Genomic DNA, 115,054 nt, shown 5'->3' on the forward strand with positions numbered 1-115,054 from the left:
ACCGGCTCCGCCCATGCCGCCCGCCCCTGAATTAGGGTCGACGCCTGCATGGCCGAACCTGTCATAGGCACCGCGTTTTTGTTCGTCAGATAACATCTCGTAGGCCTCTTTGGCTTCCTTGAATTTCTCTTCGGACTCTTTGCTATCCGGATTGCGATCCGGGTGGTGTTTCATCGCCAGCTTGCGATAAGCTTTTTTCAGTTCTTCGTCGGAGGCATTCTTTGCCACCCCAAGTACTTCGTAATAGTCGCGTTTTGCCATTTGAATTGCTTGCGTCTTAGACGTCTATTCGTTGTGCATGAACAAGAACGCCCGATTTCCGGCATGACACCAGAAACCGGGCCTGAAACCGCTACAACCAGACTTTACTGATCGCGTTTGACTTCTTTGAAGTCAGCATCGACCACGTTGTCGTCAGCAGGTTGCGCAGCTTCTTCCGAGCCTTGCGACGCGGCAGCTTGTGCCTGCATGTTTGCGTACATCTTCTCGCCCAGCTTTTGCGAAACGGTCGAAAGCGCCTCTACCTTCGCATCGATGGCTGCCTTGTCGCCATCTTTCATGGTGTCCTCGAGGTCTTTGATAGCGGCCTCGATGGATTCCTTTTCCGAAGCATCCAACTTGTCGCCGTATTCTTCCAGCGACTTGCGGGTGGAGTGCACCAAGGAATCGGCCTGGTTACGGGCCAGTGCAAGCTCGGCGATACGGTGATCTTCCTCGGCGTTGGCTTCGGCATCTTTCACCATGCGCTCGATTTCCTGGTCGGTCAGGCCCGAGTTGGCCTTGATGGTGATCTTGTTTTCCTTGCCCGTGCCTTTGTCCTTGGCCGACACGTGCAGAATACCGTTGGCATCGATATCGAACGTGACCTCGATTTGAGGCGCGCCGCGCGTTGCGGGCGGTATGCCTTCAAGGTTGAACTCGCCCAGGCCCTTGTTGCCGGCTGCGATTTCGCGTTCGCCCTGGAATACCTTTATGGTCACCGCAGGCTGGTTATCGTCTGCCGTGGAAAACACCTGCGAGAACCGGGTAGGTATCGTGGTGTTTTTATGGATCATCTTGGTCATGACGCCGCCCAGCGTTTCGATGCCCAGGGACAATGGCGTCACGTCGAGCAACAAAACGTCTTTGCGGTCACCCGACAACACGGAACCCTGGATGGCAGCGCCAGCCGCGACGGCTTCGTCGGGGTTGACATCTTTGCGCGGTTCTTTGCCAAAGAATTCCTTGACCTTCTCCTGGACCTTGGGCATGCGCGTCATACCGCCCACCAGGATCACGTCATCGATGTCCGATGCTTTTATACCGGCATCCTTGATGGCAGTACGGCACGGCGCGATGGTGCGTTCGATGAGTTCCTCGACAAGAGCTTCGAGCTTGGAACGCGTGATTTTCAGGCTGAGGTGCTTGGGACCGGACGCATCCGCCGTAATGTATGGCAGGTTGATTTCGGTCTGCTGCGCCGATGAAAGTTCAATCTTCGCTTTTTCAGCCGCTTCTTTCAGGCGCTGCAAAGCCAGCATGTCTTTCGCGAGGTCGACACCGCTTTCCTTCTTGAATTCGCCGATGATGTATTCGATGATGCGCTGGTCGAAGTCTTCGCCGCCCAGGAAGGTATCGCCATTGGTCGACAGCACTTCAAATTGCTTCTCGCCATCCACATCGTTGATGTCGATGATGGAGATATCGAACGTACCGCCGCCCAGATCATAAACGGCAATCTTGCGGTCGCCCTTCTCCGTCTTGTCCATGCCGAAGGCAAGGGCCGCGGCCGTGGGCTCGTTAATGATGCGCTTGACGTCCAGACCCGCAATGCGTCCGGCGTCTTTCGTGGCCTGGCGCTGGCTGTCGTTGAAGTATGCGGGGACCGTGATGACAGCCTCGGTGACTTCTTCACCCAGGTAATCTTCAGCGGTCTTCTTCATTTTGCGCAGTACGTCGGCCGACACTTGTGGCGGCGCGAGCTTCTTGCCCTGGGCTTCGACCCATGCGTCGCCATTGTCGGCCTTGACGATGTGATACGGCATAAGGTCAATGTCTTTCTGGACCGCTTTTTCTTCGAATTTGCGGCCGATGAGGCGTTTGACCGCATAGAGCGTGTTTTTGGAGTTGGTGACCGCCTGGCGCTTGGCCGGAGCACCCACCAGGATTTCTCCGTCTTGCAAGTAAGCGACAACTGAAGGCGTAGTGCGTGTGCCTTCCGCGTTTTCAATGATTTTGACCGTGCTGCCGTCCATCACAGCCACGCAGCTGTTGGTCGTGCCCAGGTCAATGCCGATAATCTTGCCCATAATTTATCATCCTGCTAAAGAAATTTTTAATTCGGAAAACTGCTTGAATAGGTCACAAATGGGGATACGGCGCGTTATTTCAAGCCATATCGTCCATTTTTTACGATTCTTGCGCGGATTTGCCCGCGGACACCATCACCAGAGCGGGACGCAAGACCCGGTCAGCGATCGTGTAGCCTTTTTGCAGCAACTGTGCGACCGTATCTTCCGGCAAGTCGGACGGTACCGTAGAGATGGCCTGATGCCGATGAGGATCGAAGATATCGCCCGGTACCGGTGCGACTTCCCTGAGCAGGTTACGTTCGAAGGCGGCGTTCAGCTGGCGCAAGGTGACTTCGACGCCGTCTTTCCATGACTCGGCGGTCTGCCCGGTTTGAGCCAACGCGGCTTCGAGGCTATCCCGAACCGGTATCAGGCTTTCGGCAAACGATTCGGTACCGAATTTTCGCGCCTTGGCAACGTCGTCGGCGGCGCGTCGGCGGATGTTTTCGACATCGGCCTTGGCCCGCAACAATTCGTCGTGATAAAGAGCCACTTTCTCCTGCGCCTCGGACAATAGGGTGGCCCAATCTTCCTGGGCCTGCAATTCAGTTTCCTGGGCCTGATCCTGCCCGGTGCCGCCCTCGAGTTGCTCCGGGGTATCAACAGGCGGATTGCTCTTCGGATCGAGGGACTCGTTGGGTGCCGACATAAAAAATCTCCACATGCTAAGTATTCAATTCAATAAAAATGGGGACAATCGCCCCCGTTTCAAGACCTCGTGTACGGCTCTGTCAGAACTCGTTCCGCCGAATGGCATGGGTCAGGGAATCCAGCCTCCCAGGTGCTTTCGGACCAGCCCCGCGAGGCTGGAAATCCATATTGGGTCGTCGTTCAAACACGATATATAGCGGAACTGTTGACCGCCCTCGCCAAGAAATGCGTCGCGGCATTGCATCTGGATTTCCTCCCGCGTTTCAAGGCAATCGGCCAGAAAACCCGGACACATGACATCCACCCGGGTAATGCCCTGCCTGGCCCATTCGCGCAACAATGGTTCAGTATACGGCTCGAGCCACTTTTCGGCGCCAAACCGGCTCTGGAATGAAACGTGTACGAGGCTGGCGTCGACACCCAGGCGACGCTTGAGCAACAGCACGGTCTCCATGCAGTCGCGATGATAGGGATCGCCCTGTTGTATCGTACGACGCGGCAAGCCATGGAAGCTGAGGAGCAGGCGCTGCGGCTTGCCGTGCAGAGCCCAGTAATCGGTGACCTGACGCGCCAGCGCATCGATATAACCAGGCTCGTCATAATAGCGTTTCACAAAACGCATTTCGGGCTGGTTGCGCAGCTTCGCAGCATGCGCGGCCACCGCATCGACCGCGGTCGCTGTCGTGCTGGCGGCATACTGCGGGTACATGGGCACCACCAGAATGCGTTCGCACCCCTTCTTCCGCAGTGCATCCATGGCGTCCGGGATGGAGGGATTGCCATAGCGCATGCCCAGTTCCACGTGCGCTGGGACACCGGCATCGGAAAGATGCTGCTGCACGCCCAGCGCCTGCGCCTGGCTGTAGACCAGCAGCGGCGAACCCTGCTCCAGCCAGATTTCCTCGTAGCGGGGTGCCAGCGCCTGAGGCCGCCGGGTAAGGATAAAAATGCGAAGGATGATCTGCCATATCCATGAAGGAATCTCGATAACGCGAGGATCAGAGAGAAACTCACGCAGGTAGCGACGTATGGATTTGGCTGTGGGTTCGTCAGGGGTGCCGAGATTGACGAGAAGCACGCCCAACGGGCCGGCCTCGCGTGGTGGCGGCTCACCGTCAAGGCCGTGGGGGTCGGCGGGTTCCGGCAAATAACGCGGGGCAAACAGCTGGATCATTTTCTATAACTCATTGAGACACGACAGGAAGATATAACAGGGCTCGACGATTTACCGGGCAATCGTCAAGACTGATTATGGCTTAGCGCATTCGATAACATGCGCGCGGTGATGTCCACGATGGGGATGACGCGTTCATATGCCATGCGCGAGGGACCTATGACACCCAGGGTGCCGACGATCTTGCCGTCGACCCCATAAGGCGCGGTAATGACCGAGACATCGTCCACCGGCATCAACTGCGAATCGCCGCCGATATAGATCTGCACGCCCTGCGCCCGACTGGAAACGTCCAGCAACTGCAAGAGATCGGTTTTCTTTTCGAACAATGAAAACATGCGTCGCAAGCGGTCCATGTCGGAGGCGATCTCGGAAATATCGAGAAGTTTGCTTTCGCCCGATATGACCAGGCTGTCGTCGGCATCAGAGCTTGCGGTGCCTGCTTCGACCGCAGCCTGCATCAAGCGCGAGATATCGGCTTGCAAGGATGAAAGTTCATCGGTAATGGAAAGGCGGACCTGATCGAAGGACATGCCGGCAAAATGCTGGTTGAAAAAATTGCTGGCCTCGAGCAGTTCTTGCTCGAGGTAGTCACGCGCAACGAAAAGAATGCGATTCTGCACATCGCCGTCAGGGGTGACAATGATAAGCAAGACTCGTTTGTCGGATAACCGTATGAACTCGATTTGGCGGAAAATTTGCGCGCGCTTGGGCGCGAGCACCACACCTGCGAATTGCGACAGATTCGACAGCAAGGCCGCAGCGGCCGTGACGGCACGGCCGGGCTCGGCCGCCGGAAGAATTTGGCGGATATGGCTAGCAGGCAACACTTCGAAGCGCTGCACAGCCAGCAGTCGATCGACGAACAACCTATACCCCTTGGGCGTCGGTATGCGGCCAGCAGAAGTATGAGGGCTATGGATCAGACCCAGATCTTCGAGGTCGGCCATGACGTTGCGGATGGTCGCTGGCGACAAATCGAACATCTTCGACAGGGTACGGGAGCCCACCGGTTGTCCGTCCGCAATATAACGTTCTATCAGCGCTTTCAAAAGCGCGTTGGCTCGATCATCCATGACTATATTTCAGGTACCGTTATAAAAAGTGGTTTTTCTACCTACAGCCATGTGGCTGCAGGGACCATATAATCAACTAAACCCTATTATTCCACCAATCATCAAGGTGTCTAACCTTATGCACTTTAAAACCGTTGCGCTCATCGGCAGGCATCAAGACAGCGGGCTGGATGCTCCTTTGCGCAAACTTGCCGGCACGCTGCATGCCGCCGGATGCAAAGTGCTCATCGAAGCCGATACCGCCACTAATACCGGTATAACAGAACATGTCATAGCCGATTACGCGGCCATCGGTCAGCAAGCCGACCTGGCCGTCGTCATGGGCGGAGACGGAACCATGCTGGGCGCCGCGCGCCAACTGGCCGTTACCCGCGTGCCGCTTATCGGCATCAACCACGGTCGCCTTGGATTCATCACCGACATCCCACTGCACACTGCCAACGATGCGCTAGCCAGCGTCCTGAAGGGCAATTTCGAAATCGAAGAACGCATGTTGCTCGAAAGCCGTGTCGTGCGGGACGGCAAAATCATGTTTTCGGGCCTGGCCGTGAACGACGTCGTACTGAACCGTGCGGGCCGCGGCGGCATGATAGAAGTTCGTGTGGAACTCGATGGCGTATTCATGTACAGCCAGCGTGCCGACGGCCTGATTGTGGCCACGCCCACGGGTTCGACGGCGTATTCACTGTCTGCCAATGGCCCTATCGTGCACCCTCAGCTGAATGCCATCCTTCTCGTTCCGGTTGCACCGCAAACGCTATCAAACCGCCCTATCGTCCTGCCCGACACTGGTACGCTCAGCCTTACCATCACGGCGCTGGGCAGGGTCGAGTCCGGCGCCAGCGTCCACTTCGACATGCAGACCTGGTCCGACTGCCAGCCAGGCGACCGCATCGACGTACGCAGGGCTCAGCACACGATTCGTTTCGTCCATCCCACTGGTTACAGCATTTTCTCGACGCTACGTCGGAAACTGTACTGGAACCACATGCCCCAACTTTCCGACGAGGTCGAATAATACATGCTGCGTACCCTGCACATACGCGATTTTGTTATTGTCGATCAGTCCGAGATTCAGTTCGAATCGGGATTTACCGTTTTTTCCGGCGAAACCGGCGCCGGAAAATCCATACTCATCGACGCGCTTTCGCTCGCCCTGGGAGCCCGAAGCGACATCAACGTGCTCCGCGAAGGTGCCACCCGCACCGACATTTCGGCAGTGTTCGACCCACCCGATTCACTGCATGCATGGCTGCGGGAACACGAATTCGATACCGACGATGCGCTGGTGCTTCGGCGGGTTCTGGACAATCAGGGACGCAGCCGGGCGTTCATCAACGGCTTGCCGGTCACGTTGGGGCAGCTGCGCCAGCTTGGCGAACAACTGGTGGATATCCATGGCCAGCATGCGCATCAAAGCCTGCTCAAAACATCCAGCCAACGCGACCTGCTCGATGCGCAGGGCGGCCACCTGCCTTTGCTGCGATTGGTGCAACAGGCCTGGCAGCAATGGCAGCAGGCCCAGAAGACACTGACCGCCGCACAGCAGAACGCCGCAGCCCTTCAGGAAGAACGCGAACGACTCGAATGGCAACTATCCGAGCTCGAGCGCCTCGCTCTCAAGGAAGGCGAATGGGAGAGCATTACCAACGACCACAATAGGCTGGCTCACGCCCAGGCCTTGCTCGATGGTGCCACGCAGGCACTTGCAGCCCTTGGCGAAGACGACGGCTCGGCGCAGCACGCACTGAATGCCGCATCCACCCCAATACGCCAGTTGCTGCGGCACGATAAGCACCTGCAAGGGGTATACGACTCAATAGAATCGGCGCGCATCGCCAGCGCCGAGGCGATTTCAGACCTGAACAGCTACTTGGACAAGCTGGAACTCGACCCGGCCAGCCTTGCGCATGCCGAACAGCGCCTTTCCGCGATTTTCGAGATGGCCAGAAAGCTCAAGGTAGAACCTGAAGAGCTACCGGCGCTGCAGCTTTCCTGGCAGGCCCAACTCGCAGATAGCCGCAACGCAGGCGACATCGAAGCTCTGGAAAAGCAAGCAGCAGAGGCCCGCGATAACTATGCATCTCTGGCAGCCCGGCTAAGCACAGCACGCCAGGCCGTCAGCAAAACACTTACCAAGCATGTCACTGACGCGATGCAGACGCTGGCCATGAAAGGCGGCGTTTTCGAGGTCAGGCTCGCATCTTCTGGACCATCCCCGCATGGTAATGAGTCTGTCGAATTCCTGGTGGCAGGGCATGCCGGCACACGCCCGAAACCCTTGGCCAAAGTGGCTTCGGGCGGCGAACTGGCGCGCATATCGCTCGCATTGTCTGTCATCGCCAGCCAGGCAGCGCGCGTTCCCACGCTTATCTTCGACGAAGTCGACACCGGGGTCGGAGGAGCGGTTGCAGATGTGGTCGGAAGGTTGCTACGAGAATTGGGCGAGCGGCATCAGGTGCTCTGCGTGACGCACCTGCCGCAAGTGGCTGCCAGGGGCATGCATCACTACGAAGTCAAGAAGTCGACGGCGGGTTCCAGCACGGTATCCCTGATCCAGGCGCTGGACGAGCCTGGAAGGGTCAACGAAGTTGCACGGATGCTGGGGGGCCTGAAAATCACCGAAACCACGCGCAAGCACGCCAAGGAAATGCTTTTGGCCGAATAGCCCGGGCAGTCTGGTTCCTACACAGGGATGGTCGGTACCGCAGCGCGGCGGCCTGAGCCGTTATGCTCTATTTTGGCTGGCGTGGCGAGCACTCAGGACAAATACCGTAAAGCAGCATCGTATGGCTTTCAAGATGGAAGCCTTGGTCCCTGGCCACTTTATGCTGGCGCTTTTCGATTTCGTGGTCGGTGAACTCGACCACCTTCCCACAGTTGGTACAAATCAGGTGATCGTGATGATCTCCATCATTCAGCTCGAATACCGCCTTGCCGCCATCGAATTGGCTACGCACTAAAATGCCGGCCTGTTCGAATTGCGTAAGCACGCGATAGACTGTAGCAAGCCCGATATCGACATCTTCGGCGATCAAAGCTCGATAGACGTCCTCGGCGCTTTGATGGCGCAGGTCAGCCCGCCTGAAAATATCGAGAATCTTGAGGCGCGGGAACGTTGCCTTCAAGCCCATATTCTTCAATTCACTTTGGTCATTCATAGCTAAAATGTCTCTGGCGGTAATGGTATTGTCCAGGCATCGGCGGGTTGCCGTACGCCCAACGCAGACTAACGCTAATATGCGTTTATTCTTAAACCTTTATGATAACGGTTTTATTCGATCTGAATATAACAGGGGCGCTTCGTGGTAACGACTGCAAAACCAATATTTTCAACATTACGCACCGGTATGGCGGTAAGTGTACTTGCCATGGCTCTTTCCGCCTGCGGGACGACCAACTGGGGCTTTCCGTATCGGCCCGACGTCCAACAAGGTAACTGGATCACTTCTGAGCAAGTCGCGCAACTCCAGCAAGGCATGACTCGTGAACAGGTGCGATTCATTCTCGGCACGCCCACGCTGCAGGATATTTTCCGCAGCGACCGCTGGGATTATCCATACTTTCATAAACCCGGCTACGGCAAGGAAGAAGAGCGCAAATTCACCGTCTGGTTCGAAGGCGATAGTCTGGTACGCTGGGAAGGCGATGAGCAGCCCGGCCGGCAGCCTTTCCAAAGGACCGACACGGGCAGAGACATTCCAGGCACCGAATCGCAGAGGGGCGATGCCAACGCAGCCGGCGACATCGTGCCAGAGGCGCAACCCGCGCCCATACCAGGCGCTAACAGCGTCGAACCGCTGCGCTAGGGAGAAACAATGCGTATTGCCATTGCAGGGGCTGACGGACGTATGGGCCGCATGCTCATTGAAGCTATTGTCGGATGCCCCGATCTGGAACTGACTGTGGCCCTCGACCGGATCGGATCATCGGCCATCGGTCAGGACGCTGGCGCTTTCCTGGGCCACGACACCGGTGTGTCCATTACTGCCGACCTCGATGCCTTGGCGCAGGCCGATTGCCTCGTCGACTTTACCCGTCCCGAAGGGACGCTACTGCATCTGCAGGCCTGCGTAAAGCACGGCGTGAAATGCGTCATTGGAACGACGGGCTTTTCCGACGAAGGCAAGCAGGCTATACAGGCGGCGAGCCGGAAGGTAGCGATTGTTTTCGCGCCGAACATGAGCGTCGGCGTCAATGCCACGCTGAAATTGCTCGACATGGCTGCCCGCTTGCTCAATACCGGCTATGACGTGGAAGTGTTCGAAGCGCACCATCGCAACAAAGTCGACGCTCCGTCCGGAACGGCGCTGGCCATGGGCGCAACGGTTGCTTCGGCATGGGGAAAGAACCTCGATGACGTCGCCGACTGGGCTCGTCATGGCGAAACCGGTGCACGCGAAACCGGGCATATCGGTTTTTCAGTGCTGCGTGGTGGAGATATCGTGGGTGACCATACCGTGTATTTCTGCGGCACCGGTGAACGCATCGAAATCTCGCATAAATCCAGCAGCCGCGCCACCTACGCCCAAGGCAGCCTGCGTGCGGTACGCTATCTGGCGCGCAAGCAATTCGGCTTGTTCGACATGCAGGACGTCCTGGCTAGCTGACCGGTACTGGCTCCTGCTCAAGCAGCACGCCGAAGCGGCTCATGACATCGTCTTGTATCAACTTGGCAAGTCGTTTGATGTCCTGAGCCGTCGCCCCGCCATAATTGACCAGCACCAGGGCCTGACGTTCGTGCACGCCAACGGAGCCGACACGGCGCCCTTTCCATCCGGCACGATCAATCAGCCATCCCGCAGCCAGCTTGTACAGCCCACCATCCTGGGGATAGGCGACTACTCCGGCCACCATGCTCTTGAGGGACTCATACTGCGCCAGCGTAACAATGGGATTCTTGAAGAAGCTGCCAGCATTACCCAGCAACGTGGGATCGGGCAGCTTTTCTCGCCGAATTTCGCACACCGCATCGAAAATCTGTTTCGGCGTGACCGAGGCCGCAGCCTTTTCCAGAACAGGATGCCGCCGTAAATCGGGATAGTCGAGTACCGCATGCCAGCGCCTCGGCAATTTGAAACGGACCTTCAGAATTAACCACCGACCGGGTTTGGCCTGTTTGAAGAAGCTATTCCGGTATGAAAACTGGCAATCGGCGGCGTCCATGTCGACCAACCGGGCATCGAGCATGTCCCACGCAACCAGGCTATGAAAGCGCTGGTCCAGTTCGACGCCATAGGCACCGATATTCTGGACGGGCGCCGCACCAACCGTGCCGGGTATAAGCGCCAGGTTTTCAAGTCCATTCCAACCCCGCCCCACACAGCCCGATACGAACTTATGCCAATTCTCCCCAGCATGCGCCTCGATGATCAATTCGTCATTGGTTTCACTATGGACGCTTACACCTGCGGATTCCACCTTTATCACCAGGCTTTCCAGATCGCGCTCCATGACCACATTGCTGCCGCCGCCCAATACAAACGCTCTCGGATACGCGCGGCATATCTCGGAAAGCGCACGCAATTGGCTGGTCGAACGATAGCGGGTCATTGCTGCTGCGTGAGCGGGCAATCCCAGTGTGTTGGATGAAAGGAGGTCGAAACCAGAGATTTCCAGCAAATTAAGCCCCGGAGTAAAGTGCTATTTGACAGTGCCCCATGCACCTGTGCTATTATTTTGTTCTTCGCTAAATATTACTAGATTTTTAACGAGCTTTTTGGTCTTACGCAAGCGGCATGGCAGCATTACTGAACGCCAGGCATCTGCCGAAACCAGCAAATCAAGCTGATTTGCGCAACGTAGAAAAAACAGTTAATATGCGTGACTTCTTACAAAGCGGTTCTAAACAAACCTCTTTGTAAGCGTTAAATGCAGTACCCAAGCGGGAATAGCTCAGTTGGTAGAGCGCAACCTTGCCAAGGTTGAGGTCGCGAGTTCGAGCCTCGTTTCCCGCTCCAAAATTTTTGTTCATGGACTTGCAGTGATGTCCATGGATGATTCCGAAAAAGGTCGAAAACTTCGCGTTTCGGCCTTTTTTTCGTCCAGCGAGGTCTACTGATGCCTAGCGCTACCGAACAATTCCGATCGCCCAATCACCTCTCGCCCGCTTTCCACAACTGATACAATCCTCAACAACCGGAGCCGGCCATCTGGATCAAGGCCAAAATTGAGGCTAAACTGCCCACGTGAGGCATCGCAACCTGTTCAACATCAACATGATGCAGACTCGATGTACGTCTCATTTCCCGCTACAAATTCCAAAAAGGCCCAAACTGAAGTTTGGGCCTTTTGTTTGGTGTGCCGGCGTTTCGGTGGGACGATGTAGGAATATGAGCAATGGAAACTGTATTAACCCTGTTGATGGTCGTCGCGGTATGGCAGCTGTTGCGCGTGCGTTACCAGCGTACGCATATTGCCTTGCTGGGGCATCATTTGGCCAGTTTGCAGCTTGAGCGCCACATAGAAACGCTAACGCAGGGCCACACCCGCGCCATTCAAGAGAAGGATGAAACACGCCAAATCCAGGTACTGGAAACCTTCGGCCTGACCGAACGCGCAGTGGCAGCACAGGTACAGTCGCTAGCCGACGCCATGCAGAAGGAAAGCGCGCAGGACACCAGCATGAGTGCCCTCCCCTTTTGCGTGCCTTACGCCGAGCGTTTTCTTCCCTCAGCGCTGCGGGATTTTCGCAAGCTTCTGCACATCCATGCAGCCGGCTTGCGCCATGCGTTGGACAACGAAGGCCGCTGGGATGCGAAAACCCGCGCCTACCACCTCTCGGCGGAGTTGTATCTACTGCAGCATAGCTGCCACTGGTTCTGCAAATCGCGCGCTGTAGCCAATGCGCGCTTGCTGTTGCGGCATCAAGTCAATCACCAGAAAGTACTGGAGTCGGTGACCGCCATGACCCGCGCGTCTTATCTGCAATGGGTGCAGGATGCTCCTTCCGGACCTGCCGTGCATTAATCCGGGCGCAGACACTACCAAGGACCTGCTCTTGCCACTGTTCGCAGCCCCGCGTCATCAGGCCTGAAAGTCGAGGCTAGTTTCGGGCACTACAAGCAGATTGAGACCCTGGCACGGTAGAATCCCGACATTGCCTTACCGATCGGGTACCGATTCGACTTAGCGCCGACCGCTATGTTGAGACCATGCCAAGCGCGCGTCCTCGCCGATCAGGGAGGGAGCAATGTGTATAATCGGCAATGCTCCGGGGTGTGTTGCAGCCTGAAAGGGCGGACACTGAGATGAATAGAACGAACCCGTGAACTTGAATCGGATCATACCGACGTAAGGAGAGTGAGTTGTGCAGCGGCGCGCGCAGTACAACTGCAAGCTTTGACACTATCTACGACCCTTTCGGAGCACTACGCCGGCCCTGCCGGTAACACCAACGAAAGGGCGAACGTGATAAAAGCCGATACCACCGCGCCAGGCATAGCGCCGGAAATTCTGACAGACCTGCTGAAATTCATGAGCCGGCCCCAAGGCGGCGACGACGAATTCAATGCCATTGCCCTGCGACTATTCACCCACCAGTTTCGACACAACCTGGTATTCCAGCACTATTGCCAGCAACAGGGAAAAACGGCACGAACAGTAAAGCACTGGCGCGACATTCCTGCCGTCCCCATCAATGCCTTCAAGGACCTGACGCTTAGTTGCGTGCCGCCAGAACGTTGCGAACGGGTTTTCATGACCAGCGGCACCACGCGAATAGATAGCAAGGGCCGTCATTACCATCCTCACTTGCGCGTATACGATCACTCCATGAAGCTGCACTTTGCAGAGCGCTTCATGCGTGGAGAGAAACGACTGCGCATGGGCATCCTGTTTCCAACAGGAAACATGATGCCCAATTCGTCCCTGGCACACTATCTCGGTTTGGCGCTACACGAGTTTGGGGCTGACGGCAGCAGCTACTTCATCGGCCCCAAGGGCATGGACACCGAACGCCTATGCGAAACGTTGGCTCAGGTGCAGCGCGATGGCGAACCTTACGCCCTGCTCGGCGCCAGCTACAGCTTCGTTCATCTTATGGACGAGTTGCAACAGCAGGGCCTGGGATTTTCCTTAGCGCCAGGCAGCCGCTTGTTCGATACCGGCGGGTTCAAAGGTCAATCCCGCGAATTAGCGGCGGACGAATTTTATCGCCAACTCAGTGCAAGCTTTGGGGTGCCTGCCAGCGCGTGCTTCAACATGTACGGCATGACCGAACTCAGCACCCAATTCTATGACAATGGCAACGCCACGCAGCCGACGGTGAAGTCGGGGCCGCACTGGATACGGTCGCGTACCGTAGATCCCATCACCGGACAAGACGTGCCGGCAGGCGAACGCGGCGTGCTGGTGCATTGCGACTTGGCGAACTTCAACTCGGTAACCACCATTCTTACCGAGGATGTGGGCGAAACAGTCGACGGCGGCTTCATGCTGTTGGGGCGAGCTCAAGGTGTCCAGGCCAAGGGGTGCTCCATGGCAATGGATGCATTTTTGCAGGCGGCAAGGGCATGAAACCCGCGCTCAAGACCGTAGCTGGCTATATTCCCGGCATCTCGGCCAGCGCTTTAGCCTGGGAAACGCTGACTTTCGAGGCCCATGGACAGCGGCTGGAGGTGGCTTTGCCCAGGCTTACGCCATCGCAATTGAAAGCGGCGGCCACCACGGTAAGCGCGGCCGCACGGGACCACTTGGCCTCATTGCCTGTTCTGGAAGTTGTAGACATTATCGATCGCGCCATAGCACGCATGCTGGACGCCAGCGATCCCGGCCGTCAGGAAATCGAACGCATGCTGTCGGTCGTTAGCGGCTTCGATCCCGAGATGGTGAGACTGGGCATCAATGCCAGCCTGAAGGCCTTTCGCCGACCACAATTGCTGCGCTTTCTTGTCGAAGATTTTGGCGACCCAGGCCTACTTGACGACTTCCGCCCTCGGGCAAAAGGTGGCTGGACACGCGCCTACGGCCCTGCGTTGCTGGGGCATGTATGGGCCGGAAACGTCCCCGGCCTGCCGCTATGGAGCATGGTGTCCGGACTGTTGGTGAAAGCCGGCAATGTAGGGAAAGTATCCAGCGACGAACCCCTGTTCGCGAGTTGGTTCGCACGCACGCTTGCCGAGGTTGAGCCGCGGCTCGCCAGTGTTTTCGCCATCGTCTGGTGGCCAGGGGGTGAAACAGCGCTGGAACAGACGCTATGCCGGCACGCGGACGTGCTGACGGTATATGGCGGCGATGCGGCGCTTGCCGCCTGGCAGCGCCAGTTGCCTGTAGGCAAGCGCTTGCTGTCCCACGGCCACAAGTTCAGCGCCGGCCTGATATCGGCCACCGCCCTGGATACCAGGCAATCCCAGCTTATGGCCAGGCAAGCCGCATTGGACATCGTACGGTGGGATCAACAAGGCTGCTATTCACCACAAATTTTTTACGTCGAGCGAGGCGCCCAGGTTTCTCCACACGAGTTCGCCTGGCAACTTGCCGGCGAGATGGCCGCACTGCAACATGCATTTCCACGCCGCGCCTTGTCGCTGGAAGAGTCCGCCGCCGCAGCCAATTGGCGACAGACTCTCGGACTACACCAACTGCGAGGCGAGAATATCGAATTGCTGGGGCCAGTGGACGCGCCTTGGTGCGTGGCTTATATCGACGAGCCCCAGACGCCTCCGCCGGGCGCATCAAATCGCACGGCATGCGTCGTGGCGGTCGACACCCTTGACGACGCCGCGCTTCGGCTAGGCAGCCAGAGCGCCTTTCTGCAAACAGTGGGGCTGGCTGCCAGTCCTGAGGAGTTGTTCCGCCTGGCACCTTTGATCGCGCAGGCGGGCGCCACCCGTATCTGCGCATTGGGCGCTATGACAATGCCTGCGGCCGCCTGGCATCATGACGGGCGCTTCAGCATGCTGGACCTTGTCCGCATGGTCGATATCGAAGCCTCGGCGGAACAGGCCGCCGAGGCTTTGGCCTTATACAGGGATTGAATACCAGATCGCTATGGACGACGTTTTCTTAAGTATGCGCCAGGTCAGCTATCGCTACCCTGATGCGCCGGTCGCAGTCAGCGATGTAGATTGGCTCATGCCGGCGGGTGCCTTTCATTGCTTGCTGGGGCGCAGCGGCTGTGGCAAATCGACGCTGCTGAAACTGGCCTCGGGGCTGCTGCTGCCGGAGGCCGGCAGTGTGTCGCTCGAAGGCCAGCCAGTGTGCGGCCCCAGCCCGGCTACGGGTTTCGTGTTCCAGGCCCCCACATTGCTGGAATGGCTGAGCGTACTCGAGAATGTGTTGCTGCCAGTGTCCCTGCAACGCTCGCCCGATGCCGCCGATACCGCGCATGCGCAAGCACTGCTCGATGAACTGAGCCTGGAAACAATGCATGATCGGTATCCGCGTCAGCTTTCGGGCGGCCAGCAAAGCCGGGTAGCGATCGCACGGGCCCTACTCACGCAACCGCGACTGTTGCTGATGGACGAACCCTTTGCAGCACTCGATGCACTGACACGCGAAGAACTTCAGGATATTTTGCTTGCGGTCTGCCGCCAGCATGGCACCTCGGTCCTGTTCGTCACGCACGACATCGCCGAAGCTGTCTACCTTGCCGATCGCGTGGCCGTGATGAACAGGGGTCGCATCGCCTGCGAGAAATCGATAGCACTGGCTCGCCCCCGATCACCCGGGCTGCGACACAGTACGCAATTCAATGCGATCTGCGCCAGCCTGCGGCAGGTCATGGATACGACACAATGAAAGTGAAAGCAGGCCTCTGGAAATCGTCACGGATCTGGTCGCTGACGCTGCTGCTGGCTGTCCTGGTGGTGTGGGAATGGACTGCTGCCGCATTTGCGTGGTCGGATCTCGTGCTGCCGGCACCATCCACGGTAGTGCGGTCTCTATGGCGGGGACTGTCTTCGGGCTACTTCTGGCCGCACATTGCACAAACCACACTGGAAGTCATCGCGGGACTGGCGCTTGGAGGATTATTCGGATTCGTCTGCGGGCTGTTGCTGGGTGAATCCGCCTTCGGTCGTCGCGTGTTCATGCCTTATGTCGTGGCCAGCCAAGTCATGCCCAAGCTCGCGCTTGCACCACTGCTGACCGTTTGGCTGGGCTTTGGCACGCTGCCTATGGTGGTCATTACCGCACTGGTCTGTTTCTTCCCCTTGCTGGAAAGCACAATGACCGGCATCGGCCAAACGGACTTATCCCGCCGGGAACTGTTTCGCATGCTGGGCGCCACACGCTGGCAAACCTTGTGGCGTCTCCATGTACCGACAGGGCTGCCGGTCATACTTGCGGGACTGCGCATGGCAGTCGTCCTGGCGCTGGTCGGGGCTGTAGTGGGCGAATTCATAGGCGGCAGCCAAGGGTTGGGCGCGCTCATCATCGCTGCGCAAGGTTCCATGGACACGCCACTGATGTTTGCCGTGCTCACGCTCATTACCCTTGAAGGTTTGTTGCTTTATCTTGCCGCCGTGTGGGTGCAAAAGCGACTGCTGCGCCCCTACGCCATCACCTATCCAGGACATCAACGATCATGACACTCATACGAACGCTATTTCCGCGGTGCCTGGCGACGCTAGGCGCGGGCATTGCCCTGGCGCTTGTTATGCAAGCCAGCTGGGCCCAGGCTCCAGAGCTTGAAAAATTCACGCTGGCGGGCTGGAGCAAACCTATCACCGAGATCACCAATTTGCTGGCTGAGCCGGACATGGGTTTTTTTCGGGATCAAGGCCTAGCGCTGAGTTATCTTCCCGGCGCGGGGGGTGGCGATGCCCTGCGCAACCTATTAAGCGGTCAGGCCGATGTCGCGTTCACCGATCCCGGTTCCTTCTTTGCGGCGCTGGATAAAGGCGCCAAGCTACGCGCCATTTATGACATCTACCCACAAAATGTATTCAATGTCGTGTCGCTGGCGTCCAGCGGCATCACCAAGCCATCCGACCTCAAGGGCAAGCGAATTGGCGTGTATAGTCTCTCGAGCGGCACTCGGCAAAATTTGCAGATTCTTTTGCAACAGGTCGGGCTAGGCGAGGCCGACGTGACAGTTGTGGTGACTGGCCTGCTCAATTTCATCCCGCTTATACAGCGTCAGGTCGATGCCACGGCCGCCACCGACACCGGCCTGGCCCTTGCCCGGCAGCGTGGTTTGGGGGCCGTCAATGTGATCGAGGTCGCGAAATATTTGAACTATTCCAGCGATTTGTTCGTGGTGCGCGAATCCACCTACCAGCACGACAAGGACAAGCTGCGCCGCTTCATTGCCGCCTACCGCCGCAGCGCCGAATGGATGATCAGCGAACCTGAACGCGCAGCGCAGTTGGCGGTACGGCGCGCCATCGATGGGCAAGACCCGGCGCTGAACGCGGAAATCATCGCAATACGCAATCGCGCCAGCGTCTCTGACTTGACACGCCGGCTGGGCCTGGGCGTACTTGACCTGGATACGCTGCAAGCAGCGGCCGACGCTTACCTCAAACTGAATTTGATCAGCCGGGCCATCACAATACGCGACGTCGTAGGTTTGGATTTGACTCCCCGCATTGAATAAAGACCGGAAACAGGAAACAGACATGGATTTCAAAAACAAAGTTGTGCTCGTGACCGGCGCCGGCCGGGGCATAGGCGCCGCCATCGCCATGGCCTTTGCCCGCGAAGGCGCTTTGGTTGTGGTCAATTACCTGCGCAACGAAGATGCCGCAGACCAAGTCGTCGATCGCTGCAAAGAATCGGGCGGCGACGCCTGGGCCATAAGGGCCGACGTGATGGACCCGGCGGCAGTGGAAGGCATGATCGCGCAAGTGCTTGTGGAAACCGGCCGCATCGATGCTGTCGTCAATAATGCCTTTCGCGCGTATCGGTTCAACCCCGATCATCGGCGCCGTTTCCAGGAACTGGACTGGGGCGCATATCAAGAACAATTCAACGGTGCCGTGCAAAGCGCCTGCAATGTATGCAAGGCAGTCCTGCCCCATATGCGCCAACGCGCCAGCGGAAGTATTGTGAATATATCCAGTGATCTGGTGGAACACCCCGTGGTGCCCTACCATGACTATGCGACGGCGAAGGCGGCACTGGTCGGTTTCAGCCGCCACCTGGCCGCTGACTTGGGTCCTTATGGCATACGGGTCAATTGCGTCGCACCGGGATTGGTGTGGCCCACGGATGCCAGCCGGGAAACCCGCGAGTCGATACGTGAACAACTGGCCGGGCAAACGCCGCTGCGTCGCATTGCCACCCCGGAAGATGTGACAGGGCCGGTGATGTTTCTGGCCTCTGACTGGAGCCGCTTCATGACGGGCCAGGTACTTTATGTGGATGGCGGCCTGGTGATGCGTTAAGGTTGGCCTGCGGTAACGGATCCCGCCAGAATCATGTACAATCCTGGGCTTGGCTCCAATTCTTCGTAGCCAAACGGCGCAATGGCAGAGTGGTCATGCAGCGGATTGCAAATCCGTCCACCCCGGTTCGATTCCGAGTTGCGCCTCCAAAACACCAGTCGGCATCAAAAAAAACCTGCTCGGCCTTTGCCTGCAGGTTTTTTTAATTATGTGCCAATACGTGCTGTCGGATCACCGCTAAATGAGCTGCGAAATTCCTATTGATATCAGCCCGCCCAGCGCCATCGCCGCGACACAGCCCAGCTTGACGGCGCCTGTGTCGACATAGTCATACAACGCTTTCATGGCAACAACCAACGCAAGACTGCCCAGTACGATCGCGGTGCCCTCGGGAAGCAGGAAAGCGGCCAAGGCAACCCCGGCAAAAAAATGGCACAACATATGCAGCGTCCGGGCCACCATGCGATCTCTCGTTTGGAAAGAAACGGCTCCCCATCGAGCCTTGTATGCGAAATCGAGCTTGGAATTGATCATAGAATATTCAGCCGTTGGCGCTGTTAGGAAAAGGGGGCAAATGGACACCTGGTGCCGTGGGAGACAGTCGGGTTTACACCAATATAGAACAACAAGAAGCTACAGTATCGGTAATTTGGCCGGCTGCATACCAAGCCGTTCAGCCTAGTGATGATACGTCGAAAATGTCACATATAGTAGCTTTAGCAAATAATAATACATGATTGTGGTTACTTTTATACAGTTTAGACGACTCGAAGCGCCAGTTCTTTAGTCCATTTATCCTATAAATAACCGATGCCTATAGCATAAACAATGCCTGTCCAGGGCGTGTCGGTCAATTGTAAATTCGGGGCCACGATAACCCTTGCTTTTCATCCAACCGTAATAAGTCGGTTCTATTACGTCGAATCGGTCCGCATTACGCCGCCAATACCGCAATAGTGTTCCGTTGTAATCGCTCGCGGTTTGTTACAGGCGCTCCAATCCCCTCTGATAAAGTGCAACGTCACGGAATAATTGCTGCCGCCTGCCACGCATATGCAGCTCTTTGAATAGGAAGGATGCGAATTGCTTTGTAAACAGGACAGACATCCTACAGACGACTTTCCCAAAGCGGCCACTGCCCATGCAGCGACGCTTCAGGACCGGAGTGACAGTTGGTATGTCGTGTATACCAAGCCCCGGCAAGAGTCAGTAGCGGAGTTCAACCTTCAGTGCCAAGAGTTTGAAACCTACCTGCCACTATTCAAAGTAATCAAGAAGGCAGCGCTGGCGGATCGGCAGACTCAAGATGCTCTCGAACCATCCACCGTCTATGAGCCAATGTTTCCCCGGTATTTGTTCTTCAAGCCGGCCAACCAGAGGCAGTCCATTGCCGCCGCGCGATCGAGCCGCGGGGTTCAAGGCCTGGTGACATTCGGCGCCGAACTGGCGATGGTTCAACCGAATGTGGTGCGAGCTATCCGGGAGCTTGAGGCAGAGCGCAACAGCGCAGACATCACCGGTATCACTCCCTTCCAGCCCGGACGTCGCGTGCGCTTGCGCGACACTGCCCTGGAGGGCATGGAAGGCGTCGTTCATGCAGTAGGAGCCAAACGCGTTGTGCTACTGATGACTATTCTGGGCCGGAAAAAGACACTCAAAGTGACGCACGGCCAGTTGGAACTTGTGTAGATCTACCGAGCTGTTTGATCGTATCGACGCTAGCCTTGCAGCAGCATTTATCAGTACTGCCTTGTATTGGGAGAGTCTTGTGCATCGCCTCGCGAACGAGGGCGAGGCACAGGCGCTCCCACCACCGGATATTGGAATAAGGGGTGGCACCACAATGTGTTTCTTGCCTGATATGGCGAAAAACACTGCGGTAGCCTGCCCGGCCGTTTTAAATCATGTTTTTAAAGCTCATTTGATGAAAGTATCGTTTGCAAGCCAGGTGCCTGGTTTTCGTGCCCGTTGTGCCAAGTTAAGTTCAGTGGTGGGACTGTCCGTCCTGCTCTCGGCATGCGCGTTCGCTCCCGGCATGCACATGGGCGACCCCGTGGATGACAAAGCGGCGATAGAAGCGGACGCCGCTCCCGCCGGCGCGCTCACCTCCATAACGGGCGAGCTCATCGTGAAACAACGCCAAACTCAGGCGAAAGAAGTCAAGAAGGAAGTAAAGCGCCTATTCGGTGTTGGCAAATCCTACACAATAGGGCCGGGCGACATTGTCAATATTGTAGTGTGGGGCCACCCTGAACTGGCGCTCGCCCCCGCCACATCGAACCGCAGCATGGGTTCCTCCAGCCAAGCCGACGTCGGTAATGGCTACAACGTGAATCCGGACGGCACGATCCAGTTCCCCTTCGTGGGTCCGGTCAAGATTTCTGGTCTGACCGAAAACCAGGCACGCGATCTCCTTACCCGGCGCATTTCGAAATACATCAAGGATCCGCAGATTACTGTCCGGGTCCAGGCCTATCGTAATGACCGCGTATATATAGACGGTGAAGTACGTGTGCCCGGATTGCAAACGTTGGATGACATACCCATGACGTTGCCGGAGGCCATCAATCGCGCTGGGGGATTCACGCCCGAGGCGGATCGCTCGACGCTGATTCTTACCCGCAAAAACACATCGATAGAAATCAATCTACCCCAGCTGACACGGCTGGGCGTGAACCCCAACCGCATCATGTTGGCGGATGGAGACCTGCTCCGTGTCGTGAGTCGGAATGAATCGAAGATTTTCGTCCTGGGCGAGGTTTCCACGCCACGCGCGCTGCAAATGCAGGACGGCCGCTTGTCACTGACTGAAGCGCTTGGAGAAGCTGGCGGCGCAAGTCCACTGACGGCCGATGCCGGCCAGATATATGTCATACGCAAGGTCCCTCATGAAAAAGATGCCGAGGAAAAGGCGGAGATCTATCACCTGGATGCGGCATCGCCTTCCGCATTCATGTTGGCCAACGATTTCCAGCTCAAGGCCCGCGACGTTGTCTACATAGACGCAGCACCCGTCGTTCGCTGGCACCGTGTGATCGGAAATCTGCTGCCCAGCTATGACAGCCTGCTCATTAACACCCGAAACACCACCAAGTAGGTCGCGATCTCATGGAAAACATCCTTCTCGTCTGCGTCGGCAATATCTGTCGCAGCCCGGTTGCCGAAGCCATGCTCAAGGTGCAATTGCCAGACAGGAATATCTGGTCAGCGGGGCTTTCGGCGCTGGTAGGCAAGCCGGCCGATCCGCTGGCGCAGTCCATCGCTGCGGAACACGGACTGGACATATCGGCTCATCGCGCCCAGCAGCTGACGAAATGGATGTGCGAGACAGCGGATCTTCTGCTGGTCATGGAAGACGGCCACAGGCAGGAACTGGAAGCACAGCATCCGCTGGCCCGCGGAAAAATCCACTGTCTCGGCGATCTGGGACTGGGCACTGTACGGCAAATTGCCGATCCATACCGGAAACCGAGAGCGGCATTCGAGATTGCCCATGCGGAAATCGAGCGCGGCGTCAATTTTTGGGCCGAACGCATCAGGCTATTGAGTTAAGAGATAATGAATGACCACACCTAACGACAACGGGACTGCCGCGCTATCCGAGCTGCGCGAGAATGACGACTTTGACTTTCTTGGATTGCTCGACGTCATCATTGAAGCTCGATGGCTGATCATTTTCGTGGCCCTAATCACTGCGGCGCTCGGGGGCATCTATGCTTTCCTAAGCCAACCGGTGTATCAGGCCGACAGTCTCATTCAGGTTGAACAAAGTCAGGGAACCAGCACCAATCTGTTAAGCGAGATGTCTTCGCTTTTTGATGTGCAATCACCCGCTTCCGCGGAAATAGAGATACTCAGATCCCGTCTCGTGGTGGGCCAGGCTGTGGACAATCTCCAACTGTATATCAGCGCCGGTCCGCATTACCTCCCTTTTGTCGGCCCTTGGCTGGCGGCGCGCGCCAACTCTCTTTCAAATCCCGGTTTCATGGGGTTTGGCGGCTATGTATCCGGAACCGAGGCAATACGCCTGGGACATCTGGATGTGCCCTCGCAGCTGGAAGGACAAAGTTTGACAGTACGGGTGACAGCCAACGGCTATGAATTGCGGGATAGCAATGGACAAAAGCTGGTCGACGGCAAAGTCGGTGTTTCGGCCGGGTTTGAATTCGCCGGCGAAGCCGGACAGATACTGATCAATTCGCTGGAAGGCAAACCGGGCGCCGAGTTTATGGTGCAGCGTCGCTCAAGGCTGGCCATGATTAACGGTTTGCAAGGCGGTCTGGTCATTACGGAGAAAGGCAAACAGTCGGGCGTATTGTCGCTGACCCTGGCTGGCACGGACCCAGCCAGGATCACGCGAATCCTGAATGCAGTGGGCTCGGCGTACGTCCGCCAGAATGTTGAACGAAAGGCGGCCGAAGCGGAAAAGTCGCTGGCCTTCCTCGATGATTTTCTGCCGGAACTGAAAAGAAAGATGGATGAGGCGGCAGCCAAATATACCCAGTTCCGTGACAAGCATGAAACATTCGACCTGGGCACGGAAGGCACATTGTCCTTGCATACTTCGGTCGGATTACAAACAAAACTATTCGAACTCGAGCAAGAACGGCGCGAGCTGTCCGCACAATACACCGATGTGCATCCCAGCTTGCGGGTCATCGACCAGAAGATCAGTGCCGTGAAGAAAGAGATCGCGCAGATTACCGGACAGATCAAGCAGTTGCCCGATATGGAGCAGCAGTTGCTCAACCTGACCCGTGATGTGAAAGTCAACGGCGAACTCTATGTGAATCTCCTGAATAGTGCGCAGCAGCTTAGGCTCGTCAAGGAAGGGAAAGTGGGCAATGTGCGCGTCGTGGATACCGCCGTGGTTCCAGAATTTCCCATCAAGCCGAACAGGACCATGATCCTGACCATTGCGGCACTGTTCGGCCTGGCGTTAGGCATAGGCATCGCGCTGTTGCGCAACATGATGCGCCCCGGGATCAAGGACCCAAGCGATATAGAGTCGACGTTGGGCATGCATGTATTCGCCACCGTGCCGCATTCGATTCCCCAATCCAATTTGCACAAGCTTGCGTCGGACCGTGTCCCGGGCAGCCACGTTCTTGCCCAGATATCTCCCAAGGACCCCGCAATTGAAAGCCTGCGCAGCCTGAGAACCGCCCTGCAATTCGCCATGCTGGACGCCGCCAACAACATCGTGATGTTTACGGGCCCGACGCCCAGCATCGGCAAGTCGTTCACCAGCGTCAACTTTGCCGCCGTACTGGGCGCCGCAAATAAACGCGTGCTATTGATCGATGCCGACCTGCGCAAGGGGTATATCAATCAATATTTCGGACTGGAGCGTCGCAATGGCCTAAGTGAGCTGATTGCAGGCAGTCTGCCGCTGGAGAAAGTGCTGCACAAGAACGTTGTACCCAACGTCGACCTGCTGACCACCGGGGTATTGCCCCCAAACCCTGCAGAGCTCTTGATGTCGCCCATGACCCTGTCCATATTGCGTGACCTCTCGGCCAGCTACGATGTGGTGCTGCTCGACACCAGTCCCGTGCTGGCTGTTTCAGATGCCATGGCACTTGCTCCACACGCGGGAACGGTGTTCCTCCTGGCACGCGCCGGTGTCAGCACATTGGGCGAGCTGGAAGAATCATCCAAGCGCCTGTTGCAAGCCGGCACGAGGGTCAAGGGTGTCGTCTTCAACGACCAGACGGTCAGCACCCGTCGCTACGGCTCGAAATACGGCAACTACAGGTACACCAATTATGAGTACGAGGCCGAAGGGCCAACGACGTGACAAGCCTGAATAGCAAAATCGGGGCAGGCATAGTCTGGAATCTGGCGAATATGTTCGTGAGCCGGGGAGCTTCAGTCGTTTTCACCCTATTCCTGGCAAAGTTCCTCGTTCCCGAAGCTTTCGGGCTGATGGCCATGATCGCCATTTGCTATGCGCTGGCCGATACCCTGATGACATCGGGCTTCGGCCAGGCCATCATCCGCCAGAAAACCATTACACCGCTTGACCTTTCGACCGCATTCTTCACCAATCTTGCGTTCAGTCTTCTTACCTACCTGATGATCTACCTGGCGGCGCCTTGGGCCGCCGGCTTTTACGAACAGCCGGAACTGACCATCCTGATCCGCGTGACAGGACTGGTGCTTTTCATTAACTCGCTCAAAGTGGTCCAGCTCGCGCTCTTGAACCGGAACATGGACTTCAAGTCCCTGATGCGCATCAACTCAACCGCGACCGTCTGCGCCGGACTGATCGCGGTCGCACTGGCCTACGCAGGCTTTGGGGTCTGGAGCTTGGTTGCCCAGTTCACGGTGTCGGCCCTGGTGTCCACGGCCATGCTCTGGCTCTCCAGTTCCTGGCGGCCAAGCCTGTCCTTCAGCACTGCCTCGTTCAAGTACATGTTTGGATTCGGGTCGAAGCTGACGCTGGAAAACACCTTGAATGTGCTCTACGAAAACTCGTACATCCTGGTAATCGGAAAACTGTTCAGTCCGGAGATCACAGGTCTTTACTACTTTGCCAAGCGCATCCGCGACCTGATCGTGGACCAGGCCAACAGTGCCGTCCAGCAAGCCACGTATCCGGCCATGGCCCGTATCCAGGACGACGACATCGACTTGAAAAGAATGTATCGCATGGTCATCCAACTGCTGTTCGTTGTCGTAACGCCCGGACTATTGGCCGTATCCGTGCTGGCCCGGCCACTATTCGAACTGGCCTTCAATGAGCGCTGGCTGCCTGCCGTTCCCTATCTACAGTTGCTGTGCCTGGCTGGAATCCTATTACCCATCCACACCGTCAATTTCAACATGCTCAAAGTCAAGGGACGCACGGACTTGATCCTGTATCTGGGCCTGGTGAAGAAAGGACTGCACCTTGGACTTCTGGCCGCTTCCGTGCCGTATGGCATCGAAGGAATACTGATCGGACAGATCTTTGCAGTGCTGTTGTCGTCGGCGCCATATATGTACTACTCCAGCGCCATGATCGGCTATCGAGTGGCCGAACAGGTGAAGGATATGCTCAAGCCGCTGGTCTCGGCCAGCATTGCTGCAATTGCCAGCTGGTCATTGCTGAATGCGCTGAACCTCTCGGCCGCATGGGCGTCCGTGGCCGGCGGGCTTGCCTTTTCAGCGCTCTACATCGGTATCTGCCATCTTGCCAGGATCGAAGGTTATGTACTGATCAGCAAGCGACTTAAAACCGTCCTACCCGGAATCCTGTGCAAGCGGGCTTCCAGGACGCAAGCCTGAGACGACGGGATACCGGATCACAGGGCCATCAAGAATGAGCAGGAAAAGGAACACAGAAATGGGTAAGACATTGTTTGCGGGGGAATATTCGTCCCGAAACGTGGGTGACGGAATCATAAGGTTGGCCGTCGAGCGACTCTGTCGCGACCATGCTATTGATGCGGACTTCCGGGATTTCTACGGCAGTCCGGTACAGGCAAGCAGCTTTACGCTACCCCATGGCAAGCCAAAGAAAAACACATTGAAGAAAATGTTGCTGCAGTCGGCGGCCGTCAACTACGCCATCTCGATATTGTTCTACTTCACCCGATACAAGAAGATTGCAGCCAGCTATGACACGGCGAAGTATCAGCAGGTGGTTATCGGCGGCGGAAATCTGATGATGGACAACTTCTTGAATTTCCCGCTGCTGATCCTGCGCATCGTGCAGCAATGCGAACGCAACGATATCCCCGTCAAGCTGTTCTCGGTGGGCGCGGGAAAAAAATACAGCTGGCTGGCAAAGGCGATCGTGTCCAGGATAGTGAAATCCGAGGCTGTCCGCAGCGTCATGTGCCGCGACGCTCATTCCTACGCACTCATCAGCGCAGCGGCCGGCAAGCACCATGCACACAAGGTCAAGGCCGGCTACGACAGCGCACTTTACCTGGAGAGAGAGACCGAGCACGCTCCAGGCAAGGTCGTGGGCCTCGGTGTGATTGCCCCAGACATTCTGAAATCGCTTACGCCAGAACATCCAATGTCGGACAAGCAGTACGCGCTCGGCTGGTGGGAAGCCGTGGTTCGGGCCCTTGAGCCACACGTTGGCGCCGCCAGGATCGAGGTGATCTCAAACGGCTCGAATGCGGATAATGAATTCGCGCAGGAATTGTGGACCACTCTGGAGCCCAAATTTCCAGGAATCACTGTATGCACGACCATACAGGACCCCTCGGACCTGATTCAGAAAATAGGCAGCTATCGAGCCCTGGCCGCCTACCGCATGCATGCGGCAGTCACCGCCATGGCAATGGATGTTCCAGTCGTCGGTTTTGAATGGGATCCCAAAGTCCTGCACATGTTCACTTACTGCGGCCGACCAGATGCTTGCGTATCCATGGCTCAGTTCAGCGATCGATCGGCACAAGACATCACCGCCACACTGCTCAAGGAAACGCCGGTACGGCTCGACGCTATCAGGGAAAGCCTAAGGCATGATTTTCAGACCGCGGTGGGCGCCTGAGATGATTCCTGGCACGATTGCATTATTCATTCCTTCGCTGCACGGTGGAGGGGCTGAACGCGTCATGGTGTCGCTGGCCAATGGGCTAGTGCGCCGCGGCATCCCTGTCGACCTGGTGTTGATCAAGGACGCGGGAGTCTATCGCTCGCATGTCGACTCCAGGGTCAGGGTAATCGACCTCAAGGGCAAACGCGTATTGACTAGCTTCCTCGCCGTGGCGCGATACCTCAGACGCGAACGGCCCGACGCAATGCTGTCCGCAATGAATTACGTCAATGTTGTCGCCGTGTGGGCCCGCATGTTGTCCCTCGGTAGCACGCGACTGGTCCTCTCCGAACATGCCAACTTGTCGCAAGCCCTGGCCGATACGTCCGGACTCGTTTCGAAGGTCCTTCCCTGGCTGATGGCGGTCTCGTATCGCAGGGCCGATGCGATCGTGGCTGTGTCCGATGGCGTGGCCGACGATCTTGCGGTAACCCTGGGATACCCTCGTACCGCGATCAGCACGCGCCACAATCCGATCGAGACCGACGAACTGGCGATAAAAAGCCGTGCGGTGCTGGATCACCCATGGTTCCTCGACGGCGAGCCACCGGTCATCATCGGCGTAGGGCGCCTCAGCAAGGAAAAAGACTTTCCCACGCTGATCAAGGCATTCAACTTACTACGGCCGGCAACACCGGCCCGCCTGGTCATACTGGGCGAAGGTGCGGAGCGCGCCTCGCTTGAAACGTTGATAGAGGCCTCGCCCTACCGCGCCGACATACTGCTGGGCGGGTTTCAAGATAATCCGTACAACTGGATGCATTGCGCTTCGGTGTTCGTGCTCTCTTCCCGCTGGGAAGGCTTCGGCAATGTGCTGGTCGAGGCCATGGCCTGCGGTACGCCGGTCATCAGCACAGCCTGTCCCAGTGGCCCGGAAGAAATACTGGAACACGGACGATGGGGCCGGCTGGTCCCAGTCGGCGACGCCGACGCGCTTGCCAGCGCCATCACCGACACGTTTACCGACACGTCGCCGCCCGAGGTGGAGGAACGCGCGAAAGCCTTCGGCGTCGTCCATGCGGTCGATGCCTACCTGAATGTATTGGCCCCTGAACGTTTGCGTACAGTTTGATAATCAACATGCAAGGATTTTTATGTGCGGCCTGACAGGCTTCTATTGCCCCCACAGCGCTAGCGAAAGAGACGCCATTGGCCTGGACATGGCCAAGGCAATTTCGCATCGTGGGCCCGACGACGCCGGCGTATGGACAGACGAGGCAACCGGCCTCACGCTGGCACACCGCCGCCTGTCTATCCTGGACCTATCTCCGGCCGGCCATCAACCCATGCACTCCGCATGCAGCCGCTATGTAATTGTCTTCAACGGCGAGATTTACAACCACCGCGAATTGCGCGAGCGGCTCCATGCCGAGGGTCTCCAGCCGGCCTGGCGTGGCCATGCGGATACGGAGACCCTGCTTGCCTGCATTGCGGCCTGGGGTATGGAGAAGGCATTGCAAGCCACTGTCGGCATGTTCGCCATTGCACTTTGGGATCGCCAGTCAAGACAACTGACGCTTGCGCGCGATCGCGTAGGTGAGAAGCCGCTATATTGGGGCTGGCAAAATGGCACCCTGCTATTCGGCTCTGAATTAAAAGCGCTGAAAGCGCACCCTGCTTTCCACGCCACGGTTAATCGCGACGCCATCGCCCTCTTGCTGCGCCACGGGTACATCAGCGCTCCACACAGCATTTATCAAGGCATCCACAAGCTGTGCGCGGGACACTACATCACTATTCCGCTGGAAGATCAGCGCCTCGCCAGAACGGCCAAAGCGGTTCCGTACTGGAGAATGAACGACACGATCCATGCCGGTCTGAACGATCCCTTCCTGGGTACGGCAAGCGCCGCGACCGACGCACTGGAAAAACAGCTGAGCACCAGCATACACGCCCAAATGCTGTCCGACGTTCCGCTGGGCGCTTTCCTGAGCGGTGGCATAGACAGCAGCACGATCGTCGCCCTGATGCAAGCACAAAGTGCGCGCCCAGTGCGCACCTTTACGATAGGATTCGACGACCCGCGCTATAACGAGGCACAGCATGCCAGCGTCATCGCACAACACCTGGGCACCGACCATACCGAACTGTACGTCCAGCCCGGGGACGCTTTAGCCGTGATCCCCAGGCTCCCGGAGATCTATGACGAGCCGTTCGCCGATAGCTCCCAGATACCCACCTACCTTGTTTGCCAACTGGCCAGACAACATGTCACGGTGTCCCTGAGCGGAGATGCCGGCGACGAACTATTCGGCGGCTACAACACGTATGAATTCGCACCGGCGCTATGGAAAAAAATAAGCCGGCTTCCGGCTCCCTTGCGCAGCACGGCCTCCGCCATCATGTCGAAGCTGCCTGCTTCGTCATGGGACTCGGTGCTCAAAGTGCTGGGCCCTCTTATCCCCGGCCGGGCCGGGCATACGTTGAGCGGCGAGAAAATTCACAAGGCTGCCGGCTTGCTGTCAGCCGATAGCCGGGAATCTTTTTATCATCGGCTCAGCAGTCACTGGGAACGGCCCGAGCACATTGCAATTGGGGCCCGCGAACCAGCCAGCCTGCTCAATAGTCCACATGACTGGCCTCATACCGACAGCTTTGAACACTGGATGATGGCCGTGGGAACACAGTCGTACATGGCCGACGACATCCTGCCCAAGGTGGACCGCGCCGCCATGGCAAACAGCCTGGAGGTCAGGATTCCCATGCTGGACCACCGCGTCATCGAACTGGCTTGGCGCATGCCTCTAGAGTTGAAGCTGCGCGATGGAAAGGGCAAATGGCTGTTGCGGGAAGTGCTGTACCGGCATGTTCCGCGCGAACTGATCGAGCGCCCCAAGAAAGGCTTTTCGATACCACTGGCCGCCTGGTTGCGCGGACCGCTACGGGACTGGGCCGAGGCCCTGCTCGATGAACACCGCCTGCGTCGTGAAGGCTATTTCTACCCCGCCCCCGTACGACAGGCCTGGCGTCTGCACCTGGAAGGCAAGCAAGACTTTTCCGCGCGGCTATGGAGCCTGCTCATGTTCCAGGCATGGCTGGAGAACCAGCAATGACAACCCGATACCCAGTCAGGATCGCTCACGTCATTGTAGGTCTCGACGTGGGCGGTGCCGAACGTTTCCTGGTCCGCCTCGTCGAGGCGCACAAGAACAATCCGGGTTTTGAACACCGGGTCATCTCGCTGACCACGAAAGGTGTGCTGGGTCCGGGATTGGAAAAGATCGGTATACCCGTCACGGCACTGGGAATGCGCAACATTGCAGACGCCCCCAGCGTGTATCTGCGCCTCGTCAACGCACTGCGGGCCGATAAGCCGGATGTCCTGCAATGCTGGATGTACTACGCAGACCTTCTGGGCGGACTCGCCGGGAGGCAACTTGGAATGAAGACCATATTGTGGGGCATCCGGAATTCCCATTTCGAATCCGGCGGTACACGTCTGAAACGACTGATCCGAAAAACATGCGCCTGGCTTTCGCATGTCGTGCCAAGCAGTATCGTCTGCGTCGCGGAGTCGGCGCGCGCGGTGCATGAAGCCGCCGGGTATGACAATACGCGCATGCAGGTCATCCACAATGGTTATGACCCGGAATCATTCCAATACTCCGACATGGCGAGACAGTCTTTGCGTCGTGAACTGACAGTTCCCGACGATGCCATCGTCATCGGGTCGGTGGGCAGGTATAGCGCTGCCAAGGATCATGCAAGCTTTGTAAAGGCTGCGGCCATCGCGGGACGGGACCGAAGCAATACCTACTTCCTGCTGGTGGGTCGCGAGTTGACCGCAGCGAACGAGACGCTGCAAAACCTGATCGATGCAACGGGATTTCCAGAACGTTTCATCCTGCTTGGCGAACGCCCCGACATTGCTGCCTGCATGAGCGCCATGGATATCTTCTGCCTGCATTCGAGAACTGAAGGATTTCCCAACGTGCTCGGAGAGGCCATGTGCATCGGCCTGCCCTGCGTCACGACCGACGTGGGCGATGCCAGCGTTCTGCTGGGCCGGACCGGATTGGTCATTAGAAAAGACTCCGTGCCGGAACTCGCGGCGGGCCTGTCAAGCATGCTGCACAAGCCGGGGACGGAACGGGAAGCACTCGGCGTGCTCGCCAGGCGACGTATTGAAGAGAACTTCACCCTGGCGCATGCGGTGGAGAAATTCGAGATGCTTTATCGACCGCAAGCTTAGCAGTCGCTTGTCAACCTGCTTATTGGTGGAAAATGGCTTTAAAAGATTTGATACTCAAGTACGCACCGATCGTCGGCCAGAACATAGGCATCAGCCTTTACAACACGTATTTGTACAAGCAGCGCCACAGAGGTCATTACAAGGCCTACGGCGACTACTACCGACACTATGAAAATGCCAGCCCGCAAGAGGTCGCCCAGGAGGCGCAGAATCGGCTCAATGAATTTCTGCTGGCCACTACGGAGAGCTCGCCATGGTATCGGGAGCACCGGGGCAAGTCCCTGCATGAGTTTCCCATACTGGAAAAGGCCCAACTGCTGGCGCACATGGATTCCATACGGACCATCGAAGAGAAAGATGGGATCGTGAGCCTCACGGGCGGTACGACAGGCGCGTCGATGAAGGTCATCTATGCGCACAAGGATATGCAGGAACGTTTTGCCCTGAAGGATCACTTTCGTGCCCGCTACGGCTACCGCCTGGGCAAGAAAGTCGCGTGGTTCAGCGGAAAGAGCCTGGTGCGCCCCAAGGATCTGGAGCGCGGAAATGTGTTCCGTGACGACTATATCAACAAGATCCGGTTCTTCTCAACCTTCCATATCAGCCAACAGAATTTTGATGCCTACTGGCGCGCATTCTGCGATTTCAAGCCGGAATATATCGTAGGCTTTCCATCCAGCGTCTATGACCTGTGCACCATGGCACTGGAGCGCAAGCTGAAATATGATGGCGCCGTCACAACATTTTTTCCCACCGCGGAAACGGTATTGCCACAATACCGCTCGGTGATATCGGAAGTGTTCGGTTGCCAGGTCGTCGACCAGTACGCGGCCTCGGAAGGCGCGCCATTTATATTGGAATGTCCCCATGGCTCGCTGCACATCCATCCCCTGACAGGCGTCTTCGAAGTCGTGGACGAGAACCTGCAACCCGCGAATGAAGGCGAAATCCTGGTGACTCCCTTCACGACGCACGGTACACCTTTGGTACGTTACCGCATCGGCGACCGGATCAAGCTCGCTCCGGAATCCTTCCGCTGTGCATGCGGCTCCAGCTTTCCGGTGGTCGAATACATTGACGGACGCACATCCGACTTCATCTGGTCGCCGGAAAATGGCAAAGTCAACCTGGGTAACATCAGCAATTGCACCAAGGACGTCAACGGCATTATCTGCTTTCAAGTCGTCCAGAACGAGGCTGACGCCGTGCACGTCTCCGTTGTGGCCAATGAACGATTTACCCTCGAAGAACAACATCATTTCATTGATGCAATGGCTCTGCGGCTCGGGACCACGGTGACGGTCCATCTCGATCTGGTCGACGAAATACCGCGGGAACCCAGCGGGAAATTCCGGCTGGTCAAGAACAGGCTGACACCCGAGCTGATGCAGGTCGCAACGGTGCAAGGAAGCTAAGCCGGATGTCCCTGATTGATTCGCCCATCCAGCTTGCCAGCACATTGCTGGTATTTCTTGCCGGTCTGTTCATTTCACTGGCGGTAGGCAAGCGTCTGGACATCCCGGCCCGACGCACGTTCCTGCTTTATGCCTGGCATTCGCTGTTCTGCTTTGTCTATACCGTCTACGCCATCAGTAACGGCGCCGATGCACTGGTGTATTACATGAAGGCGTCAAACGGCGAATTCATGCTGTCGGTCGGTACCGGCGCCGTCGTCAGTATCGCCACCCTGTTCGTGACCGGCCTGAACCTGTCATTCCTGGGTGCATGTCTCTTGTTCAATATTTTTGGCAGCATAGGTTTGCTGGCTTTTGATGCCAGTTTGCGCGCTGCGACTGCCGACAAGTCCCGTCTCATGCGCCTCTTTGCCACCCTTGTCGTATTCCTGCCGTCGGTGAGTTTCTGGACGGCCGCTCTTGGCAAGGATTCGCTGGCATTCATGGCCGCCGGCCTCGTGCTCTGGTCGGCGATGAACATGAGGCGCAGGACGCTGATCATGGCTTGCGGCATCGGCATCATGCTGCTGGTGCGTCCGCATATTGCCGGCGTAATGGTGATTGCGCTGACCGGCTCCGTGGTCATCCAGGGAAAAATTCCGTTTCCGCAGCGCGTAATGCTTGGTGGCGTGGCGCTGGCCGCGACGGCCGCCATGGTTCCCTTTGCCTTGAATTATGCCGGGGTCGGCGAAGATGCCGGCGCTGAAGACTTGGTGAGCTACGTGGAGCAACGGCAATCGGTAAACACGCAAGGCGGCAGCAGTATCGACATCGCTTCCATGAGCCTGCCGCTACAGCTGTACAGCTATCTCTTCAGGCCCATGCCTTTTGAGGCGACGAGCGTATTCGCCCTGGCCGCCTCGCTCGACAACGTTGTTCTGCTGTTTTTATTCGTTGCCGGCGGCATGAAGGTACTGAAACGAGGCAAGCACACCGTCGAGAGCAACCGCGCGTTCCTGTGGCTGTACTCGCTGTTGACCTGGGTCATCCTGGCCATGACGACGGCCAACCTGGGAATTTCGGTACGTCAGAAATGGATGTTCGCGCCCATGCTGATCTTCCTGTTCATATCCTTGCTGGGCAAGCCGAGGCGTCAGTCGGCGCTGCGCCGGCCCGCACAACCATCGTCACGCATTATCCCGACCGAAGAGTCCGTCTCGTGAAATTCTTGTTGATAGCGGGCTTTCCCGATTCCTTGCTGCAATTTCGCGGCCCCCTGATCGAGGCCCTTCAAGCGGAGGGCCTGGAGGTGCATATCGCAGCGCCGGATCTGCCCGCGGGCAATGCCATGCGCCGGCGCCTGGAGGAAAAGGGGCTCATAATTCATGATATTCCGTTGCGCCGTACCGGCATGAATCCGGTGGCCGACTTCAAATGCATGCTGCATCTGTGGCGGCTGATGCGGGCCATCAAGCCCGACTTCGTCATGGGCTATACGATCAAGCCTGTAATTTACGGGTCGCTGGCTGCATGGCTTGCGCGTGTGCCGCACAGGTTTGCCCTGGTCACCGGCTTGGGCTATGCATTTCAGGGCCAGCATGGCGATGGGAACGCCCGCCGCCTGCTGCGTTCCCTGGTGCAGGGCCTCTATTCCGTCGGCCTGCGCAGGACCGAAAAGGTTTTCTTCCAGAATCCCGACGACGAAGCCCTGTTCCGGGCGCTGAAGATATTGTCACCCATTACGCCCTCGTGCGTGGTTAACGGGTCAGGCGTGAATGTCGCCGAGTACCACCCTGCGACGTTGCCCGCCGCGCCACACTTTCTATTGATCGCACGGTTGCTGGGTGACAAGGGAGTGCGCGAGTATGCGCAGGCTGCCGCCCGCATCCGCGCCAGGCGTCCCGACATAATGTTCAGCCTCGTCGGATGGATAGACGACAACCCCGACGCCATCAAGCAGGTGGAGCTTGACGTCTGGACAGGGCAAGGCACATTGAACTACCTGGGTCGGCTTGCCGACGTTCGCCCCGCCATCGCGGCATGTAGCGTCTACGTCCTGCCCTCATACCGGGAGGGCACGCCACGCACTGTGCTCGAAGCAATGGCCATGGGTCGCGCCGTCATCACGACGGATGCTCCCGGGTGCCGCGAGACGGTTATCGACGGCGTGAATGGCTGGCTGGTGCCGGTCAGATCGGCTGAGGCCCTCACCGTGGCCATGGAGCGATTTCTCGAAGATCCCATGCTGGCGGAACGCATGGGGAACCAGTCGCGTGAAATCGCGGAGACCAAATACGACGTGCACAAAGTCAACGCGGTGATGCTGCGCGAGATGGGCATCGGGACATCAATTGAAAACAGGATCTGACTCTGAATGATTAAACGCTTCCTTGATATAACGGTGTCGGCGACCGCCCTGGTGGTCCTCGCTCCCGTCATGGGCATCGTGGCATGGCAGATCTCGCGAAAATTGGGATCGCCTGTACTGTTTCGCCAGCAGAGGCCAGGACTGCATGGACGCCCTTTCGAGATGATCAAGTTCCGTTCGATGCGTGATGCTGTGGACTCGAACGGACGGCTGCTACCGGACGATCAACGGCTTACCTCGTTCGGCGGTCTCCTGCGTTCCACCAGCCTGGATGAACTGCCTGAACTCTGGAATGTGCTCAAGGGCGACATGAGTCTGGTCGGCCCCCGACCCTTGCTGATGGAATACCTGCCCCTGTACAACGCAGAACAATATCGAAGGCATGAAGTGCGACCTGGCGTCACCGGCTGGGCCCAGATCAATGGCCGCAATGCCCTGTGTTGGGAAGACAAGTTCAAGCTGGACGTCTGGTACGTCGAACACCGATCGCTGTGGCTGGACATAAAGATTCTATTCATGACCCTCAAAAAAGTCTTCCTTCGCGACGGCATCCGGGCCGAGGGTGAAGCAACGACCTCCCGATTCACAGGATCGGAACTCTCAAACACACAAACCGAAACGACAAGGCGCCAAGCATGACCAATTCCCTGTATGCCGTATACGGTGCCAGCGGCTGCGGTCGCGGCATCATGCCCCTGGCAAAGGCCCAGCTGCGCGAGCAAGGCATCGCTGCAGAGCGGCTGGTATTCATTGACGACAATCCCGCTGCCAGTCTTATCAATGGCCATCGTGTTCTGACCTACGATGAATTCCTGGCGTGCGAGGCCAGTGCGCGCTATGCAATCCTGGCCATCGCCAATGGAAACGTTCGCGAAACACTCGCGCGCCGCTGTGCCGCAGACGGCGTCAACACATGGAGCGTGCGTGCCGCCAATGTGATCACGATGGACGACGTCACCGTGGGAGAAGGGGCAGCGTTAAGTCCCTTCGTCACCCTCACCTCGAACATCCGGATTGGCAAGCATTTCCACGCCAATCTCTACAGCTATGTCGAGCATGACTGCATCATTGGCGATTTCGTCACCTTCGCGCCCGGCGTCAAATGCAACGGCAACATTCATATTCATGACCATGCCTATATCGGCGCCGACGCCGTGATCAAACAAGGCACACCCGACCAGCCGCTGATCATCGGTCACGGCGCAGTCGTCGGAATGGGGGCCGTCGTTACACGCAGCGTCCCCCCCGGCGCCACAGTCGTGGGCAATCCAGCCACTCCTATCGTAAGGAAGTAAGAATATGTTGAATACCTCCTTTGCCGCATGGCCGTCCTTTTCCGAGGAAGAAGCCAACGCCGTGCGCGACGTCATCCTGTCAAACAAGGTGAACTATTGGACTGGCCAGGAATGCCGGCAATTCGAAAAGGAATTTGCCGAGTGGGCAGGGTGCGAGCACGCCGTTGGCGTGAGCAACGGTACGCTCGCTCTGGACCTCGCGCTCAAGGCGCTGGATATCGGACCCGGAGATGAAGTCATCGTCACGCCGCGCACATTCCTGGCATCGGTTTCCTGCATTATCAATGCCGGCGCTACGCCAGTTTTCGCCGACGTAGATCGTGACTCACAGAACATCACGGCACAGACCATACAAGCCGTCCTGACACCAGACACCCGCGCAGTCATCTGCGTTCATCTCGCCGGCTGGCCCTGCGACATGGACCCCATCATGGCACTCGCCACTGAACGCGGCATCCATGTGATAGAAGACTGCGCGCAAGCCCACGGCGCGCTCTACAAAGGCAAGCCAGTCGGATCCATCGGACATATCGGTGCATGGTCATTCTGCCAGGACAAGATCATGAGCACCGGCGGTGAAGGCGGCATGGTGACGACCCGTGACCGCGATCTCTGGTCACGCATGTGGTCCTATAAAGACCACGGAAAAAGTTGGGAAGCCGTTTACGAGCGTGACCATCCTCCGGGTTTCCGCTGGCTGCATGAAAGCTTCGGTACCAACTGGCGCATGATGGAAACCCAAGCCGTCATCGGTCGCATTCAGTTGCGCCGCATGCAGGAATGGCAGGCTCAACGTTTGAAAAATGCACAGCGCATCTGGGACTGCGCCGCCCGGCTTCCTGGACTGCGTGTCCCGGTTCCTCAGGACGACATCCGTCATGCCGCATATAAGTGCTATGTCTTCGTCGAGCCTGCACAACTCGGAACTGACTGGAGCCGCGACCGCATACAAAGCGAGATCAGCACCATGGGCGTTCCCTGCTATACAGGCTCATGTTCCGAGGTGTATCTGGAAAAGGCATTCGACGATACCGGCTGGCGTCCGCCACAACGCCTCCCGGGCGCACGAGAGCTGGGCGAGACGGCCTTGATGTTTCTAGTGCATCCCACGCTTGCCGCGTCGGAAATCGATAGAACATGCCTGGCGCTCGAGCACGTGATGATCCGGGCCGCCGCAACGGGTGAACGCGATGTTCCCTGAACTGCAAAGCCAAATTCCTGACTTGCGCGAACGTCTGCTTGCCCTGTCCCGCGACCAGAAGTGTTTGCTGCAAATTCTCGTAGACACGCTTCTTATCTGGACTGCACTATGGCTGGCCTTTTTCATACGGCTTGATGATGCGTCAAAGATAGAGCCTTTACGCGGCCATGCATGGCTGTTCATCCTGGCGCCACTGCTCGCCATACCCCTGTTCGCGCGTTTCGGCCTCTATCGTGCCGTCATGCGCTATTTCGGCAACCAGGCCTTCACGACCATCGTCAAGGCCGTCACTGCCTCAACTGTACTGCTTGCACTGGGAATTTATATCTATGGCAGGCCACCTGCCATCATTCCGCGATCCATCGTCATCATTTACTGGATGTTGTGCCTGATGTTTGTCGGCGGACTACGCGTCGTCATGAGGCAGTATTTCAGCAGCGACCGCATCAGCCTGCGGACGCGGCCATCCGGGCGCCGCGACGGCAAACGGAAAGATGCGCGTCCGCTGGTCATAATATATGGCGCAGGCGCGGCCGGGAATCAGTTGCTGCTGGCCTTGCGCATTGGTCGCGAGATGATACCGGTGGCGTTCATCGACGACAACCCGGAATTGAGTGGGCGCATCATGGCAGGACTGACCGTGCATCCCGCCAGCGACCTGGGGAGGCTCCTGGATGACACCGACGCGGATGAAGTACTGCTGGCGATTCCGTCCGCATCCCGTATGCGGCGCAATGAAATCATCAACATGCTGGCTTCCTATCCGGTCTATGTACGAACAATTCCCGGCTTTATGGACCTGGCCAGCGGTCGGGTCCATGTCGAGGAACTGCGCGAGGTTGATATCGATGACTTGCTCGGTCGCGATCCAGTACAGCCACGGCCCGACCTGTTCGAGCGCTGCATCAAGGATCAAGTGGTAATGGTCACGGGCGCCGGAGGGTCGATAGGTTCAGAGCTATGCCGCCAGATCGTGCGCAGCAGTCCCAAAGCATTGATCCTTTTCGAACATTCCGAATTCGGACTGTACAGCATACATATTGAGCTGGAAACGCATTTGCGCAACTCGGGCCGTAAGCTTCGGATCATTCCCATCCTGGGTTCAGTGCGCAACCAGAGCCGCCTGTTCGACGTGATGAGTGCATGGAAGGTGAATACCGTTTACCATGCCGCGGCGTACAAACACGTACCCATGGTCGAACGCAATATTGCGGAAGGGATCGTCAACAACACCTTCGGCACGCTGTATGCCGCCCAGGCCGCTTTGCGTGCAGGGGTAGAAAACTTCGTCCTGATTTCAACTGACAAGGCCGTGCGTCCCACCAACATCATGGGAAGCACCAAGCGCCTGGCCGAACTGGTCCTGCAGGCGCTTGCGAGCGAATCCATGCCTTTCCTCTACGATCGCGGACCGGGAGCGACCGCCACTGCCAACAAAACCAGATTCACGATGGTGCGCTTCGGTAATGTGCTGGGTTCTTCAGGATCGGTGATTCCGCTGTTCCGTGAGCAAATCCGCAAGGGAGGACCGGTCACCGTTACCCATCCGGATATCACGCGCTATTTCATGACCATACCGGAAGCAGCACAGTTGGTCATCCAGGCGGGATCGATGGGCTCAGGCGGAGATGTGTTCGTCCTGGATATGGGCGAACCCGTGAAAATTGCCAAGCTGGCTGAAAAGATGGTGCAACTGTCCGGCCTGAGCGTACGCTCAGCCCGTAACCTGGATGGCGATATCGCCATTGAATTCACGGGGCTGCGCCCCGGCGAGAAACTCTATGAGGAACTGCTGATCGGCGACAACGTAACGAAAACCGAACATCCGATGATTATGCGGGCGCAAGAAAAACAGCTGCCTTGGGGTGTATTGAAGATATCTCTCGCCGAGCTGTCGTCGGCCATCAAGAACGACAATTACTCGGAAGTGCGGGCGTTGTTTTTCCGGCTGGTGGATGGATATAAGCCGGAGGGTGGCATTGTGGATCTGATTCACGAGCGACGCCGACAGCCGGTGGAACGGGTCTAAACCTTCGCGCCGGCCCATATAACTAATACATATATCAATGTATTAATAAATTACTTAGATATAATAACGGCCGCCATTACAATTTCTTAACTTTTACAGCATCCACGGCAGCAGAACCGTCGCTTTGCAACGGACTGCTGCCTTTTTGTTAGCCCCCATGATAGAAATTAAAGCGGTATCCCAACGTTTCGAGGGCCCTTCCGGGTCGGTTGATGCCATTCGCGACGTCAGCCTATCGATCCGCAAGGGCGAGGTGTTTGGCATTATCGGGCGCAGCGGAGCGGGAAAAAGCACACTGGTGCGCACGCTGAACCTGTTGAACCGCCCTACTTCTGGCCATATTGTCCTAGACGGCCAGGATATGACTTCCTTAAAACCGGAAGCCTTGCGCAACGCACGCCGCCAGATCGGCATGATTTTCCAGCATTTCAATCTGCTTTCCTCGCGTACCGTCTACGGCAATATTGCATTGCCTCTCGAACTGGCTGGTGTCGGCAAGGCAGAGATCGATCGGAAAGTGCGCGAACTGCTGAATCTCGTCGATCTTGGCGCCCTCTCGGACCGTTATCCCGCGCAGATCAGTGGTGGCCAAAAACAGCGTGTCGGCATAGCACGGGCATTGGCCAATGATCCGAAGGTGCTGCTTTCAGACGAAGCGACATCCGCCCTCGATCCCGAAACGACCAAGTCCATTCTTGAATTGCTGAAAAAGATAAACCGGGAACTGAGCCTGACCATCGTGCTTATCACGCACCAGATGGAAGTGATCAAACTGATCTGTGATCGCATGGCGGTCATGGAAGCGGGCGAACTGATTGAGCATGGGTCTGTGCTTGATATCTTCCGCGCCCCCCAGCACCCAGTGACACGGGCAATGATAGGCGATGTGATTTCCCAGGACCTGCCCAAAGGCGTTTTGCAGCGCGTGCGTGCACGCCTGGCGCAGACGCGTCACGGCGAAGGACAGGATCACCTGCTGCGTCTGGCCTTCACCGGTACCAGCGTCGAGGATCCTTTGCTTTCCGACGTTGTGCGCCGTTTCGGACTGGACTTCAACATCCTGCACGGCCAGATCGATGAGATCCAGGAACAGGCGTTTGGATCCTTGGCGATACTGGCCAGAGGCACCGACGATCAAATCGAACAGGCGAAGGCATTCATGCGATCGCGCGGAGTAACGGTAGAGGAGCTGAATCATGTCGTCACAGCTGATTGACCTTTTTATAAAATCCTTTCTTGAGACAGTGCTGATGGTGGGCGTCTCGGGCGTCGTAGGCTCACTGGTGGGCGTCCCACTGGGCATCCTGCTGCACCTTACCGATCGGAACGGCGTATTACCGGCACTGACCCTGAATCGGACAGTGGGCATTATCGTGAATGCGGTGCGTTCGACGCCATTCATCATCTTGCTCGTCGCCATTATTCCGCTGACGCGCTTTTTCGTCGGTACTTCGATCGGCACGGCGGCCGCCATCGTGCCCCTGACAATAGCGGCTGCACCATTTGTCGCACGGCTGGTGGAGACCGCACTCCGGGAAGTGGACCGCGGCCTGGTCGAAGCGGCGCAAGCCATGGGCGCTACCACCTGGCAGATCGTCTATAAAGTGCTGGTGCCGGAAGCCTTTCCCGGTATTATCGCCGGCCTCACCATCACCCTGGTCAGTCTGGTTGGCTACTCTGCGATGGCTGGCGCCGTCGGCGGCGGGGGGCTGGGAGACCTTGGCATTCGTTACGGCTACCAACGCTTCCTGCCCGAAGTCATGTTGCTTGTCGTTTTCATCCTGATCGTTTTTGTTCAATTGGTTCAGACCATGGGCGATATCCTGGTCCGTCGTTTAAGTCATCGCTAGGCCTAGGCGTCTTTGCGAATTCAATATTGCTTTTCAAAAGGAAAAAAATGAAACGTCGTCAATTACTGCAGTTGGTCGCCGGACTGGGGGTTTTCATGAGCCTCGCCGCCACGCCCGCGATGTCGCAGGACAAGACCTACAAGATCGGCGTGACGGCGGGCCCGCACGCGCAGATCCTGGATTTCGTAAAAGGGCTGGCCGCCAAAGATGGCCTGAAGATCGAAGTCGTCGAGTTCAGCGACTATGTGCAGCCCAACGCCGCATTGGCCGCCGGCGATCTGGATGCCAACAGCTTCCAGCATGAGCCGTACCTGGATGCTCAGATCAAGGATCGCGGGTATAAGCTGGTCAATGTGGGGTCGACCATTACCTTTCCCATGGGAATCTACTCGAAGAAGGTCAAGACCTTGGGCGAGTTGAAGAATGGCGCACGCGTGGGCGTACCGAACGATCCCACCAATGGGGGTCGCGCCCTGTTGGTACTGCAGTCGCAAGGTCTCCTGAAATTGAAGGCCGACGCCGGCTTAAAGGCAACGCCTCTGGATATCATTGAGAATCCCAAAAAACTGGATATTATTGAACTCGACGCGGCACAGTTGCCGCGTTCGCTGTCCGACCTCGATGCCGCCGCCGTCAACGGCAACTACGCGGCGTCAGCCGGCTTGAATCCGGTGACGGATGCCATCGCCATGGAAAATGCAAAAGGTCCTTACGCGAACATCATCGCCGTGCGCAGTGAAGACAAGGACCAGGCCTGGGTGGCCAAGCTTGTCAAGGCGTACCACTCACCCGAGACCAAGGAATTCGTGACATCCACGTTCAAGAATTCGGTCATTACCTCCTGGTAAGCCCGACCGCCGCGCAGTCCTCGATGATATAGCCTGCCTCGCAAGCGAACGCGAGGCAGATTTTTTGTTGCCGACATCCGCGACTCCCACGTCGGATGTCTCTTTGACGCCATCCAGTAGTACTATCTTGGCACGTATGAATGCCTGGACTGAATCGATCATGGACGAGAACGTAATTGCCGCAATGGCGCGCTGGCCCAATGTACCGGACGTCTATGGCTGGCTGTCACTCACTGCCAGCGGACAGTGGCGCCTGCACCCGGCCGGCGACGCCTGGCAATCACCACGGCCCTCCGTAGGCACAGCCCCGCAGCTGGGACATGATGGCAGGACTGGCGAATCCATTTCCAGCGACCAGATCATTCGCTTCATTGATCGCAATTACACCCACGACCACCAGGGCCGGTGGTTCTTTCAGAACGGTCCACAACGCGTATACGTCCGGCTGGATGCGGCTCCTTACATCCTGCTTACCGGCGGCAGTACCGGCGGCGATGGTCTTTCTCTCACCACCCATACGGGACTGGACGTGGCGACGGTTCAGGAATGGTGGCTGGATGACAACGGCAGGCTGTACGCCCACACTGAACACGGGCCAGGCTTGGTGGCGGGACGCGACCTTCCCTCTGTGCTCGACGCCCTGTACACCACCGAAGGCGTAAACCTCATGGCTGCGCTGGAGGCGGATTCGACCCCATCCGATACATTGACGTTGCGGGCATTGGGTGCATCGACCACGCCAGCGGCGAATGCAGTTCCCTTTCGCACATGCCCAGCGACGGACATCCCGACAAGACTTGGCTTTGTGGCCAATCCACATCCTGAAAAATAACAAAGGCGCGACGTCGGCACCACGCTTTGGGTAGAATCAAGACATGACATCGCAAGCTTCCAGTTTTTTCTTCCCGGCCCCGCGTGCGCAAAAGTTCTGCAGCCAGTGCGGCACTGCCCTTAGACAGCTCATCCCGCCGGACGACAACCGGCTTAGAGATGTGTGTGAGCACTGCGGTGCAGTGCATTACCAGAACCCGCGCAATGTGGTCGGTGTATTACCCATATGGCACGACAAGATCCTGCTCTGCCGCCGCGCCATCGAACCCCGTTATGACAAGTGGACGCTTCCTGCCGGCTTCATGGAACTCGGCGAAACAACGGCCCAGGGCGCCATGCGGGAAACGCAGGAAGAAGCCGGAGCGCAAATAGAGCTCGGCCCACTGTATACGGTGATCGATGTTCCACACGCTGAACAAGTGCATTTTTTCTATCTGGCCAGAGTCTTGAGTGAAGACCTTTTCCCTGGCCCCGAGAGCCTGGAAGCGGCATTCTTTGCCCTGGACGAAATTCCCTGGGATCAGCTTGCGTTTCGCACCATCATCACCACACTCGAACACTATCTTGTCGACGTAAGAAAAGGCATCTTTCCGATGCACCACTACGATATACCCCTGGATATCCCAGATCCCGCTTCTGGGAGCCTTACTTCGCGACATGGCAAGATTGATCTGGATTGACGAGCAGACACCGCTCCCGACGCCGGACCATGCCTCTGCGGACGGGCTGCTGGCGGCAGGCGGCAGCCTGACCGTGGCGCGGCTTGAAGAGGCCTATCGCAAAGGCATATTTCCGTGGTTCAACGAGGGCGAGCCGGTCTTGTGGTGGAGTCCCGATCCCCGGATGATCCTGGCATGCGAGGACTTCAGGGTGTCTCATTCGCTGGCCAAGAAGCTGCGCCAGGTCGCCCGCAACGAGTGCGCGCCGGACGCGCCGATACGGATTACCACCGATACCGCGTTTGAACGCGTCATTGCGGCATGCGCCGGGCCAAGAGCCACACAACCGGGAACCTGGATTTCGCCGGCCATGCAGTCGGCTTACCTGGCCTGGCATTACGCCGGCACTGCGCATAGCGTCGAAACATGGATAGACGGCGAACTTGCCGGCGGCGTCTATGGCGTCAATCTGGGCAGTTTCTTTTTTGGCGAATCAATGTTCAGCCGCAGCAGCAACGCCAGCAAACTGGCATTGGCTTACTTGGTCAGGTTCCTGCAGGCTCGAGGCATACGCCACATCGACTGCCAGCAGCAAACCAGCCACCTTGCGAGCCTGGGCGCCATGCCCATGCCTCGATCCGCCTTCCAGACCTTGCTGGCCGGCACCGTGCACAACACAGCGCCGCCATGGAGTGTCGGCCAGATCCTGCATTCCGGCGCGCTTGCACGCAACGGATAAATGACGCCATAATGACTGCATAGCCTTACCGAGTCCAGTCATGAGCCATCCGACCGAACTAACTTTCAAAGCCCTGCAATTCTACTCCACGGCTATTTATCCCTGCAGCTATCTTCCCGGACTGGATGCCCGCTCACAAGTTGCCGCACCCACACATCTAATAGACGCCTCCACCTATTCGGAACTGGTTGAACAGGGTTTCCGCCGTAGCGGCCTGTTCACGTATCGGCCGCACTGCGATAGCTGCCGGGCATGCTTGCCCATCCGCATAGACACCCTGCGCTTCCGACCGAGCCGCAGTCAGCGCAAGACTTGGAAACGGCATGACAATCTGCAAGCGCGTGTCTTGCCCCTGCAATGGAACGCCGAGCACTTCCAGCTGTATGACCGCTATCAACACGGTCGCCACCCGGGCGCCGGCATGGACGAAGACAGCCAGACCCAATACAAGCAATTCCTGCTCACCAGTCGCGTAGATTCACGACTGATCGAATTCCGGCTGCCCGACGGCACACTCCAAATGGTGTCGGTGGTGGACGCACTGGAAACCGGCTTGTCGTCGGTGTATACATTTTACGACCCCGACGCTCACGGCAGCCTGGGTACTTACGGCATATTGTGGCAAGTCGACCAATGCCGGGCTATGGGCTTGCCCTGGCTGTATCTCGGATACTGGATACAGGAAAGCCGTAAAATGGCGTATAAGTCCCAGTACACCCCCTACCAGATCCTTCAAAACGGGAGCTGGACCGAGCCCGCTACGCCATAACCCACCCATGTCATTCCTATTCGATACCTATCCCTTGGCGCGCACCGCACTTTTTTCTCTCGACGCTGAGGCCGCGCACGATCTTACACTCTCGTCGCTGCAGAAAGCCTACGATTGCAAGCTCACCCGCAAGCTGCTCGGCGCACAACCGCTGAATCCCTGCACGCTCATGGGCATGTCCCTGCGCAACCCGGTAGGATTGGCGGCCGGTTTGGACAAGAACGGTGCGCATATCGATGCCCTGGGCCATCTCGGCTTTGGATTCGTGGAAGTGGGTACGGTCACGCCGAAACCGCAAGTTGGCAACCCTAAGCCTCGGATGTTCCGCTTGCCTCGGGCGCAGGCTCTGATCAACAGGCTTGGATTCAACAATGAGGGCCTCGACACTTTCATCAGCAATGTCAAGAATAGCCAATGGCGCAGCAACGGCGGCATCCTGGGGCTCAATATCGGCAAGAATGCGGCGACGCCCATCGATCACGCGGTGGACGACTACCTGCTGGCCCTCGAAGGGGTATATCCGCACGCCGATTACGTCACGGTAAATATTTCGTCGCCCAATACACAAAACTTGCGCGCCTTGCAGGGTCAGGATGAACTTGCGGGCCTGCTTCTGCCGCTGCAGGAAAAGCGCAAGGCGCTGGCCGACCAGCATGGGCGCCGGGTTCCAATGGTCGTGAAGATAGCGCCCGATCTCAGCACTCAGCAAATAGACATTATTGCCGACTTGCTTACCCGCTACGATGTCGACGGCGTCATTGCCACCAACACCACGTTGTCCCGCGCGGCGGTATTGGGACTGCCACACGCCTCAGAGGCCGGCGGCTTGTCGGGTCCCCCGGTGCACGAACTCTCGCTACTGGTCATTGCCCGTCTCAGGCAGAAGTTGGGTACTTCCTTTGCCATCATTGGCGTCGGCGGCATCGTGTCGGGCCAGCAGGCAAGAGAAAAGATCGTGGCGGGGGCAGATGCCGTACAGCTATACACCGGCCTCATATACCGTGGTCCGGCCTTGATATCGGAATGCGTGCAAGCCATAGGCAGCATTGCCACCATACGTTAGACGTTTATTTTGCCTGCACGAAGGGCCTACGCAAAAATCCCCGAAAAATTTCTTCTTCGGGGATTTTTACTGTCCTTCCTGGCCCGGCCTTTCGTGGCCCGGCCTTTCGCGGCCCGGCCTTTCGCGGCCCGGCATCACTGGCCGGGTTCAGACTGGCGTGTTCTAAGCAGCGGAGCGGCGAGCGCGGGCGGCGCCACCCTTGGCAGCGTCAGCAGCCTCAGCGGCGTCGGAGGCAGCTTTGAACGTCGCGTTGGTTGCCGCAGTAATGTTGGATTCTGCTGCGTCGGCGGCCTGACGAGTTGCCTTGGCAACCGATTCATAGGCACTGTTCACTGTGTTCAGCGACGATTTCAGCAACGCCACGGCGCCTTCCGAACCCGTAGGAGCATTCTTCGCGATCTGGTCGATGGCTGCTGAAACCTGCTGTTGCCCCTGGGCGATCTGTTCTTCGGTCAACTTGGACAAGTCGACTTGCACGCCCGAGAAGATGTCATAGACATGCTTGCTGTAGGCCAACGCTTTTTCGGCATTGGGCTGGAATGCCGATGTGAAGCTTAGTGCTTCCTGCGCATCTTTGACTTCAACCGCTTGCTGCGATTTCTGCGCAACTTCTTCCATGGTGGCCTTGATGACCTTCAGGTTCAAGTCGACCAGCTTTTCGAAGCCGCTGAAGAATGTGCCCTGGATAGCCAGGAAGTTGTCGAGAGTGGCTTTTTGGTTGGCCAAAACTTGTTGAGGGATCGCGCTCATGGTAATTCCTTTATAAGTAAACCGCTGGTCATGTCCTGCGGTTTGAAATGATTGAACTTCGGGTTCAAGCGTAAAAATAAAGAAGGTTAAGCAAATCACCTGCAACTGTGAAAACCTTCCATGCTGCAATGCACAAAACAAATTCTACCTGATTAATAAGACATGTCAACAACTATATGGTGCGTCGCAACATTCCCAAGAACCTTGCCAATTTAAGATCGCATTTCAGGAAAGCCTGGATATAAGGGCTAAACCTAGGCGACAAACTCCGTGATTTCCCTTAGCATGCAGGCAGCCTGGTGACACCATTAGCAGCCAACTGTATTAAAGATCTACACTTTTACTTTGTCACAAGCAAAGGGAGACCAAATGAAGTATCCAACCATGAAAATAAGCTCCGCACTCATCCTGGGCGCCTTGCTATCCGCTGGCGCCGTGCAGGCGGCCGAATACCCCGATCACAGCATCAATATGATTGTCCCGTTCTCGGCAGGCGGCCCGACAGACAACGTAGCCCGTTCGCTGGCCGAGGCCATGCGACCTACGCTGGGTCAGACCATTGTGGTCGAGAACAAAGCCGGTGCCGGTGGCACGATCGGTACCTCGCAAGTCGCCCGCGCTAAGCCCGATGGCTATAGTATTCTACTGATGCACATCGGGTTCTCCACAGCTCCGTCGTTGTATAAGAATCCAAATTACGACGCGAAAACCAGCTTTGAACCCATCGGCCTTGTCGTTGACGTTCCAATGACTATTATCGCGCGCTCCGACTTTCCCGCCAACAACATCAAGGAACTGGTGGAATACGTCAAGGCCAATAAAGACAAAGTGTCCCTGGCCAATGCCGGTATCGGAGCCGCCAGCCATCTTTGCGGCACTATGTTCTCCCAAGCCATCGGCGTCGATCTGCTGACCATACCTTACAAAGGTACAGGTCCGGCAATGAACGACCTGCTCGGCAAGCAAGTTGACCTTCTGTGCGACCAAACCACCAACACAACCCAACACATCAAGGCTGGCACCGTCAAGGCCTACGCCGTCACCAGCAAAGAACGCGTCGCGACGCTGCCCGACTTGCCAACCATGCAGGAATCCGGCTTCAAGGATTTTGAGGTCGGTATCTGGCACGGCATGTGGGCCCCGGCCGGAACGCCAAAACCGGTTACTGACAAACTTGTCAGCGCACTTCAGGCTGGCGTGGCGAATCCAGAGTTTCAGAAACGCATGGCTGCCCTGGGCGCAACTGTCCTGACGAAAGAAGCGAATCCTGAAGCACTAGCCAAAAAAGTTGAGCAACAAGTTCCCCAATGGGCGGACCTGTTCAAGAAAGCGGGCGTAGAAGCCCAATAAGCTGAAAGTGCCGGATCTTCAACACCATGTTGGGTCCGGCATGCCGTCCGTAGCGAGCTTATGAAGCTTCGTAGCCCAGGGCCTCTGAAATCTGCGCGGCAGTACTCAATAGAACAGGTATCCACTCGTCGCGCATACGTTCCGCAGGCGCCGAGATCGACAAACCCGCCTGCAATTTACCCGTATCGTCATACACCCCTGCGGCGATGCACCGGACACCCAACTCAAGTTCTTCATTATCCCGCGAATATCCATGACGACGCACTAGCGCCAGATCACGCTCGAGCACGTCGGTTTGGGTAATGCTGTTGCGGGTGGTGCCGGCCAGGCCGGTACGCATTGCATAGGCCTTCACCTGCCTGGGGTCGCTCACCGATAAAAACAGTTTCCCCGTGGAGGTGAGGTGTAGCGGGGCGCGCCCGCCTATGGCACGTACAACCTGCATGCCCGAACGTTCGCTCCAGGCGCGCTCGATGTAGACGATTTCATCGCCCTGCTGCAAAGAAAGGTTCACGGTCTGACCCGTAATCTTGTGCAATTCCCGCATGGGTTCAATGGCCACTTCCCGTACATTCAACCGCCCCTTGACCAAGGAGCCAAGCTCCAGAAGTCGCATCCCGAGCTGGTACAGGCCACTGTCGACGCGTTCGACGTAACGGCCTACCACCAGGTCGTTAAGGATTCGATGCGTTGTGGAAGTGTGAAGACCCGTCGTGGCGGCAAGATCCTTCAAGGGCATGGGGTGAGCATGTCCGGCGAGCACGTCGAGCAGACGCATGGCACGTTCCAGCACCTGGATGGTTATGGGCGAATCGCTCATGGTCGGCGCATTGTGCAAAGAAGTAGGAAGCATGGTTCGAGTCACGATCAGGTTATGTCGCAATGCAACAATTCCATAATATGAAACAAAGAAGCAATCTGCAAGTCTTATTTTGCTGGCGGAGTAAGCTGGCCACCCTGCCTGATAACCTCGGTGCGCAGGAATGCCAGGGCTTCGGCAGCGGCTTGCGGTTCGCCCTTGACACCAAGATCGATATGAGGATGCCCTGTATCGCCCATGCTGGGCAAGCTGAATGCCTTGACGCCAGGCCATTTCTGCTCGAGCTCTTCCAGCGCCGGGGTAATGCGTGACTCTGGCAAGCGGAACACGAGAAACGAGTGTTCAACGCGCGTTGTAGCGTGATGGAACCCGGCATACCTGGTATCGAGCGTCCACTCCATCATGGGCCAGGCCATGACGGGAAAGCCTGGCATGAAAGTATGATTGCTGATGAAAAAGCCGGGTATTTTGTTGTAGGGATTGGGCACGATATCGGCCCCTACGGGAAATACACCCATTTGCAGACGCTGCTGGTTTTCGGGTAGGGACATATCGCCGCTGCCCTGTCCACGCTGTTCGTTCTCGGCGCAACGTTCCGCAATCAGGCGGGCAGCTTCCGGGTGCAGCACCAGCTCTAGCCCGAGGGCCTGGCCCGCAGCCTGACGGGTCTGGTCATCAGGAGTGGCGCCTATGCCCCCGCAACAGAAAACGATATCGGGAGTGGCAAAACTGCGCGCCAGCGTGGCGGCGATGACATCGCGCTCGTCCGAAATAAATTCAGCCCCGGACAAATGCATGCCGCGCTGGGACAAAAGTTCGACGAGCTTGGAGAAGTGCTTGTCCTGACGTCTGCCGGAAAGGATCTCGTCGCCGATTATGATCAGGCGCACTTTGGGTACTGTCGTTGTAAGCGTGTTCATGGTCTCGTCCGGGTTAATTCTGTGTGATCGATGACGGTCTGCTCGCGCAATTGCCGTAGCGACTCAAGGCTGAAATGTGCGAACACCAGCGCGGAGAATACAGGCAAGACCAGCCATGCGGGAGGAAACAGATTGATCAGCGCCAGGCCGAATCCGATCAACCACAACTGGCGGTTATGCCGCTTCCAGATTAGCCGGCGCTCTTGAAGACTCGCGTGCTCGATGATGGCATCCACGCGCAACATGCGGGTAAAGGCAAATGCCCATAATATTACGGGCAGCACGAGTGGCAAGGGCGGTATAAGCCACAATGGGATGGTCACCAGCCAGGCCAGGACAAATAGCACTCCGACCCATACGGCGTTCCAGGCGCCCACTGCCGTGCTGTACTTTCCCTGTCGTGATATGCCCCGATATTCGCGCTTCTCGAGATGGCGAAGGACGATAGGCATTACGAACACGGCGGCAATCACCAACCCCAGTATTCCGGACATTGGCAGCAGTATGGCCACGGCAAGCAGTGGAACGAGATACAGCTTCAGGGAAAACAGACCCAGAGCCAGCATCCACTCATCGACCTGATTAATGATTTCCCAATTGGCTGCTTCGGCATTGAGCCAAGTGGTCAAGGGAGCCCAGAAAGCCCAAAGCAATATAATGGCTCCAAGCAGGGCAATAATGAAAGGCAACAACAACGCCGCCAGCATTTTCGGATGGCATTGTGAAATCAGTGCCCTCTTGAACGCCACCCCTACGGCCGCCAGGCCGGTTACGGCGGACCGACGGTCACGAACTGCCAAATTAGTATTATTCATTGAAGAAGTCTTGAATTGATGACAGGACTATCATAGTCAAACCGGATGCCATTTGTCTCTATGCCAATGCTCGACCCTCAAAAAGATGCGCTTGCGCTGAGTGTGCGCCTGCAACAGGCCCAAGGCTTGATCGTCGCCTGCTACTGCGCCGCGTGGTGCGACACCTGCACCCAATACCGGCCGGACTTCGAGCAGCTGTCCGGGCTATGGCCGCAGCACACCTTCGTATGGATAGATATCGAAGAAAACCCGGAATTGCTGGACGACGATGACGTCGAGAATTTTCCGACCTTGCTCATTCAGGATCTCGGACGAGGCAATCTGTTTTATGGCGCCATGCTGCCGCATATCGGCCATCTCGAGCGCCTGATACGTCATCTGGACGAGGCCACCCCGCTCGTCGAAAACGGGCCGGCCCCACTGCGCACATTGTTATTGCCGCCCGCCGCCCAGCAACACGCCTAGCGACTTCTTGGACGTGCCGGCTTGTATGGGCTTGCCCGAGTCCATAGTGCTGCTGGATGGGGAGGGCACGTAAGGCCTGCTGAAAAAGTCGTCCACTGCCTTGTGCGACGTAGAACCCGTCGAGTGCGTCCGGCGCTCGCGACTGCTGGCCGCGGCAGGTCGAGCAGCAAGGGGCACGCTCAGCTGACCGCGCGGTATCTTGAATTTAATGAGTTTTTCGATATCGAGCAGGAAGCGCTCTTCGTCAGGAGCATAGAAAGCGATGGCCTCACCGGATGCGCCAGCGCGACCCGTACGCCCTATGCGATGCACGTAGTCTTCGGCATTGTAGGGAAGGTCGTAATTGATCACGCAAGGTACGCCGGCCACGTCAAGTCCACGTGCGGCAACATCGGTGGCAACCAGGACTTCCAGTTCGCCGGCCTTGAAAGCTTCGAGCGCTTTCATGCGGTCGATCTGGCTCTTGTCGCCGTGTATGGATTCGGCCTTGACGCCATCACGAACCAGTTCGCGGGCCAGCCGGCCTGTACCGATCTTGGTATTGGAAAAAACGATGACCTGGTTGAACCCGCGCGACTTGACCAGGTGAACCACCGCGGCCCGCTTTTCGCTGCCAGGCATCGCGTAGGCAATCTGCGTAACATTTTCTGCCGTGGCATTGCGAGCGGCCACTTCGATTTCGGCTGGGTTCTTCAGGTATGTACGGCCGAGTTTTCGGATTTCATTGCTGAACGTGGCCGAGAAAAGGAGCCCCTGGCGATTGGCAGGAAGCAAGCGCATGATTCGGTCGAGATCGGGCAGGAAACCCATGTCGAGCATGCGGTCGGCTTCGTCCAGAACCAGGATCCCGACTTGGCCGAGATTCACTGTTTTCTGTTCCACATGATCCAGCAACCGGCCCGGTGTGGCAATTAGCACTTCGCAGCCGCGGCGCAACGCGTCGCGCTGGGGACCGATATCGACCCCCCCGAACACCACCGTGGAGCGCAGCGGTGTCGACTTGCTGTACTCGATGACACTATCGGAGACCTGATCGGCCAGCTCACGTGTCGGCGTAAGAATCAACGCCCGCACAGGATGGCGAGCCGGCGATGCGCTCGTGTTGGCAAACTGCATCAGGCGATGCAAGATGGGCAAAGTAAAGGCCGCCGTCTTTCCTGTGCCGGTTTGTGCCGCGCCCATGACGTCCCGCCCGTCCATCACTATGGGTATGGCTTGCGCCTGAATGGGCGTAGGTACGGTGTATCCCGTTGCGGCGACCGCCATCAGTATGCTGGGATGCAGGCCGAAATCGGAGAAAGTGGCGGCAGGAGTGTCGACGTGAGTGTTTGTAGTGTCTGTCATTGAAAGTGGTTGCGCCCCACGCGGGAGTAGTCCACGTAAAGCATTTATAACGCGGTAATTTTAACTCAGCGACGCGGCGGATCAGTGTTTAGCTTGGGGCGGCAACCATGCAACGCCATAAAAAGAAGATTGTGTCGTTAAAAGCATACGCTTTGTTACCGACCGATCTAAAAGCGAAGTTCAGAAAGCAGGCGCAATATCCAGTATGCGAACATTCCCCCCACAATTACCAGCAGACTGCTGCGTGTGCGCCAATACAACCCCACGGCGGCCACCGCCGCCAGCATCTTGATATCCAAAGCGTATCCGGTATTTGCGTGCCAGGGAAGCAGCTCCGGCACGACGATACCGACCAGCGCTGCAGTCGGTGCATAACGCAAGGCGCGGCGCACGCCATCCGAGAGAGGGAAATAGTCGCCGAACAGGAAGTATCCCGCTCGCGTCAAGAAACTGCAGAGAGCCAACAGCCCAATTGCGCCCAGTACATAGTAGTCAAAATGCGGCGCACCAGTCATGATGTTTTGACTTTATCAATCAAGCGCTCGGTGACCACGCCGGCTATCACGCCGCCTATGACTGCGGCAGCCAGACCCAGGCGTAGCGGCAAAGGCTGGCCTATCCAGGCGATCAGCCCGGCGACCGCCAGACACATCATCATGGGGCGGGTCTGGATCAAGGGCACGACGATTGCCATCAGGGCCAGCACGGCTGCGAATTCCAGCGACCAGGACGCCGGCACCATTGCACCGAGGTATATGCCGAGCAGTGAAAAGCAATTCCAGGCGAACCAGCCGGGTACGATGAGACCGAGGAAATACCATAATTGTTCCGCCGTGCCACGTTCCTTGCTTTCGCCGTAGCGCCCCATGAAAAGCACGAACGACACATCGGTGGAGAAAAACCCGAGGCCCATGCGCTTGCGCCAGGGCATGTGACGGAAGAAAGGTTGGAGTGCCGCACCGAAAATGACAAAACGAATGTTGACCACCAGTCCGGCGGCAAAAATCAGCCACAGCGGCGCAGCTGATTCCATCAGCGGCAGCGAAGTCAGCTGGGCCGAACCCGCATAGACGACCAGGGTCATGAGCGTTGCCATACTTTCCGTAAGGCCCGATTTGACCAGCGCGATGCCAGTCACGAACCCCCAGGTGCCGGTGGCGATAAGGGCAGGAACGGCGTCACGTGTGCCCGCCTTGAAATCACGCCATTTGGGGGAATTCAGCCATCCCGGGGCAATTGGAATTTGTGCCACCACGCCTACCTTATGCAACCGGGCACGCCGACATGGCATGCCCCACTCAGCAATGCCGAAACCACTGCGCTACCGCGGAACAGAGCGCCACACACATTTTCGGAAAGTCGGTATTGTAAGGCTGCCGCCCTTGGTACAATCAAGCCTCATCTTTGGGAGAGCCTAATGTCCATGTCTGATCGCGACGGTTTCATCTGGTATGACGGCGAGCTGGTACCGTGGCGCGACGCCACAACCCACGTGTTGACACACTCATTGCACTACGGACTGGCCGTTTTCGAAGGTGTGCGTGCCTACAACACTGCGATCGGCACGGCCATCTTCCGGTTGCAGGATCACACGCGTCGACTGTTCAATTCCGCCCATATCTATCAAATGGAAATGCCCTACGACCAGGACACCATTAACGCAGCGCAGCTGGAAGTGGTTCGCAGCAACAAACTCGACTCCTGTTATATCCGTCCGCTGGTGTTCTATGGCTCTGAAAAAATGGGCGTCTCGCCAAAAGGCGCGAAAGTCCATATTGCTATCGCGGCATGGCCCTGGGGTGCCTATCTGGGTGATGAAGCCCTCAAACACGGCATACGGGTCAAAATCTCGTCGTTTGCGCGACAGCACGTCAATGTCACCATGCCTCGCGCCAAGGTGGCCAGCACCTATGCCAACTCCATACTCGCCAATGCGGAGGCGCTGGACCACGGCTACGACGAGGCCATACTTCTTGACACCGATGGTTTTGTCGCCGAAGGCTCGGGTGAAAACATCTTCATTGTAAAAGACGGTGTACTGTGCGAACCTGAAATCGCGTCCGCGCTGACCGGCATCACTCGATCCACCATCCATGCACTGGCCTCGGACCTTGATATTCCCATACAAACAAAACGACTTACGCGCGACGATCTGTATATTGCCGACGAAGCATTTTTCACCGGGACAGCAGCCGAAGTAACCCCCATACGCGACATTGACCGTCGCGTGATCGGTAGGGGTGTCCGGGGTCCCGTCACCGAAAAACTGCAGAATGCGTTCTTCGATCTGGTAAATGGGAAGAATGCCAAGTACCACCACTGGCTCAGTAAGGTATAACTATCCGTCTGGCTGTACCGGACACAATCACTCTAGGACACACCATGAGCAGCGCCTCTCACGTCATTCCGCACAACGATGCCGTATTCGTCGAAGCCAAAGACCTGCCAGTCTATTGCCCTCGCCCGGACGCCCCCCTATGGAGCATGCATCCGCGGGTCTTCATCGAAGTCGTCAAGACAGGCAGGGCAATCTGCCCCTATTGCGGTACGGCATACGAATTGAAAGAAGGCGAAAAGGCCCACGGGCACTAAGCACTATCCAGGCGCTTGTCACCGCTGGCCGCCATACCACTTTACGGTTCGCACTTTATGTTTACTACACCGCAAGAAGCCGAGCATGCCTTTTACGAAGCACTCCAGAAGGCCGACCTGACCTTGATGATGCGGGTCTGGGCCGACGACGAGGAAATAGTCTGTGTCCATCCGGGCGGCACGCGGGTCATTGGCCTGGAAGCCATTCAGAACGCCTGGCAGCAAATTTTTGGCAACGGCCCCATGACCATTAATCCCTTGCGACCCATGATTCTAACGACCGTCATGAGCTCGGTGCATGTTTTGGTGGAGCAGGTATCGGTCAAGACCCCCGAAGGCGCCAAGACAGCCAATTGCTACACGACCAATATATTCCACAAAGGCCGGACCGGATGGAAAATGGTGCTTCATCACGCATCGCATGCCCCGCAGAATATCGACATGTTCCGTCTGCAAGACCATCCAGACACCTTGCACTGAAGGCGGTACGTGACAGCACAGATTGACACCTCTCCCTGTCCCACTCCCGGTTGGTTGCCTGGCGGCCATCTCCAGACGCTTTATGGCGCCCTCGTGGCTCGCTACCACCATATTTCGTTTGTTCGCGAACGCCTCACCACGCCTGACGGGGACTTCCTGGATCTCGACTGGACGGGGCCAGGGCTGTTCACGGACAAGCTGGCCAATGGCACGGTGTCCCGGCCAGACATCCGCCTGGGCAGGACAGCAGCGAGGCGCTGGATGCAGGACGACGACTGGGCCAGCCTTCCCGGCGGCGTCGATACGCCTGCCCTGGTCCTCTTCCACGGACTGGAAGGAAGCAGCCACAGCCATTACGCCCAAGCCATTACCCAACACTTTCGCGCGCGCGGATGGATCGTGGTAATTGCCCATTTTCGCGGTTGTTCGGGCTTTCCGAACCGAATGGCACGTTCCTATTTTTCAGGCGATTCCGAAGACATCCGATTCATACTCGACACGCTGCGCCAGCGCCTTCCCAATGCCAGGTGGCATGCGGCGGGAGTCTCGCTGGGCGGCAATGCCATGCTCAAGCATATAGGCGAACAGGGCGAAGCCTTGTCGTGGCTTGCCGCAAGTATCGCGATCTCGGTGCCGCTGGACCTCGTTGCCTGCGGTACCCGCCTTTCTGAGACGCGACTGGGCAAGCATCTGTACTCGCGGCATTTCCTGAGAACCATGAGAACCAAGATCATGGAAAAAGCCAAACGCTTTCCAGGTAACATTGACGCGTTGCGCCTGAGCCAGGTGAAAACCCTGCGCGAATTCGACGATCTATATACCGCTCCGATGCATGGCTACAAGAATGCGCTCGATTACTGGACCCGGGCGTCCAGCAAACCGCACCTGAAAACCATTGCCATACCCACGCTGATCGTGAATGCGCGCAATGATCCCTTCATTCCCGAACCCTCGTTGCCCGGCACACAGGATTGCTCCGCAAGCGTCGTGCTGCAACAACCTGCCGAAGGTGGACACGTAGGATTCGTAACGGGTCCTTTTCCGGGGCATCTGGGATGGTTGCCCGGGCGCATGGCCCGATTCTTCGAGAGCGGCACATAGAACCACTGCAGGAGGTGGCTTCTATGACTTGAAACGTTCGAGCAAGGCGCGATCGGCTTTCAAGCGTTCCTTGAGCGTTCTTATCTGCACATCGAGTTCCGACTGCACATAGAAGTCTGTGGTCATGCTGCGCGCCTGCTGCAATTGCTCCACGGCAGTGGGTAGCGCCCCAGTAAGATCGTAATAGGCAGCCATGGTACGTCGGGCGGCGACCTTCTGTCCCAGACGCTCGTGGCTTTGCGCGAGCAACTGGTGCAGGCGGGGAACCTCGGGCCATTGCTTGATTCGTTGCTGAAGGAAGGGTACGGCATCCGCGTCCCGACCTGTCTTCTGCAATGACTCGACGCGGATCAAGGCGATGCCCTGATTGTCCGGCCAGCGTTGCCAGGCTTTCTCGGCAAGGGCAAGCGCACCGGCGGTGTCGCCCTGCGCCAACGCAAGGGATACGCCAAGGCCGGCTACCTCGGGAGAGTTACCGCCGTCTTTCCGGGCATTGCGCAGCGCTTGCTCCGCCCGAACCAGGTCTTTTTTCTGGAATGCGGCAAATGCGATGCCATACCATGCGGCGGATTGTTCAATGCCGGTGGCTCGCTGTGCATCAAGCTGCAGTTTTTCCACAGCCGTGCGCTGCGCCTGGCTGTTCCTAGCCTGCACGATACGCAATTTGGCGCGCACGAACCAGAACGAGTCGCTGCCCTCTGGATTGGCCGGCGGTGTCTCGCCGACCCGATTTTCGATATCGGACATGCGTTGAATGGACAGCGGATGAGTGCTTGCGTAATCGCCGCCGCCCTTGCCTTCGTTGAGCCGCGCCGAATTCGACAACAGATTGAACATGCTCACCATGCCGCGCGGATCGTAGCCCGCCTTGCGCATCATTTCGAAACCCGCACGATCGGCTTCCTGTTCCGCCTGTCGGGAAAAGCCGAGTTGCCTGTCGACGGCCGCTGCCTGTCCGAACGCCGCAATGCCCATGGCGAGGTCGCCGCTGCCTGAAAGCGCGGCCAGGAGCGCTGCCGCCACTGCTGCCATCATGACGCCACTGCTTTGCGACTTTTGCGTCATGCCGCGCGCAATATGGCGCTGTGCAACGTGCCCGATTTCGTGGGCAATGACGGAAGCGACTTGGGATTCGGTTTGCGCCGACACCAGCAGTCCGCTGTTGATTCCGATATAGCCACCCGGCAAAGCGAAGGCATTGATTTGCGGATCACGCACACCAAATACGGTAATAGGCTGATCCGGGCTGACCGGGGCATGCGCGGCTAGGTTTCGGCCCATGGTGGTCAGATACTGGCTGATGTCAGGGTCGCCGATGTAGTCGGGATCGCGGCGCCCTTGCTCCATGATGGCGTCGCCCAATGTGCGCTCCAGCGATGGGGGCAATTCGGCGGATGAGGCCGAGCCCATGCTGGGCAATCCCACAGGCTGTGCAGGGGCGGGTGCCGACCAGCACATAAGCGAAAACAGGCTCGCACACAGCAAGGCGCTGCGGGAAGTGGTTCGCAAAGCAGTTTGGGCAACAGTCATGGCAAAGAAATGGTGGATCAGGATGCCGGAGACACCGCGGATTGCCGGGCCCGCAAGGCATCTTGTTTGTTGGGCAAGCGATTTTTGCCGGAAAGCCGCATCAGCGTCGCGAGAGCGAACAACAGGCCGAACACTTCGACAAACCCTGCCAGCACCCACATGGTGAGGCCGCCGATGGCCTGGTCGGTCAGGGCCGTCATACCCGGTATGGCCCGTCCGCAGAGATCGAAGATGGGGTAAAGGTCGTATTCGGTGAACGTGATGATCGCGCCCACCACCATTTGTGGAACCATGGTCAGTACGGGGGAAATGATGCGCGCGCCCGGCGAGAGCACGGCCGGCGGACTTGGACGCCGGTCGAGAATGAGGTTCCAGTACATGAACCCGCTTATGACGACCGACCAGTTCATGAATCGGTACAGACGCCAATCGAGCATGGAGTAGAACTGCACCGTAGGTATAAGAAAGCCAAGCACCAGGACGACAAACAGCACCGGCACAAAGATTTTATTGGTGAGAATGGCAATGACTATGCGCCCCGGCCTGCTGACGCGAAAGTCACGCAGGCGCAGCCGCCACGACTTGGGCAGGCCCGCGCGCATCACCTGGCCCGGATAGGCGCCCATGATGAAGAGTGGCCCGAGATGGTGCAATACCAGATGCTGCAACCGATGTATGAAAAACATGCGCTCGGCATAGTAATCGATGCGCGTGTGCATCGACAGATAAAGCAGCACCATGCCTATCCAGAAGAAGGCCTGGCGAGTCGCCGTAACCTTGTGGACACGCGTCCCGCGCACGAATGCCCAGCTTCCCACGAAAAACATCAGCAACAACGCTGGAGAGAGCTCCCAGGGTGTAAGCCAATCGATAACAGTCATGGGTAGAGATCCGGTAAGCGCGACCCTGCTAGTTTAATGCAATGTGACGGCGATCGCCCCACTGGACCCGCTGCACGCCCGGGTAGGCGCTGATCTGACGTGCCTGCGACATGAGTACCGAACGGAGCTCCGGCGGGCAATTTACCGTGACGCATGCTGTGGCCATTTCGTTCTGTGGTGCATGGTCGACCAGCAAGTTGGCTACGCTGAGCCCCGCGGCTTCGAAATCTTGATAGATTCGCTTGCGGACATCGGCAAGGATATGGCGAGGACACACGACAGTAAGACGCGAGACTGAGCTGGGGACGCGAACTGGCGCGGCCTGAACGCCTGCACGACGTAGAAACAAATTGAAAAGGCGCATAGACCCTCCGCAATCGATGTGTTGCAACACAACACACGAACCTGCTGCGGCAAGCGCAACAAGTATTTTTTAAATTGACGGGAGTTTGAATACGCGAAGTACCTTCAAACCACCACGCCCATGGAAAACCAGGGCGTGGCTAAAGCTGTGCTGAATCTAAGCTGCTTTTGCCTGGACGCGCCTGGTAATGAAATAGCCGATACAAGATCGACTTTTACTATCGCCGGGGTCGGAATTCACCGCACAGCTCCTATAAATTGAACACGTAGCATTGTAGCTTCTTAGCCGCATGCAGACAAGCCCGAACACCTGAAATTTCAATACATTAGGGCAACGAATAACGAGAGCCTACAGAACGTGGCCATCGAGCCATCCTATTGCGGTGTATACATGGATGACGATCAGCGCGATGCCAAACATCAGCACGCTGCCACCCACGAAGGTAGTCACAATGGCGGCAATGACGGCATTCCAGCCCGTACGCGAGCGTAGGCCGGAACCCGGATTGTATTTTGTGTCGAATTTGTCGTCCGCCATGAGCGCGAAAACCAACGCCTCGATAAAGCCGGCGGTAATGGGGACAATGAGCACGAGAAATGGGGGGCTATCCCACCACACCGGGTAAAGCCGCATGAGCGCCAGCATGATAAAAGCAAACGCGGTCAGCATCCATGCGCCGCGCCGTCCCATATACCACCAATGTGCACCGACGACGCCCAGCAGGCACGCCAGCCACGCAGCGACCACCTTGCTGCGATGTCGGGCAGGAGTGTTAAATTGCTTCATGTAAAGACTCCAGTCACCGAAATATAAAAACCCAGTACACATTGTAGTAGAGCACGGAACAGGCATGGATTCCCCCACATACGACATCGTCATAAGCGGAGCAGGGCCGGTAGGCAGCGCCCTCGCTCTTATCCTGGCCAATAAGTCGCCCGACCCCGCCCGCATTGCGCTCCTGGGGCGGAATATGACTGTCCCGGATGACACGGATGGCACAGCAGCCAAGCCGCTGCCGGACCCGCGGACGCTCGCACTCAACCACGGCAGCCGGGTTTTACTTGAGCAGCTGGGTGCGTGGCCGGGACAGTCCGCAAGCATCGGCGTCGTGCATGTGTCGCAACAAGGTCGGCTCGGACGAACCCTCATCGACCACCACGAGCTCAATGTCCCGCGCCTGGGCAGCGTCGTGGGCTACGATACATTGCTTGGCTGCCTGCACGGTGCCTTGCGCGCCAGCGGCGTGACGCTTATCAATGCGTCGCCCCCTGGCCGCGTGGCCGGTAGCCATGTCCGGTTTGACATTGGCGATAGCCACATCAGCAGCGCCCTAGCGGTTCAGTCTGACGGCACCAGGCCGCGAGGAGTCCAGCGCCACTACGATCAACATGCGGTCCTGGCCACCGTTCGCGCGGCAAGGCCCAGACCGGGATGGGCCTTTGAACGGTTCACCGCGCAAGGACCACTGGCCGCCTTGCCGCAGCCACACGACAACAACCTCTACGGCATCGTATGGTGCTGTTCACCCGGTCTGGCTCAAATGCTCTTGGCGCAATCCGATACGGCTTTCAGCGCCCTATTGCACGAAACATTCGGAGATCGGCTAGGGCAGTTTCAATGCATCGGGGAGCGTCATGTGTTTCCCTTGTCGCTGCATGCCGGTCCGTCGCTGCTCAATGTCCGCACGATTGCTGTGGGCAACGCAGCCCAGACACTCCACCCGGTCGCCGGGCAGGGTTTGAACCTGGGGTTGCGCGATGCTGCCCAGCTAGGCCAGGTCCTGGCGCCGTGGCTTGCGAAACCACAGGACGACCCCGCCCACATCCTCGACCAGTTTGCTGGCAACCGGCGCCCCGACCGCTGGCTCACGGCCGCAATCACCGATTTCCTGCCGCGCGTCTTCACCACCGGCAATCCATTGATTGAACATGCCTGCGGCCTGGCCCTATTGACGCTCGACCTTGCCCCCCCACTGCGTAATTCCCTCGCGCGTCAGCTATTGCAAGGGCTGCGTACCTGAGCCCTCAGCCAGGAAACCCGTTCGGGTTTAAAATCCTCCGATGTTCATTGGCCCGTGGTCTCTTCCCAACCCGGTTTTCGTCGCCCCCATGGCCGGCGTAACCGATCGCCCTTATCGCAAGCTCTGCAAAACGCTGGGGGCGGGCTATGCCGTGTCTGAAATGGCAGCCAGCAATCCAAGGCTCTGGGACAGCGTCAAAACATCGCGACGCCTGGATCACGAGGGGGAAATCGACCCCATTGCAGTGCAAATCGCCGGATCGGACCCCGACATGATGGCCGAGGCCGCCGTGTTCAATATCGAAAAGGGCGCCTGCATCATCGATATCAACATGGGTTGCCCGGTCAAGAAAGTATGCAATGTCGCGTCAGGATCGGCGTTGTTGCGCGATGAAGATCGCATAGCAAGAATTCTGGAAGCCGTCGTATCGGCCTGTCGGCCTATGGGCGTACCCGTCACCCTGAAAACTCGTACGGGATGGGACCGCGCGTCACGCAATGCGGTCAGCGTCGGGCGAATGGCAGAAGATATTGGTATAGCCGCCCTGACCCTACATGGCCGTACCCGTTGCGACCTGTATCTGGGGCAGGCCGAGTACGATACGATACGGGACGTAAAGCAGGCTCTCACGATTCCCGTTATTGCCAATGGGGATATCGATAGTCCCGAGAAAGCAAAATACGTACTAGAGTATACGGGTGCCGATGCCATCATGGTGGGGCGAGCGGCCCAAGGCAGGCCCTGGATCTTCCGGGAAATCAGCCATTACCTGCTGACCGGGGGGCATTTGCCGCCACCCACCTATGGCGAATTGCGGGACTGCCTGCTGGACCATTTAGAAGAGCACTATCGGTTTTACGGAGAATATACTGGCGTGCGTTCGGCGCGCAAGCATATCGGCTGGTACCTGTCCACGATGCCTGACGCCCTCGATTGGCTGCCCTGTATCAATGAAATTGGCAACACGCGCGACCAAACCCTGGCGCTCCAGCGCTGGTTCGATCGCCATCCACCCAACGAGCCCATAAAGGCTCAGACGGCCCGGGCGCAAGCCTGAAGCACGTCGCACACTATCAATAGCAAGGATCATGAGCAACACAAACCCCCTAGAGCAATCCGTGCGCGACCAGCTTGAGCGTTATTTCACGGATTTGGGCGACTCAGAGCCGCGTGACATGCTGGCCATGGTCGTCAACTGCGTCGAGCGTCCAGTGCTGCAGGTTGCACTCGAGAAGTCCCGCGGGAACCAGTCCAAAGCCGCCGAGATGCTGGGCATTACCCGCAGTACCCTGCGCAAGAAACTGCTCGCCCATAACCTGCAACCTTAATTTTTATTCTAGAACCTAACCATGAAAATCCAGACAGCCCTACTCTCGGTTTCCGACAAGACCGGTATTGTTGAATTTGCCCAGGCGTTGACTCAACGCGGTGTGCGCCTGTTGTCTACTGGGGGCACGGCCAAGCTGCTGGCGCAGGCAGGTCTGGCCGTGACAGAGGTCGCCGCGCATACCGGATCGCCAGAAATTCTGGACGGGCGCGTCAAGACCCTGCATCCTAAAATACATGGCGGGTTGCTGGCGCGTCGCGACAGCGCCGAGCATTTGAAGACATTGCAAGAGCACCAGATCGACCGCATTGATATGCTGGTTGTCAATTTGTATCCGTTTCGCGAAACCATCGCCAAGCCGGACTGCACCTTCGCCGATGCCGTGGAAAACATTGATATCGGCGGGCCGGCCATGCTGCGTGCCGCAGCAAAAAATCATGGCACACCCGCCGGCGGCGTCACGGTCGTGATCGACCCGGCCGATTACCAACGCGTTCTCGCCGACATGGACGGCCCTCATGGGCACCCTTCCTATGGCCTGAGGCTGGAGCTGGCGACCAAGACTTATGCGCACACCGCGGCCTACGACGGCGCCATTGCAGCTTACCTCAGCAGCCTTTCTGTGGCGGAACCGGCACAAGACAAGGCGCCCGAACGCAGCGACTGGCCGCGCACCCTTACGGTACAGCTCAAGCAGCAGCAAGTCTTGCGCTATGGCGAGAATCCGCACCAGGCAGCCGCTTTCTACGTGGACCAACCGATAGGCGCCGGGCTGCTCGGCAGCTATCACCAGTTGCAGGGCAAGGAGCTTTCCTACAATAATATTGCCGACGCGGATGCGGCCTGGGAATGCGTGCGCAGCTTCGAAACCACCGCCTGCGTAATCGTCAAACATGCCAATCCTTGCGGCGTCGCCCTGGGCGACAGTCCCTTGCACGCGTATCAGCAAGCCTTCAAGACTGACCCGACATCCGCGTTCGGCGGAATCATCGCCTTCAATCGTCCGGTCGATGAAGCGACTGCGCAAGCCATCAGCGCCCAGTTCGTGGAAGTACTGCTGGCCCCTGAATATTCCAGTGGGGCGTTGGCCATCTTCGCGGCCAAGAAAAACGTGCGTGTATTGCAAGTGCCACTGGGCGAAGCCCAAAACGCCTTTGACATCAAGCGTGTCGGCGGCGGCTGGCTGGTGCAAAACCCTGATAACCATCAAGTCCCGCGCGATGCATTCAAACTCGTCACGACAGTGGCCCCTAATGAACAACAAATGCAGGATCTGATGTTTGCCTGGAAAGTGGCCAAATACGTGAAGTCGAATGCCATCGTTTTTGTCGGCAACGGCATGACGCTGGGCGTGGGTGCAGGACAAATGAGCCGGATCGATTCTGCCCGCATCGCTTCCATCAAGGCTGAGAACGCGGGTCTGGTACTGGCCGGCTCGGTAGTCGCGTCGGACGCATTCTTCCCGTTTCGCGATGGCCTTGATGTTGTGGCCGATGCTGGCGCCACGTGCGTCATCCAGCCCGGCGGCAGCATGCGCGACGATGAAGTGATTGCGGCAGCCAACGAACGCGGTATTGCCATGGTCCTGACCGGCGCGCGGCACTTCCGCCACTGATGCGCATACTCGGAATCGACCCAGGATTGCGCCGCACCGGCTTTGGCGTCATCGACGTCCTGGGTTCGCGTCTGCAATACGTGACCAGCGGCACCATAATCGTGCCGGCTGACCAGCCTCTGGCCCAACGCCTGAAGGTCATATTGGACAACATCCGCGAAGTGGTACAAAGCACCGAACCGACGGTCTCGGCACTGGAAAAGGTGTTTGTGAACACCAATCCAGCGTCAACCTTGTTGCTCGGGCAGGCTCGGGGTGCGGCCATGTGCGCGCTGGCCGACAGTGATCTGGACGTGTACGAATACACCGCGCTGCAAGTGAAGAAATCGGTCGTCGGCAATGGCCACGCCGCGAAAGAGCAGGTTCAGAAAATGGTACAGCATTTGCTGGCCTTGAGCGGCCTGCCCGCAGCCGACTCGGCCGATGCCCTGGCTTGCGCTATCTGCCATGCCCATTTCATACCGCTGACCCAGCGCCTCAAGGACACCGGACAGCTCAAGTCCAGCCACAGCAGCCGGGTACGCGGTGGACGGCTGGTCGGCTAATCTGTAGTATCAGTGAAAAGGATGGCCCCATGATCGGAAGAATTACCGGCACGCTGCTGGAAAAAACACCACCTGTCGTTTGCATAGATGTGGGCGGCGTCGGCTATGAAATCGATGTGCCCATGAGCACGCTTTATAACCTGCCCGAAAACGGCGGCAAGGTCACCCTGTACACGCATCTGGCGGTACGTGAAGATGCCCATACACTGTATGGTTTCTCCACTGCCGGCGAGCGCTCCGCATTTCGCCTGCTCATCAAGGTAAGTGGAATCGGTGCGCGCACCGCGCTGGCCGTGCTGTCCGGCATGACGGTGGAAGAGCTGGCCAGCGCAATCACGCAGCAAGAAAGTGGCCGACTCACGCGCGTGCCCGGCATCGGCAAGAAGACAGCCGAACGCCTGTTGCTCGAATTGCGGGGCAAGTTGGGCGCCGACCTGGGGCATACGCCTGGTTCGTACTCGGCCGGCCGGGACGATATTCTCAATGCCTTGCTATCACTGGGTTATTCCACCAGCGAATCGCAGACGGCCCTGAAAAACCTGCCGGAAGGCCTGGATGTTGCCGAAGGCATACGACACGCCCTTAAATCATTGGCCCGCGGCTGACAGGCCACCCACCCCGGGAAAGGAATAACGCTTGGCCGCCGGTCAGGCCGTTTGCAGAAAACGGCCGTAAGCCGACAGATCGACATTGCCGCCACTGAGCAGCACGCCTATGCGCTGGCCCCTGACCGGTGCTATTTCGTTGAACACGGCTGCGGCGCCCAGGCAGCCGGTAGGCTCCACGACCATCTTCATGCGCTCGGCAAAAAATTGCATGGCTTTTATCAGTTGCGAGTCGTCGACGGTCAGGATGTCGCGTGCGTATTCCTTGATGATGGGAAAAGTGAGTTTGCCCAGACCCAAAGTAAGGGCGCCGTCCGCAATGGAATTGGGTGGCGCAATGGTGACGATCTGACCGCTGCGCAAGGATTGCTGTCCATCGTTGCCGGCCTGGGGCTCCACCCCATACACGGCGCATTCGGGAGCGAGCGCATGCGCCGACAGCAAGGAGCCCGACAACAAGCCACCGCCGCCCAGAGGAACGAACAGCGAATCCAGACCGCCGACATCTTCAAGAAGCTCTTGGACCGCCGTGCCTTGGCCCGCGATGACGTCCGGGTGATCATAGGGCGGGATCAGGGTCAGGCCTTGTTCTTTCACCAGCGCAAGCGCCACCTGTTCGCGGTCTTCTGTGTGGCGATTGTAACTAACGACTCGGGCGCCGTAACCGATGGTGGCTGCTTTCTTTGCAGCCGGTGCGTCATGCGGCATAACGATCGTAGCAGCGACATTCAGCAGTTGCGAGGCCAGAGCTATCGCCTGTGCATGATTGCCCGATGAGAATGCCACGACGCCCGCCCTGCGTTGTGCCGCCGACAGATTGGCCACGGCGTTATAGCCGCCGCGGAACTTGAAGGCACCAATGCGCTGGAAGTTCTCGCACTTGAAGAACACCTCAGCCTCGAGGCGCTTGTTCAGCGTCTGGGACGTGAACACCGGGCTGCGGTGCGCCACCTGGCTGAGGACCCGGCTGGCAGCGACGACATCATCAAACGTGGGTAATCTGGAATTCATTGGAATACGCTCGGCTCAAGGAAATACGATAAACGCAACAGCCGGAATTATGCTGCAAACGGTGCACGTCTGCGCAACTAATGCGGAGTAGAGTACGATAAGCACTGTAAATATAATCAGCAGCGATCCCATGGCCATACATTCCGACTCACTGTCCAGCATTGCAGCAATCGAGCGCATTGTCGCCCCACAAAGCGCCTCTCCCAACGAAGATTCGGTCGAACGCGCCTTGCGGCCGCGTGCGCTCAGCGAGTACATCGGGCAGCACCGGGTGCGGGAACAACTGGAAATTTTCATTGCCGCTGCCAGGAATCGCGGCGAGGCGCTGGATCACGTGTTGCTGTTCGGGCCGCCCGGCCTGGGCAAGACCACGCTGGCCCATATCGTGGCACACGAAATGGGTGTACACCTGCGACAAACATCAGGCCCGGTGCTTGAACGCCCCGGCGACCTTGCCGCCCTGCTCACCAACCTGGAAAAAAATGATGTGCTGTTCATCGATGAAATCCACCGCTTGTCGCCTGTCGTGGAAGAAATCCTGTATCCGGCGCTTGAAGATTTCCAGATCGACATTCTTATCGGCGAAGGCCCTGCGGCGCGCAGCGTAAAAATCGATCTGCAACCCTTCACCCTGGTCGGGGCCACGACACGGGCCGGCATGCTGACCAATCCACTGCGCGACCGGTTCGGCATTGTGTCGCGCCTGGAGTTCTATAGCGCCGAAGATCTCACCCATATCGTCAAACGGAGTGCGCAGCTCTTGAATGCCCACACTACACCCGATGGCGCTGCCGAGATAGCGCGCCGGGCACGCGGCACACCGCGCATAGCCAACCGGCTCCTGCGCCGCGTGCGCGACTATGCCGAGGTCAAGGCCGATGGCCGCATCGATGTCGCCGTTGCCGGCGCGGCGCTGGCCATGCTGGAAGTAGATCCGCAAGGCCTGGACCTCATGGACCGCAAGCTGCTCGAGGCAATCATCCATAAATTCGACGGCGGGCCGGTGGGGGTTGACAGCCTGGCCGCCGCGATCGGAGAGGAACGCGACACCATCGAAGACGTGATCGAGCCCTTCCTGATACAGCACGGCTACCTGCAACGCACCCCCAGGGGTCGCATGGCAACCCAAAGCACGTGGAAGCACCTCGGGCTTGCGCCGCCCAAGCCTGCCGGAACATCCGACTTGTTTTCCTGACTTGAATTCACCGGCGACCAGAGGAGTTTTGGTCGAAGTGTTTACAGAGCTCGCTGCGGCGCGGAGGCGTCGGGGGGCTATTCGTTCGTTGGGAGGGCTTTTCGTTCATTGGGACGGCTATTCGTTCATTGGGTCGGCTATTCGTTCATTGGGTCGGCTATTCGTTCTTTGGGTCGGCTATTCGTTCTTTGGGTCGGCTATTCGTTCTTTAGAAAGGCGGGTGTGTCGCGGCCTGTTTCGGCTTCGCGCGCTACGCCCGTGGCGTTGCCAGGGGTGCCCGTTTCGGCCAGCCCCATCGAGGCGACCGCGGAACTCGCCCGGTCGGGCCAGTGGCCCGACACCCGTCGGGCTACAGACAGCCGCGGTCTTGCATCCTCGATGTGACTGACCGAAACGGCGTGCGCGAGGCGCCTGCACAGCCCCCGACACACCCGCCTTTTTGCATGAGCGAGGCTTGGACGAGCGCGCTAACCATCGTGCACGCCAAGCCAGCCACGCAATCCACTTCTAAGACCGGTTCGATCAACGCGGTGAGCCTGGCCAAGCAACCATTTGCATCCATCTTGGCCAGAAATCTTTCACGACGGGTTTGCTGGCCTTTGCCAGCGTAAGGCCGGCAAGTTTCCGATTGCGCAGTTGTACGGGGTGGATGGGGGGCAGTCCGGCGTGTAGGCGTGCGCCGCGGGCTGACGAAGGGAAGCCGGGGGGTGTCGTCGGTCGCTGTCTGACCGGAGCGAAGCGCAGGGAGTTCGGCCGACGCCCGGCTGGACGAGGCAGACGCGGAAACAAGCACGCCGTGCCGGACTGCCCCCCATCCACCGCGGGCAACGTCATCGGAGCCAGACAACGTCATTAGCACCAGACAACGTCATCGGAGCCAGACAACGCCATTAACACCGGACAACTCATCAGAACAGAACAGCCTCACTGAAGCAAAGTGCCGTAAACACTTGAACTAAAAACTCTCTAGCCGCGCACACACCGCAACAACTCTTCCCCATAGGCGTCGCGCTTGCGTACGCCCACGCCACTGATGCCGCCGAGATCGTCCAGTGTTTGCGGACACGTCAGCGCGATTTCGCGCAGGGTGGCATCGTGAAAAATGACGTAGGCGGGCACGCCATGGCTGCGTGCCACCTCTGAGCGCCATGTCCGTAGATGCTCAAAGCGCTGCTGAGCTTCCCCCGGAAGAACGATTGCATCCTTGCTTTTCGCCGTGCCGGTGCTGCGTGGACTCCGGACTTTCTTCTCAGGCTCGCGACGAAACATCAAGGTGCGCTCGCCCTTGAGCACGGCACGGCTTGCATCGGTCAGCGCCAGGGTGCCGTAACCCTCGTGGTCGACAGCCAAAAGGCTCTGGGCGAGCAACTGCCTCAATACGCCTCGCCAGGCCTGCTCCGACAGATCGGCGCCTATGCCGAAAACAGTCATGGTTTCATGCTGATATTGCTGGATCCTGTCTGTAGGTTTGCCGCGCAGAATATCGATGAGGTGGCCTGCGCCAAATCGCTGGCCGCGTTCGCGCCATAAACGATAGACAGCTGAAAGAATCTTCTGAGCGGCGACCGTACCATCCCATGCCTGTGGCGGCTCCAGGCAGGTATCGCAATTGCCGCAAGGTCCTATGGTCTGTTCAAAATAGGCCAACAAGCGCTGGCGGCGACACGTTACGGTTTCGCACAGGCCCAACATGGCATCAAGCTGCGCGCCCAAGCGGCGCCTGAAAGCGTCATCGCCAGCCGACTCATTGATCATGCGGCGTTGCTGCACCACATCCTGCAGGCCATAGGCCAGCCATGCATTGGCCGGCTGGCCGTCGCGCCCCGCGCGGCCAGTTTCCTGATAATAGCCCTCCACCGATTTGGGCAGATCGATATGCGCAACAAACCGTACGTCCGGCTTGTTCACTCCCATGCCAAATGCAATGGTGGCCACCATGACCATGCCTTCTTCGCGCAGGAATCGCGCCTGGTTCGCAGCACGTACGGCCGGATTCAATCCCGCATGATAAGGAAGGGCCTCGATTCCGTTCTGGCAAAGGAAGTCGGCAGTTTCCTCGACCCGCGCACGGGAAAGGCAATACACGATTCCGCAGTCGCCCTTGTGTTCCGCCTGGATAAAGGCCAGCAATTGTCGTCTGACTTCATTTTTTTCGATGATGCGGTAACGGATATTCGGTCGATCGAAACTGGCAACGAAATGCGGTGCGTCGTCCAGGGCCAGGCGCTGTGCAATTTCGCGCCGGGTGACCGTGGTCGCGGTTGCCGTCAATGCCAGGCGGGGCACGTCCGGCCATCGTTCATGCAGTAGCGACAAGCCAAGGTATTCAGGCCGGAAGTCATGTCCCCATTGTGAAACACAATGGGCCTCGTCAATCGCAAATAGCGATATCCGGCCACTGGACAGGAGATCCAGGCATCGATCGGTCAGTAATCTTTCCGGCGCCACATATAACAGATCCAGCTCGCCGGCCAGAAAAGCCTGCTCCACATCGCGAGATGTACGCCAGTCCTGCGAAGAATTCAGGAATGCAGCCCTCACGCCCAGTTCGAGCAGTGCGTCAACCTGGTCCTGCATGAGCGCAATCAGCGGAGAGATCACGACTCCGGTACCCGGACGAACCAATGCGGGTATCTGATAGCAAAGTGATTTCCCGCCGCCAGTGGGCATGAGCACCAGGGCGTCGCCACCCTGCACGACATGGTCGATGATGGCTTGCTGGTCGCCCCGGAAGGAGTCGTAACCAAAGACCTGCTGCAGCGTTTCGAGGGACGAAGTGTTCATGTGCTAGTTGATGGGAACCGAAAAGCGAATGCCTACATCATAATCGCCACTGACGAGTTGACGCTCGGCCTTCAGCCCGATACGAAGGTTTGGGCTGTACCAGAATTGTTGCGTAAGCCCGAAGCTGCGCTGCGTGTCGCCCAATGAGGAACGGGCACTTTCATAGGTACCCGCCACATCTCCCCAGCGTCCCATAGGCACGCTGGCTGATACTTGTTGCCGGATGCCGCCAACCGACACCCCATCCGCGTAGCGGCTAAGGTCGGCAAAGCCCATGGTGTGCCGTTCTCTTAGCCAGGACAATTGCACGGTGTCGAGCACATCCACCTCGTAGGCCGTCTGGTATCGCCACCCTCCGTGCATGCCGTAGCTGGCTTTGGCAACGCCGGCGCTCCAGGCGCCCCAGTTATCAGTGGCGTAGCGCCCGCCTACTCCAGTCGCAATCAGATCCGGCGCCGCTTCGAGCTGAGACTCGAGCGTGATTTGGGGATTGATCTGATAACGCAAGACCGTGTTGCTTGCCGTCGGACCATAGTCGAGGTCGCCTTGAGGCTGGCTGGAGTAATCCAGCGCCCCCACGGACATGGCGTACTGCCATCGCTGGCTGTCCGAACCCACCTGGGACGATTGCGACACACTGATACCACCCATTCGCGCTGTGTTTCCCCAAGCCGGTACCTCGATCTCGTTATTGCCCAGGCTCACGCCCAGGCCGTGTTCCCCGGTATAACGCCAATTGCTGGTGCCCAAGGTCCATGAGTCGCGGGCTGGAGTCGACAACCATCTCGCCCGCATGCGCGGCGTACGGCGCCATCCCGTCGAGCCCAGCAAGCCGGGCGACGTCCTGGACACTTTGGTCCGATGCCATTTCTGGAAGTCCGTTTCCGTCCAGAAATAGTCGTAAGGAATGTCGGGTATTGCAAGCGCACCGGGCAGCCCGGTTGCGTCAGGCGTGACGGCGTCGGACATAGACTCGGCATCGGCCGGATCCGCCAATGGCCGTGGGGGATCCACAGACACTTCGGGCACAGCATACAACTGTATGGGCGCCAGGTCGCGCAATGCGGGACCAGGTCGCCCCCGGGCAGAATCAGGCCAGGCCGACGTTGACAGCATGCACGCCGCCGCTATGCAGGCTAATCGCAGTAGGGTTGAAAAAAACGTCATGAACACCAATCAAATCGTTGTATCGGCAAAGTTGGAACGTACTTTCACTTTCGTGGTTGGCGTAACGGTCCGAAGGCCAGCATGGCCTCGCCACCCGCGTCCAAAGATCGCTTGATGGCACTGTATTTTTCCAGTACCGACGATTTGTAGACCACACCAAGCAGAGTGGGTTTTTCGCCGCGGCTGACCACCGGCAGCCGTTCGCCGGGGAACTGGACGAAAATATCCTGCGCCTCGTCCAGCGTCATGCCGGGATGCAAAGTCTTGACGAAATCGCGACGCAATACTTCTCCGGCCAGCTTCGCGTTTATGTCGCTTCGTTCCAGCAACAAACTGGTCAAGTCCTGCTGGGCGACCACACCTTGGAAACTATTTTCTTCGTCGACCACGTAAAGATACCTGACCGGATAGTCCAGGAACATTTGCAACGCCGCGCTGACCGGCGAAGTCGTCACGACAACGGTCGTGGCCGGGCGCAATAACTCATCCAGCATGGTGTTTCGCAACTGTTGGCGCAACAGGACGTCGCGTTCGCGCACCACCGTGACATCATACATGGCGACTTCTGCCACTGCACGAGCCACGAAAAAGGCAACCACGCACGCAAGCATCAGGGGCAGGACCAATTGATAGCTCAGCGTCATCTCGAATATCATCAGTATCGCCATGAGCGGAGCACTGGTGGCCGCCCCCAGGAAACTTCCCATGCCAACCAATGTATACACATAGACTTCAGTCGTCATACCGGGCCAGACCAGCATCATGAGCTGGCCAAACAATGTCCCGATGGCGCCACCCACGAAAAGAGCAGGAGTGAACACGCCCCCTACCGCGCCCGAGCCCACGGTCAACGCCGTGGCGACGACTTTACAGATAAGAATCAATACGACGGCGTACCAGGTCCAGGTGGTGTGCAGCAACGAGGACACCACACTGTAGCCGTTGCCCGCGACTTCAGGCACCACCATCAGCAGCAGGCCAAGCAGGGTGCCGCCCAGGGCAAGGCGCATAGGTAAAGGCAGGCCGGTGCTTTTGAACCACCTGCGTGAAATATCAAGGAACTTCAGGAACATGGGAGCGCCCAGACCGGCCAGCCCTCCCAGCAGCACGAAGGGGAGCACTTCCATGCCCGGTATCTCGGGGATATCGGCCATGGCGTAGGTGGTCTCATAGTGCCCGGTCATGCGCATGACGATATTTGCCGAGGCCGCCGCTACCAGCAGGGGGCCGAAGCTTTGCATGGTCATAGTGCCCAGGACGATCTCGGCCACGAACAATGCGCCGGCGATGGGGGCGCCGTAGGCAGACGCCACGCCCGCTGCCGCCCCGCAGGCCACCAGCAGGCGCAATCGGGACGTGCCAAACGAGGTGAAGCGGCCTATTGCCGACGCGCTGAGCGCCGCCATATGCACCATGGCGCCCTCCCGTCCTATGGAGCCGCCAGACGCCACCGTGAATAACGATGAAAGCGAGCGCAGCAGGCCTTGCCGCATCGACAGACGGCCATCCCCAAGAGCCACGGCTTCCATATAGTCGGAATGCGCTCCGCTGCCCATCCTGGATGCCAGCCACAACAAGCTGCCCGCCACCAAGCCGCCAAATGCAGGGAACAGCAATCGGCCATACCATGGCAAGCCCTGCGTGACGCCCACGATGGAACCGCTATGACCGGTGACCAGGTTTTGTATAAGACGCATGCCTTCGTGAAACAAGATCGTCGCGAAAGCCCCCAGGACCCCGGTCAAGGCGGCCCAGCACAGCATTGCCGGCAGATCCGAAAGCCAGGAATAGCCCGCGAGGCGCTTGCGCATGGATTTTATGGGGTGCCCTATCATTCGTTTCCCGTGTCGTTGAATATAAAGCCATGCGCCGGTGCGAACACCTATTTCAGTCGATTTCCCGCGCTTGCAAGGCATCAGTCCAAAGGGCACACTTTGGTCTATGGAAAATCCCCTAGTAAAAGTACTGGTCGTTGACGACGATCCGGCCTTGCGTCAATTGCTCGCCGACTATCTTAACCGCCATAGCTACGACACGCTGCTTGCGCCGGACGCCAGCGACTTGGCAGCGCGCATACAGCGTTATTCGCCGGACCTTATCGTACTTGATCGCATGATGCCGGACGGCGATGGGGCGGAAGCCTGCCGCCGCCTGCGCCAGCAGGGCGAAGACATCCCTGTCATTTTACTCACTGGCCGAGATGAAACCGTTGACCGGGTCATCGGCCTGGAGGCCGGGGCCGACGATTATCTGGGCAAGCCTTTCGATCCCCGCGAGCTTCTGGCGCGTATCGAGGCGGTTCTGCGGCGAAAAAAAGGAGCATCGGCACTCACCAAGGACAAGCCAGTCGTGTTCGGTCCGTTCGTCTTCGACCCTTCCACCCGGCAACTGAGCAAGGAAGACACCATCATCAAGCTGACCGGGGGTGAAGTCAATTTGCTGGAAGCCTTGATCAACAATCCTGGCAAGCCTTTGTCGCGGGATCGCCTGCTGGCACTGGCACGTGACGATGACGAAGGTGAACGCAATGACCGGGCGATCGACATCGCAGTGCTTCGCCTGCGCCGCGCCATCGAAGATGATCCCAAGCAGCCCCGCTGGATACAGACTGTCTGGGGAGTCGGCTACCGGTTCTCGCCATGAGCCGCACGCTCACACTACGTGCATTGTTGCCCCGATCCCTGCGCACACGTATGGTCTTGTTGACCCTGGGAACCATATTGCTGGTCCAGGCCGCCACTTTTGCTACGGTTTCCCACTACCGCAAGCAGTTCACCGAAGAGGTTGCGGTCGAGTTCACGGCCACGACCATCCGGACTTTGCGGGCCGCGCTGGCGGAGATCCCGGCCGAGCAACGGCCGGGATTTGTGCGCACCGCTTCACAGAATCAATGGCATCTGTGGTCGCGCAGCCTGCCGTCCGACGCCAGCCTGGAAGAAAGGCGACCTGCCCGTGAACAACGACACGGCCGGCGCCCTCCCCCCAACGACATTCGCAACAATTTGCGCACATTTGTCCAGGCGCTCAACAAGCGACTGAGCGACGACACGCGTGTCGCGCTGTCGCGCGGACCGGAGCCGCGCTTGTACATATCGATGTTGCCGGACCCAGACCTGGACGAATCCAGGCATAACCGCGAATGGCTGGTGATTCCGCTGGACAGGATCGCCCCCCCCGTAGCCACACCGCTTATTGTTGTATGGTTGACCGGCATGGGACTGTTCCTGCTCCTGGCCGCTGCATTTTCCTGGCACATCACACGGCCCCTGACGCGGCTCGCCAAAGCAGCGGATCAGCTTGCCGCCGGCCAGCCTCAACGCGTGATACCTTCCGGGCCGCGGGAAACTCGCGTTCTGGGCGAACGTTTCAATGCCATGCTGGACACCCTGGAACAATCCGCCGCCGTACAGCGGACATTGCTTGCCGGACTGCCGCATGATCTGAAGGGACCTCTGTCGCGCATGTGGTTGCGTATCGAGATGATGGAAGATGCCAACTTCAAGGAGGGCATGCTCAAGGACGTGCAGGACATGCAACGCATGGTGAACCAGTTCATCGGCTTTGTACGCGGTTCTGACCCCGGCTCGTACCAGTTCGCCACGCTGGCCCTCAACACATGGCTGGAAGAGCAGATTTCGGCATGGGAAAGCACCGGCAGCCCCGTGAAGCTGGTGCGTCTGAGCACGCAGCTCATAATTCTGGAGGCTGACCGTCTGGCAATGGGTCGGCTGCTCGACAACCTCATCACCAATGCGCTGAATCATGGAAAGCCGCCGGTGGAGGTTGCCCTGGACGCGACGAAGCACCATGCAATCATCACTGTAACCGACCACGGCCCGGGAATTTCGGCCGAACGGCGCGAAGAGGCGTTGCGCCCATTCTCGCGGCTGGACGAAGCCCGCACGCTCACTGGTTCAGTAGGATTGGGGCTGGCATTGGCCGATGCCATCGTCAAAGCGCATAACGGCACACTGGATCTGGGGCAGGCGCCCGGGGGCGGATTGCAGGTCACGATCACCCTTCCCCAGTCCGGAGAATCGTGAGGCGTCACGCAACAATACTGCCGTCGCCGGCGCGCTGGTCCTTGAATTCCGGCGGTGTCGGCGCTATGGACAAACCGAACATTCGCCAATAGACCCATATGTTGAAGATTAAGGCGACTGGCAGCGCGACCACCGTGGCGGCGAGAACCAGCCGCAGCGAATCGACCGATGCCGATGCATCCCATATGGTTATATCGTCAAGGACCAGGTAAGGGAAGAAACTGTAGCCTAGCCCGCCCAATGTAATGAGAAATACCAGAAGCGTCATGAAAAAGGGAAGAGCCGTCGTGCGATAACTGCTGTTGATCATCCGTTGAAAACACATCTCGATGGAAACAAAACAGGTCAGCACAATGAGCCACAAAGCCGCCACGACCTGCCAGTGCGGACCATCGCTCCATTTCAAGAAAATTCCGGCATTGCCAAAAGCAAGCACCACCGAAACACCGACCGCACCGGCCGCCGCCCAGCGGACGGCGCGCCGTCCCCACATCACCGCCCTGGCACGCAACTCGCCGGCCACGCGCATGATCAGCCAGGCCGAACCAAGCAGGCAATATGCCGCAACGGCTGACAGACCCACGAATAACGAGAACCAAAGATAACCTGCTTCATTCTGATAGGTCACCACGACCTGGGCCAGCAGAAATCCATGCGCCAGCGCGGTCACAAGGGAACCCAATGCAAAACCAAGCAGCCAGCGGGACTGCAGTTCCGCCGGCGACCGCAGACGCAGCTCAAAAGCAACCGAGCGCAATAGAACGCCCAGCGCAAGAACACATAAGGGCAGGTAAAGTTCGCTCATCACACTTCCCCAGGCGTTCGGAAACGCCGCGACGAAGAGACCCATACCGAGAAAGAGCCAGAACTCATTGGCATCGCGCCAGGGACTGAGCAAGGAAAGCATGCGCGGACGCAGGTCGGCTGGCGCAAACAAGGCCAGACATCCCACCCCGATATCGAAGCCATCCAATACCGTTCCGGCCACGATGATGGCGAATAGCAGGCCCATGAAAACCAAGGGCATCCAGAACGCAGGATCGTTGGCATTGACCCCAAGCGCCGTAGCAAGCGCGGCGATCATGCGCGTCCCCTGCGCCGGGCGATGGGGACCACACCATAACGCGCAATATGCCGAAGCAACTGGAAGAAACCGGCCAGCAGCACCCCATAAAGCACCAGATAGGCGATATATCCGCCGAGCAACACGTCGAAGTTGATTTCGCCGGCGATCTCGCTGACTGTAATAGTGCCGGTAACGGCATAAGGGAACGAGCCGAAGAGCAAATAGGCCAGACCGGTCAATAGCAGTATCCAGCCGGAAAACGTCATGCCGGCCAGCACATGCCGCCACCAGCGCGACAAGGCGCCAGGGTCGTAGCGAGTGCGATGCGCTCGCCATAGGGTGATCGAAGCGACGAGGGCCATGATCAAACCAGTCAGCAGCGCCAAGCGGAACGACCAGAAAGTCAGGCCTACCGGCGGCGCCATTCCGGCGAACCGGTCCAGCCCTCGAAGATTGCCGGTGCCATCGCGCTGCAACCATTGACTGCCTGCATTGCGCCAGGTCCAATCCATGCGGTTCATCCCTGCCTGCTCGTCCGGTACGGCGAACAGGACAAGATCGGCCTGCGGGCCGCTGCGCCAATAGGCCGCCGTCGCCGCGGCCTTGGCCGGCTGGTATTGCGCCGTCATCCGGCCCGACCCTGCCACCACCAGGCCTTGCAATACGACAGCAACACACGCAATATACGCCGCGCTGCTGAACACGAGGCGTTCACTTTCGTTGGCTGGCCGGCGCAAGGCTTGCGCAGCACACACGCCAAGCATGAGAAAACCTACGGTCAGCCCGCTGGCAAGAAGGAACATGGCCGCATACCAGGGCAAGGCGGGATTAAACAGCACCGCCCACCAGTCCACGACATGGTATTGCCCCTCCGTCCAGCTCACGCCGGCGGGCGTATGCATCCAGGACAGCAGCACCAACAGCCAGAAACAAGAAACCAGAACCCCCAACGCAACCATGAAGACCAGCAAAGCGTGGACCTTGTCGGAAACGTAACGCTGTCCGAAAAGCATGGCTCCCAGAAAACAGGACTTGAATACGAAGGTGGACAGGATAGCGGCGGCCAGTAGCGGGCCGGCCACGTCTCCTATTTTGTCCATGAGCGTTGGCCAGAGGCTTCCAAACTGAATCAGCACCGGCATACCCGAGGCAAGACTGAGAACGAAAGCCAGCGCGAAGACACGTACCCAAAAACGATAGGCCTCGGTCCATAGTGATTTATCGGGCCCGAGCGAGCGCACTTTGAAATACAACAGCACCCACGCCAGCCCCAGTTCTACGACAAGGAACAGCACCATAAAGCCCAGGCTTGAAAAGAACTGGATCTGCGATAACCACAAGGTCGAGTACGTCATAATGTGCGCTAGTTTAGAGCCAGTTGGCGATTTCTGTCGCGATACGCAGGCAATTAAACCTGAACGTGGCAAAATGCTTACTTCGCCCGCCATTTCAGTGTTTATCCCGTATGACTTCCGTACCGAGCCCTGCTCCCGTTTCAAACTTCCTGCGCACCATCATCGATAACGACCTTTCCAACGGCCGCTATGCCGGCAAGCGCTGGGCAGGCAAACCGGGACCGGCATCAGTGCAACAGCACGGCAGCGTAGACACCGCACAGATCCGCACACGTTTTCCGCCCGAGCCCAACGGCTACCTGCATATTGGGCACGCCAAGGCAATTTGCCTTAATTTCGGTCTGGCCCGCGATTACCACGGTGCCTGTCATTTGCGCTTCGACGACACGAACCCCGAGAAAGAAGAAGAGGAATACGTCAACGCGATTATCGACATGGTGCAATGGCTGGGCTTCGATTGGACGTACGCCAACGAGTCCAACTGCTACTTTGCCAGCGACTACTTTGGCTACATGTATCAGTTCGCGCAAGCTCTCGTGGGCGCCGGACTGGCCTACGTCGACGAACAAAACGCCGAGCAGATACGCGCCTTGCGTGGAACACTTACTGAAAAAGGCAAAGATTCGCCCTGGCGCGACCGCCCGGCACAAGAATCGCTTGCGCTGCTGGAGGAAATGCGTCAAGGCAAACATCCCGACGGAAGCCTGGCACTGCGTGCCAGGATCGATATGGGTTCGCCCAATATAAACATGCGCGACCCGGTGATATACCGCATCCGGCACGCAGCTCATCACCGCACGGGCAATGACTGGTGCATATACCCCATGTATGCGTGGGCACATCCCATCGAGGACGCGCTGGAAGGCATCACACACAGCATCTGTACCCTGGAATTCGAAGACCAGCGGCCTTTCTATGACTGGACACTCAATCATCTTGCCGAACTGGGTCAGCTTTCTCTGCCTCTGCCGCGCCAATACGAATTCGCACGCCTGAATCTCAATTATGTGGTCACCAGCAAACGTAAACTGCTGCAGCTGGTGCGTGAAGGCCGCGTAAACGGCTGGGACGACCCGCGCATGCCCACCTTGGCAGGCTTGCGTCGTCGCGGCTATACGCCTGACTCCATACGGCTTTTTTGCGAGAGGCTAGGTGTTTCCAAGGCCGACTCGCGCATCGACTATAGCGTCCTGGAACAAGCCTTGCGTGACGATCTCGATCCCAAGGCGACGCGCACGGTCGCCGTGATTGATCCCATCAAGCTGGTCATCACCAATTTCCCGGAAGGCCACACAGAGTTGTGCCACGCGCCCCGCAATCCGCATGATGCCGCCGCCGGATCCCGTGAATTTCCTTTTACTCGCGAACTATGGATAGAACGCGATGACTTCAAGGAAGATCCGCCTAAAAAATACTTCAGGCTGTTTCCGGGAAATACAGTACGCTTGAAGTACGGCTATATCGTCAAGTGCACGGGTTGCGTCAAGAACGAACACGGGGACGTGATCGAAGTCCATGCCGAATACCTACCGGACACGAAAAGCGGTACGCCAGGCTCCGACTCGGTCAAAGTCAAAGGCAATATCACCTGGGTCAGCGCGTTACACGCCGTTGCGGCAGAGATCCGCATGTACGACCGCCTGTTCAGCGAACCGCATCCCGATGCGGGCGATAAAGATTTTCTGGCCGCCCTGAATCCCGAATCCTGCCAAGTCTTGCAGGGTTGGCTCGAACCCGGGACTCAAGCAACGCCGGGCACCACCTGGCAATTTGAACGGCTGGGCTATTTCGTGGCAGACCGTCACGAATCCACCCCGGAAAAACCCATCATCAATCGTGCTGTTACGCTCAAGGATTCCTGGGTGCAAAAAAGTTGACGCGCCGACCGATGACCCACTTCTTATTTATGAAAACCTGAACCGTGAGCGAATCAACTTCAAACCGCAAGAGCCAACTCGCCCTGGACTTTAAAAGCGCCACGCTTTACGCCTTGCGCGTAGTCCTGCATAGCCACGACACCACCGCCCTTATCGCGGCCCTCGCGCAGCGCATGCGCGACGCCGGCTCGTTTTTTGAAAACGAGCCGGTAGTCATCGACGCGAATCAGATTGACGAGCCCATAGAATGGGCTGCACTAATACAGGCGCTGAGTGAACATAGCCTGCACCCGGTGGGAGTCGTAGCGCAGGGTCTCAATCTCGAGGCGGCAAAGCGTTGCGGCCTGGTAACGGTCGATCTGGCGAATCCGATACCTCGGCCCACCAGTGAACCTGTTGCCGATAAGGATGTACCGGTGGTCGCTCCCCCGGTGGCCGATGAAGTCCCCGCCAACCTGCCGACCGAACCGGCAGTGCCTGAGGTCGCTCCAGCCGCCATGGTCATCAACAGGCAGCTTCGCTCGGGCCAAAGAATCTACGCCCGCAATACCGACCTGATCGTCATTGGAGTTGTAAGCCAGGGCGCGGAAATCATTGCCGACGGCAACATCCACGTATATGGCCCTTTGCGAGGCAAGGCCATGGCAGGAGCACGGGGCGACACGAGCGCGCGGATATTCACCACGCAGCTCGACCCCGAGTTGCTGGCCATTGCCGGGGTTTATCGGGTCATCGAAACCCGGCTCGATCCAAGCCTGCTCAATCAGCCTACGATTGTGCAACTCGAGGACGATCAATTAAAGATTACGGCGCTGGGCAAGTAAGATATCTTTTGTTGCCAAGCCAAGTATAAATAGGTGCAAGATCGGGCACTATGTGACGATTTTGCTATACGATTACGTGATTTACCAAAACTAAAGGAATTCAATCGTCATGGCGCGAATTGTTGTGGTGACTTCCGGCAAAGGCGGGGTGGGCAAAACAACCACCAGTGCCAGCTTCTCTTCCGGACTGGCGATGCGGGGCCATAAAACAGTGGTTATCGATTTCGACGTGGGCTTGCGCAACCTCGACCTCATCATGGGTTGCGAGCGCCGGGTCGTTTACGATTTCGTCAATGTCATCCAGGGGGAAGCCACGCTGAACCAGGCGCTTATCCGTGACAAGCAACTTGAAAACCTGTTTATTCTGCCCGCATCCCAAACCCGCGACAAAGATGCACTGAGCAAGGAAGGCGTTGAAAAGGCGCTCAAGGACCTCGCCGGCATGGGTTTCGAATACATTGTTTGTGACTCACCCGCCGGCATCGAGACGGGCGCACTGATGGCATCGTATTTTGCTGACGATGCCCTGGTCGTCACCAATCCCGAGGTCTCTTCGGTACGCGACTCGGACCGCATTCTGGGAATATTGTCTGCCAAGTCCCGGCGCGCTGAAAAAGGCGAAGACCCCATCAAAGAGTTCCTGCTGTTGACCCGATACAATCCCAAGCGTGTTGCCGATGGCGAAATGTTGTCGCTCAAAGATATCGAAGATATCCTGCGCATCAAGCTCCTGGGCGTGGTACCCGAATCCGAGTCAGTTCTGCAGGCCTCCAACCAGGGCGTTCCTGCCATCCACATTCGTGATAGCGATGTATCGGCGGCATACCAGGACATCGTCGCGCGCTATCTGGGTGAAGATAAACCCCTGCGTTTCGTCGATTACGAAAAACCCGGCCTGTTCAAGCGCCTCTTCGGAGGAAAATAATATGTCCTTTCTTTCTTTCCTGCTCGGTGAAAAAAAGACTTCTGCCAGCGTCGCCAAAGACCGACTGCAGCTCATACTCATTAACGAACGCGGCGACGGCATCACTCCCGATTACCTGCCCCGTTTGCAGAAAGAACTGGTCGAAGTAATCTCGCGCTACGTCAAAATCAACCCCGAAGACATCAAGGTGAACCTCGACCGCCAGGATTCCCTGGAAATTCTTGAAGTCAAAATCGAGATGCCCCAACCCGAAATTCGCTAGTGCTGCCTGGGTGGTTCGCATAACCGAATCAGCCGAACGGCTTACCAGGCAGAAAAAGCGTACAGGACAAAAAAAACCGGTTCATATTGAACCGGCTTTTACGCATCAAGGATGTGTTATCGGTTCTTGCCGATTTGGTCGCCAATGACGCCACCGATGGCCGCGCCGCCAACGGTACCCAGCACACCACCATTGGACAGGACTGCACCGCCCACCGCTCCAACGCCCGCGCCGGTTGCAGCGCTTTTTTGGCGACTATTCATGTTGTCCCATGTGGAACAGCCAGCCATCGTGAAGGCCAGTACACCCACTGCGCCAAGCTTCGTGAAGGACGATAATTTCATATTCAAATCTCCAGACATTACAAGCAATACCTTACAGTACTCCAGTTTTTGACATACCGGGATTCCTGAAAAAAGTTCATGGTTAACAGGAGCAACAGTTGTATCAGAAATAATTAGCCGGCCTTGATAAGCGCGAGCACTTCTTTGAATTGAGGATGATCCGGGGTCTCGAGCCATTCGAACATTGCCATCTCTGACGTGATTTGTTCCAGGCCATGATGAGACCAGCGCGAGCTTGCGGCTTGCTGATCGAACAAACGTCGTGAACCCACGCAATCGGTGACAAGAATGGGAGTCAGTCCAATGCGGGCGAGCCCAAGGCCAGTTTGTAACACGCATACATGAGCCTCGGTGCCGATTAGCAACACGTTGGTGCGACCAGTAGGCATGTCGGGGCGAAAATGTGACTCGCGTGTGGCGTCGAAGTGCGTCTTGTGGATGACATGATCGACCCATCGCTTGAGCATCGGGTCGGTCGAACCAATTTTGCCGGCATAATGCTCTGTGGCGATCACGGGAACACCCAATAGCTGCGCGGCGCGCGCCAGGCGCTCGGCGCAAGCCAGCACCCGCTCGCGGTCGTGAATGGCCGGCAGCAACGCCGATTGCATATCGACCAACAGGACCATTGAATCGTGGGTGCTCAACATGGGCATGGGGTCTCCGTTCGATTAGCCTACTTCAGTGCCTTATACCGCAACCGCTTCGGCTTGGCGCCATCTTCACCCAGGCGACGCCTTTTATCGGCCTCGTACTCCTGGTAGTTGCCATCAAAGAATACCACCTCTGATTCACCCTCGAATGACAGTATATGCGTGGCGATACGATCGAGGAACCACCGATCATGGCTGATGACCATTACGCTTCCCGGGAACTCCAGCAAGGCATCTTCCAGCGCCCGCAAGGTTTCAACGTCCAGATCGTTGGAAGGCTCATCCAGCAACAGGACATTCCCTCCCGCGATCAGGGTCTTGGCCAGGTGCAAGCGTCCGCGCTCGCCGCCGGACAGCTTGCCGACCATCTTGTTTTGGTCGCCGCCCTTGAAATTGAAACGTCCGAGATAGGCACGCGATGCCATTTCAAACCGACCCACCGTGAGAATGTCGGCGCCATCGGAGACGGCATCGAACACCGTCTTGTCGTCCGGCAGGGATTCACGAGACTGGTCCACGAATGCCAGCTTGACGGTCTTGCCCACGTTGACTGACCCGGCGTCAGGCTGGTCCTGTCCGGCAATCATGCGGAACAACGTCGATTTACCGGCACCATTGGGGCCGATGACACCCACGATTGCGCCCGGTGGTATCTTGAAACTGAGATTATCGATCAGCAAACGATCTCCGAATGCCTTGCTGACATTATCGAACTCGATCACGTCATTGCCCAGGCGCTCGGACACGGGAATGAAAATTTCCTGTGTTTCGTTGCGCTTCTGATATTCATGGGACGAAAGCTCTTCAAAACGGGCAAGGCGCGCCTTGGCCTTGGCCTGCCGTCCCTTGGGGTTTTGACGCACCCATTCGAGCTCTTTCTTGATGGTGCGCTGGCGCGCCGACTCGGAAGATTCCTCTTGCTTCAGCCGATCATCTTTTTGCTCGAGCCAGGAACTGTAATTGCCCTTCCAGGGGATGCCGTATCCCCGATCAAGTTCGAGTATCCATTCAGCCGCATTGTCCAGAAAATAGCGGTCATGCGTTACGCCCACGACGGTGCCAGGGAACTTGCGCAGAAACTGTTCCAGCCATTCCACGCTTTCCGCATCCAGGTGGTTGGTGGGCTCGTCCAGCAGCAACATGTCGGGTTTGGACAGTAGCAGGCGACACAAGGCCACCCGACGCTTTTCACCGCCCGAGAGCTTGCCGATCACGGCGTCCCACGGCGCGAGACGCAAGGCATCTGCCGCGATCTCCATCTGCAGCTCGATATCGTCGGCGCCGCTTGAGGCCGCCGCAGAAATAATGGCTTCCAGCTCGGCCTGCTCGTTCGCCAGCTTATCAAAGTCGGCATCAGGCTCGGAATACGCGGTATAGACCTCATCGAGGCGTTTCCTTGCCGAAAAGAGCTCTCCAAGGCCTTCCTCGACCGATTCGCGAACGGTGTGCTCTGCATTAAGCAATGGTTCCTGCGGCAGATAGCCAATCTTCAGCCCGGGCATGGGAACGGCTTCGCCCTCGATCTCCTGATCCAGCCCGGCCATGATCTTCAGCAAGGTCGACTTGCCCGAGCCATTGAGGCCCAGCACGCCGATTTTGGCGCCAGGAAAAAACGACAAGGAGATGTCGCGCAGAATCTGCCGTTTTGGGGGGACGATCTTGCCGACGCGATTCATCGAATATACGTATTGAGCCATAACCTAGAAAGCCAAGAGAGGATAAAGTGTCGATTGTAGGCCGGACGCGGCAATAAAGTGTCGGCGGGGAAACACAAGACCCGTTCATGTCAGCCGCACTTGCCTTAAAATAGCCGATTCACACATGATTCACGAGCACCATGTCTACCAATCAAGAATCGCCACTGGTCTTTACGGCCGACGAACTCGACCTCATTGGCCGTACCGCGGACGCGCTAAGCGCCTATATGGGCAAGCCGGTCCTGGCCGAAGTCATCGACGCCGATGAAACTGGATTCGAATGGGCCTTGTTCGCCGTACCGCTCGATGTCGAAGACAAGACAGACGATCTTGTCATCGTACAGGTGGGCGGCCCCGGCGCCAGGATCATCGGCAACCAGGGCGGCCTGACTATCGCCGATGGCGACGTATTCGAGTGCGAATACCTGTGGGCGATCCAGTTGTCCGATCTGGAAGGTGTCCGCTTCATCAAGGTAGACCAGGAGGGCGAGGAAATCGCCTGGTCTGAAAATCTTCGCGACGTCCTGCCGTTCGTCATGGCTGACGAGGCTGTCAGCGACGACATCGACGACCTTGACGATGACGAGCCCGATGACGACGACGATATCTTCGATCCCCACGAAGAGGCGACACCACGCACGCTGCATTGATGCAGCGTCAAGTATCAGGTGCGGGAGCGGTCCCGCATGTATAACAAAGCTCCTATCGGCCACATAAGACCGACCAGCACCCGTGATCCCAATCCGCGCAACGCCCGGTCTCCCGGCAACGGTTGGTCGCTATGCTTCAAGTGCAGGGCAAAGCGCGTATAGCGCGCCGCGGCCATCAGGAAAGTCTGCGGCTGGTAGCGGAACCAGGGCAGGCACTCCACGATCGTATCGTGCGCCAGCAACCACAGGCCCAGCGCATGCTGCTGACTTTCCCTACCCTGCCTCGACAGGGAATCGTTACTGTCGTGGTAGACCCTGAATACCTGATTCACGAACCGCGTCTGGTAGCCGGCGCGGGCAATGGCACGCCACACCAGGCTTTCAGGCACGAAGCCGGCAATCTCTTCGGGAAATGGAAACTGTAAAAGAACATCCGTGCGCAGGCAGCCGAACTTCTCGCCCTTGATATGGTATTTGAAGGTCATGTCGAGGACAGTGGCATCGAATACATCGCTGGGAAACATGTCCCCGACGACACTTCCGTCCGGTCGGGCACAAAGGCCAGTAATGGCCACGAATCGTGACCTTTCGCTCGGCGGTATTCCAGCCCACGCGCCGGCCATGGCATACAGTGCATTGGTATCCAGGCTATCGTCGCTATCGACAGCAACCACGAGCTCGCCATTCGCCTTTCTCACGCCGCGGTTAAAGGCCGTCTTTTTGTGCTGGTTCTTCTGCCAAACATAGTGAATGGGAAAACTGGCCTCTTGTTGCCAGGCCATCACCATCGTGCGCGTACTGTCGGTAGAACCGTCATCGACGATTACCCACTCGAAGTCCTGGAATGACTGCTCCCTCAGGGAAAGATATACTCTTTCCAAGGTATGAGCCCGGTTATACGTGGGCGTAATTACCGTGAAGAGGTGACGCCAGGTTTGCATTGTCTCGTTCTATCTGTCTTTGCTGTTGAAGCGATGATAGGCGAAAAAAAAACCGCAGATATTGAATCTGCGGTTTCCTTGCCTTACTTACATTCCGTCATGGCTTGTGCAACAAATACGGCTTTCGCTACAAAAACCTTAAATGACACCGTGCTGCCGGCATGCGCAAGAAGGTCAGGCGCGCTTGACTTTCTCGAGCATCTTGAAAACGCCTTTAGGTGCACGGATGAAAAGGCGCTTGAAGGCCTTGCCCAAGCACTTGCGCTCTAGAGTGTTGCGACGCGTACGTTTGATTTCTGCCATGGTGATCTCCGATCTTTACATGCATAGGCGCGCAAAGACGCGGGCCCTAAATTTGGTTAACTCGCCATTCTACCTTAGAAATTGTCATATACGCAAAAATGGGCTGCGCCACGTCCCTTGACAGAACGATTATCATAATGTCATGAGCTCAACTATACGCATCTTCGGCGCGCGCCAGAACAATCTCAAGAACCTAGACGTATCCATCAATACCGGCGAATTGCTGGTGCTGACCGGCGTCTCCGGGTCGGGGAAAAGCTCCCTGGCCTTCGACACACTGTACGCCGAGGGCCAGAGACGCTATGTGGAAACGTTCTCGCCCTATGCCCGGCAGTTTCTGGATCGTATGGACAAGCCCCAGGTGGACCGGATCGAAGGCATACTGCCGGCCATCGCCATCGATCAAGTCAACCCGGTACGCAATTCGCGCAGCACCGTGGGCACCATGACCGAACTCAACGATCACCTCAAGCTTCTGTATGCACGGCTTGGACGGTTGTACTGCCAGTGCTGCGGGACCCAAGTTTTGCGCGACAATCCGGAATCCATCCAGCAGCAGCTGGCTGTGCGCACCCAGCCCGCAGATCCGCGCCTGGTCATCACTTTTCCCATCATCGTACCGGCAAATTTCACTGAAGAGGAAGTGCGCGGCTTCCTGGACCAACAGGGCTACACACGTGTCCACCACGAAGAGTCCCGGCTGCAGGCGCCGTCCGCCTCGACGGCGAAGGGCAAAAGCAAACGCGTGCCCAAGGCAGAGAAACAGAGGGTGTTGTATGTCATCCAGGATCGTTTCCGCTACGGGACGGCGGAGCCCCAACGGGTCATGGAAGCCCTGGACGCCGCGCTTAAGCAGGGTGACGGCCACATCACCATCTACGCAATGGGCGAGTCGTCCGACGAGGAAATCGCCTGGCGCTTCAGCAACAGACTGCATTGTGCGCACTGCGACGTTGAGTACACCTCGCCGCTGCCCAGCACATTCTCGTTCAATTCGCCATTGGGCGCCTGCGAATCATGTCGTGGCTTCGGCCGCGTCATGGGTATCGACTATGGGCTCGTCGTGCCGGATCAAAAGAAAACCTTGCGTAATGGGGCGATCAAGCCGTGGCAGACCGCCAGCTACAAAGAGTGCCAGGCCGAAATGGAACAGTATGCGCCCACGGCGGGCGTCCGACTGGATGTTCCATGGGAAGCGCTGGATGAACATGAAAGACGCTGGGTCATTGGCGGCACGCCCGATTGGCGCGGCGGACAGAATGCCTGGAAAACCCAGTGGTATGGCGCCCAACGTTTTTTCGACTGGCTGGAATCGCGCGCCTACAAAATGCATGTTCGCGTGCTTCTGTCCAAATATCGAAGCTATACGCCTTGTCCAGCCTGCGGCGGCGCCCGCCTGAAACCTGACGCCACACTCTGGCGCCTGGGCAGCGACACCGCGCGCAATAATGATGGGAGCTATCCGCGCTTCATGCCGGTGCACGCCAGCTGGAGCCGCGAGACCCTCGACGCCCTGCCCGGCCTTGGCATACACGACCTGATGCGCCTGCCCATCGACAGGGTACGCGATCACTTCTTCGATATCAGTTTCGGGACCAGTATCGATGCGGCCATCGATCTCTTGCTGGACGAAGTGCGCACGCGCCTGAAGTTCCTGTGCGATGTCGGCCTGGGATACTTGTCTCTGGATCGTCAAAGCCGCACGCTCTCCGGGGGCGAAGTCCAGCGCATCAATCTCACTACAGCGCTGGGCACTTCCCTGGTCAATACGCTTTTCGTACTCGACGAGCCATCCATCGGCCTGCATCCGCGCGATATGCACCGCGTCGTGGAGGTGATGCATCGGCTGCGCGCCAACGGAAATACGCTGGTGGTCGTCGAACATGATCCGCAAGTAATGATAGCGGCCGACCGCATCATGGATATCGGCCCCGGTCCAGGCGAGCGCGGCGGCCAGATCGTTTTCGACGGCACTCCGCAGGAATTGCGCAATGCCGACACACTGACGGGACGTTACCTGGGTGGGCGCCTGCGGGTCGAGGCGCCCCGACCGATGCCGGTGGCATCGGGCACACCCCGACTTGTGCTTGAGGGCGCCAACGCCAACAACCTCAGGAATGTTTCAGTTTCAATACCGCTGGGACGACTGGTTTGCGTGACCGGTGTATCGGGATCGGGCAAATCCACATTGATACAGGATGTCCTGTATCCCGCCATCCTCAAGCAGAAAGGAAGGCCCACCGAAGCGCCCGGTGAACATCAGCACCTGCTGGGTGTCGAGCAACTGGCCGACGTAGTCATGGTGGACCAGACACCCATCGGAAAAACGGCGCGCTCCAATCCGGCAAGTTATGTGGGTGCCTTCGACCCCATACGCAAACTCTTCTCCCAGGCGCCGTTGTCCAGGGAACGCGGCTATACAGCGGGCACGTTCAGCTTCAATACCGGCGACGGGCGTTGCCCCACCTGCGGCGGTACCGGATTCGAACACGTCGAGATGCAATTCCTGTCTGACGTCTATCTGCGCTGCCCGGACTGCGACGGTAAACGATTCCGTCCCGAAATCCTCGAAGTCAAGGTCGAGCACCTGGGTCGCAGCGCATCCATCGACCAGGTGTTGGCGATGACCGTCAGCGAAGCACTGTCGTTCTTCAATGGACTGCGGGATGTGCAGTGGGGGCTGGCTCCACTGGCAGATGTGGGTCTGGAGTATGTGCAGCTTGGCCAACCCGTACCCACTCTTTCCGGAGGCGAAGCTCAGCGACTGAAGCTGGCCGGCCACCTGGCGGCGGCAACGCGTAGCGGCATTTCCTCGGCCAAGGTCGCCAAGAAAGGAAGCCTTTTCCTGTTTGACGAGCCCACGACAGGCCTGCATTTCGATGATGTCGCCCGGCTTATGCGGGCGTTTCGCAAGTTGCTCGCCGCGGGCCACTCGCTGCTTATCATTGAACACAATCTCGATGTCATCAGGGCTGCAGATTGGCTGATCGACCTGGGCCCCGAAGGCGGCGACGCCGGCGGCATGGTGATGGGCGTGGGCACGCCGGAAGAACTCATGCAGAACAAAGCCTCGCACACGGGGCAGGCGCTGGTCGATTACACCAGTGCCATTGTTTATGAGGACAAGTCCCACCAGGCGCGCCTGCTTGCCGAACCGATCGCGCAGTATGCGAACGATAGTGGCACCCCCTTGCAGACGCTGGTCAGGCAGAAACGGTCCCTTGCGAAAAGCATCGATATCGTGAATGCGCGCGAGCATAATCTGAAAGGCGTCAACGTCAGCATCCCCCACGACACGTTCACCGTCATCACCGGCGTTTCGGGTTCGGGCAAATCGACGCTGGCCTTCGATATTCTGTTCAATGAAGGCCAACGCCGCTACCTCGAATCACTGAACGCCTACGCGCGCGCCATTGTCCAGCCCACCGGCAAGCCGGATGTCGACGCGATTTACGGCATTCCGCCCACTGTCGCCATCGAGCAACGCACCAGTCGGGGCGGCCGCAAATCAACCGTGGCCACGATGACGGAAATCCATCATTTCCTGCGCCTGCTCTACGTGAAACTGGGCACGCAAATGTGTCCGACCTGCGATGTCGCGGTCGAACCGCAGAAGGCCGAACAGATCGTGGCCCAGCTTCTGCGCGATTACAAGGGACAGCACATAGGGGTGCTGGCACCGCTGGTAACGGCGCGCAAAGGCTATTACACCGACCTGGCAAAATGGGCGGCCATGAAAGGCTACTCACACCTGCGGGTGGACGGCGAGTTCATTCCGGTGGCGCCCTGGCCGCGGCTGGATCGCTACAAGGAACACAGCATCGAACTGCCGATTGCCGACCTGCTCGTTGATGCCAACCGTGAACCCGAACTACGTGAGGCCATACGAAGCGCACTGGAGCACGGCCAGGGCAGCCTGAGCATACTTTCCGGCCTGACCGACGGCGACGCGACCTCTGTCGACGAGCGCCGTCAGCGCGGGATCAGCGGTGCATCCCGCCAACATCATTTCTCGGTCAAGCGTGCCTGCCCCAGCTGCGGTACCAGCTTTCCTGAGCCAGACCCGCGCATGTTCTCGTACAACTCCAAACATGGCTGGTGCACGGCATGTTTCGGTACCGGACTTCAGCTCTCCGGATTTGACGCCGAACAGACCGGCGAGGAGACAGCATGGAACGCCTGGTACGAAGGCGACACGGAGACATGCAGCAGCTGTCACGGCGATAGGCTCAATCCCGTATCGCGTGCGTTCCGTTGGCGAGGACGTTCCATCGCCGAGCTGGCGGCCCTGCCCGTATCAGACGCCCGTACCTTTTTCACCGGACTTGTGACCCAGGGCCGCGAAGTGGAAATCGCCCGCGATATCCTCGCCGAGATCCAGGGCCGCCTTGATTTCATGCAGGAAGTGGGTCTGAGCTATCTGGCACTCGATCGCGCTGCGCCAACCCTGTCCGGTGGCGAGGCGCAGCGGATCCGCCTTGCGGCCCAGTTGGGTTCGAACCTGCAGGGGGTTTGTTATGTGCTGGATGAACCGACCATCGGTCTGCACCCTCGCGACAACCAGATTCTGCTGAATGCCCTGGCAGCATTGGAAGGCAATGGGAATACGCTGGTGGTCGTGGAACACGACGAAGACACCATACGGCGCGCCTCGCACATTATCGACATAGGCCCCGGCGCCGGTGTGCGCGGCGGCATGGTGGTCGCGCAAGGGAGCGTACAGGACATCATCGACAATCCCGCCTCGGTCACCGGGCGCTATCTGAAGACTCCCCTGCGCCATCCATTGCAGGCGCGACGCCCTGTGGACAGGGACACCCCCATGATCACAGTCAGCCGGGCGCATCTGCATAACCTGCACAACGTGACGGCCAGCCTGCCTGTCGGCCGGCTGAGCGTGGTCACCGGTGTCTCCGGATCAGGTAAATCAACCCTGGCCCGGGACGTATTGCTGGACAATCTGGCCCAGGCGGTTTCCCAACGCCGGGCGCCCGCATGGCACGGCTGCGTCGAGATCACAGGATGGGAACATATCGATCGTGTGCTCGAAGTGGATCAAACCCCCATCGGCAAGACACCGCGTTCCTGCCCGGCGACGTACATCGGTTTCTGGGATGATGTGCGCAAGCTATTTGCAGAAACCCGCGATGCGCGCATACGGGGCTGGACCGGGACGCGCTTTTCATTCAATACCGGCGAAGGACGGTGCCCGGTGTGTGAGGGCCAGGGTTTGCGGACGATAGAAATGAGCTTTCTGCCGGACGTCAAGGTGCTCTGCGATGCCTGCACCGGTGAGCGCTTCAATCGCGATACGCTCAATGTGACATGGCGCGACAAGAATGCTGGGGAAGTCCTGAAAATGGAGGTCGACGAGGCCATCACCTACTTCGCCGCGCATTCCAGAATATCGCGCCCCTTGCAATTGATGCAGGATGTGGGCCTGGGATACCTGACGCTGGGCCAGCCCTCCCCCACCTTGTCAGGTGGCGAAGCCCAGCGCATCAAGCTGGTCACCGAACTCACCAAAGCCAGGTTGACCGATGGTGTGATCAAGACAGGCCGGGCTTCGCGTATCCCGCATACTTTATACGTCCTCGATGAACCAACGGTCGGCCTTTCCATGGCCGACGTCGAAAAGCTCATCCATGTGCTGCATCGCCTGGTCGCCGCAGGCAACACCGTCGTAGTCATCGAACACAACCTTGACGTTATCGCTGAAGCAGACTGGATACTGGACCTGGGGCCGGAAGGCGGCAACGGCGGCGGACGCCTGGTTGCCGAAGGAACACCCGAACATATAGTGAGCCTGAAGGCCGAATCGCACACGGGGGCGGTGTTGGGCCCTTTCCTGCACGCCGCAGGCTAGAGCGCGGCGTCCAGCCAGCCGCGCAGCGCATTCGATACCCGGATGGCGGGCGCATTCAGGAACTGTTCCCGCGTAACGCGGGCTTCCTGGACCCGCCCGCGGTCCAGCAGTTCCTGGCGCTGAACGCCGGGCAATAATCCGCAGTCCAGGGGCGGCGTAAGCCAGGTATTGGTCCGGGCGTCCAGCAGGTAGATATTGCTGCGGCTCCCTTCACACACCTCGCCTAGCTCATTGCAGAACACCACGTCAAAAAATTCGGGATGATGCGCCAGCCAGGCTTGAGCCGCCTCGTACCACGGCCGGTGGGTAGTCTTGTGCCGCAACCATACCGCGTCCGCCTGCAGCGGCGTAGCACTGAGCCGCAGATGTACAGGTGGGGACAACGCGGGCAATGGATTGGATTCCAATACAAACTCGCCGCTCCGACTCAGTAATAAACGCAGACGGTGGCACTCGTTGGCGTCCAGACTGCCGATGTGCTCCTGCACGCCACGCAGCAATGCGTCGGCGGGCCAGGCGTAACCCAATGCCGTGCACGAACTCTGCAATCGCCGCCAGTGGCCAGCCTGGAGCGGAACGCGCCGCCCCGGTTCAACTCTCATGGTCTCTATAAGACGCGCGTCGGTGTCGGACATGATCGCCATGCAGGTTCAGGCAACGTGCTTTTCAGCGCTGGCGGGTTTGCAGCGGTCCCGGAACCAATTGACGAACACGGCGCCTATCAAGATCAAGCCAAGGTACCCTAGCAAGGGATAAACGCTGCCTACCAGCGTCGTGAAACCGACGAAACTGAGTATCAGGCCAATAGAGCAGCACGATAAACTCATTAGGCGGAAACGGCCGGTCTCGGGACGGGAAAAGCGCGCACTGAACGCAAAGAACATGCCCACCGCCGTGCTGTAGATCATGCATGCTATGGACACTGTCATCAGGATGCCCACCACAGGCGACAGCCGCGATGCCAACATGAGTGTAGGCAGTTCCGCGCCTTGCAACTGATTCAGGTTGAAAAACAGACTGACGTTGAGCAACAGTATCAACAGCCCCAGGCCTACCCCTCCCAGCGCTCCGCCTCGCGAGGTGCTCTTGATGTCGCGACTGCGCCCGGCGATTACTGCCAGCATCGGGAAGCCCACCGCGATATTGAAGGAGGCATAAAGTATGGCGCCCAGGGCCCAGTGCGGAGCCACGGTATGCTGGTCCTGGCTGAGCGTGAGCAACTGTTCGATATCGGCACTGCTGGTATACAAAGAATACGTCGCAATGACCAGCACGAGCGCCATCAGCAAAGGCGTTGCGAGACTGACCAAATGGATGATCCGTTTCACGTTCAGGCACAAGGTCAAAACGATCAGAACCGTCATGAAGACACTACCGATCACCGGCGAAAAGCCGAATTGTTGCTTGAACAAAGCCCCGGAGGCCGCCAGCATGGCCACGCCAACGCCAAACAGGAAGAAAGTGAGCAGGATGTCCATGATGGCTCCGGCACGATGACCGAACAATAGATGCAACACATCCTTGTGCGATTGAGCCTGTAAATTCGTGCTGATGCGCGCGATCTGCATACCCAGGAATGCAAATAGCAAACCGGCGAGCAAGGTACCGGCAATGCTAGCCATGCCATAGCCGGTAAAGAACTGAAGTATTTCCTGGCCCGAAGCGAACCCGCCGCCGATGATTACGCCCATGTAGGCAAAAGCGAGCTGTACTGCGTATTTATTCATATCAACGCCCGGATCATGATCCTGTAAACCAGGCTGGATTGTACTAGGCCGACGTAGAACTGACCCGTGGCAATTTTGAATGGCTTATAACCATTACAGAGGACGGGAGACTGCCCATGCAAGGCGCGGCGCCAGCACTCATTCAATGGAATACTCCCGCGCATCCTGCCGTTGCGATGCCGGACTTTGAAGGCAAGCTTTCGCCACATGCTCTACCGGTCGGAGCGACGCCGTACCTGCTCGCGCATATTCAGACGCCAGATGGGCCGCGCAAGCTGGAATGCAATATGTACTGAAACTGATCCGAAGGAAGAGGACGTCCGAAAAGATAGCCTTGCAACGAGTCACATCCGAGTGCCGTCAAAAACCGTTGCTGTGCGATGGTTTCCACGCCTTCAGCGACCACCAGCAGGTTAAGCGTGTGTCCCAACGCAAGAATAGCGGAGACGATTGCAGCGTCCTCCGCATTATGGGGAAGCTCTCGCACGAATCCCCTGTCGATCTTCAACTCGTGAGCGGGCAGGCGCTTCAGATACAGCAAACTGGAATAGCCCGTCCCAAAATCGTCGATGGCAATGCGTACTCCCGCGTCGTTCAGTTGCCGCAGTATGAGAATACTTGCGTCGGCATCCCGCATCGCGACAGTTTCGGTAACTTCCAGCGTCAAGTGGCGCGGTTCCAGATTATTGCGCTGCAATGCATCGCGTACGGCCCCCACCAGACCCGTGTGGCCAAATTGCAATCCCGACAGATTGACCGCGACCGACATGTCGCCATACCCCTGATCATGCCAAGCCTGCAGCTGCCGACATGCCTCGCCCAGCACCCACGCTCCGAGCTGAACTATCATGCCGCTCCGCTCGGCGGCAGGAATGAACGCGTCTGGAAGAATCAAACCTCGCACAGGATGGTGCCAGCGCAGCAGAGCTTCCGCACCAATGATGCCACCGCTTTTGGCATCAACCTTGGCCTGGTAATACAAGTCAAATTCCTGCCTCTCCATCGCCAGGCGCAAGTCTTGCAATAGCAGCAACTGCTGCTGAGCATTCGCGACCATTGACGTCTGGAAAAAGCAATATGTGTTATGGCCTAACGACTTGGAGTGATACATGGCCGCATCTGCATTCGTCAGAAGGTCATGTTGACTGGCTCCGTCCCGCGGATACATTACGATGCCGATGCTGGTCGAAATGCGCAGTTCGTGACCGGCCAATTGAAATGGCCTGCGAATGATCGACAGCATGCTTTCGGCAAGCCTGGCCGCGTCGTCGGGTTCCACCAAGCCGGTCAGCAATACGAACTCGTCGCCGCCGAGGCGCGCAATCGTATCCTGCTGTCGTACTTCGGACAGGACACGCCGAGCCACCTGGACGAGCAACGAATCGCCTACGTGGTGACCATAGGCATCGTTGACGGCCTTGAAGCCATCCAGATCCATGAACATCAGCGCAAACTGCTTCTGTTCGAGATCAGCAGCATGCATGCGCTGCTTGAGCCTATCTTCTAGAAGCACACGATTCGGAAGATTGGTGAGGCTGTCATGCAACGAACGATGCCTCAGCTTTTCGTTGGCGCTGGCCAAAGACTCTGCAAGCTTCGCTGTGCGCGATTCGAGTCGCAGGTCCAGAACAGACGTGACCAGAGCGATCCCCAGGACCGCCATGGTAATCACGATCACGACCAACGCAAGCCAACCGGAATCCACACCCGCTCCCGCTGCTCCGCATATGCTTCCTGCTGGAAACTCGGCAGCCGCCATCCCCGTATAGTGCATGCCGGCAATAGCCAACCCCATGATAAGTGCCGCGCCAACACGTAACAACCCCTCATGAGATGAACGCCTGCGCAAGTGAAACGCCATCCACAGGCCAATACCTGACACGCCGATCGCGATCGCAATCGAGGCGACAAACAGCGATGGGATATATTGAATTCCCGGACTCATGCGCAACGCCGCCATGCCTGTGTAATGCATGCTTATGATCCCCGATCCCATCAGCAATGCGCCTGCAAGCAGCCTGTGCCATGGCAAGCTGTCGTGCGTAACCAGCCATAGCGCAAACGCCGAAGACGCTATGGCAATCAATAACGACAGGGCTGTGATGACCGGATCGTACCCCAAAGGGATAGGCAGACTGAAGGCGAGCATCCCTACGAAATGCATCGCCCAGATACCAATGCCCATGGCGCACGCGCCGCCGACCAGCCATCCATATGCCGCGCGGCCGCGCGCCGCTGCAATGCGCCCGGCCATGCCTAGTGCCGTGTATGAAGCCAGAATCGCAATCAGTATCGAAGGCAGGACAAGGACGAGGTTATGGGCACTGGCAAGCATCGAAGGTATTGGCGGTGAACAGACGCGATCTTTACGTGAAAGAGACGCAATACTGAAGGGGATGGGCAGCCGGAGACGGAAAATTGGGCCTTTCAGTGTACATTGACATTATCCTGTACGCCCCGCTCCCGTATAATCGGGCATGAGCAAATCTTTTTTTCACACCACATGAAGGTGCCCAAGCGACTGGCCCCTCTTCTCGAAGAGGGCCTCATCGACGAGGTAATCAGCCAACTGATGAGCGGCAAGGAAGCGACTGTGTACGTGGTGCGCAGCGGCGACTCCATACGTTGCGCCAAAGTCTACAAGGACGCCAAGCAACGCAGCTTCCGACAGGCGGCATCGTATCGTGATGGCCGAAAAGTGCAGAACAGTCGCCAGGCGCGAGCCATGGAAAAAGGAACGCGCTACGGTCGCCAGATGCAGGAAGAGCTATGGCAGAACGCCGAGGTCGATGCATTATTCAGGCTCGCCAATGCCAATGTGCGCGTACCGCTGCCGTATATCTGTACCGACGGCGTGCTTCTCATGGAGCTCGTGGTGGACGACATTGGCAACGTGGCGCCGCGCCTGGCCGACGTCGACATGACGCCAGAGCGTGCCCTCGAGCTTCATGCATTACTGCTTAATCAGGTAGTGCGGATGCTGTGCGCGGGTATCATTCATGGCGACCTCTCCGAATACAACATCCTGCTGGCGCCCGACGGCCCGGTAATCATCGACCTGCCTCAGGCAGTAGACGCTGCGGGCAACAATGAGGCAGCGGCCATGCTGGGACGCGATGTCGACAATCTTGCCACGTTCTTCGGACAGTTCGCGCCCCAACTGCTCGGCACCCATTATGGCAAGGAAATCTGGACGCTCTTCGAGGCCGGTGAACTTACCAGCGAATCCGTCTTGACCGGACATGTAGAGGCCGATACGCGGCCGGTGGATATGGACGCGCTGATGGACGATCTCGAAGATGCCCGTTTCGAAGAAGAGGCCCGACAGCGCTACGAGCAGGGCCTGCGCGGCGCCAATTAGTGGCGCGCTACGGCCATCCGCAGGCCATCGATCAGCAGGAATAACAACAAGCTCAAACCCAACAGGGGCAGAAACCAGCCTGTCAGTCCAGTGAACACCAGTATCAGCATCAACGTCGATTTCGGCGCTTTGCGCAGCAAGGATAACAGGCCCGCGTGCGGGAGGCTGAGCGCAACCAATGATGACTGCCTGCGCCACCACATGGCATAGCCCCATACGATCATGGTGAGCAGACCACCTGCAAAGACGATGAGCACAAGCTGGTTGGCCAAGCCGAATAGCGCGCCCATATGTGCGTCTATGCCCCAGCGCGTCAGCTTCGCGGCCAGCGGAAAATCGACAAACTGGATTTGATCGACGATGACCATGCTGCGTGGATCAATCGAGACAGCATCCACTTGCGTAGGCCAGCTGCGGTCGATCTCCGTCACTGTCCAGGCGCTGTCCGGTTTGCCGGGCGGACGAATCTCCACCTTACCAGCATCAATGCCCGCCTTGCGCGCGGCTGCGAGCACCGGATCGAACATGGTCGCAACGCCGCTGTCGGCAGGAACTGCGACAGCACTGTGATGTGCATGCTCGTCATGTGCCGCGTGCGCGGAGTTCGGGATAAGGCTGGTGGCCACAGCTGGCGTGCCCCAACCATAATGGGCCCGCAGTACCGATATGTTCCCGCCAGCCCATTGCGACCACGTCAAGCCCGTTGCGGAAAAAAACAGTACACCGATCAAGATCCAAAGCCCAAGCCTGCCGTGCCAGTCGCGCAGACGATGGCGACGCGTGGAAACCGAAAGGGAAGTTCGACGCAAAAGCCGCTCGCGACGGTATTTCATTATCCATACTGCCAGCCCTCCCAGCGCCGCGACCCAAAGCCAGGAAGCAGCAAGCTCACTGTACAGCCGACCCACGTCGCCCAGGTGCAAGCCACGGTGGAATACGTCTATCCAGGCGCGTATCGGCAATACGCCGCTGGTGCCGTAAACGCCCAGATCGCCTCGGACCTCGGCTGTCACGGGATCAATGAAGATGGCACGGTTGTCCGACGGACCCATCCCCTGCTCGGAAAATAGAATACGGGTCGTCATACCTGGCTCGGGCGCCGGCCTGATCGCCACCAGCGCCGCGTCGTGGCCAGTCACCAGCCGGGCGGCGGCAATCTGGTCCTGCAAGCTGGCAGGCTCGCCAATACTATCCGTGTATAGCTCATGCCTGTAGACGCGGTCTTCGATCTGCGGTGTCAAGGCATACAGAATACCGCTGAGTGCGGCAGTAAAAAGAAATGGCCCCACCAGCAGGCCAATGTAGAAATGTAGCCGCGTCAGCAGAGCGGTCGCCCAACGATTCCCGTCAGGAAGGTGCGAGGCGATGCCTGCCGCGGATGCCATGTTTGCGGCATCTTGTGAGTTGGAAACTGGAGTCGAGTCGGTCAACATAGGTCACCCTTAATGTGGCAGGAATGGCCTGGTGGCGCAGTGTATCTGTCCGACTCTTGTCAGCGGAGGCAGAATAGACCGTATTTGACAGCGAATGCCGTGAACACTCACGCCCCAGGCGGGTTTTCGTCGTTGCCAAAGAGGAAGGGTGGAGCGCGAGGCAAGGCATCGGGAAAACCGGCCTTGATCGTGCGACGATTGCAAACGCCTTGCCGCAGCGATCCACGACGCGGCAAGGCCGTATCCAGGAATTGACCGCTGCTGGAACTCAGCGTCGGCAACTGTGTGCAATAGCCGCATTGATCCAGATCGTGATCGGGATGCTCGCCCGCAGCAGGAGCGGGATCACCTTGCGCATGGTTGGACGCGGCGGTATGGTGAGTCGCCGGAACCTGCGCCACGGCAAGCGACTGGGAGATCACCGGAGCAAGGAAAATCATCAGCATCGCCAGCAAGGCGAGGCATGCCGAGTATCGATGATAACGACTACGCTTCAATGAGGCTCCATGCTCGTGCACGTCCAAGAAGCCTGGCTATCGGCCAGGCTTCTTGAAGTCGCTCGCTATCCAGTCCGCGGCGCTTTCCGGGGTGAGCTTGTAGCTGGTCGGCACGTCGACCCGGGCGAGCTGCTCGCCACCTTCGTCAAAGGCGCTCAGCGTCGCAGACGGATTGTCGTCGTCGGGCACGATATCGAGCTTGATGGTCAGGCGGGCCGCCGCTGTGCGAACCTTGAGGCTTTTGTGCAGGACGGCATGCAACTGTTGTTCGTGGCGACGCAAGACTTCGCTGGCCGTCTTGACGAGGGTATAAAATGCCGACGCATCCAGGGGCTTGGGGTTTTTCTTGTCCCGGCCCATGGTCCACGGACCCACAAGTGCAGGCTCGTCCTCTCCGTCCATGATCATTTCTACTGCCCAGCCATCGTCGTCCTGGTTCTTGATGACCCGCGCCGTCCAGCCATCGTCGCACCAAAGCCGCGGCTCTTGCACCTTCATGTCTTGATCTGTTGCATCGTCCGGGATCTCGGTGTCGGGAAAAGGCTGGTCGTTCACTGTGTTCTTGCTCCGCATGGTTCAGTATAAATATCGTACAACAGGCCGTATGCTTGCACGTTTCACCTGAATATGCGAACCGGGGCGGCAAAGTCGGCCGTGCCGCGATAAGATAAGCGCATTCCATACTGAGGTGCACCATGCCTGACTTCACACGTCCAACAGTCATCGCCGTCAGCAAAGGCCAGACCCATACATTCAGCAAAGACCAGTACAACAGCATCACCTTGTTGACGGCGCTCGGCGTGGAAGGCGACGCGCACTGCGGCACCACCGTCAAGCATCGTTCCCGCGTCGCCAAACACCCTGGCCAGGCCAATTTACGGCAGGTTCATCTCGTTCATAGCGAGCTGCACGACGAGCTTGCCGAACAGGGCTTTCAAGTGGGTCCCGGAGAAATAGGCGAAAACATCACCACCCGCGGCATCGACTTGCTGCAATTGCCCAGCTCGACCAGATTGCACATCGGCGAAACGGCTGTCGTCGAGGTAACCGGCCTGCGCAACCCCTGCTCGCAGCTCGATGCCTTCCAGACTGGCCTGATGGCCGCTGTGCTGTCGCGCGACGAACATGGGCGGCTCATACGCAAAGCCGGTGTAATGGGCATAGTGTTGCGCGGCGGCGTCGTCTATCCGCAGGATGCCATAATCATTGCTTTGCCCGACCAGCCACACCAGCCCCTGGAACCCGTGTGATCGCCAGCGCTGGCAGTTGCCGATTTCAGGCGAACTTGCCGTTCAGCATCCAATATACCGCTTCATTGGCGGCCGCCATTCCCATTGCAGCCGTCACGGTTACGACCGATCCATATCCGGCGCATGACAGACCCTGCAAGGTGTCGGGCGGCGGTTGCACACCGGCAAGCCGGCCGGGGTCGGTCAGGTCGACACCCGTGGCCAGCCATTGAGCCGGCAACAAGACGGGTTGATCAAACCACAAAGCGCGAATGCCCATTTTCGGTAAGCGCCTGCGCGGCTTGCCGGCATGGTCGGATGCCTTGGGATACTGGTGCTGGCGGCGCAAGGTATTGCGCAGCTTTGCCAGCAAGGCATCATTGACCGCCAGCGCAAGGTCGCCGGCACGCAAGGCGAGTGGATTGGTTTTCCCGCCCGCACCGCCGCAAACCAGAATAGGAATTTTGCGCGCACGTGCGTGAAGGATCATGGCTATCTTGGCCTGTGCCTGATCAGTACAATCAATAACAAGACCCGCATCGTCCCCGAGCACATCAGCTACGTTATCTGGACTCACGAAATCGTCGACCACGCGCACACGGCACTCCGGGTTGATCCCATGCACGCGCTGAGCCATTGCCGCGACCTTGGACTGTCCCAGAGTCTCGGTCAACGCATGCAATTGCCGATTGATGTTCGATTCGGCAACATGATCGAGATCGATCAGGCTGAGAGCCCCGACTCCACAACGCGCCAGCGCCTCGGCGCACCAGGATCCCACGCCACCGATACCGGCCACCACCACGTGGGCATTGCGCAAAGTCTGCAAACTGCCGGGACCATACAGACGTTCAAGGCCGCCGAAGCGGCGTTCGGTATCGAATTGACAAGTGACGGGCATAGTTAGGCTCGGGCATATATGTAAAAAATGAGGTGACTCCACGGTATCACGTCCAGGACCATGCCCGCCGCTGCGCAACTGATTTACTATATCGATATATCTCATCCTGAGCCCTGCTCTTCGCCGGAATCACGTGAATCACACCTTTACACCCGCTCCGCACGCCGCTGCCGCCTCCAGTAGCTTCCGCCTGTTGACCGAAGCCGAACGCCATGCATCCATGCTTGATGCGCTGGCCGGCTGGAATGACGATGAAGATGTCTGGATATACGGATACGGCTCGCTGATATGGCGACCTGAATTTCAGTTCGCAGAACAACGGGCGGCACTGCTCCACGGCTATCATCGCGCCTTGTGCCTGTGGTCGCGCGTCAATCGAGGCACCCCGGACAAGCCAGGCCTGGTATTTGGTCTGGATGTCGGCGGCTCATGCCGCGGCATGGCCTACCGGATCCAGGCCAATGAGGTCCCCTCCACGATGGAAGCGCTCTGGCGTCGTGAAATGCCCAGTGGCGCCTACATCCCCCGGTGGCTGAAGTGCCGTACCGAACATGGGATAGTCAGCGCGCTCACATTCACCATGAACCGCTACACCGACGCGTATGTGCGCGACCTGCCCGTCGACCAGCTGGTCGACATCGTCCGCAATGCTCATGGTAGCTACGGCCCATGCATCGAGTACGTGCTTGAAACCGCAAGGGCACTGAAACAATCCAACATTCAGGACAATCGCCTGCAACTGCTGGTTCGGGAACTGCACAAACCGACGAGCGCTGCGCCCTGATACCGCGTAGTCCAGTAAACTAGCATTCCGACACCTTTCTTAACGCGCCATCATGTCCGTTGCTGATCTTCGCCAGAAATACGAAAAATTCGAATTGCTCGAGGCCTCCCTGGCCACGACGCCACTGGAGCAATTCACGCTCTGGTTCAACGAGGCACTGCAGGCCGCCGTACCTGAACCCAATGCGATGACACTGGCCACCACCACGCCCGAGGGCCGTCCCGCAGCGCGCATTGTGCTGTTGAAAGGCTTCGATGAGCGAGGCTTCACGTTTTTTACCAACTACGCATCCCGAAAAGGTCGGGAACTGGCCGCCAACCCGTTTGCCAGCCTGTTGTTCTTTTGGCCGCAGCTTGAACGGCAAGTGAGGTTGGAAGGAAGCATAGAAAAGGTGTCCGCCGCCGAATCGGACGAATACTTCCAAAGCAGGCCGCTGGGATCCCGCATAGGCGCCTGGGTTTCACCGCAAAGCCAGCCGATCACCCGTGGCGAACTCGAGGCACGACTGATCGCGCTGACGGAGTCGTTGGGCGGAGATCCCCCACGCCCCGAGCACTGGGGCGGATACCGGCTGAGGCCCGATTACATCGAATTCTGGCAGGGCAGGCCCTCGCGCTTGCACGACCGCCTGGTGTTCCAACGCGAAAACGACGAAAATTGGTCACGCATGCGCTTGGCGCCCTGATCGGCGGCAAGGGGACACCATGATTGCAACGCCACCCGACTTCGATGCTGACTTTTTTCGTTCGGCACTAGGCCGCTTTGCGACCGGCGTTACCATCATCACCACCGAGACCGATGACCACCGTCCCGTGGGCCTGACGATAAGTTCGTTCAATTCGGTGTCGCTCGAACCACCCATTGTGCTTTGGAGTCTATCCAAGGCGGCCTCGTCCTTGCGTCACTTCCTTCGCACGCAGCGCTACGTCATCCATGTCCTCGCGGCACCGCAATTACACTTGGCCAAACGTTTCGCCTATGGCGCCCAGGCCGAACGATTCAGCGGCCTGGCCTTGACGCGTGCTCCGGGCGGCACGTTGATGCTTGACGATCCAGACTGCGCCGCTTGGTTTGAATGCCATAATCTCATCCAGCATGAGGCCGGCGACCACCTCGTCTTTATTGGTCAAGTGGAGCGCTGTCACCGTAACTTCAGTCAACCGCTGGTATATCATGCCGGTGATTTTGACCTCACACCGTCCACCGAGCCGTTGTCGAACGACTAGGCTTGGCAGATACCTACACAACAATGCAGGAAACATCATGGCAGCAGATATAGACTGCGTCGTCCTGGGTGCCGGCGTAGTCGGCCTGGCCGTTGCGCGCGAGCTGAGCATGGCAGGGCGGGAAGTCCTGGTCGTGGAATCCGCGGAGGCGATCGGCACCGGCACCAGCTCCCGCAACTCGGAGGTGATCCATGCTGGCATCTACTATCCGCAGGGCAGCTTGAAAGCGCAGTTATGCGTCGCGGGCAAGCATATGCTCTACGACTATTGCGCCGAACGGGGCATACCGCATCGGCGCCTGGGCAAGCTTATTGTCGCGTCCACGCCTGAGCAAAGCCTGCAGCTCGGAGCCATCGCGCAACGCGCCAGGTTGAATGGCGTCGATGACCTGTACGAAATCGACGGCGCGCACGCGCGCGAGCTGGAACCGGCACTGGCCTGCGACGCAGCGCTCGTATCGCCCTCCACCGGCATTGTCGACAGCCACGCGCTTATGTTGTCGTTGCAGGGCGATGCCGAAAACCTGGGCGCCCAGTGCGTTTTCCACACCCCATTCCATGCCGGACGACTACTGGACACCGGGGAGTTCCTGCTTCAATTCACCGGCTCAGACGCCATGGAGCTCACAGCAAATTGTGTGATCAATGCCACAGGCCTGTCTGCTCCTTCCGTCGCCCTGGCACTGCACGGACAGCCACATCAACACATACCCAAGCCGTACTTCTGCAAGGGCAGCTACTTCACCTTGTCAGGACGATCCCCTTTCAGCCGCCTTATTTATCCGATGCCTGATAGCGCCGGCCTGGGTGTGCACCTGACGCTGGACCTTGGCGGGCAAGCCAAATTCGGTCCGGACACGGAGTGGATAGACGGTGAAGATTATTCGCTGGACGCGCGGCGAGCCGATACGTTTTACGAGGCCGTGCGACGTTATTGGCCTGCCCTTCCCGACGGCGCCTTGAATCCCGGCTACACGGGCATACGGCCCAAGATAGCCGGCCCCGGCATGCCCGCTGCCGACTTCGTGGTGGCAGGGCCGTCAACGCATGGCGTTTCCGGTCTGGTCAATCTGTTCGGAATCGAATCTCCGGGGCTCACGGCATGCCTCGCGCTGGCACAAACAACACGTTCCGCACTCATGCAAACACCCCATCTGGCTTGACCCCTGAAAACATGAACGATTACATCCTCACCCTTTCCTGTCCCGATCGTATCGGCATTGTGCATAGCGTAACCGGCTGGCTTTTGAATCTGCACGGCAACATCATCGACGCCCAGCAGTTCGGTGATCTCGAGACCGAACGATTTTTCCTGCGCGTGCACTTCCACCTTCCCCTTCCCGCAGATGCCCAGGAACTGGAACGGTCCTTCGCGTCGGTCGCCGATAAGTTCAACATGGAAGCTCAGATCTATGATGCCCAACGCAAGGCGCGACTGCTCATCCTGGTCAGCCGTCAGGGACATTGCCTGAACGATTTGCTGTTTCGCAAGCACAGCGGGCAACTGCCTGTGGAGATCGCGGGCATTGTGTCGAATCATGCCGATTTTGCGGGCATGGCCGGATCTTACGGGATACCGTTTTATCACCTGCCGGTGAGCCCCGAGACACGCGAAACTCAAGAGCAACAGATCCTGGATCTGGTGCGCCAAGAAAACGTCGACCTGGTGGTGCTGGCCCGGTACATGCAGATTCTATCGAACAATCTGTGCCAGGCTTTGTCTGGAAAGGCGATCAATATTCATCACAGTTTCCTGCCCAGCTTCAAGGGTGCCCGCCCCTATCATCAGGCTCATGCACGTGGCGTGAAGATTATCGGCGCAACGGCGCATTACGTGACGGGGGCCCTGGATGAGGGTCCTATCATCGAGCAGGACATTGAGCGGGTGGACCATGCAATGAGCGCACATGATCTGACACAGGTGGGCAGCGATGTGGAGTCGCTGGTGCTGTCGCGAGCTGTGAGATCGCATGTGGAGCATCGGATTTTGCTTAATGGGCAGCGGACGGTGGTGTTCCGGTAGTTTTTTCTGACTTGGGTCGGGGGGCAATCGGAGATTTGTTCCTTCTGGCGTGGGACAGGGGGCGGGGTGAAGCTTTTCGCTCCACGTGACCGGTTCGGCGCCTGCGCGCCGAACACCGCTTGCGTCGCTCGTCCGTCCCCTTCGGGACTCCCTTCGCTTCCGGCCCGCTCGGCCCCGTAAGTCGCTGAAAAGCTTCACCCCGCCCCCCCGCCCCACTCTGGGATGGCAATGCGTGATGCCGCTGGGACGGCTCGGGCGGTTGGGGTGCTTGGCGTCTGGTGTGATCGTAACGGCACAAGTAAGATGCCGCTTGGCGTTCATGAGGCAATCCCGCAAGATTACTTCACTGTTTCAAGGCCACGCCATTCATAAAAGCAGCGGTGTATTCTCTTGCCATGGATTCCTTGATTGCTGCCTCCGCGCGGGCGCTTGCGTCGGGCGATGCGCTTGGTGCGCTAAAGCGGGTTGCCCTGCGTGACGATCCGCCGGCGCTGGCCCTGCGCGGCATTGCCATGGCGCAGTTGGGCGAGTATGCGCGTGCTCGTGAGTTGCTGCGACGCGCGGGCGGCGGCTTTGGGGCGCATGAAGCGGTGGCGCGTGCTCGCTGTGTCGTCGCCGAGGCTGAGGTGGCGCTGGCAGTTCGCGATCTGGGGGGATCGCCGCGTTCGCTGATGGCGGCTTTGGATATTCTGGATGCCCACGCCGATCACGCCAACGCCCAGCAGGCGCGCCTGATTGCAGTGCGCAGGCTATTGCTCATTGGCCGACTTGAAGACGCCGCGGCAGCGCTGGCAAAGCTGGATACGCATGGAATGCCGCCATCGCTGGCCGCGGTGGCTGGGCTGGCTACAGTGGAGCTGGCGCTGCGTTCGCTACAAATCGACGCCGCGAGGGCAGCGCTGGATCGCGCGCGGGATGCGGCTGAGCGCTCGCGCGTGCCGGCGCTATTGTCCGAGGTGATGCAGGCGCACAAGGTACTCCAGCAGCCTGCTGCCCGCCTTTTCTTTCACGGCGGTGAGCGTGAGCTGGACCTTGACGGGGTTGCCAAACTGCTGGCTTCCAATACATTAGTGCTGGACGCCTGCCAACGGGGCCTGCGCAGTGGCATCACTTGGCTGCCACTGGCCCGCCGACCAATACTGTTCACGCTGGCACGCGCGCTTGCGCAGGCGTGGCCGGGCGAAATCGACCGGGAGTCCTTGATCCGGTTTGCGTTCCGCACCCGCCATGGCAATGAGTCGCATCGGGCGCGTCTAAGGGTTGAGATCAGTCGTCTGCGTGGACTCGTCACCGGGATGGCGCAGATTAACGCGACCAGCCGGGGCTTTGTGCTTCAATCGCTTGACGGACATTCCGTTGCCGTGTTGGCGCCGCCCATCGATGGTGATCAGGCCTCTTTGGTGGCACTGCTCGCCGATGGTGCGGCATGGTCGAGCTCCGCACTGGCTTTGGCTCTGTCTACCAGTCAGCGCACCGTCCAGCGCGCGCTGGGCGAGCTTGAGGCTGCGGGGAAAGTCCGCTCAATAGGTCGCGCGCGAATGCAACGCTGGCTGTCGCCCCCGCTGACCGAATTCACGACAATCTTGTTACTCCCCACTTTGATGCCAACGGAATAAAGTCGTCCTACCGGGCCCAATCAAGGCGCCCTCACAAGGAGATAATGATGACTCAAACGACAAGCAGAGACCCAGTCCAGGCAACGACCAGTACGGCCGAGATCGTGCGCGAGTATGGCCCCTTTGCCGACGGCCCCGTGCATGGCGTCACCTACGATGGCCAGCGCGTCTGGGCCGCCACCGGAGACAGTCTGATCGCTTTCGATCCAGACAGCGGCAAACCCGAACGCTCCCTCGACCGCGCTTGCGATGCAGGCACGGCATTTGACGGTACTTACCTCTATCAGATCGCAGAGGAGCGCATCGACAAAATCGAGCCCGCCACCGGCAAAGTGGTCGCCACGATTCCGGCTCCTGGCCACGGATCCGACTCGGGGCTCGCCTGGGCCGAGGGCAGCCTGTGGGTAGGCCAGTACCGCGATTGCAAGATCCACCAGATCGACCCAGCGACCGGCGCACTGATCCGTACCATCGAGTCCAACCGCTATGTCACCGGCGTAACCTGGCTGGACGGTCAGCTATGGCACGGAACATCGGAGGGGGAAGAAAGCGATATCCGCCGCATCGATCCGGATAGCGGTGAAGTGCTGGAGCAGCTGGAAATGCCGGCCGGTCTCAGTGTCAGTGGCCTGGAGTCCGACGGCGCGGATCTTTTCTATTGCGGCGGAGGAACAAGCGGGAAAGTCCGTGTCGTTCAGCGTCCGCGGAGAGGCGGTGCCTGACCGCATATCGCACCGCATTCAACTGCTCTCCCTGCCTGTCATTCTTCAATGCAGGCAGAGGTTCGTCTGCAAAAGCATGAGCAACCCGTGCCCGATGATCTGATTGGTCGGCCCGTCGGTGTAGGGGCCGCGCAGCTCGGCTGGATACAGACGATCAGCCAGGGATCTCGGGCTCTACCAGCCTTGCCAGTTGAAGAAGTGACTCCTGCCAGCCCAGATAACACATCTCCACGGGAATGGCTGCGGGAAGGCCTTCCTGCACGACGGTAAGTTCGGTTCCGCAGGAAACCTGCCGCAATGAAATAGTGGTCTCCATGCGTCCAGGCAGATTGGGGTCGTCGAACTGGTCCGTATAGCGGATCTTCTGGGACGGCACCAGTTCGAGATACTCGCCACCAAAAGATTGGCTGTTGCCCGTGCCGAAGTTGCGGAAGGACATCTTGTACGTACCGCCCACTTTGGCATCCTGGTGATGGACCTGGCACGTGAACCCATGGGGCGGAAGCCACTTCGCCATCGCATCGGGTTCGAGAAAAGCGCGGTAAACCCGCTCGGGGGGCGCAAGCAAAACGCGATGAAATTGAACAGTTCCAGTCGTCATGGTGTGTCAGCCTTGCATAAGTATGGTGTCAACCTTTCATAAGAAAAGTAAGACATTGGTTTAATCGCCGCACGCAGTAGCATACCGTCAATTTTTTGCCTTGGGTGCGCTGAGACTCTTGCTGTAGTAGCCCGATTGATCAAAGCAGCAGACCCGCTTCTTGCCCGAAGCAAGCATCTCACGGGCATTATCAACCCGACTATTTCGGGTCTTGGCCTGCTTTGCGGACTCGATCCAATGGATCCAGTCCAGCCGAGCGATAGTTGTGGTGTTTTCCCAGGTGGCTTTGGCTGCTGGAGACGTAGCAAGAGCTTCCCGCAGATCATCAGGTAACCGCGGCTCTGGCTCTGTGTCCGCCGGAAAAATTTGAACCGCAACCATATCTCCAGGCGACGCTGCAGCAGCCTCCTGGAGCCCTTTGCCTACTTTGAGCCAATGACTTAGGTGGCCGTCCGGGTCGAGCGTAGCTTGAAAAGGATAGCCATTAAGTGTGCCTTCGACCGACGTCCTGCCGCGCCTCGGCAACGTTTCACTGACCGCCTTTGGCAAGACCAGAAACGCCCATGACTCGTCCTCGCCGGAATTCGCGGGACAAAGCAATTGAGCCATGAATGTGGACGCTTGTGTTTCTGCCATTTCAAGATACCTAAAGAGGACCCACTGGATCTGGCTGAGCGCAGCGGACGGTTGATGTTAGCGTGCTTGAGCCGCAACTTTCAAGGGACTTGCTATGTGCTCGCATGTATTCGTTGGCGTCACCGGATTCTACTGTGCTCCGTTTCTATGATCACTTGTTTATGGCGCCGGGGGTAGACCGGCGTCGCCATCAAGCGCCTGTGAACCCTGGGATACGATCCAATGCGGGATGTCTGCAGCTTCTCGGCGAAATCATCATCGTTGGGTGCACTCCTTGCCGTCTTCAGGCCCCTTCTTCAGCTCGGTAATAACAACATGCGTAGCCGTTTGACCGACATTTTCGCCAATATGTGTTTGTGCCTCTGACCACATGACATCGCCCGCTTTGAACTGTCGGCGGAGAACCTTCCCGTCAGGGAGAGTCAATGTTCGCTCGAACGCGCTAAGGGCGTACAGAACGAATGCAGGATGATGGTGTTGTTGTGTTTTGTCACCCGGCTCATCGCGATACTCGAGCACTCTGACGCACTCGTTTTCCAGCATGATCTTGTACTTGTCTCCATCAGTCTGCGTGGCGTCTTGCGCGAGCGCGCATGGCATAAGCAGCATCGCCGCGACAGCGGACCAGATGCGTGCGCCTCGATGGGCATTCTCATGTTCCATAGCCGAACGTTGAGATCGTTCAAACCAAGTGATTATGTATTTCACCGTATTCTCCTTTACTGAGTTGATGTCAGCGGAACGGTTGTCGTCTGAACTGACCGACGCTCAGGTTCATCTCGGTCTTTTGGTGCGAGCCCTCGCGCCGGCGGGCCACTGTGTTCACTTGTCAGCTACGTTGCATTTTTGCGCCGTTGCAATACATAAAGCAATCCCGCAATCAAAATCTCACGTCAATTGTTTTAGGAAACAATCTGACGTGAGACCGTTACTTTCTCTCACGACAAAAATAAGCTAAAGCTCGTGGCTGTAAACGAGGAAACCGCTATGTGTAGCTACTTTATCGTAGAGCGCCCGCCCGATTTCATTTGATGCTTGTGTTTGCCAATAAACACGACTTGATTGAGCTTGCGTTGCTTGCTTATAAACCTCATTGATGAGGGCCTTGCCAATTCCGCGATTGCGCTGTGTCGGGGAAGTGAATAGGTCCTGCAAATAGCAGACATGGCCAAGCCTGGTGGTGCTGCGGTGAAACAGGTAATGAGCCAAGCCGACAATCGTACCGTCGTCTTCCGCGACCAGTGCGAATACAGGCTCACCCGGATTAAAAAAGCGTTCCCATGTCTTCTTCGTAATTTCTTGAGCCAATGCAGTAGCTCCGATTCTCCCGTAGAAGGCGTTATAGCCGTCCCAAAGAGGAAGCCATCCTTCAAAGTCAGCGGGCTGGATCGTTCGTATTAGCAGACCAGTAGTTGCGGGATCGTCAGACATGGTGATGATTTAGAAAAATTGAGATCGAGACAATTCTGGCAGATAGGAATCATGTGCGAAAGTCTGCTTCTGGCCGAGGCCAGGTCAATTACCGATGTCTTAATCCGATCCAAAACAGACGGACACGGTAATTAATATTGTCTTCGCGCGTTACATACTCTTCGGCCGTATCAATGCTGTCAAGAGGTGAGATTTCGACCTGCATGGAGGCTCTCCCGTTTTGCTGCAGAATCATATGGCCTATGGTGGAACGCTAGGAGCGTCCGGCCGACGCCGACGTTGCCAGAACGGCTGATCAGACCAACGGAGCTGCATTCCGTAGTAGAAGTCTCGTTGCGACAAATACGTTTGCCAAAGTTGACGCTGCTGCACATCGTACTGATGGACGAACGCATTGCCACTGCCTAATCCCGCCGCGTCCCGCAGGCTGTCTGTCAATGCGTAGTGGATCATATGCCCAGCATGGCTGCCCGTCCGAAGCGCCTTGTCCATGCCTTGCGACGACAATGGATCGTAAGCTTGCGCCGCATCGCCCACCGCGATCCAGGCGTCACCGCAGAAGTCCTGTAATCGCTGGCTGTGGGCCGGCGCCCCCCTGGATCTTTCCACAAGCGCGATAGCCCCGGGCTTTGAGTAATGGCGCGATATGCGTAGACTCGTCCAGCAACTGATCGAAGCCTTGGCCATGCGCAGCCATTTTCGCCGCCCAGCGTCGAAAGTCAAGCCCAGGCAAACTTTTATCGCCTCGAGAGCGCGGCAGCGAAAACCGCAAATTGAGCGTCAAAAGCACGCTTGAAGGCGGGTCGCGCTACGTCGCGGGCAACATAGGCGGTGACGCAATCCGCAACGCTTATCGTATCGTCCACGATAAACTCGCGCCCATCCATATGGCGGTCAAGTATTGCGGCCATCTACACAAACTCATCTTTGGCGAGAGCAATATCTTCTGGCAGGCGCTTGTCTTCGGGATAGACGAAGCTGTGCCGGGCTATCCGCCAATGTGGCTGCTCAAGCTCGGTAACCGCAAACATGGACCACCGATACACCTGCGCCCGCTCCGATAGATCGGTGGGCATGAGCCCCTTGGCGCCGTACTTCTCTGCCAAGTACATGACGATAGCGGCCGATTCTGTGAGTACAAGGTCACCGTCAACCAGCACCGGAAGTTTGCCAGTGGGATTAAGACGCAGGAAGTCGGGGTGGCGGTTTTCGCCGGCAAGGAGGTTGATGGGCACAAACTCAAACTCCGCATCAAGTTCTTGAAGAGCCCAGCGTGCGCGAAGCGAACGCGTGGGACCCATTCCATACAGTTTCATCATTGGTTGTCCCCAGGTTCGTTTCAAGCGAAAGCGGTGTCACGACTTTGAAAAAGACGTTGGGGTGCGGGCGGCAAGCAGCTTCTGTTTCCGGGGCGATCGGCGTCTCGTCGCCTAATATACCAACTGCGGAAGTCTATGCCTAGCGCCGGGCTGACACCTACGACCAAGACTAGACCGCAGCCAGTCAGGGGCGTTGGCCTTCAGCCAGAGGTTGGGCGTCAGTATCCCCTTGGCGTCGCAGGACGACATGCGTGGCATTCTCCGACGCCAGGAATTCAACGCCGTCGTATCCCAGCGCCCGCAGTTCCAGCCCTTCGTACAGCGATTCTCCCCGACCGAGCAGGATCGGCGCGATAGCAATGTGCAGTCCCCATCGACCTCATGGTTCGGATAGCAGATCGGTGTCTGAAAGCAGACTGTCTCGATATCTTCCAGCTGTCGTGAACTGACTCATGACTAGTTCCCCAGGGTGCCAATACCTGTGATCACAAATTGTCGCGAATGTCTAAATCTTCGTTATGCCGGTAAGGTGCGCAGCATAGACCGCATAATTTTATGACGGTGACATAATAATGCTTATGTTGCATTGCAGCATAATAAAGCCTATGCTGAGAAAAGCAGGCGATGAGGCGGCTGACTGGCTGTCGAATATCTAGAGTTAGCATCGCTCTTCGGTCGGCGCTTCGTCACGATGCTTGCTATCTAAGGAAACAGACCCAACATGAACATGAAAAGCTATCGATATTCAAGCGCACAAGGCGAAAGGGAATACTTGCTTTTCGTCCCGAAGGGATACGGCAGTACGCCCCTACCTTTGATAATAATGCTGCACGGCTGTAAGCAGGATGCTGCAGACTTTTCACTCGGCACGGGTATGAACGTGTTAGCTGAACGGGAAAAGTGTCTCGTGGCCTATCCGATTCAGCCCAGCACTGCAAGTCATGAAAAATGCTGGAACTGGTATCAACCGCAGCATCAGCACCGAGATTTCGGAGAACCTTCGATGGTCGCGGGGATTACGCGTGAGATCATAACCAACTTTAAGGTGGATGCAACCCGCGTCTACGTGGCTGGTATGTCAGCTGGTGGCGCGATGGCGGCCGTAATGATCCACACCTATCCGGATCTTTATGCTGCGGCTGGCATTCACTCAGGCTTACCCTATGGGAGTGCTTCTAGCCTGCTTTCTGCGCTGGGCACCATGAAGATGGGTATAAGCGTACCATTTGGATTGACGGCTATTGCAACACATGCCGCGCAGGAGCGCCCACTCATCGTTTTCCATGGGGATTTAGATGGAACCGTTGTTCCTTCAAACAGCTGGGAACTATTGAAGGGGTTTGACCGAGGCGAAGCTACGGTTTCGGAAGAAATCGCCGACTCAGATGAAGGGCGGCGATCAACGCTAAGCGTAATGGAGAGTTCCGACGGCATCGACGCGGAACATTGGTCCGTGCATGGCGCTTCGCATGCCTGGGCGGGTGGAAACGAAAGTGGTTCATTCACGGACGCTAATGGGCCAGATGCCAGCGCTGAGATGATGCGTTTCTTTCTTGCTCATGCGCTACAGCCTTCAATCACGTGATCAACCACGACCTGCTCAATTTTGCGTTCATGTCGTGATTGCCTGTGCAATTGGTGGTGTGAGTTTATTACCTCCGCGTATGAGACAATGTTCATAAGCTAACCAGCGTGGCTTCTGGGAAGGGGGACCATCCCATTTGGTCAAATGGAATGTCTGACTTGAAGGCTTGCGTCGCAGCGCGCTTAGCCGGTTGGAAACGGGGTGTTGTACGCACGCCGTGAACAGCCTGAAACCGTTTCGCGTTTGACTGCATACTCAAAGGAATCAAATCATGAACAGAATTATCTGGTTTGTTGGTCTCATCGTCATCATCTTGTTTATCCTGGGATACTTCGGCCTACGCTGAAGGTGTCCGTGGCAGTGAGTTTCTCGTTAGGCTACTTGCATAAGAAGCGAAGCATCTGTGTTCATCGAGATCAGCGACCGGCCAGTCAATAAGGCTAATCATGATCCAGGTAGATCGACACGACATCGTGTGCGATGGACGTGAAAGATATGGGCGTAAGCATCGTTGAGTCCTGTTCGTTGAACAAATACGTGACCACAAGACAACTGGCTTCACGGCCTTTTTTGACTCCAAGCATTGTGCAGAAACTGTCTATCGAGACGTCTTTCGACTAATTCCAGCGCGTCATCGACTTCGATACCAAGGTATCCCAATGGCGGTCACCCAGGCATCAACTATCCGAGCGTATTGCCTGGTCGATAAGTGCAAAGATGCGCGGATTCTGCTTGAGAAAATGAAATCATCAGCGCGCAAGTGTTTGTGTTTCATGACGAACCCCTTTTTTTTGGGGAAAGGAGTTTTAGTCTGCTGATAATCACGAAAATCCGATAGGCCGTCGATTGGAAATACGCTCAGACGCTATTCGACCCTGACCGGCCTCTGACTCTTCCCGAAGGCAGACGCAGTAACGATTACATTGACGGACACGCTTGCGTGCAAGGTTCAAACCAGCAGGGGAATTGCAGCTAGGGCATTGCTGCCGCTCGGAAATGCCCAGAAGTCTTGTCCGGGCTGTCCGTATTATTGAGCGTTGTAGAGACGTAGAAAAATTCAAATGATTGCGTATCATGTGGTTACACTGCCACACTGGGCAACCAAAATAACCATGTTATACGGCCATTGGCGTCCTAT

General features: G+C 57.9%; 107 protein-coding genes, 2 tRNA genes, 5 pseudogenes and 1 riboswitch (1 of these 115 running past the window's edge). Of the genes and pseudogenes, 69 read left to right on the forward strand and 45 right to left on the reverse strand.

Going from position 1 to position 115,054, the window contains the following annotated elements:
* The 5 genes from dnaJ to hrcA all read right to left on the reverse strand — a co-directional run.
* On the reverse strand, window positions 1–261 hold the 5' end (the start) of the coding sequence (gene dnaJ / locus CR155_RS14525; RefSeq protein WP_102070766.1) for a molecular chaperone DnaJ. Its footprint begins 858 nt before the window's first position; the window shows 261 of its 1,119 coding nt (coding positions 1–261); it begins with the start codon at window positions 259–261; its stop codon lies off the left edge, out of view.
* 104 nt (window positions 262–365) lie between these two features.
* On the reverse strand, window positions 366–2,288 hold the full coding sequence (gene dnaK, locus CR155_RS14530; RefSeq protein WP_102070767.1) for a molecular chaperone DnaK: 1,923 nt from the start codon (window positions 2,286–2,288) through the stop codon (window positions 366–368).
* A 100-nt stretch (window positions 2,289–2,388) separates the two neighbouring features.
* On the reverse strand, window positions 2,389–2,979 hold the full coding sequence (gene grpE, locus CR155_RS14535; RefSeq protein WP_102070768.1) for a nucleotide exchange factor GrpE: 591 nt from the start codon (window positions 2,977–2,979) through the stop codon (window positions 2,389–2,391).
* 111 nt (window positions 2,980–3,090) lie between these two features.
* Complete coding sequence (gene hemH / locus CR155_RS14540; RefSeq protein ID WP_102070769.1) at window positions 3,091–4,155, reverse strand: ferrochelatase; 1,065 nt, start codon at window positions 4,153–4,155, stop codon at window positions 3,091–3,093.
* A 65-nt stretch (window positions 4,156–4,220) separates the two neighbouring features.
* Window positions 4,221–5,231 carry a heat-inducible transcriptional repressor HrcA gene (gene hrcA / locus CR155_RS14545; protein ID WP_102070770.1) on the reverse strand — a complete coding sequence of 337 codons (1,011 nt, stop codon included), beginning with the start codon at window positions 5,229–5,231 and terminating at the stop codon, window positions 4,221–4,223.
* 118 nt (window positions 5,232–5,349) lie between these two features.
* Here hrcA and CR155_RS14550 point away from each other — a divergent pair, with 118 nt between their 5' ends.
* Both CR155_RS14550 and recN read left to right on the forward strand, forming a co-directional pair.
* Complete coding sequence (locus CR155_RS14550; RefSeq protein ID WP_102070771.1) at window positions 5,350–6,249, forward strand: NAD kinase; 900 nt, start codon at window positions 5,350–5,352, stop codon at window positions 6,247–6,249.
* A gap of 3 nt (window positions 6,250–6,252) precedes the next feature.
* The gene (gene recN / locus CR155_RS14555) at window positions 6,253–7,899 is read left to right on the forward strand and encodes a DNA repair protein RecN (protein ID WP_102070772.1); all 1,647 of its coding nucleotides are present in this window, start codon (window positions 6,253–6,255) and stop codon (window positions 7,897–7,899) included.
* 67 nt (window positions 7,900–7,966) lie between these two features.
* On the opposite strand, the gene fur is transcribed toward recN, so the two are convergent.
* A complete protein-coding gene (gene fur / locus CR155_RS14560) occupies window positions 7,967–8,392 on the reverse strand; it encodes a ferric iron uptake transcriptional regulator (RefSeq protein WP_102070773.1) in 426 nt (141 codons plus the stop codon).
* 210 nt (window positions 8,393–8,602) lie between these two features.
* On the opposite strand from fur, the gene CR155_RS14565 reads away from it, so the two are divergent.
* Both CR155_RS14565 and dapB read left to right on the forward strand, forming a co-directional pair.
* Window positions 8,603–9,040: an outer membrane protein assembly factor BamE gene (locus tag CR155_RS14565; RefSeq protein WP_439650446.1), complete on the forward strand. Its 438-nt coding sequence runs from the start codon at window positions 8,603–8,605 to the stop codon at window positions 9,038–9,040.
* Window positions 9,041–9,049: 9 nt separating this feature from the next.
* The gene (gene dapB / locus CR155_RS14570) at window positions 9,050–9,841 is read left to right on the forward strand and encodes a 4-hydroxy-tetrahydrodipicolinate reductase (protein ID WP_102070774.1); all 792 of its coding nucleotides are present in this window, start codon (window positions 9,050–9,052) and stop codon (window positions 9,839–9,841) included.
* On the opposite strand, the gene murB is transcribed toward dapB, so the two are convergent.
* On the reverse strand, window positions 9,834–10,853 hold the full coding sequence (gene murB, locus CR155_RS14575; protein ID WP_102070775.1) for a UDP-N-acetylmuramate dehydrogenase: 1,020 nt from the start codon (window positions 10,851–10,853) through the stop codon (window positions 9,834–9,836). The genes dapB and murB overlap by 8 nt on opposite strands.
* A gap of 262 nt (window positions 10,854–11,115) precedes the next feature.
* On the opposite strand from murB, the gene CR155_RS14580 reads away from it, so the two are divergent.
* The 9 genes from CR155_RS14580 to CR155_RS14620 all read left to right on the forward strand — a co-directional run bounded on the left by CR155_RS14580 (window position 11,116) and on the right by CR155_RS14620 (window position 18,711).
* Window positions 11,116–11,191 (forward strand) — tRNA-Gly (locus CR155_RS14580).
* Between the two features lie 379 nt (window positions 11,192–11,570).
* Window positions 11,571–12,200 (forward strand): hypothetical protein, encoded by a 630-nt coding sequence (locus CR155_RS14585; RefSeq protein WP_102070776.1) that lies wholly within the window; start codon window positions 11,571–11,573, stop codon window positions 12,198–12,200.
* A 235-nt stretch (window positions 12,201–12,435) separates the two neighbouring features.
* Window positions 12,436–12,548: riboswitch (TPP riboswitch) on the forward strand.
* Between the two features lie 159 nt (window positions 12,549–12,707).
* Window positions 12,708–13,748 carry a LuxE/PaaK family acyltransferase gene (locus tag CR155_RS14590; protein WP_102070916.1) on the forward strand — a complete coding sequence of 347 codons (1,041 nt, stop codon included), beginning with the start codon at window positions 12,708–12,710 and terminating at the stop codon, window positions 13,746–13,748.
* Window positions 13,745–15,208, forward strand: coding sequence for an acyl-CoA reductase (locus CR155_RS14595; RefSeq protein ID WP_102070777.1), 1,464 nt, complete (start codon window positions 13,745–13,747; stop codon window positions 15,206–15,208). The genes CR155_RS14590 and CR155_RS14595 overlap by 4 nt, the downstream gene beginning before the upstream one ends.
* A gap of 13 nt (window positions 15,209–15,221) precedes the next feature.
* Window positions 15,222–15,971: an ABC transporter ATP-binding protein gene (locus CR155_RS14600; RefSeq protein ID WP_102070778.1), complete on the forward strand. Its 750-nt coding sequence runs from the start codon at window positions 15,222–15,224 to the stop codon at window positions 15,969–15,971.
* Window positions 15,968–16,762: an ABC transporter permease gene (locus tag CR155_RS14605; RefSeq protein WP_102070779.1), complete on the forward strand. Its 795-nt coding sequence runs from the start codon at window positions 15,968–15,970 to the stop codon at window positions 16,760–16,762. The genes CR155_RS14600 and CR155_RS14605 overlap by 4 nt, the downstream gene beginning before the upstream one ends.
* Window positions 16,759–17,772 (forward strand): ABC transporter substrate-binding protein, encoded by a 1,014-nt coding sequence (locus CR155_RS14610; RefSeq protein ID WP_102070780.1) that lies wholly within the window; start codon window positions 16,759–16,761, stop codon window positions 17,770–17,772. The genes CR155_RS14605 and CR155_RS14610 overlap by 4 nt, the downstream gene beginning before the upstream one ends.
* A gap of 22 nt (window positions 17,773–17,794) precedes the next feature.
* Window positions 17,795–18,562: a 3-oxoacyl-ACP reductase gene (locus CR155_RS14615; protein ID WP_102070781.1), complete on the forward strand. Its 768-nt coding sequence runs from the start codon at window positions 17,795–17,797 to the stop codon at window positions 18,560–18,562.
* Window positions 18,563–18,637: 75 nt separating this feature from the next.
* Window positions 18,638–18,711: transfer RNA gene (locus tag CR155_RS14620), tRNA-Cys, on the forward strand.
* 88 nt (window positions 18,712–18,799) lie between these two features.
* On the opposite strand, the gene CR155_RS14625 is transcribed toward CR155_RS14620, so the two are convergent.
* Window positions 18,800–19,096 (reverse strand): hypothetical protein, encoded by a 297-nt coding sequence (locus CR155_RS14625; RefSeq protein WP_102070782.1) that lies wholly within the window; start codon window positions 19,094–19,096, stop codon window positions 18,800–18,802.
* A gap of 549 nt (window positions 19,097–19,645) precedes the next feature.
* On the opposite strand from CR155_RS14625, the gene nusG reads away from it, so the two are divergent.
* The 24 genes from nusG to CR155_RS14745 all read left to right on the forward strand — a co-directional run bounded on the left by nusG (window position 19,646) and on the right by CR155_RS14745 (window position 46,339).
* Complete coding sequence (gene nusG, locus CR155_RS14630) at window positions 19,646–20,251, forward strand: transcription termination/antitermination protein NusG (RefSeq protein ID WP_102070783.1); 606 nt, start codon at window positions 19,646–19,648, stop codon at window positions 20,249–20,251.
* Window positions 20,252–20,486: 235 nt separating this feature from the next.
* Window positions 20,487–21,659, forward strand: coding sequence for a polysaccharide biosynthesis/export family protein (locus CR155_RS14635; RefSeq protein WP_102070917.1), 1,173 nt, complete (start codon window positions 20,487–20,489; stop codon window positions 21,657–21,659).
* Window positions 21,660–21,670: 11 nt separating this feature from the next.
* Window positions 21,671–22,114, forward strand: a complete 444-nt coding sequence (locus CR155_RS14640; protein ID WP_102070784.1) for a low molecular weight protein-tyrosine-phosphatase — start codon at window positions 21,671–21,673, stop codon at window positions 22,112–22,114.
* Window positions 22,115–22,124: 10 nt separating this feature from the next.
* On the forward strand, window positions 22,125–24,362 hold the full coding sequence (locus tag CR155_RS14645) for a polysaccharide biosynthesis tyrosine autokinase (RefSeq protein WP_102070785.1): 2,238 nt from the start codon (window positions 22,125–22,127) through the stop codon (window positions 24,360–24,362).
* Window positions 24,359–25,834 carry a lipopolysaccharide biosynthesis protein gene (locus tag CR155_RS14650; RefSeq protein WP_102070786.1) on the forward strand — a complete coding sequence of 492 codons (1,476 nt, stop codon included), beginning with the start codon at window positions 24,359–24,361 and terminating at the stop codon, window positions 25,832–25,834. Before CR155_RS14645 ends, CR155_RS14650 begins: the two co-directional genes overlap by 4 nt.
* 58 nt (window positions 25,835–25,892) lie before the next feature.
* Window positions 25,893–27,056 carry a polysaccharide pyruvyl transferase family protein gene (locus CR155_RS14655; protein WP_102070787.1) on the forward strand — a complete coding sequence of 388 codons (1,164 nt, stop codon included), beginning with the start codon at window positions 25,893–25,895 and terminating at the stop codon, window positions 27,054–27,056.
* On the forward strand, window positions 27,028–28,173 hold the full coding sequence (locus CR155_RS21285; RefSeq protein WP_102070788.1) for a glycosyltransferase: 1,146 nt from the start codon (window positions 27,028–27,030) through the stop codon (window positions 28,171–28,173). The genes CR155_RS14655 and CR155_RS21285 overlap by 29 nt, the downstream gene beginning before the upstream one ends.
* 22 nt (window positions 28,174–28,195) lie before the next feature.
* Window positions 28,196–30,154, forward strand: a complete 1,959-nt coding sequence (gene asnB / locus CR155_RS14665) for an asparagine synthase (glutamine-hydrolyzing) (protein ID WP_102070789.1) — start codon at window positions 28,196–28,198, stop codon at window positions 30,152–30,154.
* On the forward strand, window positions 30,151–31,293 hold the full coding sequence (locus CR155_RS14670; protein ID WP_102070790.1) for a glycosyltransferase family 4 protein: 1,143 nt from the start codon (window positions 30,151–30,153) through the stop codon (window positions 31,291–31,293). The genes asnB and CR155_RS14670 overlap by 4 nt, the downstream gene beginning before the upstream one ends.
* 32 nt (window positions 31,294–31,325) lie before the next feature.
* Window positions 31,326–32,708, forward strand: a complete 1,383-nt coding sequence (locus CR155_RS14675; RefSeq protein ID WP_102070791.1) for a phenylacetate--CoA ligase family protein — start codon at window positions 31,326–31,328, stop codon at window positions 32,706–32,708.
* A gap of 5 nt (window positions 32,709–32,713) precedes the next feature.
* Window positions 32,714–33,910, forward strand: a complete 1,197-nt coding sequence (locus tag CR155_RS14680) for a hypothetical protein (protein WP_199171773.1) — start codon at window positions 32,714–32,716, stop codon at window positions 33,908–33,910.
* Window positions 33,907–35,055 (forward strand): glycosyltransferase family 4 protein, encoded by a 1,149-nt coding sequence (locus CR155_RS14685; protein ID WP_102070792.1) that lies wholly within the window; start codon window positions 33,907–33,909, stop codon window positions 35,053–35,055. The genes CR155_RS14680 and CR155_RS14685 overlap by 4 nt, the downstream gene beginning before the upstream one ends.
* Before the next feature lie 6 nt (window positions 35,056–35,061).
* Window positions 35,062–35,694, forward strand: a complete 633-nt coding sequence (locus CR155_RS14690) for a sugar transferase (RefSeq protein WP_102070793.1) — start codon at window positions 35,062–35,064, stop codon at window positions 35,692–35,694.
* On the forward strand, window positions 35,691–36,350 hold the full coding sequence (locus CR155_RS14695; RefSeq protein ID WP_102070794.1) for a NeuD/PglB/VioB family sugar acetyltransferase: 660 nt from the start codon (window positions 35,691–35,693) through the stop codon (window positions 36,348–36,350). Before CR155_RS14690 ends, CR155_RS14695 begins: the two co-directional genes overlap by 4 nt.
* A 4-nt stretch (window positions 36,351–36,354) precedes the next feature.
* A complete protein-coding gene (locus tag CR155_RS14700) occupies window positions 36,355–37,551 on the forward strand; it encodes a DegT/DnrJ/EryC1/StrS family aminotransferase (RefSeq protein ID WP_102070795.1) in 1,197 nt (398 codons plus the stop codon).
* On the forward strand, window positions 37,541–39,580 hold the full coding sequence (locus CR155_RS14705; protein WP_102070796.1) for a polysaccharide biosynthesis protein: 2,040 nt from the start codon (window positions 37,541–37,543) through the stop codon (window positions 39,578–39,580). The genes CR155_RS14700 and CR155_RS14705 overlap by 11 nt, the downstream gene beginning before the upstream one ends.
* A 157-nt stretch (window positions 39,581–39,737) precedes the next feature.
* On the forward strand, window positions 39,738–40,796 hold the full coding sequence (locus CR155_RS14710) for a methionine ABC transporter ATP-binding protein (protein ID WP_102070797.1): 1,059 nt from the start codon (window positions 39,738–39,740) through the stop codon (window positions 40,794–40,796).
* The gene (locus tag CR155_RS14715; RefSeq protein WP_102070798.1) at window positions 40,777–41,430 is read left to right on the forward strand and encodes a methionine ABC transporter permease; all 654 of its coding nucleotides are present in this window, start codon (window positions 40,777–40,779) and stop codon (window positions 41,428–41,430) included. The genes CR155_RS14710 and CR155_RS14715 overlap by 20 nt, the downstream gene beginning before the upstream one ends.
* 47 nt (window positions 41,431–41,477) lie before the next feature.
* Window positions 41,478–42,278, forward strand: a complete 801-nt coding sequence (locus CR155_RS14720; protein ID WP_102070799.1) for a MetQ/NlpA family ABC transporter substrate-binding protein — start codon at window positions 41,478–41,480, stop codon at window positions 42,276–42,278.
* Between the two features lie 160 nt (window positions 42,279–42,438).
* The gene (locus CR155_RS14725) at window positions 42,439–43,110 is read left to right on the forward strand and encodes a DUF2946 family protein (protein ID WP_102070918.1); all 672 of its coding nucleotides are present in this window, start codon (window positions 42,439–42,441) and stop codon (window positions 43,108–43,110) included.
* Window positions 43,111–43,153: 43 nt separating this feature from the next.
* Entirely contained in the window at window positions 43,154–43,789 is a 636-nt protein-coding gene (locus CR155_RS14730; RefSeq protein ID WP_102070800.1) for an NUDIX hydrolase, read from the forward strand.
* Window positions 43,767–44,507 (forward strand): leucyl/phenylalanyl-tRNA--protein transferase, encoded by a 741-nt coding sequence (aat, locus tag CR155_RS14735; RefSeq protein WP_102070801.1) that lies wholly within the window; start codon window positions 43,767–43,769, stop codon window positions 44,505–44,507. The genes CR155_RS14730 and aat overlap by 23 nt, the downstream gene beginning before the upstream one ends.
* Window positions 44,508–44,547: 40 nt before the next feature.
* Complete coding sequence (locus CR155_RS14740; RefSeq protein ID WP_102070802.1) at window positions 44,548–45,276, forward strand: arginyltransferase; 729 nt, start codon at window positions 44,548–44,550, stop codon at window positions 45,274–45,276.
* Between the two features lie 7 nt (window positions 45,277–45,283).
* Window positions 45,284–46,339 carry a quinone-dependent dihydroorotate dehydrogenase gene (locus tag CR155_RS14745; RefSeq protein ID WP_102070803.1) on the forward strand — a complete coding sequence of 352 codons (1,056 nt, stop codon included), beginning with the start codon at window positions 45,284–45,286 and terminating at the stop codon, window positions 46,337–46,339.
* Window positions 46,340–46,501: 162 nt separating this feature from the next.
* Here the strand turns inward: CR155_RS14745 and phaP are convergent, their stop codons facing one another.
* The gene (phaP, locus tag CR155_RS14750) at window positions 46,502–47,089 is read right to left on the reverse strand and encodes a TIGR01841 family phasin (protein ID WP_102070804.1); all 588 of its coding nucleotides are present in this window, start codon (window positions 47,087–47,089) and stop codon (window positions 46,502–46,504) included.
* 384 nt (window positions 47,090–47,473) lie between these two features.
* Between phaP and CR155_RS14755 the strand changes: the two genes are divergently transcribed.
* The gene (locus CR155_RS14755; RefSeq protein WP_102070919.1) at window positions 47,474–48,439 is read left to right on the forward strand and encodes a tripartite tricarboxylate transporter substrate binding protein BugD; all 966 of its coding nucleotides are present in this window, start codon (window positions 47,474–47,476) and stop codon (window positions 48,437–48,439) included.
* Between the two features lie 58 nt (window positions 48,440–48,497).
* On the opposite strand, the gene CR155_RS14760 is transcribed toward CR155_RS14755, so the two are convergent.
* From CR155_RS14760 to CR155_RS14770, 3 genes are all read right to left on the reverse strand, one after another.
* On the reverse strand, window positions 48,498–49,259 hold the full coding sequence (locus CR155_RS14760; RefSeq protein ID WP_233214310.1) for an IclR family transcriptional regulator: 762 nt from the start codon (window positions 49,257–49,259) through the stop codon (window positions 48,498–48,500).
* Window positions 49,260–49,366: 107 nt separating this feature from the next.
* Window positions 49,367–50,179 (reverse strand): competence/damage-inducible protein A, encoded by an 813-nt coding sequence (locus CR155_RS14765; RefSeq protein WP_102070805.1) that lies wholly within the window; start codon window positions 50,177–50,179, stop codon window positions 49,367–49,369.
* The gene (locus CR155_RS14770) at window positions 50,176–50,994 is read right to left on the reverse strand and encodes an EI24 domain-containing protein (RefSeq protein ID WP_102070806.1); all 819 of its coding nucleotides are present in this window, start codon (window positions 50,992–50,994) and stop codon (window positions 50,176–50,178) included. The genes CR155_RS14765 and CR155_RS14770 overlap by 4 nt, the downstream gene beginning before the upstream one ends.
* A gap of 60 nt (window positions 50,995–51,054) precedes the next feature.
* On the opposite strand from CR155_RS14770, the gene CR155_RS14775 reads away from it, so the two are divergent.
* The gene (locus CR155_RS14775; protein ID WP_102070807.1) at window positions 51,055–51,459 is read left to right on the forward strand and encodes a thioredoxin family protein; all 405 of its coding nucleotides are present in this window, start codon (window positions 51,055–51,057) and stop codon (window positions 51,457–51,459) included.
* Here CR155_RS14775 and CR155_RS14780 read toward each other — a convergent pair.
* The 3 genes from CR155_RS14780 to CR155_RS14790 form a co-directional block, all read right to left on the reverse strand.
* A complete protein-coding gene (locus CR155_RS14780) occupies window positions 51,427–52,803 on the reverse strand; it encodes a DEAD/DEAH box helicase (protein ID WP_102070808.1) in 1,377 nt (458 codons plus the stop codon). The genes CR155_RS14775 and CR155_RS14780 overlap by 33 nt on opposite strands.
* A gap of 167 nt (window positions 52,804–52,970) precedes the next feature.
* Window positions 52,971–53,318, reverse strand: coding sequence for an AzlD domain-containing protein (locus CR155_RS14785; protein ID WP_102070809.1), 348 nt, complete (start codon window positions 53,316–53,318; stop codon window positions 52,971–52,973).
* Complete coding sequence (locus CR155_RS14790) at window positions 53,315–54,046, reverse strand: AzlC family ABC transporter permease (RefSeq protein WP_439650450.1); 732 nt, start codon at window positions 54,044–54,046, stop codon at window positions 53,315–53,317. Before CR155_RS14790 ends, CR155_RS14785 begins: the two co-directional genes overlap by 4 nt.
* 174 nt (window positions 54,047–54,220) lie before the next feature.
* Here CR155_RS14790 and CR155_RS14795 point away from each other — a divergent pair, with 174 nt between their 5' ends.
* From CR155_RS14795 to CR155_RS14810, 4 genes are read left to right on the forward strand one after another with little or no spacing between them, the layout of a single operon-like run.
* Complete coding sequence (locus CR155_RS14795) at window positions 54,221–55,141, forward strand: branched-chain amino acid transaminase (protein WP_102070811.1); 921 nt, start codon at window positions 54,221–54,223, stop codon at window positions 55,139–55,141.
* A 44-nt stretch (window positions 55,142–55,185) separates the two neighbouring features.
* A complete protein-coding gene (locus tag CR155_RS14800) occupies window positions 55,186–55,395 on the forward strand; it encodes a zinc-finger domain-containing protein (RefSeq protein WP_102070812.1) in 210 nt (69 codons plus the stop codon).
* A 57-nt stretch (window positions 55,396–55,452) separates the two neighbouring features.
* Window positions 55,453–55,875: a YybH family protein gene (locus CR155_RS14805; RefSeq protein ID WP_102070921.1), complete on the forward strand. Its 423-nt coding sequence runs from the start codon at window positions 55,453–55,455 to the stop codon at window positions 55,873–55,875.
* 9 nt (window positions 55,876–55,884) lie between these two features.
* Window positions 55,885–56,976, forward strand: coding sequence for a YheT family hydrolase (locus CR155_RS14810; RefSeq protein ID WP_102070813.1), 1,092 nt, complete (start codon window positions 55,885–55,887; stop codon window positions 56,974–56,976).
* Between the two features lie 21 nt (window positions 56,977–56,997).
* Here the strand turns inward: CR155_RS14810 and CR155_RS14815 are convergent, their stop codons facing one another.
* From CR155_RS14815 to CR155_RS14830, 4 genes are all read right to left on the reverse strand, one after another.
* Window positions 56,998–58,506, reverse strand: a complete 1,509-nt coding sequence (locus CR155_RS14815) for a beta-barrel assembly-enhancing protease (RefSeq protein WP_233214313.1) — start codon at window positions 58,504–58,506, stop codon at window positions 56,998–57,000.
* Window positions 58,507–58,523: 17 nt separating this feature from the next.
* The gene (locus CR155_RS14820; protein WP_102070814.1) at window positions 58,524–59,387 is read right to left on the reverse strand and encodes a cytochrome c oxidase assembly protein; all 864 of its coding nucleotides are present in this window, start codon (window positions 59,385–59,387) and stop codon (window positions 58,524–58,526) included.
* A gap of 28 nt (window positions 59,388–59,415) precedes the next feature.
* The gene (locus CR155_RS14825; protein ID WP_102070815.1) at window positions 59,416–59,751 is read right to left on the reverse strand and encodes a hypothetical protein; all 336 of its coding nucleotides are present in this window, start codon (window positions 59,749–59,751) and stop codon (window positions 59,416–59,418) included.
* A gap of 348 nt (window positions 59,752–60,099) precedes the next feature.
* Window positions 60,100–60,537, reverse strand: a complete 438-nt coding sequence (locus CR155_RS14830; protein WP_102070816.1) for an NINE protein — start codon at window positions 60,535–60,537, stop codon at window positions 60,100–60,102.
* A gap of 64 nt (window positions 60,538–60,601) precedes the next feature.
* Here CR155_RS14830 and CR155_RS14835 point away from each other — a divergent pair, with 64 nt between their 5' ends.
* From CR155_RS14835 to ruvA, 6 genes are read left to right on the forward strand one after another with little or no spacing between them, the layout of a single operon-like run.
* Entirely contained in the window at window positions 60,602–61,771 is a 1,170-nt protein-coding gene (locus CR155_RS14835) for an FAD-dependent monooxygenase (protein WP_102070817.1), read from the forward strand.
* A 40-nt stretch (window positions 61,772–61,811) separates the two neighbouring features.
* Window positions 61,812–62,828 (forward strand): tRNA dihydrouridine synthase DusB, encoded by a 1,017-nt coding sequence (dusB, locus tag CR155_RS14840; RefSeq protein ID WP_102070818.1) that lies wholly within the window; start codon window positions 61,812–61,814, stop codon window positions 62,826–62,828.
* 31 nt (window positions 62,829–62,859) lie between these two features.
* A complete protein-coding gene (locus tag CR155_RS14845) occupies window positions 62,860–63,099 on the forward strand; it encodes a helix-turn-helix domain-containing protein (RefSeq protein WP_102070819.1) in 240 nt (79 codons plus the stop codon).
* A 21-nt stretch (window positions 63,100–63,120) separates the two neighbouring features.
* Window positions 63,121–64,713, forward strand: coding sequence for a bifunctional phosphoribosylaminoimidazolecarboxamide formyltransferase/IMP cyclohydrolase (purH, locus tag CR155_RS14850; RefSeq protein ID WP_102070820.1), 1,593 nt, complete (start codon window positions 63,121–63,123; stop codon window positions 64,711–64,713).
* Window positions 64,713–65,258, forward strand: coding sequence for a crossover junction endodeoxyribonuclease RuvC (gene ruvC / locus CR155_RS14855; protein ID WP_102070821.1), 546 nt, complete (start codon window positions 64,713–64,715; stop codon window positions 65,256–65,258). The genes purH and ruvC overlap by 1 nt, the downstream gene beginning before the upstream one ends.
* 29 nt (window positions 65,259–65,287) lie before the next feature.
* Window positions 65,288–65,863 carry a Holliday junction branch migration protein RuvA gene (gene ruvA / locus CR155_RS14860; RefSeq protein WP_102070822.1) on the forward strand — a complete coding sequence of 192 codons (576 nt, stop codon included), beginning with the start codon at window positions 65,288–65,290 and terminating at the stop codon, window positions 65,861–65,863.
* A gap of 42 nt (window positions 65,864–65,905) precedes the next feature.
* On the opposite strand, the gene CR155_RS14865 is transcribed toward ruvA, so the two are convergent.
* Window positions 65,906–66,874, reverse strand: coding sequence for a threo-3-hydroxy-L-aspartate ammonia-lyase (locus CR155_RS14865; RefSeq protein WP_102070823.1), 969 nt, complete (start codon window positions 66,872–66,874; stop codon window positions 65,906–65,908).
* A gap of 130 nt (window positions 66,875–67,004) precedes the next feature.
* Between CR155_RS14865 and ruvB the strand changes: the two genes are divergently transcribed.
* Entirely contained in the window at window positions 67,005–68,069 is a 1,065-nt protein-coding gene (ruvB, locus tag CR155_RS14870) for a Holliday junction branch migration DNA helicase RuvB (RefSeq protein ID WP_102070824.1), read from the forward strand.
* A gap of 966 nt (window positions 68,070–69,035) precedes the next feature.
* On the opposite strand, the gene recQ is transcribed toward ruvB, so the two are convergent.
* The 3 genes from recQ to CR155_RS14885 all read right to left on the reverse strand — a co-directional run bounded on the left by recQ (window position 69,036) and on the right by CR155_RS14885 (window position 73,855).
* Window positions 69,036–70,853 (reverse strand): DNA helicase RecQ, encoded by a 1,818-nt coding sequence (gene recQ / locus CR155_RS14875; RefSeq protein ID WP_102070825.1) that lies wholly within the window; start codon window positions 70,851–70,853, stop codon window positions 69,036–69,038.
* 3 nt (window positions 70,854–70,856) lie between these two features.
* Window positions 70,857–71,969 carry a fimbria/pilus outer membrane usher protein gene (locus tag CR155_RS14880; RefSeq protein ID WP_102070826.1) on the reverse strand — a complete coding sequence of 371 codons (1,113 nt, stop codon included), beginning with the start codon at window positions 71,967–71,969 and terminating at the stop codon, window positions 70,857–70,859.
* A gap of 95 nt (window positions 71,970–72,064) precedes the next feature.
* Window positions 72,065–73,855 carry a ClcB-like voltage-gated chloride channel protein gene (locus CR155_RS14885; protein ID WP_102070827.1) on the reverse strand — a complete coding sequence of 597 codons (1,791 nt, stop codon included), beginning with the start codon at window positions 73,853–73,855 and terminating at the stop codon, window positions 72,065–72,067.
* A gap of 106 nt (window positions 73,856–73,961) precedes the next feature.
* On the opposite strand from CR155_RS14885, the gene CR155_RS14890 reads away from it, so the two are divergent.
* Together CR155_RS14890 and CR155_RS14895 are read left to right on the forward strand one after the other, a co-directional pair.
* On the forward strand, window positions 73,962–74,663 hold the full coding sequence (locus tag CR155_RS14890) for a response regulator (protein WP_102070828.1): 702 nt from the start codon (window positions 73,962–73,964) through the stop codon (window positions 74,661–74,663).
* On the forward strand, window positions 74,660–76,063 hold the full coding sequence (locus CR155_RS14895; protein ID WP_233214316.1) for an ATP-binding protein: 1,404 nt from the start codon (window positions 74,660–74,662) through the stop codon (window positions 76,061–76,063). Before CR155_RS14890 ends, CR155_RS14895 begins: the two co-directional genes overlap by 4 nt.
* A 4-nt stretch (window positions 76,064–76,067) precedes the next feature.
* On the opposite strand, the gene CR155_RS14900 is transcribed toward CR155_RS14895, so the two are convergent.
* Together CR155_RS14900 and CR155_RS14905 are read right to left on the reverse strand one after the other, a co-directional pair.
* A complete protein-coding gene (locus CR155_RS14900) occupies window positions 76,068–77,147 on the reverse strand; it encodes a cytochrome d ubiquinol oxidase subunit II (protein ID WP_102070830.1) in 1,080 nt (359 codons plus the stop codon).
* A complete protein-coding gene (locus CR155_RS14905) occupies window positions 77,144–78,484 on the reverse strand; it encodes a cytochrome ubiquinol oxidase subunit I (protein ID WP_102070831.1) in 1,341 nt (446 codons plus the stop codon). The genes CR155_RS14900 and CR155_RS14905 overlap by 4 nt, the downstream gene beginning before the upstream one ends.
* Before the next feature lie 110 nt (window positions 78,485–78,594).
* Between CR155_RS14905 and CR155_RS14910 the strand changes: the two genes are divergently transcribed.
* From CR155_RS14910 to minE, 4 genes are all read left to right on the forward strand, one after another.
* Window positions 78,595–80,361, forward strand: a complete 1,767-nt coding sequence (locus CR155_RS14910; RefSeq protein ID WP_102070832.1) for a glutamine--tRNA ligase/YqeY domain fusion protein — start codon at window positions 78,595–78,597, stop codon at window positions 80,359–80,361.
* A gap of 44 nt (window positions 80,362–80,405) precedes the next feature.
* Window positions 80,406–81,185 carry a septum site-determining protein MinC gene (gene minC / locus CR155_RS14915; protein WP_102070833.1) on the forward strand — a complete coding sequence of 260 codons (780 nt, stop codon included), beginning with the start codon at window positions 80,406–80,408 and terminating at the stop codon, window positions 81,183–81,185.
* 109 nt (window positions 81,186–81,294) lie between these two features.
* Window positions 81,295–82,110, forward strand: coding sequence for a septum site-determining protein MinD (gene minD / locus CR155_RS14920; RefSeq protein ID WP_102070834.1), 816 nt, complete (start codon window positions 81,295–81,297; stop codon window positions 82,108–82,110).
* Between the two features lies 1 nt (window position 82,111).
* Window positions 82,112–82,372, forward strand: a complete 261-nt coding sequence (gene minE, locus CR155_RS14925; RefSeq protein ID WP_102070835.1) for a cell division topological specificity factor MinE — start codon at window positions 82,112–82,114, stop codon at window positions 82,370–82,372.
* A gap of 116 nt (window positions 82,373–82,488) precedes the next feature.
* On the opposite strand, the gene CR155_RS14930 is transcribed toward minE, so the two are convergent.
* From CR155_RS14930 to ettA, 3 genes are all read right to left on the reverse strand, one after another.
* Window positions 82,489–82,716 carry a YMGG-like glycine zipper-containing protein gene (locus CR155_RS14930; RefSeq protein WP_102070836.1) on the reverse strand — a complete coding sequence of 76 codons (228 nt, stop codon included), beginning with the start codon at window positions 82,714–82,716 and terminating at the stop codon, window positions 82,489–82,491.
* A gap of 113 nt (window positions 82,717–82,829) precedes the next feature.
* Window positions 82,830–83,372, reverse strand: a complete 543-nt coding sequence (locus CR155_RS14935) for an isochorismatase family protein (RefSeq protein WP_102070837.1) — start codon at window positions 83,370–83,372, stop codon at window positions 82,830–82,832.
* A 20-nt stretch (window positions 83,373–83,392) separates the two neighbouring features.
* On the reverse strand, window positions 83,393–85,066 hold the full coding sequence (gene ettA / locus CR155_RS14940) for an energy-dependent translational throttle protein EttA (RefSeq protein WP_102070838.1): 1,674 nt from the start codon (window positions 85,064–85,066) through the stop codon (window positions 83,393–83,395).
* A gap of 140 nt (window positions 85,067–85,206) precedes the next feature.
* Here ettA and CR155_RS14945 point away from each other — a divergent pair, with 140 nt between their 5' ends.
* Complete coding sequence (locus CR155_RS14945; RefSeq protein WP_102070839.1) at window positions 85,207–85,716, forward strand: hypothetical protein; 510 nt, start codon at window positions 85,207–85,209, stop codon at window positions 85,714–85,716.
* 14 nt (window positions 85,717–85,730) lie between these two features.
* Here the strand turns inward: CR155_RS14945 and CR155_RS14950 are convergent, their stop codons facing one another.
* Together CR155_RS14950 and CR155_RS21240 are read right to left on the reverse strand one after the other, a co-directional pair.
* Window positions 85,731–86,657 (reverse strand): glycosyltransferase family 2 protein, encoded by a 927-nt coding sequence (locus CR155_RS14950; RefSeq protein ID WP_102070840.1) that lies wholly within the window; start codon window positions 86,655–86,657, stop codon window positions 85,731–85,733.
* 174 nt (window positions 86,658–86,831) lie between these two features.
* Window positions 86,832–86,960 carry a hypothetical protein gene (locus tag CR155_RS21240; RefSeq protein ID WP_255398710.1) on the reverse strand — a complete coding sequence of 43 codons (129 nt, stop codon included), beginning with the start codon at window positions 86,958–86,960 and terminating at the stop codon, window positions 86,832–86,834.
* 142 nt (window positions 86,961–87,102) lie between these two features.
* Between CR155_RS21240 and uvrA the strand changes: the two are divergent.
* Both uvrA and CR155_RS21475 read left to right on the forward strand, forming a co-directional pair.
* Window positions 87,103–90,883: pseudogene (gene uvrA, locus CR155_RS14955) on the forward strand (excinuclease ABC subunit UvrA); the annotation flags it as partial.
* 74 nt (window positions 90,884–90,957) lie between these two features.
* Window positions 90,958–92,826, forward strand: a pseudogene (locus CR155_RS21475) (excinuclease ABC subunit UvrA); the annotation flags it as partial.
* On the opposite strand, the gene CR155_RS14960 reads toward CR155_RS21475, so the two are convergent.
* The 3 genes from CR155_RS14960 to CR155_RS14970 form a co-directional block, all read right to left on the reverse strand.
* Window positions 92,823–93,461 carry an aminotransferase class IV gene (locus CR155_RS14960; RefSeq protein ID WP_158238283.1) on the reverse strand — a complete coding sequence of 213 codons (639 nt, stop codon included), beginning with the start codon at window positions 93,459–93,461 and terminating at the stop codon, window positions 92,823–92,825. The pseudogene CR155_RS21475 and the gene CR155_RS14960 sit on opposite strands and share 4 nt — an antisense overlap.
* Before the next feature lie 15 nt (window positions 93,462–93,476).
* Window positions 93,477–94,553 carry a YkvI family membrane protein gene (locus CR155_RS14965; RefSeq protein WP_102070843.1) on the reverse strand — a complete coding sequence of 359 codons (1,077 nt, stop codon included), beginning with the start codon at window positions 94,551–94,553 and terminating at the stop codon, window positions 93,477–93,479.
* 250 nt (window positions 94,554–94,803) lie between these two features.
* On the reverse strand, window positions 94,804–96,888 hold the full coding sequence (locus CR155_RS14970) for a putative bifunctional diguanylate cyclase/phosphodiesterase (protein WP_102070844.1): 2,085 nt from the start codon (window positions 96,886–96,888) through the stop codon (window positions 94,804–94,806).
* 168 nt (window positions 96,889–97,056) lie between these two features.
* Between CR155_RS14970 and CR155_RS14975 the strand changes: the two genes are divergently transcribed.
* Window positions 97,057–97,914, forward strand: coding sequence for a PA4780 family RIO1-like protein kinase (locus CR155_RS14975; RefSeq protein WP_102070845.1), 858 nt, complete (start codon window positions 97,057–97,059; stop codon window positions 97,912–97,914).
* Here the strand turns inward: CR155_RS14975 and CR155_RS14980 are convergent.
* The 3 genes from CR155_RS14980 to CR155_RS14990 form a co-directional block, all read right to left on the reverse strand.
* A complete protein-coding gene (locus CR155_RS14980) occupies window positions 97,911–99,299 on the reverse strand; it encodes a PepSY-associated TM helix domain-containing protein (protein ID WP_199171775.1) in 1,389 nt (462 codons plus the stop codon). The genes CR155_RS14975 and CR155_RS14980 overlap by 4 nt on opposite strands.
* Window positions 99,300–99,454: 155 nt before the next feature.
* Window positions 99,455–99,844, reverse strand: coding sequence for a DUF2946 domain-containing protein (locus tag CR155_RS14985; RefSeq protein ID WP_102070847.1), 390 nt, complete (start codon window positions 99,842–99,844; stop codon window positions 99,455–99,457).
* A 36-nt stretch (window positions 99,845–99,880) separates the two neighbouring features.
* The gene (locus CR155_RS14990; RefSeq protein WP_439650448.1) at window positions 99,881–100,399 is read right to left on the reverse strand and encodes a hypothetical protein; all 519 of its coding nucleotides are present in this window, start codon (window positions 100,397–100,399) and stop codon (window positions 99,881–99,883) included.
* Window positions 100,400–100,539: 140 nt separating this feature from the next.
* Between CR155_RS14990 and CR155_RS14995 the strand changes: the two genes are divergently transcribed.
* Entirely contained in the window at window positions 100,540–101,094 is a 555-nt protein-coding gene (locus tag CR155_RS14995) for an MOSC domain-containing protein (RefSeq protein WP_102070848.1), read from the forward strand.
* 25 nt (window positions 101,095–101,119) lie between these two features.
* Here CR155_RS14995 and CR155_RS15000 read toward each other — a convergent pair whose 3' ends face one another.
* On the reverse strand, window positions 101,120–101,974 hold the full coding sequence (locus tag CR155_RS15000) for a tRNA threonylcarbamoyladenosine dehydratase (protein WP_233214318.1): 855 nt from the start codon (window positions 101,972–101,974) through the stop codon (window positions 101,120–101,122).
* 133 nt (window positions 101,975–102,107) lie between these two features.
* Here CR155_RS15000 and CR155_RS15005 point away from each other — a divergent pair, with 133 nt between their 5' ends.
* The 7 genes from CR155_RS15005 to CR155_RS15035 all read left to right on the forward strand — a co-directional run bounded on the left by CR155_RS15005 (window position 102,108) and on the right by CR155_RS15035 (window position 108,344).
* Window positions 102,108–102,758: a gamma-glutamylcyclotransferase gene (locus tag CR155_RS15005; RefSeq protein WP_233214329.1), complete on the forward strand. Its 651-nt coding sequence runs from the start codon at window positions 102,108–102,110 to the stop codon at window positions 102,756–102,758.
* Between the two features lie 52 nt (window positions 102,759–102,810).
* Window positions 102,811–103,443, forward strand: coding sequence for a pyridoxamine 5'-phosphate oxidase (gene pdxH / locus CR155_RS15010; protein WP_102070850.1), 633 nt, complete (start codon window positions 102,811–102,813; stop codon window positions 103,441–103,443).
* Between the two features lie 19 nt (window positions 103,444–103,462).
* Window positions 103,463–103,984 (forward strand): flavin reductase family protein, encoded by a 522-nt coding sequence (locus CR155_RS15015; RefSeq protein WP_102070851.1) that lies wholly within the window; start codon window positions 103,463–103,465, stop codon window positions 103,982–103,984.
* Between the two features lie 37 nt (window positions 103,985–104,021).
* On the forward strand, window positions 104,022–105,146 hold the full coding sequence (locus tag CR155_RS15020) for an NAD(P)/FAD-dependent oxidoreductase (RefSeq protein WP_102070852.1): 1,125 nt from the start codon (window positions 104,022–104,024) through the stop codon (window positions 105,144–105,146).
* An 11-nt stretch (window positions 105,147–105,157) separates the two neighbouring features.
* A complete protein-coding gene (gene purU, locus CR155_RS15025) occupies window positions 105,158–106,006 on the forward strand; it encodes a formyltetrahydrofolate deformylase (protein WP_102070853.1) in 849 nt (282 codons plus the stop codon).
* A gap of 395 nt (window positions 106,007–106,401) precedes the next feature.
* Window positions 106,402–107,622 (forward strand): helix-turn-helix domain-containing protein, encoded by a 1,221-nt coding sequence (locus tag CR155_RS15030; RefSeq protein WP_102070854.1) that lies wholly within the window; start codon window positions 106,402–106,404, stop codon window positions 107,620–107,622.
* Between the two features lie 47 nt (window positions 107,623–107,669).
* Entirely contained in the window at window positions 107,670–108,344 is a 675-nt protein-coding gene (locus CR155_RS15035) for a Vgb family protein (protein ID WP_102070855.1), read from the forward strand.
* A gap of 154 nt (window positions 108,345–108,498) precedes the next feature.
* Here CR155_RS15035 and CR155_RS15040 read toward each other — a convergent pair whose 3' ends face one another.
* The 7 genes and pseudogenes from CR155_RS15040 to CR155_RS21120 form a co-directional block, all read right to left on the reverse strand.
* Window positions 108,499–108,945, reverse strand: a complete 447-nt coding sequence (locus CR155_RS15040; protein WP_102070856.1) for an SRPBCC family protein — start codon at window positions 108,943–108,945, stop codon at window positions 108,499–108,501.
* Window positions 108,946–109,032: 87 nt separating this feature from the next.
* On the reverse strand, window positions 109,033–109,554 hold the full coding sequence (locus CR155_RS15045) for a YdeI/OmpD-associated family protein (RefSeq protein WP_233214331.1): 522 nt from the start codon (window positions 109,552–109,554) through the stop codon (window positions 109,033–109,035).
* 282 nt (window positions 109,555–109,836) lie between these two features.
* Entirely contained in the window at window positions 109,837–110,289 is a 453-nt protein-coding gene (locus tag CR155_RS15050) for a cupin domain-containing protein (protein ID WP_199171776.1), read from the reverse strand.
* Window positions 110,290–110,535: 246 nt separating this feature from the next.
* A complete protein-coding gene (locus tag CR155_RS15055; protein WP_102070858.1) occupies window positions 110,536–111,012 on the reverse strand; it encodes a GNAT family N-acetyltransferase in 477 nt (158 codons plus the stop codon).
* Between the two features lie 240 nt (window positions 111,013–111,252).
* Entirely contained in the window at window positions 111,253–111,621 is a 369-nt protein-coding gene (locus tag CR155_RS15060; RefSeq protein ID WP_199171777.1) for an NAD(P)/FAD-dependent oxidoreductase, read from the reverse strand.
* A gap of 212 nt (window positions 111,622–111,833) precedes the next feature.
* Window positions 111,834–112,328, reverse strand: a pseudogene (locus tag CR155_RS15065) (glutathione S-transferase family protein); the annotation flags it as partial.
* Window positions 112,329–112,515: 187 nt separating this feature from the next.
* Window positions 112,516–112,698: pseudogene (locus CR155_RS21120) on the reverse strand (hypothetical protein); the annotation flags it as partial.
* Window positions 112,699–113,052: 354 nt separating this feature from the next.
* On the opposite strand from CR155_RS21120, the gene CR155_RS15075 reads away from it, so the two are divergent.
* A complete protein-coding gene (locus tag CR155_RS15075) occupies window positions 113,053–113,916 on the forward strand; it encodes an extracellular catalytic domain type 1 short-chain-length polyhydroxyalkanoate depolymerase (protein ID WP_102070859.1) in 864 nt (287 codons plus the stop codon).
* A 558-nt stretch (window positions 113,917–114,474) separates the two neighbouring features.
* On the opposite strand, the pseudogene CR155_RS21480 reads toward CR155_RS15075, so the two are convergent.
* A pseudogene (locus CR155_RS21480) lies at window positions 114,475–114,676 on the reverse strand (hypothetical protein); the annotation flags it as partial.
* Window positions 114,677–115,054 lie beyond the last annotated feature (378 nt).

This window comes from Pollutimonas nitritireducens, assembly GCF_002849615.1.
GTDB lineage: Bacteria > Pseudomonadota > Gammaproteobacteria > Burkholderiales > Burkholderiaceae_B > Pollutimonas > Pollutimonas nitritireducens.

Coding starts and splice junctions, on each gene's coding strand:
- CR155_RS14820 (WP_102070814.1), bottom strand. CDS start 59,387: ATGACTGTTATCGATTGGCTTACACCCTGGGAGCTCTCTCCAGCGTTG.
- asnB (WP_102070789.1), top strand. CDS start 28,196: ATGTGCGGCCTGACAGGCTTCTATTGCCCCCACAGCGCTAGCGAAAGA.
- CR155_RS14950 (WP_102070840.1), bottom strand. CDS start 86,657: ATGCAAACCTGGCGTCACCTCTTCACGGTAATTACGCCCACGTATAAC.
- CR155_RS14740 (WP_102070802.1), top strand. CDS start 44,548: ATGAGCCATCCGACCGAACTAACTTTCAAAGCCCTGCAATTCTACTCC.
- CR155_RS14645 (WP_102070785.1), top strand. CDS start 22,125: ATGACCACACCTAACGACAACGGGACTGCCGCGCTATCCGAGCTGCGC.
- CR155_RS14595 (WP_102070777.1), top strand. CDS start 13,745: ATGAAACCCGCGCTCAAGACCGTAGCTGGCTATATTCCCGGCATCTCG.
- ruvB (WP_102070824.1), top strand. CDS start 67,005: ATGGCCATACATTCCGACTCACTGTCCAGCATTGCAGCAATCGAGCGC.
- CR155_RS15040 (WP_102070856.1), bottom strand. CDS start 108,945: ATGACGACTGGAACTGTTCAATTTCATCGCGTTTTGCTTGCGCCCCCC.
- CR155_RS14885 (WP_102070827.1), bottom strand. CDS start 73,855: ATGATAGGGCACCCCATAAAATCCATGCGCAAGCGCCTCGCGGGCTAT.
- CR155_RS14765 (WP_102070805.1), bottom strand. CDS start 50,179: ATGAACACGCTTACAACGACAGTACCCAAAGTGCGCCTGATCATAATC.
- CR155_RS14895 (WP_233214316.1), top strand. CDS start 74,660: ATGAGCCGCACGCTCACACTACGTGCATTGTTGCCCCGATCCCTGCGC.
- CR155_RS14975 (WP_102070845.1), top strand. CDS start 97,057: ATGAAGGTGCCCAAGCGACTGGCCCCTCTTCTCGAAGAGGGCCTCATC.
- CR155_RS14830 (WP_102070816.1), bottom strand. CDS start 60,537: ATGAAGCAATTTAACACTCCTGCCCGACATCGCAGCAAGGTGGTCGCT.
- recN (WP_102070772.1), top strand. CDS start 6,253: ATGCTGCGTACCCTGCACATACGCGATTTTGTTATTGTCGATCAGTCC.
- CR155_RS14635 (WP_102070917.1), top strand. CDS start 20,487: ATGAAAGTATCGTTTGCAAGCCAGGTGCCTGGTTTTCGTGCCCGTTGT.
- CR155_RS14995 (WP_102070848.1), top strand. CDS start 100,540: ATGCCTGACTTCACACGTCCAACAGTCATCGCCGTCAGCAAAGGCCAG.
- recQ (WP_102070825.1), bottom strand. CDS start 70,853: ATGAACACTTCGTCCCTCGAAACGCTGCAGCAGGTCTTTGGTTACGAC.
- hemH (WP_102070769.1), bottom strand. CDS start 4,155: ATGATCCAGCTGTTTGCCCCGCGTTATTTGCCGGAACCCGCCGACCCC.
- CR155_RS14700 (WP_102070795.1), top strand. CDS start 36,355: ATGTTGAATACCTCCTTTGCCGCATGGCCGTCCTTTTCCGAGGAAGAA.
- CR155_RS15045 (WP_233214331.1), bottom strand. CDS start 109,554: ATGGCTCAATTGCTTTGTCCCGCGAATTCCGGCGAGGACGAGTCATGG.
- CR155_RS14880 (WP_102070826.1), bottom strand. CDS start 71,969: ATGCTGTCAACGTCGGCCTGGCCTGATTCTGCCCGGGGGCGACCTGGT.
- fur (WP_102070773.1), bottom strand. CDS start 8,392: ATGAATGACCAAAGTGAATTGAAGAATATGGGCTTGAAGGCAACGTTC.
- CR155_RS14615 (WP_102070781.1), top strand. CDS start 17,795: ATGGATTTCAAAAACAAAGTTGTGCTCGTGACCGGCGCCGGCCGGGGC.
- CR155_RS14710 (WP_102070797.1), top strand. CDS start 39,738: ATGATAGAAATTAAAGCGGTATCCCAACGTTTCGAGGGCCCTTCCGGG.
- CR155_RS14935 (WP_102070837.1), bottom strand. CDS start 83,372: ATGCCCATGTTGAGCACCCACGATTCAATGGTCCTGTTGGTCGATATG.
- CR155_RS14695 (WP_102070794.1), top strand. CDS start 35,691: ATGACCAATTCCCTGTATGCCGTATACGGTGCCAGCGGCTGCGGTCGC.
- CR155_RS14770 (WP_102070806.1), bottom strand. CDS start 50,994: ATGAATAATACTAATTTGGCAGTTCGTGACCGTCGGTCCGCCGTAACC.
- dusB (WP_102070818.1), top strand. CDS start 61,812: ATGTTCATTGGCCCGTGGTCTCTTCCCAACCCGGTTTTCGTCGCCCCC.
- CR155_RS15015 (WP_102070851.1), top strand. CDS start 103,463: ATGATTGCAACGCCACCCGACTTCGATGCTGACTTTTTTCGTTCGGCA.
- CR155_RS14565 (WP_439650446.1), top strand. CDS start 8,603: ATGGCTCTTTCCGCCTGCGGGACGACCAACTGGGGCTTTCCGTATCGG.
- dnaK (WP_102070767.1), bottom strand. CDS start 2,288: ATGGGCAAGATTATCGGCATTGACCTGGGCACGACCAACAGCTGCGTG.
- CR155_RS14730 (WP_102070800.1), top strand. CDS start 43,154: ATGACATCGCAAGCTTCCAGTTTTTTCTTCCCGGCCCCGCGTGCGCAA.
- minE (WP_102070835.1), top strand. CDS start 82,112: ATGTCCTTTCTTTCTTTCCTGCTCGGTGAAAAAAAGACTTCTGCCAGC.
- CR155_RS14800 (WP_102070812.1), top strand. CDS start 55,186: ATGAGCAGCGCCTCTCACGTCATTCCGCACAACGATGCCGTATTCGTC.
- grpE (WP_102070768.1), bottom strand. CDS start 2,979: ATGTCGGCACCCAACGAGTCCCTCGATCCGAAGAGCAATCCGCCTGTT.
- CR155_RS14690 (WP_102070793.1), top strand. CDS start 35,062: ATGATTAAACGCTTCCTTGATATAACGGTGTCGGCGACCGCCCTGGTG.
- CR155_RS14675 (WP_102070791.1), top strand. CDS start 31,326: ATGGCTTTAAAAGATTTGATACTCAAGTACGCACCGATCGTCGGCCAG.
- CR155_RS14625 (WP_102070782.1), bottom strand. CDS start 19,096: ATGATCAATTCCAAGCTCGATTTCGCATACAAGGCTCGATGGGGAGCC.
- CR155_RS14825 (WP_102070815.1), bottom strand. CDS start 59,751: ATGCGCCTTTTCAATTTGTTTCTACGTCGTGCAGGCGTTCAGGCCGCG.
- CR155_RS14715 (WP_102070798.1), top strand. CDS start 40,777: ATGTCGTCACAGCTGATTGACCTTTTTATAAAATCCTTTCTTGAGACA.
- CR155_RS14835 (WP_102070817.1), top strand. CDS start 60,602: ATGGATTCCCCCACATACGACATCGTCATAAGCGGAGCAGGGCCGGTA.
- phaP (WP_102070804.1), bottom strand. CDS start 47,089: ATGAGCGCGATCCCTCAACAAGTTTTGGCCAACCAAAAAGCCACTCTC.
- CR155_RS14610 (WP_102070780.1), top strand. CDS start 16,759: ATGACACTCATACGAACGCTATTTCCGCGGTGCCTGGCGACGCTAGGC.
- CR155_RS14930 (WP_102070836.1), bottom strand. CDS start 82,716: ATGAAATTATCGTCCTTCACGAAGCTTGGCGCAGTGGGTGTACTGGCC.
- CR155_RS15000 (WP_233214318.1), bottom strand. CDS start 101,974: ATGCCCGTCACTTGTCAATTCGATACCGAACGCCGCTTCGGCGGCCTT.
- minD (WP_102070834.1), top strand. CDS start 81,295: ATGGCGCGAATTGTTGTGGTGACTTCCGGCAAAGGCGGGGTGGGCAAA.
- CR155_RS14785 (WP_102070809.1), bottom strand. CDS start 53,318: ATGACTGGTGCGCCGCATTTTGACTACTATGTACTGGGCGCAATTGGG.
- CR155_RS14640 (WP_102070784.1), top strand. CDS start 21,671: ATGGAAAACATCCTTCTCGTCTGCGTCGGCAATATCTGTCGCAGCCCG.
- CR155_RS14705 (WP_102070796.1), top strand. CDS start 37,541: ATGTTCCCTGAACTGCAAAGCCAAATTCCTGACTTGCGCGAACGTCTG.
- CR155_RS14780 (WP_102070808.1), bottom strand. CDS start 52,803: ATGACAGACACTACAAACACTCACGTCGACACTCCTGCCGCCACTTTC.
- CR155_RS14900 (WP_102070830.1), bottom strand. CDS start 77,147: ATGATCGCCGCGCTTGCTACGGCGCTTGGGGTCAATGCCAACGATCCT.
- CR155_RS14965 (WP_102070843.1), bottom strand. CDS start 94,553: ATGAATAAATACGCAGTACAGCTCGCTTTTGCCTACATGGGCGTAATC.
- CR155_RS14960 (WP_158238283.1), bottom strand. CDS start 93,461: ATGTCCGACACCGACGCGCGTCTTATAGAGACCATGAGAGTTGAACCG.
- CR155_RS14670 (WP_102070790.1), top strand. CDS start 30,151: ATGACAACCCGATACCCAGTCAGGATCGCTCACGTCATTGTAGGTCTC.
- CR155_RS14795 (WP_102070811.1), top strand. CDS start 54,221: ATGTCCATGTCTGATCGCGACGGTTTCATCTGGTATGACGGCGAGCTG.
- CR155_RS21240 (WP_255398710.1), bottom strand. CDS start 86,960: ATGGCAGAAATCAAACGTACGCGTCGCAACACTCTAGAGCGCAAGTGC.
- CR155_RS14845 (WP_102070819.1), top strand. CDS start 62,860: ATGAGCAACACAAACCCCCTAGAGCAATCCGTGCGCGACCAGCTTGAG.
- hrcA (WP_102070770.1), bottom strand. CDS start 5,231: ATGGATGATCGAGCCAACGCGCTTTTGAAAGCGCTGATAGAACGTTAT.
- CR155_RS14815 (WP_233214313.1), bottom strand. CDS start 58,506: ATGACTGTTGCCCAAACTGCTTTGCGAACCACTTCCCGCAGCGCCTTG.
- CR155_RS15035 (WP_102070855.1), top strand. CDS start 107,670: ATGACTCAAACGACAAGCAGAGACCCAGTCCAGGCAACGACCAGTACG.
- CR155_RS21285 (WP_102070788.1), top strand. CDS start 27,028: ATGATTTTCAGACCGCGGTGGGCGCCTGAGATGATTCCTGGCACGATT.
- dapB (WP_102070774.1), top strand. CDS start 9,050: ATGCGTATTGCCATTGCAGGGGCTGACGGACGTATGGGCCGCATGCTC.
- CR155_RS14655 (WP_102070787.1), top strand. CDS start 25,893: ATGGGTAAGACATTGTTTGCGGGGGAATATTCGTCCCGAAACGTGGGT.
- CR155_RS15055 (WP_102070858.1), bottom strand. CDS start 111,012: ATGTCTGACGATCCCGCAACTACTGGTCTGCTAATACGAACGATCCAG.
- purH (WP_102070820.1), top strand. CDS start 63,121: ATGAAAATCCAGACAGCCCTACTCTCGGTTTCCGACAAGACCGGTATT.
- CR155_RS14680 (WP_199171773.1), top strand. CDS start 32,714: ATGTCCCTGATTGATTCGCCCATCCAGCTTGCCAGCACATTGCTGGTA.
- CR155_RS14755 (WP_102070919.1), top strand. CDS start 47,474: ATGAAAATAAGCTCCGCACTCATCCTGGGCGCCTTGCTATCCGCTGGC.
- CR155_RS14945 (WP_102070839.1), top strand. CDS start 85,207: ATGTCTACCAATCAAGAATCGCCACTGGTCTTTACGGCCGACGAACTC.
- CR155_RS14970 (WP_102070844.1), bottom strand. CDS start 96,888: ATGCTTGCCAGTGCCCATAACCTCGTCCTTGTCCTGCCTTCGATACTG.
- CR155_RS14865 (WP_102070823.1), bottom strand. CDS start 66,874: ATGAATTCCAGATTACCCACGTTTGATGATGTCGTCGCTGCCAGCCGG.
- CR155_RS14600 (WP_102070778.1), top strand. CDS start 15,222: ATGGACGACGTTTTCTTAAGTATGCGCCAGGTCAGCTATCGCTACCCT.
- CR155_RS14775 (WP_102070807.1), top strand. CDS start 51,055: ATGCCAATGCTCGACCCTCAAAAAGATGCGCTTGCGCTGAGTGTGCGC.
- CR155_RS14745 (WP_102070803.1), top strand. CDS start 45,284: ATGTCATTCCTATTCGATACCTATCCCTTGGCGCGCACCGCACTTTTT.
- CR155_RS15075 (WP_102070859.1), top strand. CDS start 113,053: ATGAACATGAAAAGCTATCGATATTCAAGCGCACAAGGCGAAAGGGAA.
- CR155_RS14605 (WP_102070779.1), top strand. CDS start 15,968: ATGAAAGTGAAAGCAGGCCTCTGGAAATCGTCACGGATCTGGTCGCTG.
- ettA (WP_102070838.1), bottom strand. CDS start 85,066: ATGGCTCAATACGTATATTCGATGAATCGCGTCGGCAAGATCGTCCCC.
- aat (WP_102070801.1), top strand. CDS start 43,767: ATGGCAAGATTGATCTGGATTGACGAGCAGACACCGCTCCCGACGCCG.
- CR155_RS14590 (WP_102070916.1), top strand. CDS start 12,708: ATGAGCCGGCCCCAAGGCGGCGACGACGAATTCAATGCCATTGCCCTG.
- CR155_RS14760 (WP_233214310.1), bottom strand. CDS start 49,259: ATGAGCGATTCGCCCATAACCATCCAGGTGCTGGAACGTGCCATGCGT.
- CR155_RS14905 (WP_102070831.1), bottom strand. CDS start 78,484: ATGACGTACTCGACCTTGTGGTTATCGCAGATCCAGTTCTTTTCAAGC.
- purU (WP_102070853.1), top strand. CDS start 105,158: ATGAACGATTACATCCTCACCCTTTCCTGTCCCGATCGTATCGGCATT.
- CR155_RS14585 (WP_102070776.1), top strand. CDS start 11,571: ATGGAAACTGTATTAACCCTGTTGATGGTCGTCGCGGTATGGCAGCTG.
- CR155_RS14805 (WP_102070921.1), top strand. CDS start 55,453: ATGTTTACTACACCGCAAGAAGCCGAGCATGCCTTTTACGAAGCACTC.
- CR155_RS14720 (WP_102070799.1), top strand. CDS start 41,478: ATGAAACGTCGTCAATTACTGCAGTTGGTCGCCGGACTGGGGGTTTTC.
- pdxH (WP_102070850.1), top strand. CDS start 102,811: ATGTCCGTTGCTGATCTTCGCCAGAAATACGAAAAATTCGAATTGCTC.
- CR155_RS14890 (WP_102070828.1), top strand. CDS start 73,962: ATGGAAAATCCCCTAGTAAAAGTACTGGTCGTTGACGACGATCCGGCC.
- CR155_RS14725 (WP_102070918.1), top strand. CDS start 42,439: ATGGACGAGAACGTAATTGCCGCAATGGCGCGCTGGCCCAATGTACCG.
- ruvA (WP_102070822.1), top strand. CDS start 65,288: ATGATCGGAAGAATTACCGGCACGCTGCTGGAAAAAACACCACCTGTC.
- CR155_RS15020 (WP_102070852.1), top strand. CDS start 104,022: ATGGCAGCAGATATAGACTGCGTCGTCCTGGGTGCCGGCGTAGTCGGC.
- CR155_RS15030 (WP_102070854.1), top strand. CDS start 106,402: ATGGATTCCTTGATTGCTGCCTCCGCGCGGGCGCTTGCGTCGGGCGAT.
- CR155_RS14910 (WP_102070832.1), top strand. CDS start 78,595: ATGACTTCCGTACCGAGCCCTGCTCCCGTTTCAAACTTCCTGCGCACC.
- ruvC (WP_102070821.1), top strand. CDS start 64,713: ATGCGCATACTCGGAATCGACCCAGGATTGCGCCGCACCGGCTTTGGC.
- CR155_RS14980 (WP_199171775.1), bottom strand. CDS start 99,299: ATGGCATCCGCGGCAGGCATCGCCTCGCACCTTCCTGACGGGAATCGT.
- CR155_RS14550 (WP_102070771.1), top strand. CDS start 5,350: ATGCACTTTAAAACCGTTGCGCTCATCGGCAGGCATCAAGACAGCGGG.